Source organism: Actinophytocola sp. (assembly GCF_036378875.1).
Taxonomy (GTDB): Bacteria; Actinomycetota; Actinomycetes; order Mycobacteriales; family Pseudonocardiaceae; genus Actinophytocola.
In genome coordinates this window covers 1-89,398 of record NZ_DASUVO010000028.1, presented here as the reverse complement: position 1 = coordinate 89,398, position 89,398 = coordinate 1, and the positions used below count along the sequence as shown (strand labels likewise).

General features: G+C 69.6%; 73 protein-coding genes and 1 pseudogene. 38 read left to right on the top strand and 36 right to left on the bottom strand.

Features of this window, described 5'->3' with window-relative positions:
* Positions 1–50 precede the first annotated feature (50 nt).
* Complete coding sequence (locus tag VF106_RS08280) at positions 51–1,034, bottom strand: LysR family transcriptional regulator (protein ID WP_330839005.1); 984 nt, start codon at positions 1,032–1,034, stop codon at positions 51–53.
* 83 nt (positions 1,035–1,117) lie between these two features.
* Here VF106_RS08280 and VF106_RS08275 point away from each other — a divergent pair, with 83 nt between their 5' ends.
* The 10 genes from VF106_RS08275 to VF106_RS08230 all read left to right on the top strand — a co-directional run bounded on the left by VF106_RS08275 (position 1,118) and on the right by VF106_RS08230 (position 17,113).
* Positions 1,118–1,429 carry a DUF6317 family protein gene (locus tag VF106_RS08275; RefSeq protein WP_330839004.1) on the top strand — a complete coding sequence of 104 codons (312 nt, stop codon included), beginning with the start codon at positions 1,118–1,120 and terminating at the stop codon, positions 1,427–1,429.
* Between the two features lie 46 nt (positions 1,430–1,475).
* Entirely contained in the window at positions 1,476–2,396 is a 921-nt protein-coding gene (locus tag VF106_RS08270) for a hypothetical protein (protein WP_330839003.1), read from the top strand.
* A 196-nt stretch (positions 2,397–2,592) separates the two neighbouring features.
* On the top strand, positions 2,593–3,057 hold the full coding sequence (locus tag VF106_RS08265; protein WP_330839002.1) for a hypothetical protein: 465 nt from the start codon (positions 2,593–2,595) through the stop codon (positions 3,055–3,057).
* A 20-nt stretch (positions 3,058–3,077) separates the two neighbouring features.
* Entirely contained in the window at positions 3,078–5,981 is a 2,904-nt protein-coding gene (locus VF106_RS08260) for a tetratricopeptide repeat protein (RefSeq protein ID WP_330839001.1), read from the top strand.
* 2 nt (positions 5,982–5,983) lie between these two features.
* Positions 5,984–11,395 (top strand): CHAT domain-containing protein, encoded by a 5,412-nt coding sequence (locus VF106_RS08255; protein WP_330839000.1) that lies wholly within the window; start codon positions 5,984–5,986, stop codon positions 11,393–11,395.
* Positions 11,392–11,847: a hypothetical protein gene (locus tag VF106_RS08250; RefSeq protein WP_330838999.1), complete on the top strand. Its 456-nt coding sequence runs from the start codon at positions 11,392–11,394 to the stop codon at positions 11,845–11,847. The genes VF106_RS08255 and VF106_RS08250 overlap by 4 nt, the downstream gene beginning before the upstream one ends.
* Positions 11,848–11,863: 16 nt before the next feature.
* Positions 11,864–12,394 carry a nucleotide exchange factor GrpE gene (locus VF106_RS08245; protein ID WP_330838998.1) on the top strand — a complete coding sequence of 177 codons (531 nt, stop codon included), beginning with the start codon at positions 11,864–11,866 and terminating at the stop codon, positions 12,392–12,394.
* Positions 12,391–14,520, top strand: a complete 2,130-nt coding sequence (locus VF106_RS08240) for an Hsp70 family protein (protein ID WP_330838997.1) — start codon at positions 12,391–12,393, stop codon at positions 14,518–14,520. The genes VF106_RS08245 and VF106_RS08240 overlap by 4 nt, the downstream gene beginning before the upstream one ends.
* 8 nt (positions 14,521–14,528) lie before the next feature.
* Positions 14,529–16,199: an Hsp70 family protein gene (locus VF106_RS08235; protein ID WP_330838996.1), complete on the top strand. Its 1,671-nt coding sequence runs from the start codon at positions 14,529–14,531 to the stop codon at positions 16,197–16,199.
* A 182-nt stretch (positions 16,200–16,381) separates the two neighbouring features.
* Positions 16,382–17,113: an alpha/beta hydrolase gene (locus VF106_RS08230; protein WP_330838995.1), complete on the top strand. Its 732-nt coding sequence runs from the start codon at positions 16,382–16,384 to the stop codon at positions 17,111–17,113.
* Between the two features lie 78 nt (positions 17,114–17,191).
* Here VF106_RS08230 and VF106_RS08225 read toward each other — a convergent pair whose 3' ends face one another.
* Both VF106_RS08225 and VF106_RS08220 read right to left on the bottom strand, forming a co-directional pair.
* A complete protein-coding gene (locus VF106_RS08225) occupies positions 17,192–18,358 on the bottom strand; it encodes an NAD(P)/FAD-dependent oxidoreductase (RefSeq protein WP_330838994.1) in 1,167 nt (388 codons plus the stop codon).
* On the bottom strand, positions 18,358–18,675 hold the full coding sequence (locus VF106_RS08220; protein WP_330838993.1) for a bifunctional 3-phenylpropionate/cinnamic acid dioxygenase ferredoxin subunit: 318 nt from the start codon (positions 18,673–18,675) through the stop codon (positions 18,358–18,360). The genes VF106_RS08225 and VF106_RS08220 overlap by 1 nt, the downstream gene beginning before the upstream one ends.
* Positions 18,676–18,794: 119 nt before the next feature.
* Between VF106_RS08220 and VF106_RS08215 the strand changes: the two genes are divergently transcribed.
* Positions 18,795–19,571: an IclR family transcriptional regulator gene (locus VF106_RS08215; protein ID WP_330838992.1), complete on the top strand. Its 777-nt coding sequence runs from the start codon at positions 18,795–18,797 to the stop codon at positions 19,569–19,571.
* A gap of 56 nt (positions 19,572–19,627) precedes the next feature.
* On the opposite strand, the gene VF106_RS08210 is transcribed toward VF106_RS08215, so the two are convergent.
* From VF106_RS08210 to VF106_RS08200, 3 genes are all read right to left on the bottom strand, one after another.
* Entirely contained in the window at positions 19,628–19,840 is a 213-nt protein-coding gene (locus VF106_RS08210; protein ID WP_330838991.1) for a hypothetical protein, read from the bottom strand.
* A 63-nt stretch (positions 19,841–19,903) separates the two neighbouring features.
* Positions 19,904–20,752 (bottom strand): formyltetrahydrofolate deformylase, encoded by an 849-nt coding sequence (gene purU / locus VF106_RS08205; RefSeq protein WP_330838990.1) that lies wholly within the window; start codon positions 20,750–20,752, stop codon positions 19,904–19,906.
* Positions 20,753–20,764: 12 nt separating this feature from the next.
* A complete protein-coding gene (locus VF106_RS08200; protein WP_330838989.1) occupies positions 20,765–22,129 on the bottom strand; it encodes an L-serine ammonia-lyase in 1,365 nt (454 codons plus the stop codon).
* A gap of 115 nt (positions 22,130–22,244) precedes the next feature.
* On the opposite strand from VF106_RS08200, the gene VF106_RS08195 reads away from it, so the two are divergent.
* The gene (locus tag VF106_RS08195) at positions 22,245–22,913 is read left to right on the top strand and encodes a GntR family transcriptional regulator (RefSeq protein WP_330838988.1); all 669 of its coding nucleotides are present in this window, start codon (positions 22,245–22,247) and stop codon (positions 22,911–22,913) included.
* Positions 22,914–22,918: 5 nt separating this feature from the next.
* Here the strand turns inward: VF106_RS08195 and VF106_RS08190 are convergent, their stop codons facing one another.
* The 8 genes from VF106_RS08190 to glyA are packed head-to-tail and all read right to left on the bottom strand — an operon-like array spanning position 22,919 to position 32,904.
* Complete coding sequence (locus tag VF106_RS08190) at positions 22,919–23,755, bottom strand: bifunctional 5,10-methylenetetrahydrofolate dehydrogenase/5,10-methenyltetrahydrofolate cyclohydrolase (RefSeq protein WP_330838987.1); 837 nt, start codon at positions 23,753–23,755, stop codon at positions 22,919–22,921.
* Positions 23,752–24,372: a cyclodeaminase/cyclohydrolase family protein gene (locus VF106_RS08185; RefSeq protein WP_330838986.1), complete on the bottom strand. Its 621-nt coding sequence runs from the start codon at positions 24,370–24,372 to the stop codon at positions 23,752–23,754. Before VF106_RS08185 ends, VF106_RS08190 begins: the two co-directional genes overlap by 4 nt.
* Positions 24,373–24,382: 10 nt before the next feature.
* Positions 24,383–26,842 carry a GcvT family protein gene (locus VF106_RS08180; protein ID WP_330838985.1) on the bottom strand — a complete coding sequence of 820 codons (2,460 nt, stop codon included), beginning with the start codon at positions 26,840–26,842 and terminating at the stop codon, positions 24,383–24,385.
* Between the two features lie 9 nt (positions 26,843–26,851).
* A complete protein-coding gene (locus VF106_RS08175) occupies positions 26,852–27,454 on the bottom strand; it encodes a sarcosine oxidase subunit gamma (protein ID WP_330838984.1) in 603 nt (200 codons plus the stop codon).
* The gene (locus VF106_RS08170; RefSeq protein ID WP_330838983.1) at positions 27,447–30,122 is read right to left on the bottom strand and encodes a 2Fe-2S iron-sulfur cluster-binding protein; all 2,676 of its coding nucleotides are present in this window, start codon (positions 30,120–30,122) and stop codon (positions 27,447–27,449) included. The genes VF106_RS08175 and VF106_RS08170 overlap by 8 nt, the downstream gene beginning before the upstream one ends.
* Positions 30,119–30,388: a sarcosine oxidase subunit delta gene (locus VF106_RS08165; RefSeq protein ID WP_330838982.1), complete on the bottom strand. Its 270-nt coding sequence runs from the start codon at positions 30,386–30,388 to the stop codon at positions 30,119–30,121. The genes VF106_RS08170 and VF106_RS08165 overlap by 4 nt, the downstream gene beginning before the upstream one ends.
* Positions 30,389–30,397: 9 nt before the next feature.
* On the bottom strand, positions 30,398–31,615 hold the full coding sequence (locus tag VF106_RS08160) for a sarcosine oxidase subunit beta family protein (protein ID WP_330838981.1): 1,218 nt from the start codon (positions 31,613–31,615) through the stop codon (positions 30,398–30,400).
* On the bottom strand, positions 31,612–32,904 hold the full coding sequence (gene glyA, locus VF106_RS08155; protein WP_330838980.1) for a serine hydroxymethyltransferase: 1,293 nt from the start codon (positions 32,902–32,904) through the stop codon (positions 31,612–31,614). Before glyA ends, VF106_RS08160 begins: the two co-directional genes overlap by 4 nt.
* 208 nt (positions 32,905–33,112) lie before the next feature.
* On the opposite strand from glyA, the gene VF106_RS08150 reads away from it, so the two are divergent.
* From VF106_RS08150 to VF106_RS08085, 14 genes are all read left to right on the top strand, one after another.
* On the top strand, positions 33,113–34,198 hold the full coding sequence (locus VF106_RS08150; RefSeq protein WP_330838979.1) for an S-(hydroxymethyl)mycothiol dehydrogenase: 1,086 nt from the start codon (positions 33,113–33,115) through the stop codon (positions 34,196–34,198).
* Complete coding sequence (locus VF106_RS08145) at positions 34,195–35,310, top strand: aromatic ring-hydroxylating oxygenase subunit alpha (RefSeq protein WP_330838978.1); 1,116 nt, start codon at positions 34,195–34,197, stop codon at positions 35,308–35,310. Before VF106_RS08150 ends, VF106_RS08145 begins: the two co-directional genes overlap by 4 nt.
* A gap of 118 nt (positions 35,311–35,428) precedes the next feature.
* Positions 35,429–37,051, top strand: coding sequence for a BCCT family transporter (locus VF106_RS08140; protein ID WP_414638898.1), 1,623 nt, complete (start codon positions 35,429–35,431; stop codon positions 37,049–37,051).
* Positions 37,052–37,115: 64 nt separating this feature from the next.
* A complete protein-coding gene (locus VF106_RS08135; RefSeq protein ID WP_330838976.1) occupies positions 37,116–37,979 on the top strand; it encodes a serine hydrolase in 864 nt (287 codons plus the stop codon).
* A 124-nt stretch (positions 37,980–38,103) separates the two neighbouring features.
* Positions 38,104–38,916, top strand: coding sequence for an FHA domain-containing protein (locus VF106_RS08130; RefSeq protein WP_330838975.1), 813 nt, complete (start codon positions 38,104–38,106; stop codon positions 38,914–38,916).
* Between the two features lie 77 nt (positions 38,917–38,993).
* Positions 38,994–42,053: an NHL domain-containing protein gene (locus VF106_RS08125; protein ID WP_330838974.1), complete on the top strand. Its 3,060-nt coding sequence runs from the start codon at positions 38,994–38,996 to the stop codon at positions 42,051–42,053.
* Positions 42,054–42,372: 319 nt separating this feature from the next.
* Positions 42,373–42,537, top strand: a complete 165-nt coding sequence (locus VF106_RS08120; RefSeq protein WP_330838973.1) for a hypothetical protein — start codon at positions 42,373–42,375, stop codon at positions 42,535–42,537.
* 33 nt (positions 42,538–42,570) lie between these two features.
* Positions 42,571–43,188, top strand: a complete 618-nt coding sequence (locus VF106_RS08115; protein ID WP_330838972.1) for an RNA polymerase sigma factor — start codon at positions 42,571–42,573, stop codon at positions 43,186–43,188.
* Entirely contained in the window at positions 43,185–44,096 is a 912-nt protein-coding gene (locus tag VF106_RS08110) for a zf-HC2 domain-containing protein (protein ID WP_330838971.1), read from the top strand. The genes VF106_RS08115 and VF106_RS08110 overlap by 4 nt, the downstream gene beginning before the upstream one ends.
* 6 nt (positions 44,097–44,102) lie before the next feature.
* Positions 44,103–44,804 (top strand): hypothetical protein, encoded by a 702-nt coding sequence (locus tag VF106_RS08105; protein ID WP_330838970.1) that lies wholly within the window; start codon positions 44,103–44,105, stop codon positions 44,802–44,804.
* On the top strand, positions 44,801–45,589 hold the full coding sequence (locus VF106_RS08100; protein ID WP_330838969.1) for an ABC transporter permease: 789 nt from the start codon (positions 44,801–44,803) through the stop codon (positions 45,587–45,589). The genes VF106_RS08105 and VF106_RS08100 overlap by 4 nt, the downstream gene beginning before the upstream one ends.
* A 12-nt stretch (positions 45,590–45,601) precedes the next feature.
* The gene (locus VF106_RS08095; RefSeq protein WP_330838968.1) at positions 45,602–46,477 is read left to right on the top strand and encodes an ABC transporter ATP-binding protein; all 876 of its coding nucleotides are present in this window, start codon (positions 45,602–45,604) and stop codon (positions 46,475–46,477) included.
* A 42-nt stretch (positions 46,478–46,519) separates the two neighbouring features.
* Positions 46,520–46,885, top strand: coding sequence for a VOC family protein (locus tag VF106_RS08090; protein ID WP_330838967.1), 366 nt, complete (start codon positions 46,520–46,522; stop codon positions 46,883–46,885).
* Positions 46,882–47,502, top strand: coding sequence for a hypothetical protein (locus tag VF106_RS08085; protein WP_330838966.1), 621 nt, complete (start codon positions 46,882–46,884; stop codon positions 47,500–47,502). Before VF106_RS08090 ends, VF106_RS08085 begins: the two co-directional genes overlap by 4 nt.
* A gap of 26 nt (positions 47,503–47,528) precedes the next feature.
* Here VF106_RS08085 and VF106_RS08080 read toward each other — a convergent pair whose 3' ends face one another.
* Positions 47,529–51,383, bottom strand: a complete 3,855-nt coding sequence (locus VF106_RS08080) for an nSTAND1 domain-containing NTPase (RefSeq protein WP_330838965.1) — start codon at positions 51,381–51,383, stop codon at positions 47,529–47,531.
* 358 nt (positions 51,384–51,741) lie between these two features.
* Between VF106_RS08080 and VF106_RS08075 the strand changes: the two genes are divergently transcribed.
* Genes VF106_RS08075 through VF106_RS08065 form a run of 3 tightly spaced genes read left to right on the top strand, consistent with a single transcriptional unit; the run spans position 51,742 to position 55,670 of the window.
* Complete coding sequence (locus VF106_RS08075) at positions 51,742–52,755, top strand: winged helix-turn-helix domain-containing protein (RefSeq protein ID WP_330838964.1); 1,014 nt, start codon at positions 51,742–51,744, stop codon at positions 52,753–52,755.
* Between the two features lie 16 nt (positions 52,756–52,771).
* Positions 52,772–55,273, top strand: coding sequence for a glycoside hydrolase domain-containing protein (locus VF106_RS08070; protein ID WP_330838963.1), 2,502 nt, complete (start codon positions 52,772–52,774; stop codon positions 55,271–55,273).
* A gap of 13 nt (positions 55,274–55,286) precedes the next feature.
* The gene (locus tag VF106_RS08065; RefSeq protein WP_330838962.1) at positions 55,287–55,670 is read left to right on the top strand and encodes a hypothetical protein; all 384 of its coding nucleotides are present in this window, start codon (positions 55,287–55,289) and stop codon (positions 55,668–55,670) included.
* Between the two features lie 6 nt (positions 55,671–55,676).
* Here VF106_RS08065 and VF106_RS08060 read toward each other — a convergent pair whose 3' ends face one another.
* The 3 genes from VF106_RS08060 to VF106_RS08050 form a co-directional block, all read right to left on the bottom strand.
* On the bottom strand, positions 55,677–56,030 hold the full coding sequence (locus VF106_RS08060) for a peptidoglycan-binding domain-containing protein (protein WP_330838961.1): 354 nt from the start codon (positions 56,028–56,030) through the stop codon (positions 55,677–55,679).
* Between the two features lie 80 nt (positions 56,031–56,110).
* A complete protein-coding gene (locus tag VF106_RS08055; RefSeq protein WP_330838960.1) occupies positions 56,111–56,509 on the bottom strand; it encodes a peptidoglycan-binding domain-containing protein in 399 nt (132 codons plus the stop codon).
* 114 nt (positions 56,510–56,623) lie between these two features.
* On the bottom strand, positions 56,624–57,541 hold the full coding sequence (locus VF106_RS08050; protein WP_330838959.1) for an AraC-like ligand-binding domain-containing protein: 918 nt from the start codon (positions 57,539–57,541) through the stop codon (positions 56,624–56,626).
* A gap of 199 nt (positions 57,542–57,740) precedes the next feature.
* Between VF106_RS08050 and VF106_RS08045 the strand changes: the two genes are divergently transcribed.
* Both VF106_RS08045 and VF106_RS08040 read left to right on the top strand, forming a co-directional pair.
* A complete protein-coding gene (locus VF106_RS08045; protein ID WP_330838958.1) occupies positions 57,741–59,252 on the top strand; it encodes a GMC family oxidoreductase in 1,512 nt (503 codons plus the stop codon).
* Positions 59,249–60,730 (top strand): aldehyde dehydrogenase family protein, encoded by a 1,482-nt coding sequence (locus VF106_RS08040; protein WP_330838957.1) that lies wholly within the window; start codon positions 59,249–59,251, stop codon positions 60,728–60,730. The genes VF106_RS08045 and VF106_RS08040 overlap by 4 nt, the downstream gene beginning before the upstream one ends.
* 52 nt (positions 60,731–60,782) lie before the next feature.
* Here VF106_RS08040 and VF106_RS08035 read toward each other — a convergent pair whose 3' ends face one another.
* Genes VF106_RS08035 through VF106_RS08025 form a run of 3 tightly spaced genes read right to left on the bottom strand, consistent with a single transcriptional unit; the run spans position 60,783 to position 62,998 of the window.
* Positions 60,783–61,514 (bottom strand): SDR family NAD(P)-dependent oxidoreductase, encoded by a 732-nt coding sequence (locus tag VF106_RS08035; protein ID WP_330838956.1) that lies wholly within the window; start codon positions 61,512–61,514, stop codon positions 60,783–60,785.
* Positions 61,511–61,870 (bottom strand): hypothetical protein, encoded by a 360-nt coding sequence (locus VF106_RS08030; RefSeq protein ID WP_330838955.1) that lies wholly within the window; start codon positions 61,868–61,870, stop codon positions 61,511–61,513. Before VF106_RS08030 ends, VF106_RS08035 begins: the two co-directional genes overlap by 4 nt.
* 12 nt (positions 61,871–61,882) lie before the next feature.
* Positions 61,883–62,998: an acyl-CoA dehydrogenase family protein gene (locus VF106_RS08025; RefSeq protein WP_330838954.1), complete on the bottom strand. Its 1,116-nt coding sequence runs from the start codon at positions 62,996–62,998 to the stop codon at positions 61,883–61,885.
* Between the two features lie 134 nt (positions 62,999–63,132).
* Here VF106_RS08025 and VF106_RS08020 point away from each other — a divergent pair, with 134 nt between their 5' ends.
* Together VF106_RS08020 and VF106_RS08015 are read left to right on the top strand one after the other, a co-directional pair.
* Positions 63,133–64,596, top strand: a complete 1,464-nt coding sequence (locus tag VF106_RS08020) for an ATP-binding protein (protein ID WP_330838953.1) — start codon at positions 63,133–63,135, stop codon at positions 64,594–64,596.
* Positions 64,597–64,689: 93 nt separating this feature from the next.
* A complete protein-coding gene (locus VF106_RS08015; RefSeq protein WP_330838952.1) occupies positions 64,690–65,175 on the top strand; it encodes a flavin reductase in 486 nt (161 codons plus the stop codon).
* Between the two features lie 4 nt (positions 65,176–65,179).
* On the opposite strand, the gene VF106_RS08010 is transcribed toward VF106_RS08015, so the two are convergent.
* The 8 genes and pseudogenes from VF106_RS08010 to VF106_RS07975 all read right to left on the bottom strand — a co-directional run bounded on the left by VF106_RS08010 (position 65,180) and on the right by VF106_RS07975 (position 74,758).
* Positions 65,180–65,809 carry a response regulator transcription factor gene (locus VF106_RS08010; RefSeq protein ID WP_330838951.1) on the bottom strand — a complete coding sequence of 210 codons (630 nt, stop codon included), beginning with the start codon at positions 65,807–65,809 and terminating at the stop codon, positions 65,180–65,182.
* Positions 65,810–65,864: 55 nt separating this feature from the next.
* Positions 65,865–66,992, bottom strand: coding sequence for a mannonate dehydratase (locus VF106_RS08005; protein WP_330838950.1), 1,128 nt, complete (start codon positions 66,990–66,992; stop codon positions 65,865–65,867).
* A 419-nt stretch (positions 66,993–67,411) separates the two neighbouring features.
* Positions 67,412–68,020 carry a class I SAM-dependent methyltransferase gene (locus VF106_RS08000; protein ID WP_330838949.1) on the bottom strand — a complete coding sequence of 203 codons (609 nt, stop codon included), beginning with the start codon at positions 68,018–68,020 and terminating at the stop codon, positions 67,412–67,414.
* Positions 68,021–68,148: 128 nt separating this feature from the next.
* Complete coding sequence (locus VF106_RS07995; RefSeq protein WP_330838948.1) at positions 68,149–69,846, bottom strand: PQQ-dependent dehydrogenase, methanol/ethanol family; 1,698 nt, start codon at positions 69,844–69,846, stop codon at positions 68,149–68,151.
* 15 nt (positions 69,847–69,861) lie between these two features.
* Positions 69,862–70,323, bottom strand: a complete 462-nt coding sequence (locus tag VF106_RS07990) for an MSMEG_3727 family PQQ-associated protein (RefSeq protein WP_330838947.1) — start codon at positions 70,321–70,323, stop codon at positions 69,862–69,864.
* A 240-nt stretch (positions 70,324–70,563) separates the two neighbouring features.
* Entirely contained in the window at positions 70,564–71,235 is a 672-nt protein-coding gene (locus VF106_RS07985; protein ID WP_330838946.1) for an SDR family oxidoreductase, read from the bottom strand.
* Between the two features lie 62 nt (positions 71,236–71,297).
* Positions 71,298–73,448: pseudogene (gene katG, locus VF106_RS07980) on the bottom strand (catalase/peroxidase HPI); the annotation flags it as partial.
* The gene (locus VF106_RS07975) at positions 73,379–74,758 is read right to left on the bottom strand and encodes a DNA-binding protein (RefSeq protein WP_330838945.1); all 1,380 of its coding nucleotides are present in this window, start codon (positions 74,756–74,758) and stop codon (positions 73,379–73,381) included. The gene VF106_RS07975 and the pseudogene katG, both read right to left, overlap by 70 nt.
* A 262-nt stretch (positions 74,759–75,020) precedes the next feature.
* Between VF106_RS07975 and VF106_RS07970 the strand changes: the two genes are divergently transcribed.
* The 4 genes from VF106_RS07970 (at position 75,021) to VF106_RS07955 (ending at position 80,303) form a co-directional block, all read left to right on the top strand.
* Positions 75,021–75,992 carry a heme-binding protein gene (locus VF106_RS07970; RefSeq protein WP_330838944.1) on the top strand — a complete coding sequence of 324 codons (972 nt, stop codon included), beginning with the start codon at positions 75,021–75,023 and terminating at the stop codon, positions 75,990–75,992.
* Between the two features lie 4 nt (positions 75,993–75,996).
* Positions 75,997–77,013 carry a ferritin-like domain-containing protein gene (locus VF106_RS07965; protein ID WP_330838943.1) on the top strand — a complete coding sequence of 339 codons (1,017 nt, stop codon included), beginning with the start codon at positions 75,997–75,999 and terminating at the stop codon, positions 77,011–77,013.
* A gap of 139 nt (positions 77,014–77,152) precedes the next feature.
* The gene (locus tag VF106_RS07960; protein WP_330838942.1) at positions 77,153–79,204 is read left to right on the top strand and encodes a LodA/GoxA family CTQ-dependent oxidase; all 2,052 of its coding nucleotides are present in this window, start codon (positions 77,153–77,155) and stop codon (positions 79,202–79,204) included.
* A gap of 16 nt (positions 79,205–79,220) precedes the next feature.
* Complete coding sequence (locus VF106_RS07955) at positions 79,221–80,303, top strand: tryptophan 7-halogenase (protein ID WP_330838941.1); 1,083 nt, start codon at positions 79,221–79,223, stop codon at positions 80,301–80,303.
* Between the two features lie 51 nt (positions 80,304–80,354).
* Here VF106_RS07955 and VF106_RS07950 read toward each other — a convergent pair whose 3' ends face one another.
* Positions 80,355–80,777, bottom strand: coding sequence for an RbsD/FucU family protein (locus VF106_RS07950; protein WP_330838940.1), 423 nt, complete (start codon positions 80,775–80,777; stop codon positions 80,355–80,357).
* 159 nt (positions 80,778–80,936) lie between these two features.
* Entirely contained in the window at positions 80,937–81,317 is a 381-nt protein-coding gene (locus tag VF106_RS07945) for a nuclear transport factor 2 family protein (RefSeq protein ID WP_330838939.1), read from the bottom strand.
* Positions 81,318–81,398: 81 nt separating this feature from the next.
* On the opposite strand from VF106_RS07945, the gene VF106_RS07940 reads away from it, so the two are divergent.
* Complete coding sequence (locus tag VF106_RS07940) at positions 81,399–82,430, top strand: RNA polymerase subunit sigma-70 (protein ID WP_330838938.1); 1,032 nt, start codon at positions 81,399–81,401, stop codon at positions 82,428–82,430.
* Here VF106_RS07940 and VF106_RS07935 read toward each other — a convergent pair.
* The 5 genes from VF106_RS07935 to VF106_RS07915 are packed head-to-tail and all read right to left on the bottom strand — an operon-like array spanning position 82,369 to position 89,169.
* A complete protein-coding gene (locus VF106_RS07935; protein WP_330838937.1) occupies positions 82,369–84,141 on the bottom strand; it encodes an ABC transporter ATP-binding protein in 1,773 nt (590 codons plus the stop codon). The two genes, VF106_RS07940 and VF106_RS07935, sit on opposite strands and share 62 nt — an antisense overlap.
* A complete protein-coding gene (locus tag VF106_RS07930; RefSeq protein ID WP_330838936.1) occupies positions 84,138–85,979 on the bottom strand; it encodes an ABC transporter ATP-binding protein in 1,842 nt (613 codons plus the stop codon). Before VF106_RS07930 ends, VF106_RS07935 begins: the two co-directional genes overlap by 4 nt.
* Before the next feature lie 20 nt (positions 85,980–85,999).
* Positions 86,000–86,914 (bottom strand): glycosyltransferase, encoded by a 915-nt coding sequence (locus VF106_RS07925; RefSeq protein ID WP_330838935.1) that lies wholly within the window; start codon positions 86,912–86,914, stop codon positions 86,000–86,002.
* A 28-nt stretch (positions 86,915–86,942) separates the two neighbouring features.
* A complete protein-coding gene (locus VF106_RS07920) occupies positions 86,943–88,166 on the bottom strand; it encodes a glycosyltransferase (protein ID WP_330838934.1) in 1,224 nt (407 codons plus the stop codon).
* A 49-nt stretch (positions 88,167–88,215) separates the two neighbouring features.
* Complete coding sequence (locus tag VF106_RS07915; RefSeq protein WP_330838933.1) at positions 88,216–89,169, bottom strand: Rossmann-fold NAD(P)-binding domain-containing protein; 954 nt, start codon at positions 89,167–89,169, stop codon at positions 88,216–88,218.
* Between the last annotated feature and the right edge of the window lie 229 nt (positions 89,170–89,398).

Sequence of the window (89,398 nt, the reverse complement as noted above, 5' to 3'; positions counted from 1 at the left end):
GCGGGTCAACGAGGTGGCACACACAGAGCTAGACGGGTTCTCACCTGCACCTATAGACGAATTGAATAGCTTCCGGGCCGGGTGGGCTCCCACTGCGACGCCATGCCGACGAACGCCTCGGCGGCAGGGGACAGCGGCCCGGACCGCCACAGGAGCCGGACCCGACGGGCCACCGGTGGGTCGATGGGACAGGTCACCGCCCCGAGCGCGGCCGCCGCCTCAGCCAGCGGCCGGGGAAGCAGCGTCGCGCCGGCACCGGTCAGCACGAGCGGGACGATCGCCGCTCGATGGGTTGTCTCGACCGCGATCCGCAGTGGCCGTCCCGCCACCGACAGCGCCGTGTCGATGAGGGTGCGGGTGGACGTGCCCGGTGGGGTGGCGATCAGGTCGAGCATGCCGACCTCACGCACGGAGATCCGGTCGCTCGTCGACAGTTCCGTGCCTGGTGGCAGCACGGCGAGGATCTCCTGCTCCGGGAGTTCGAGCATGCTCAGCCCGGTGGTCGGCACCGAGAAGTCCGCAAGCCCGAGCTCACACTGCCCACCGCGAATCATCTCGGCGACGGCGGCGGCGTGCTCCGGATCGATCACGCTGAAGTCGATGCCCGGGTAGCACTGGCGGAACGCGCCCACCATGGGCGCGAGCGGATCCACCGACAGCGTGGTCAGCGCCACGATGTCCAGCCGCCCGGCCACGAGCCCGCTCACCTTCTGCACCGAGCTGCGGACCTGGGCGAACTCGCGGAGGACCTGCTGTGCGGGGCGAACCAGCGCCTCACCGGCCGGCGTCAGGCTCACACCTCGCCCGAGTCGGTGGAACAGGGTCGCCCCCAGTTCCCGCTCGAGGGCCCGGACGGCGTACGACAACGACGGTTGCGCGATGTGCAGCGCGGAGGCGGCGCTGGTGAAGCTCCCGTGGGCGGCGACCGCGAGAAAGTACTCCAGGTGCTTGCGTTCCATGATGGCGTCGCTGTTCCTCTCGCGCGCGGTGCCCTCGGCCCGCCTAGCGTCGCCGAGTTGCTCCTCTGTGGACAAGAGGCGGTTGTGGCGGCATTTCTACCGTGCCCAGGCCGGCGGGACCGGACGTAACGTCGCGACTCGACGTCCAAGGAGGGACCATGAGCGCCAGCTTCCATGTGTCCGTGTCGGAAGTGACCCGGTTGGCCCGCACCTTCGCGGAGCGGCAACAGATCCCCGCCGACCTCGGTGGTCCACTGCGGCAGAGTGCCGGTGGGATGCGTACGGGCGATCCCGCGCTCGACGCGGAGGCCAGGCAGTTGTTCGACCAGTACCAGGCCCTGCTCGACGGTGTCCGCGACGCGTTCGACTACACGGCGGGAGCGCTCACCGACGTCGCCGACGCCAGCCAGCGGTTCGACGAGGAGCGCGCCGCGGAGCAACGGGAGCAGACGGGGATCGCGCATGGCTGAGCAGACGAGGCTGCCGGGCTTCGGCGATCCGGCGAGCATGCGGCAGATGGCGGACAGCGCCGAGCGGACGACCAGGAGCCTCGAGGAACTGAAAAAGCTGGTGCAGACGGACGTGACGGCCACCCTGCGCACGGCTTTCGAGGGCGAGGCCGCCACCAGTTTCGAGCGTTTCGCGGACCGCCTCTCCAACATCCTCATTCCGGGCGGCGGAATCGGCAGCCCGACCAGGGTCTACCACGAGAAGGTCAAACCCGCCGCCGAAGCCATGGCAAAGGCGAGGGAGCTGCTGGCGGAGGCGGAACAGTTCAACAGCGCGAACGGCCTCTACATCCGGCCCGATCTCACGGTCGACGTGGCGGACCCCAACCGAACGGACGCGCAGGCGCTGATCGCCGTTGGGCAAGGCAAACTGGACGTGGCGAAAAAGGCGGCCGACAACGCCCGCCAACAGGTCAAGGCCGCCAATGACGAGTTCGGGAAAACCCTTGCCATGGCACAGAAACAACTGGACGGGCTTGGCATGGTCTCCGGCGGCGGCCGAGGCAGGGCACGCGTGGCGAAGCCGTCGAAAGCCCTCGACTCGGTCGAGGAGGCCTTCAAGGACCGCGAGCTGAGCGACGCCAAACGAGACAAGAAACTCGACGACCTGTACACGCTGCACAACGACCGCGGCGCCGGCTACCGCGGTGAGCTGCTGAAGACCTACCCGATGCCCCAGGACGGTAAAACCTATGTGGGGCACCACAACTTCCCGGTCAAGAACGCCGCCGACTTCCGCCGCGTCCAGATAGACACCACCAACCCGATCTGGGGAAGCTGGGTGGAGGAAAGCCACCACCATAGTTTCAGCGGCGCATACGAGCGGGCCTGGGACGACTTCTGGCTCAACAAGAACCGCACCCGCCAGGAGGTCATGGACTTCGCCCGCGGCCTCGCGAAGACGTACAATTACAAGATCGGATTCTGACGCGGGGGCAACTCCGTTCAGGGTCACCTCACTCGTCGGAATATCACCGACGCTTTCGTGATCGCAGTGCTCGCACGTCATCGCATAAGCCGATCAGGGTCAGTTCAACCAATCCGGGTCACGCGCGGCAGGCGACCGGATAGCATGGGTCCACTTCCAGGTTTGGGGGATCAGTTCTGTCGAGGGGTGGACTCCTGTGGGTGCCGCGCACCATGCCGAATTGTTGTTCGACAGCGATGTCACGGAGGACGAGGAAGAGCACGTCGCCGCCGTGTTCACCGGGTTCGGCTACCAGATTCACAGCCGGCGCCGTCGGACCCACCGCGGCCCCGACGATCTCGGCTGGCTGGTGCTCGCGGCCCTGCCGTTACAGGCCTTTCTCAGCGCTCTCGGCGCGGAAGCCGTCAAGGACGTGTACGCCGGCGTGAAGAAACTGGCCAGGCGCGTGCCCAAGGCCGGCACAAAGGCGACGGACGGGCGAATTCCGCTCGTACTACAGGATCTCCAGAGCAACCTGCGGATCGTGCTCGAGGACGACCTGCCGGCCGAGGCGTACCGGAAACTGATCACACTCGATCTCACCGCCTACAAGATCGGACCGTTGCATTACGATCGGCACCGTCGCGCATGGCGGTCGGAACTCGACGAAGCCGCGGGATAAACGGACAAATGTGGCCGCCGTTGGGTTTGCGCAGAGCGCGCAGGGAAAGTTCTCATGGCGAGCGCGCGTTCGACCGTGGGGACTTCGCGGTTGCCGAGACCCTGTTCACCAAGGCGCTCGACCGGGTGGTCGGCAAACTCACCAAGGACACGGACGCGGTGGGGATCGCGGCGACCGCCAACCTGGGGCTCGGGCGGATCTGCCTGGCGCGCAACGACCTGCCCACCGCCGACATGCGGTTCGCCCAGGTGCGGCAGCTGCGGCCGGACAACTGGCAGGGCTTCTACTGGGCCGGCTGCGTCGCCTGCCACGCCGGCGACCTGCCACGCGCCGAATGGTTCTTCAACGCCGTGATCGCTCAGGATCCGTCACTGGGCAAGGCATACGTGCAACGGGCCCAGCTCCGGTTGTGTCAGGGCCGCGACGGTCTCGCGTTGCGGGACCTGTCCATCGCGGGCCGGCTGCGGGCGCTCGACGAGAGAGGGCGGCTGCTGACCGCGGTCGTGTTGTCGCGGCACGGGCACTGGCAGGACGCGGAGTCCTACCTGGTGGGACTGGACTCGCCGGACGCGATGGCCGTCAAGGGCACCGCGGCGTGGCGGCGTGGCGACGCCACGGCCGCGTTCGCCGCCTTCGACCAAGCCCTCGCCGGTGGGAACCGGGACGACAGCGTGCTTTTCCACCATGGCATCGCCGGCTACCGGCTCGGCCGGTTCTCCGCGAGTATCGAGTCCTGGACGGAACTGCTCGAGCGTCACCCCCACCACCGGCCCTGCGCGGAGCTGGTCACGGCCGCGTACCGGGCCAGAGCCGCCCAGCGATTGACCGGCGATGACATCGGCGGCGCCATCGCGGATCTGGACACGGTCGGGCGCCGTCAGCCGTCCGAGGCGCTGGACGAAACGATTTCCCTGCTGCACGCGCACGCCGCGGTGAAGGCCATCGCCGAGGACGACGACGCGCGGGCACGGACCCACCTCCGCGCCACCCGCCATCCGAAGGCCGAGCATCTCATCGCGCACCTGAGCTACGTCGGCGCCGACCTGGCCGCTGCCCGGCAGGCCTGGCGCCGGATCCTCGACACCAGACCGTCCGACCCGTTGGCGAGGTTGGGGTTGGCGATCTGCGCGGCACGGGACAACGAGCTGGCCGAGGACGACTTGCGCGACCTGACCACGAGTGGGCCCCACCCGATCCGCCGGGCCGCTGGTCACGCCATCGCCACGGCACGGATTCGCCGAGGCGAGTGGGCGGCGGCCTGCGACGTGCTCGAACCACTGACCGAGGATCCCTGGCGTACCAGCGTGTTCGCCGAATGTCTCTATCGCGTCGGGCGCCACGCCGAACTGCTCGCGATGCCCGACAACCCTTGGCAGCAGGTCGTTCGGGCAGCCGCCGGCGAGGCTGACGGCAGCATGCTGCGCGGACGGCCGGAACAGGAGCTGGCACTGGTCCGACGTGCCGCCGCGCTGACCGCCGCGTCGGACGGTGACTGGACCCGGGCGGCGGATTTGTTCGAAACGTGTGCCGCTGAGCGGGACTCGGGGCTGATCGAGGCGGTCGCCTACGGGTTGAGCGGCCGGCACCACCGAGGCGTCACACTGCTCCGTCTCGCCTGCGAGCGTGATCCCGCCGACTCCCGGTTGGGTCACGCGCTCGCGGTGATGCTGCTGCACCTGCTCAGTGCCGAACCGGAGCAGGGACCGGCCTCATGGCAAAGCTGCATCGGTGTGTGGATGTCCGTGGTGCACGACCAGGAGTTCTGGTCGGCATGGCGGGTGGACGCCGAGCGCCGGTACGGCTGCCCGGTACTGCCCGGAACGATCGATTCCCTCCGCACTCGGGTGCGAGAGCTCGTCGAACGTCGGGTGGCCGAGCACGGCGCCGACGGGGAACCGCTGCTGCTGCGCCGGGAACACGAGGCCGCGCGTGTGCTCGCCGAGCTGGGCGGCCTCCCGCTGCCGTCACTGGGGGCCGAGCGACTGGTCTGCGGTCCGCTGCGTATCGCCGAGCTCGGACTGCACCACGAGCTCGGCGAGTTCGCCGTGGACCTCGCGAGTGACGACGCCGAGGTCCTGTTTCGCACGTTCTCCCAGCTCGGGCTCGCCGAAGCGCACCTGTCGGCGGGGCGTGCGGCCGAAGCGGCGGAGCTGGCGCTGGACCTGCGCTGCCCGACATGTCGGCGTGCGGACTGGCAGGACGAGGACGAGCCACGGTTGTGTGCTCCGGCCTGTCCCGACTTCGACCGTTACAACCCGGCTTTCGCCGCTCTGGACCACAAGTACGACGAGCTCTTCGAATGTGGCGCCGCGCTCGCCACGGAAGCGTTGCTCGAGAGCGCGCGGGCGGAGATCGCGAAGGCGGAGCCGGACGTCTCGAGTACCACGCGGTGGTGGACGAAAGCCGTCTCGCAGGCGAGCCGGTTCAGCGAGGAGGACGTGGTGCTGCGGGAGATCGTGGACACCGCCCTCGGCCGGTCGGAAGGCTTGGCGCGTAAGGAGAACTGGACAGAGGCGATCACCGTGCTCGATGCCGCGTCGACCGTCGTCGGTACCAGGAGCGAGAAGGAGCGGGAGCGGCTGTGCGTGTCGCTTGCCAAGCAGCTCACGACCCGCGGCATCCTCACGTTCAACGAGGACCGCGACGATGCGGAGCTGGCCCGGCAGGACCTGAGCCGCGCCGTCGCGCTCGCCCCGCACAGCAAGCGGGCCTCGTTGAATCATGGGCTTGTGTTGCGGGACATGGCCTACGTCCAGGCACGCACCGATGTCGTGGAGGCTCTGCGTCTGCTGTCCGAGGCGCTGCGGGAGTTCGAGCGCGGCCTGACCCACAAGCCGGGTGACCCGGACCTCGTCAAGTTCCGGGACGGTATCCGGCACGACTTCAACCGGGTCACGGCCGACCTGCTGGGCCGGGGGTGGTAGCGGTGTTCGACGAACTGCGCGTCCGGTTCCGCCCCATCGGTGAAGGCCGTTACCTCGCCTTCGCCAACGGGCCGGTCAGAGCGGCCACCGTACTCCGGATCACGGACGAGCCGGCCGTGTTGCGTGCAGAGTTCAACCACCTGATCGACGTCGAGCTCGGTAACGCACCCGGCGCGCTGGACGCGATCCCTCGCCTGCGCGAGCTCGGCCGCAAGGTCTTTCGCCTGCTGTTCGACGACACGTTGAGCGCCTGCCTGCGCGACGCCCAGGCTCAGGTGCAACGCAACGGGCACCGCCTGCGTGTGCGTTTCGACCTGCCGCCGGAGCTGCGTGACCTGCCGATCGAGACGCTGCGTTCGCCGTCGGAACGCTCCGAACAGACACTGGCCCTCAACGCCACCGTCTCGCTGGTCCGGTCGCTGCCGGGAGACCCGCCCGGTCACCGGCTGCCGGCACCGACGGATCCGCCCGACTTCATCCATCTGCTCGTCGCCGTGGCATCCCCGAAGGCGCTACCGCCGATCGGGTCCGCCGCGGAGCTGGACCGGCTCCGCGACGAGCTGCCCAAGATGGAGATCAAGACCACCGTGTGCGAGCACGCGACGATCCAGGACATCAACTCCTGGCTCGCCGATCACGCGAGCGTGCCGGCGGCCGTGCTGATAATCGCGCACGGGGACTACGACGAGGCGACGAGCGAGGGCGTCGTCCTGCTGGAGACCCGGGACGGGTCCGTCGACCGCATGCCTGGCCACGTGCTCAGCGGCATCCTCGTCGGCGCACAACAGCTCCGTCTCGTCGTGCTGAACCTGTGCTCCGGCGCCAGCACGACGAGCGTCGAACCGTTCTCCGGCGTGGCGCAGTCGCTGGTCGGCCGGGGCGTTCCGGCAGTGGCCGCCATGAGTGGCATGGTGACCGACCGAGCGGCGACCGTCTTCGGTCCCAGCCTGCTCGGCGCCATCAGCCGAAACCAGACGGTGGACGAGGCGCTCATCGCCGCCAGGCAGGCGGTGGCCACCCTGCCCGGCCAGGTGGTGGAGTGGGCGACGCCCGCGCTGTTCCTGCACGAGGCGTGCAGTCACGGCTGGCTGTTCAAGGCACTCGACGTGCACGCCGACAAGGCACAGGATCCCCTGCGGCTCGGTGAGGACGCGGTCGCGCGGTTGAAGACGCCCAGGTTCGTCAAGATCGCCAACGTGCTCGCCGCGGCGCAGTACCAGCGCATCAGGTACGACTGGGAGGGCGTGCTCAGCACGGTGACCACCGGGCGGCAGAACGACGACCAGCTGCTCATGATCGCCGAGGCCCGGGTCGAGCTGGCGTGGCCCGCCATCGAACGCGCGTGTGCGGCGCTGGCGGCCGAGCAGGATCCCGCCGCGGCCGAAAGCGAGCTCGAGGAGGCCCGCGAGGTACGCGGGCAGATTCTCGACACGCTGGTCGAGGAGATCCAGGCCGTGCGACGGTTGTCCGAGTTGTACGGCCAGGCCCGGCAGGCGGAGACCGACCAGCGGTGGGCCGAGGCCCTGCGGTACTACGAAGAACTGGCCGTGTGGCGGCCGGAGGGGTTTCGCGACGGGCAGGACCGGCTCGCGACCGTTCGGCAGGAGGCCGAGTTCGACGACCGCTATGCCGCCGTACAGGCACATCTCGAGGCGGGTCGTTGGCGGGATGCCCTGGCCGCGCTTGTCGTGCTGCCCGAGACGTACCGGGATGTCCAGGCCTGTCAACGGTATGCGACCGGACGGCTGGCGGACTCCGAGGACCGGTGGGCGGACGCGGTCAACTCCTATGCGCGGTGCGCCGGATATGCCGACGCGTCGGCCAGACTGGCGTACGCCAACGGCCGCCTCGCGGCGGACAACGATGCCTGGGCGGCGGCGCACGACCACTTCGCGACCGCACAGCAACTGGGCATGACGCCGGACGACTGGTCCACATACGTGACGGGCCGCCTGACCGAGGCCGGCTGCCGGTGGGCCGAGGCCGGCGAGATCTTCGCCCGCCTCGGCGAGTTCCGCGACAGCGCGTCGAGGGCACGGTTGGCCGCTGGTTGGCTCGCCGTCGAGTCCGGCGACCTGACCGCCGCGGCGACGGCGTTCAGCGAGTTGGCCGAGGTCGGCTGGGATGTCGCCGCCGCGCTCGCCGACGTCCGCGACCGGCAGTACCAGGACGCCGTGGCCGCCGAGGACACGCAGAACTGGCCGGCCGCGTCCGCCGGGTTCTGCGCGCTGCCGGCTGACCACGAGGACGCCGCGGCACGTGGGGCCTACGCAGAGGCCCGGGTTGCCGAGGAAGCCGGCGACTGGACGCTCGCGGTCGACCGCTACCGGGCTGGCGACCACGCCGATGCCACGGCTCGGCTCGCTTACGCGCTCGGGCGCCTCGCCGAGCGAGCCGGTGCGTGGGACGAGGCGTTCCAGCACTTCGCCGCGCTGCCACCGGACCTGCGCGACGCGGGAGCGCGGACCCACTACGTGACCGGTTGTGCCGCCGACGACCGCGGCGAGTGGGCCGAGGTGATCGCGGGTTTCGGGGAGCTGCCCGACGACTTCGCCGGCGGAGAGGTCGGCAGCCGGCGGCGGTTCGCTCGAGCCAGGATCGCGCAGGGCAGGCAGGAGTGGCGGTCGGTGCTCGCCTCCCTCGGGCAGGCTCCCGACGACGCGCGGGACGGCATGGTGGGGCTCCTGCGGTGCCAGGCCCGCGGCGGCCTCGCCGAGGCGGACGGCGACTGGGCCGCCGCCGCGGCCATCTACGCATCGGCGGCCGACCGTGATCCGGACATCGAGCTGGCGCACCGGTACGCGTCGGCCCGACTGTCCGAACAGGACGCCCACTGGGTCGCCACGCTCGCCGGGTACGCCGACCTGCCGCCGGGTTACCGGGACGTGGGGCCGCGTCGCGCCTACGCCCTGGCCCGGCTGGCCGAGCAGGAGGGCCGGTGGGCGGACGTCCCCGGCGCGTACGCCGATCTGCCCGACGACTTCGCGGACGTGGCGGTCCGCTCTACCTACGCCCGGCTGCGACTGGCCATGGTCGACGAGCACTGGACCAACGCCGGGGACATCGCCGAGTCGCTAGGCGACTACCGCGACAGCGCGACCCTGCGGCACTACGCCCACGGTCGGGCCGCGGAACAGCGGGCGGACTGGCCGGACGCCGTCGCGGCGTACCGCGCCTGCGGGGACCACGCGGACGCGCCGGCACGGCGGACCTACGCGACGGGCCGAGAGCTCGAGGGCGCCGGCCAGTGGTCGGCCGCGATCGCGGCGTACCGACAGGTCACCACGCCGCTCCTGGACTGCGCGGAGCGGTTGGACCGGCTGGACCGGCTGCGTGCCGCGCTGCCCTGGGCGGACGGCCTGACCAGCGCGACGCTCGTCGCCGACCCGATGTCGCTGTCCGACGAGACATTCCCTTATCGCGCGTTGAGCTCGGTCGGCGTCACCCCGGCCTCGCCCACCGACCTGATGCAGGACGCCGCGTACAAGTTGATGGAGCGCGGCGGGATGAGCTGGCAGGAGCGGGTCGCCTGGGACCAGCTGCGCACGCCGGCGAAGCGCATGGTCGTCGACGCCGGGCTGTACCGGTTCCACGACCCCGTCGCGCTCTGCCGGGAACTCGACGCACTCGAACCGGCGAGCCGGTCCACGCTGCTCGACCGGCTGCGTGCCCAGCTGTCCGACGACGCCGGGCTGATCACCCTGCTCGCCGGCAACCGGGCCGAGGCCATCGCCGGGTGGCGACGACGGCTCGCCGCGGCGCCCGGCGACATGCGTGTGGTGCACAGCCTGGCGATCGCGTCCTTCTGGCACGCAGAGGAACTCGAGGACACCGGCGCGTGGGAGCAGGCCGAGCAGGTCTGGCGCACCGCACTGGCCTGCTGGGCGGTGCTGCTCACCGACGACGAGCACTGGGCGGGCTGGCGCCAGACCAGGGCCGCGAGCTACGGCCACGCGGTCACCCCGGCCGACACGGCGCGACTGCGTGCCGAGCTGGGGAGACGCCTCGTCGACCTGCTGGTGGGTCACGCCGAACGGCACGCGGGTGCCGGCCGGACCCGGCAGGGGGACGCCTACCGGGAGCTGGTCTCCTTGCTGGAAACCGAACTCGAGGCCGCGCAGAGTGTGAAGGAGGCCGGTGGTCTGCCGCTGCGCGGTGAGCCGGCCAGCACGGTGGCACTGGGGCCCGCGTACCTGCGCGTGGTCGGACACCAGCAGGAGTTCGGCAGGTTCGTCGCGAACTCCGACCCGACGGACGTGTGCGAGGACGAGTCGATGCGTGCGGTGCTGCGCCGCGTGCGGTGGTCGTTCTCCGAGCTGGCCACGGCGTTCTCCGCCTTCGAGCACCACCGCTTCGACGGTGCGCTGCGGGCGTTGCCGGAGGTCCACCTCCGCAGACGGGTGGACCTGCCGGCCGACTGCGTCGGACCTGACACCGCCGGTCACGGCGAACCGGACTCCTGCGAGCACTGCCGGACGTTCTTCGAGCACAACCCGGCCTACACGTACCTGCCGCAGCGCCGTGCCAGGCTCGCGCAGGACGCGGTGGAACTGGCCGTCCGCGCCCACCTCTCGATCGCGCGCGGTCTGCTGGCCGCCAGCACACAGATGGACCGGGCGACGGCTGAGCTCGCCGCCGCGATCGCGGTCTCGGCCAACGCGACCATGACGGTCCGCACCCGCAAGGCGGTGATGCGGATGGTCCTGGGCCGGGTGGACGCGCTCGCCGAGACCGGCCGGCAGCAGATCCACCGGCTCGACGAGGCGATCGTCCTGGTGGAGAAGGCGTTGCCCGTGGTGGGACCGGCCGGGCGGGAGACGCTCAACCTGAAGCTGATGGACCTGTTGACAGACCGGGCGGTGTGGTTCGGCTCCGGCTGCCGGAGCTTTGGCGTCGCGCCGGACTTCGCACGCGCGATCAGCGATCTGCACCGTGCGCTCGAGCTGTACCCGGAGTCGGCCAGGGCCAGGGGCAACCTGGCACGAGCGCTGCACGGCGTCCACGACGAGCGCCCCGAGGACGACATGGCCGGCCGCCTTGACCTTCTGCGGCAGGCGCTCGCGAATGTACACATCGGACTGGAGCACGCGCCGACCAACAGTCGGTTGCGGGACACTCTCCGCGATGTGCTGAGCGATGTGGGAACGCTCCTGCTGGCCGACCTCACCATGCCTGAGTTGGGCAAGCTGGCCGAGAGCTACCGCGATCTCCCCCCGGACGCCCCGGAGGGGTCCGGCGCGCTGGTCGAGCAGGCGCTTCGGCGCCGCGCGGAGGGCGACCTGACCGGCTGTGCCCGCGACCTGGTCCGGGCCGTTCGCGCGGACCCGGCCGACTCACCGACGCGGAAGCTGCTGCTCGACACGCTCGAGGTGTTGACCGCCGAACTAGGCCCCGAAGGGAACTCCGCAACGTGATCAAAGATCCACTGACCGCCTGGCAGGGACAGTTCCCCTACGACGCGCTCGCACCGGTCGGCATCACGCCGCAGTCGTCACAGGCCGAGGTCAAGGATGCCTCGTACGCGCTCATGACCGGCAAGCTGATGCGTGAGCCCGCGGTGCAGAAGGCGTGGGACGAGCTGCGCGACCCACTGCGCAGGCTGATGGTGGACATCCAGCTGTACAACCTGGACCCGGTCGAGGAAGCCGGCAAGGCCATGGCGCGGGTCGAGGCCGAGAGGGCCGCGATCGGTGAGCCACCCGAACTCGCCGATGCCTTCACCATGCCGACCGACCTGCTCGACGAGCTGACCGGCGAGCTCACCCCGGTCCACCCGGAACCCCCGCCACCCGTGGTCGCACCGCCGGACCTGGCGGCGTTCCCGCCCTTGCCCATGGTCAACCGCCTGATCCGGTTCGATCGATAAACGCTGGGAGTACTCGATGGGTCGAAGCAACCGACAGCGGCGGGTCAGAAAGCAGACCGCCGCACAAAGCCCAGCTGTGCCACCGGACGGCGACCTACTGGGCACGCTGGCGAAGACGAGAACCGAGACCGTCTCGCTCCTGCGCGGCATGGACGCACACCGGGCGCACATGGAGGCCACGCTCAGGGAGATCAACCGGCACGAGCTGGACATCGGTCGTCTGCTGAACGGGATCGCGGACGTCCTCGACACGTTCGACCGGCTGCTCGCCTACGACGGCGACGACGTCGAGGCCTACCGCGCCAGCGTGCGCAAGACCTCCGACCTGCTGGTGGATGTGCTGTGCAACAACAGCGGGATGGAGCTGATCGGCCGCTCGGGTGAGATCGCCGACCCGGCGACGCACCAGGTGGTCGTCCTCCAGGACGGGAGCGACCTCCCACAGGACACGGTGATCAGAGTGATCGAACGCGGTATCCGCTACCGGGGGGACCTGATCCGCCCGGCGTCGGTGATCGTCTCATCCGGGAAGGAACAGAACGCATGACCGACATCGGCATCGATCTCGGCACCACCAACTCCGTCGTCGCCAAGTACGACCCGGAGCAGTCGAGCGCGACCGTGGTGCCCGTCGGCGGCGCGCGGTCGACACCGTCGGTGGTCAGCCTGCGGCAGCGCGACGGGCGGGAGGAACTGCTCGTCGGCACGCCGGCGTTGAACTGGGCCAAGCGCGACCCGGTGAACACCATCCTGTCGGTGAAACGCCTCATGGGCCGGGACTTCGCGGACAAGGACGTCGAGCAGGCGAGGGCGCGGCGCAGTTACAAGATCGTTCCCGGCGAGGGTGACGACCCGCGCGCGCATGTGGTCATCGGCGACCGGAGCTACGCGCCGGCGGAGGTCTCCACCATGATCCTGGAACGCCTGCGCCAGGGCGCCGCCGAGAAGCTCAAGGAGGACATCACCCACGCCGTGCTCACCGTGCCGGCCTACTTCAAGGAGTCGCAGCGAGCGGCGACCCGTGAGGCGGGGGAGCACGCTGGGCTGATCGTGAAGCGGGTCATCGACGAGCCGACCGCCGCCGCGATCGCGTTCGGTCTCGAGCTACGGGAGGGAGACCGGCGTCGGGTGCTCGTCTACGACCTCGGCGGCGGCACCTTCGACATCTCGATCCTGAACACCACCCGGGACGCCGATGGCAAGAACCACTTCCAGATCCTGTCCTTCGTCGGGGACAACTGGCTCGGTGGCGACGACTTCGACCTGCTGATCATCAACAAGATCATCGACTGGGTCCGCCGGGAGGCCGCGGTCGACCCGTCCACGGACCCCGAGTTCCTGTTCTATGCCAAGAAAGCCGCCGAGGAGGCCAAGCGCGAGCTCGGCGAGGTCGACTCGACCGACATCATCATCCCGGCCGCGTTCCGGTCGGCGGGCGGCGCGGTCGACGTCGAGATGACCCTCACGAGGGCGGAGTTCGAGGACCTCATCGAGCCATTGGTGGACAAGACGATCGCGCTCGTGCGCACCGCGCTGGAGGAGCAGAACCTTTCCACCGACGACATCTCCGACGTGCTGCTGGTCGGTGGGTCCACACTGGTGCCGAAGGTGTACGAGTCCGTGGAGTACTTCTTCGGCAAGGGCAAGGTACGCAAGGACATCGACCCGATGGAGTGTGTCGCGCTCGGTGCCGGCATCCTCGCCAGCACGTTGCACGGTGTGGAGTGCCTCGCCTGCGAGAAGATCAACGACGAGTCGGCGACCGAGTGCGCGTCCTGCCAACAGAGCCTGGTGAACGCGCGGTCGGCCGGTGACACCCACATCTACGACGTGACCGGCCAGGCGCTGGGTGTCGCCGCCGTCAAGAAGTCACAGGCGGACACGTTCGTGCCGATCATCCCCAAGGGCACACCGTTCCCGTTGACCGAGCCGATGAGCCACACGTTCGAGGCCATCGACGGCAGGTTGATCCGCGTCCCCGTGTACGAGGGGGACAGTCCGATCGCGAGCAAGAACACCGAGCTGGGAGTGATCGAGTACGAACTTCCCGAGGAGATCGACATACACACCAGGGTCGAGGTGGCCTTCCTGTACGACCGCAACCGCGAACTGCATGTCGCGATCGCCGTACCGGGCACGTCGCTGGAGTACCGCAAGAAACTTCGGCACGACGCCGCCCGCACCGAGGCACCGACGCAGGTGCCCACCGACGGGGAGGAGGACGACGCGAGCTACCGGGAGAGCCTCGTCTACGTCGAGGAGGTCACCCGGCGGTTCCTGCGCACCTACGAGCAGTACCTCGATCCGTCGCAGGCGATGAAGATCCGCGGCGACCTCGACCGGGCCCAGCAGACGCTGGTGTTCTCCGACCCCGCGGAGTGCCGGCGGATGATCAGCGTGCTGCAGTCGGACATCTTCGGCTCCGGCATCGCCTCGCAGCTCTACATCGCCGAGCGGGCGGCGGAACGCGCCCCCGCGACCGACGCCAAACAGATCAACCAGGCGATCGTCACGCTCCAGCAGTCGCACGCGCAGGGCAGGCGGGAAGCGGTCGTCGAGCAGGCCCAGGTGCTGAAGCTGATGGTCGCCAAGGTCGGTCAGCAGTACGACGTCGCCGAGATCGCCGACGCGGAGGACTTCGCCGGCCTGCTCAAGGTTCTGGACGAGGCCTAGGACCCGACGTGGCGGAGATCGACATTGGGGTGGACTTCGGCAGCACCGAGCTGCGCGTCGCCTACTCACCGACCGGTGAACCGCCGCGGTTCCTGACACTGAGCGGTGCCGACTGGCCGTGGCTGCTGTGCGAGCCGGCCGGCAGAGGGTTGCTCCCGTTCTCCTTCCCCAGCCTGAAGAGCAAACTCGGGGTGGCCGAGACCGTGGGTGCCGTCGCGCCGGCCGAAGTGATGCTCCGCGCACTCGAAACGGTTCGCACGCGAGTCACGCGGGAGACGTCGGGGAAGATTCGACAGACCGTGATCAGCGTGCCGGCCAGGTACGTCGCGACGCAACGCACGGCTCTGACGGAGGCGGCCAGCGCGGCCGGACTCGGCGAGATCAGCCTCATGTCCGACTCGGTGGCCGCGGTGATCGGTCATGTCGGGAACGAGCGAACCGGCACGTTCCTGGTGTACGGCATGGGGTACAGCGGGTTCGAGGTCGGCCTGGTCCGTGCCGTGCGTGGCCGCTACCGGGTGCTCGGCTACGAGGGAGCGAACGCGCCGGGCGGAGACACTCTCGACGAGCAGGTGCTGGGCACCTGGCTGTTCACGCTACGCCAGCACAGTGCACTGCCAGACGCGGTGCGGCAGGGCGAGCCGGGCTGGCTACGACTGCGGGAAACCGCTGACCGGGTCAAGAGACAGTTGGCCGCGGGTGGCCCGGTGCTGTTCCCGATGTACGTTTCCGGCCCGGACCGCGCACTGCAGTTCGCCGTCCACTTCGAACAGGAGCCGTTCGACGCCGCGGTCCGGGGTCTGACCGCACGGACCCTCGACCGCGTGGACGTGATGTTCGAGCAGGCCGGCATCAGCCGGGACACCACGGAGGAGGTGCTGCTGGTCGGCGGCAGCACCAGGATGCCACGGCTGCGCACCCTCGCGGCCGGGCTCGGTTCGCTCGTGTCGACGCGACCGGAGGTGGTGGCTCTCGGTGCGGTCCGGTGGGCTCGTCAGCTCACCGGCCGGTCCAGTGCGGCCTACGAGGAGCAGCCGAGTCCGGCCGCTCCCGAGCAGGCCGAGCCGATGCGTGACGCCACGCCACTGGCGACCACAGTGCTGACCGTGCCGGCCACCGGCGTGCCCGCTGAACCGTCTGATGTGGACAAAGCGCGGCAGCTGTTCGAGAACGGGCGCCTCGACGAGGCCACGCAGGAGCTGCACAAGCTGATCGCCGAGGCGCAGGACCTGCTGTCCGAGATCGCCGCGACCCGGTCGCGGCTCCGCGCGGAGAACGGCACCGCGGTGGACGAGCTGCTGACGTTGGCCGGATCCAAGATCGACAAAGGCCAGTTGCAGGAGGCCATCAGCCTGGCCCACATGGCATGGGCTCGCGAGGCCAGCCGTGCGGACGTGTTCGACCGGATGATCGAGATCCACTGTGAGGCGGCCATGGCCTCCCCGGGCCTCATGACCTTCCCTCGGGACGAGAACTGGCTTCGGTGCGCCCTGCAACACGATCCGAGCAACCAACGCGTCCGCGCCCTGCTCGCCGAGCGGACGTACGTGCACGGCACCGCGCTGAACCGGGCCGGCAGGAAAGACGAGGCCCGCCGGGCTCTCGAGGCCGCCCTCACGTGGAACCCGGACCACGACCTCGCGGAGAGCCTCCTCCATCGCCTCTCCGCCCGCGGCTGAGCGGGCCGCGAAAACCTGTTGGTGGAACACGGTGACGACTGCTACGTTGCCGGCGGCCGTGCGAGAGACCGAGGAGGTGGTACCCGTGAACGTTTCGACATGGGTGCTCCCCTCTGGGGTCACGGTCGGGCGATAGGTCGTCCGGGAGCGCCGTTTCACGAGCACTCCCGAAAGGCACGACCGTGCGATTCACTTCCGAACAGCGCCTCGACGACGGCGTCCTCGAACGCGAGTTCACCCTCGGTGAGATCCCCGGCATCCTGTGGACGCCCGCATCCGCACCCTCACCGGCCCCGCTGATCCTGATGGGCCACCCCGGCGGACTGCACATGATGTACCCCCGACTGGTGGCCAGGGCTCGGCACGCCGCGGCGGAGGGCTTCGCCGCGGCCACCATCGAGCTCCCCGGGAGCGGTGACCGGCCCCGCGTCCCGGCCACCGAGCAGGCCCGCGCCGACCTGCGCCGGGCGCTGGAGGCCGGCGAACCGGTCGACGACGAGATCGTCGACCGGCTCGTCCTCCCGCTGGTCGACAAGGCGGTCCCGGAATGGCGGGTCACCCTGGACGCCCTCCTTGCGCTGCCCGAGATCGGCGGGCCGGTCGGGTACTCGGGAGGGGTGATCGCCATCGGCGTCCGGCTGGCCGTGGTCGAGCCGCGTATCCTGGCCGCCGGTCTGTTCGCCGGGAGTTTCGTGCCCCGCGCCATGTTCGAGGAGGCCCGGCAGGTCACCATTCCGCTGCACGTCCTGCTGCAGTGGGACGACGAGGGAAACGACCGGCAGATGGCCCTGGACCTGTTCGACGCCTTCGGCTCCAAGGAGAAGACGCTGGAGGCCAATATGGGCGGGCACACCGGCGTCCCGCGGTTCGCGGGGGAAGCCGCGAACAAGTTCTTCACCCGGCACCTGAAGTGACGCCGACCCGTCAGGCCGGCAGCGGACGGTAGGAGCCCTCGGCCGGTGGTGCCGTCCGCGTTGCCGGTTTCGCCAACGTCATCCGGAAAGGACAACGGCGGCGGTCAGCTCGCGGCGCCACCGGCCGAAGATCTTGGGTTGGTTCATCGCGAACACGGCGACCGCGCGGTCGGCGCGCCGGTACACGGCGGTGAACCGTCGCGCCGCGGGGTCACCCTCGACGATCTCGATGTGGTCGCCGTCGCGGTGGTGACCCGCGAACTGTAGGCGGGCGCCGTACTGGTCGGACCAGAAGTAGGGGGCGCGGGGGTTCGCCGTGTGCTCGTGGCCGAGCAGGGTCGCCGCGGCGGTGGCTGGTTGTTCGAGCGCGTTCGTCCAATGTTCCAGGCGCACCGCCCTGCCGGCGTACGGGTTGTCGGCCACGGCGCAGTCGCCGGCGGCCACCACGGACGGGATGTTGGTCGCGCACCGGGCATCCGTGCGAACGCCTCGGGTCAGTTCGATTCCGGAGCCCGCCAGCCATTCGGTGTTCGGCACGGCGCCGACGCCGACGACGACGACATCGGCCGGCAGTTCGCGGCCGTCGGTGAGCAGCACCGACCGCACACGATCGGTGCCCGCCAGGTCGGCCACGCCGGTGCCGGTGATCAGCTGGACGCCGTGGTCGCCGTGGAGCTGCGCGCACACCTGGCCGAGTTCGGCACCAAGTGGGCCGGCCATCGGCACGGGCAGCTGTTCGACGACGGTGACCGTCAGCCCGAGCGTGCGTGCCGTGGAGGCGACCTCGGCGCCGATGAACCCGCCGCCGATGACGACGAGGTGTGCGCCGGGCACCAGCTCGGCCCGCAGTGCGACGGCGTCGTCCAGGGTGCGCAACGTGTGGACACCCGGGACGGTTCGACCTGGCAGGAGGCGGGCGCGTGCGCCGGTCGCGAGGACGACGCCGTCGGTCACGATCCGTTCGCCGGAGTCGAGCACGACCGAGCGCAGTGCGGGGTCCAGGGCTTCGGCTCGGTGGCCGAGGCGCCAGTCCAGGTCGAGGTCGGCGTCGTCGCTCGTGACCAGCGCGAGGTCGGCCTCGGAGATCGCGCCGGCGAGGAAGTCCTTCGACAGTGGCGGCCGGTCGTAGGGCCGATGCGGCTCGTCGCCGATGACGACGATGTTCCCGTCGAAGCCGCGTTCCCGCAGTGCCCTGGCCGAGGAGACACCCGCCAGCGAGGCACCGACGATGGCGATCGTGTTCATCAGACCCCGACCCGTTCGACCGCCGCGTCGACGTAGATGTGGCCGTCGACCACGACGACGTGGTGGGTGCGCACGGGGTTCTTCGCGGGGAGGCCGCTCGGTGCGCCGGTGCGCAGGTCGAAACAGGAGGCGTGGAGCGGGCATTCGACGAAGCAGCCCTCCAGCCAGCCGTCGGCCAGTGAGGCGTCCTGGTGGGTGCAGGTGTCGTCGATGGCGTAGAGCGTGCCGTCGACGTTGAAGACCGCGATCGGCACGTCACCGGCGATTCTGACGGCTTCGCCGGCAGGGAGGTCCTGGAGAGCGCAGACGGGAATCATAGGTAAGCTCCGTTGCGTATTGCACAACTACACGTGTTATACGCAACAGCATGCGACGAGTGGTCGGCGACGGTCAAGGGGTGAGGGCAGGAAATTGCATATTATGAGAGAGTTGCGGTATGCGGAACAGTGAGCCCTCGCGCGGCGGGGTGCAGTCGGTCGATCGTGCGATGGCGATCCTGGACATGCTCGCAAGACAGGGCGAGGTCGGCGTCACCGAGATCGCCCACGGGCTCGACGTGCACAAGTCGACCGCGTTCCGCCTGGTCGAGGCGCTCGAGGCGTGGCAGTTGGTGGAGCAGGTCAGCGAGCGGGGGAAGTACCGGCTGGGGTTCGGGATCGTCCGGCTGGCCGGCGCCACGACCGCGAGGCTCGATCTCTCGCGGGAGAGCCGGGTGGTGTGCGAGCGGCTCGCGGCGGAGCTCGACGAGACGGTGAACGTGGCCATCGTGGACCAGGGGCAGGCGACCAACGTCATGCAGGTCTACGGTTCGGCGGCGGTGACGGCGCGAAACTGGATCGGACAACGCACCCCGATGCACGCGACGTCCAGCGGCAAGGTGTTGCTCGCCTGGTCGGCGGACGAGGAGGGCGAGCTCGCGCTGGGCGAGCTGATCCCGTTCACCCCGAACACGCGTACGGACCGGGCCAAGCTCGCCGACGAGCTGGCCGAGGTACGCGAGCGCGGCTGGGCGTGCACCGTCGAGGAGCTGGAGGTCGGTCTCAACGCGGTCGCCGCACCGATCCGCGCCGCCGACGGCGGGGTGGTCGCGGCGCTCAGCGTCTCCGGCCCGGCCTACCGGGTCGAGCCGGCGTCCTACTCCGCCATCGCCGAGAAGGTCGTCACCGGCGCGGACGAGATCAGCTTCCGGATCGGCTACCTCGGCCCTCGCTAACGCTCGACCTGCCTAGGCTTTGCCTGCCGGTGTCCCGAAAGACGCGACCGGGACGTTCAACCCAGATCACCGATGATCATGCTGCCCGCGCGTGGTTCTGTGGATCCGGCGGGCGAAGCCCGCTTCGCGGGCGGTTTCCGTGCGCTGAAGCCCGCCTTCCTCGCCGCCGGCGTGAGCAAGGCGTCCATCACCACACCGCCCGGGAAGCCGGGTGCTGTTTGCGTCACCGGCGCTGTCTCGAAAGACGCTTTCAGGCCGTTGAACGTCATCGGCGCGTCTTTTGAGACATCGGCGATGCCGCGAACGCGTCTTTCGGGACGCGCGCTCAGGCCTCAGGGGAAGACGACCGTGCTGTTGCCGTTGAGGAGGACGCGGCGTTCGCAGTGCCAGCGGACCGCTCGGGACAGGGCCAGTGCCTCGGCGTCACGGCCGACCGTCTGGAGGGCGCGCGGGTCGTAGGTGTGGTCGATCCGGATCACCTCCTGCTCGATGATCGGGCCTTCGTCCAGGTGCGGGGTCACGTAGTGCGCGGTCGCCCCGACGAGCTTCACGCCGCGGTCGTAGGCCTGGTGGTAGGGCTTGGCGCCCTTGAACCCGGGCAGGAAGGAGTGGTGGATGTTGATCGCCCGGCCGTGCAGGGCCTTGCACATCTGGTCGGACAGCACCTGCATGTACCTGGCGAGCACGACCAGCTCCGCGCCGTACTCCTCGACGACCTCCAGCAGGCGTGCCTCGGCCTGGGGTTTGGTCTCCGGTGTCACCGGGATGTGGACGAACGGCAACCCGGCCGCGTCGGCCATTTGGCGTAGGTCCTCATGGTTGGACACCACCGCGACGATGTCGCCGCCGAGACTGCCCGCCCGCCAGCGGAAGATGAGGTCGTTGAGGCAGTGGCCCTGCTTGGACACCATGACCAGGATGCGGGCGTCGCGGTCCGGGGCGAAGGTGTAGGTCATCGCGAAGTCGGCCGCGATGGGTTCGAAGCCGCTGGTCAGCTCGTCGACGTCGACGTCGGCGTCCGTGGTGAGCTTGGTGCGCAGGAACAGGCGCTTGCGTACCGGGTCGTCGAACTGCTGGTACTGCTCGATGTTCGCGCCGTGCTCGAAGAGGTAGGCGCTGACCGCGTGGACGATCCCGCTGCGGTTGGGACAGTCCAGAGTGAGCGTGAACGATCGCGTCATAGTGGTACTCCGTCAGCATTCCACGATGTTGAGAGCCAGCCCGCCCCGGGCGGTCTCCTTGTACTTGTCCTTCATGTCCGCCCCGGTCTCGCGCATGGTCTTGATCGCCTTGTCCAGCGAGACGTGATGGCGGCCGTCGCCGCGAACCGCCATCCGCGCGGCGGCGATCGCCTTGACCGAGGCGATGGCGTTGCGTTCGATGCAGGGGATCTGCACGAGCCCGCCGACGGGGTCGCAGGTCAGGCCGAGGTTGTGCTCGATGCCGATCTCGGCCGCGTTCTCGACCTGCTCCGGCGTGCCGCCGATGATCTCGGCGAGGCCGCCGGCCGCCATCGAACACGCGGAGCCGACCTCGCCCTGGCAGCCGACCTCGGCGCCGGAGATCGAGGCGTTCTTCTTGAACAGAGAGCCGATCGCCGCAGCCGTCAGGAGGAACCTGATGACCGCGTCGTCGGAGAAGGCGGGCAGGAACTTCTGGCCGTAGTGCAGGACCGCGGGCACGATCCCGGCGGCACCGTTGGTCGGGGCCGTGACCACCCGCCCGCCCGCGGCGTTCTCCTCGTTCACGGCGAGGGCGAAGAGCGTGACCCACTCCATCGCGTCGGGTTCACCGGAGTCGCGTTCGAGCTGCCGGCGGAGGTCGTCCGCGCGCCGGCGCACCTTCAGCCCGCCGGGGAGGACACCGCCGGTGTGCATGCCGCGGTCCACGCATTCCCGCATGACGGACCAGATCCGGAGCAGCCCGGCGCGGATTTCCGTTTCGCTACGCCAGGACGTCTCGTTGGCCAGCATGATGTCGCTGATCCGGAGCCCGGTTTCGCGCGTGTGGGCGAGCAGTTCGTCGCCGGTGTCGAAGGGGTAGCGCACCGGGGTGGGATCCGCCACCAGCACGCGCTGACCGGTTTCGTCCTGGTCGAGGACGAAACCACCGCCGACCGAGTAGTACTCGCGGCGTTCGAGGATGTCTCCGTCCTCGCCAAAGGCGTGGAAGACCATGCCGTTGCTGTGGAAGTCGAGCCTCTTGTTGCGGTGCAGCACGATGTCGTCATCGACCGAGAAGGCGATCGTGTGTTTGCCGAGCAGGGCGATCGTGCCGTCCGCCCGGGTCGCGACGACCGTCGGATCGGCGGCGACCGGGTCGACGAGGTGTGGCTGCTCTCCGGACAGTCCCAGGACGACGGCCTTGACGCTGCCGTGCCCGTGACCGGTGGCGCCGAGTGAGCCGAACAGCTCGCAGCGCAGTTTCGCGGTTCTGGAAAGGACACCGGAGTCCGCCAGACGGGAGGCGAACAGGTAGGCGGCCCGCATCGGACCGACCGTGTGCGAGCTGGACGGCCCGATGCCGACCTTGAACAGGTCGAAGACGGACACCGTCATGACTGGCTCCGGGCCAGTGGAGTCTGACGCATCGGACCTCCTGATGTTAGATTAGTATATCAGTTGTCGTGCTCAGATATGCAACGGTGACCGCTCGTGGTTTTCAGGGGTTAGGATGGGGATCGTGACCGCTCAAGCACAGCAACTCGAGGGAGCGCCGCTCTCGCTGGCCGATCGCGCCTACGCCGCGATCCAGGACCGGCTGATCATGCTGGACATCCCGCCCATGGCGCCGATCGACGACGGCGCGCTCAGCGAGTCGCTCGGGCTCGGGCGCACCCCCGTTCGGGAGGCGCTCAAACGGCTGGAGGTGGACCGGCTGGTCGTCTCGTATCCGCGGCGTGGCACGTTCGCCACCGGTGTCGACATCACCGATCTCGCCTACATCTCCGACATCCGGGTCCAGCTCGAGCCGCTGGCCGCCCGGCGTGCCGCGGAGAGCGCGGGCGTACGGTCCGGGCTCGCCGAACTCGCGGACGACATCGCCGATCTCGACGTGCTGGCCCTCGAACGCAACGAGCTGATGCGGTGGGACCTGCGTGTCCACCGCGCGATCTATCGCGCCGCGGGCAACCCGCACCTCGAGGACACCCTGATCCGCTACAACAACCTGGCGACGCGGATCTTCTGCCTGTTCCTCGAGCGCATGCCACACTTCGACCGGCACGTCGGCGAGCACGTGACCCTGCTGCGGTCGATCGCGGACGGCGACGCGGACACCGCCTCGGATCTGGCCCGCGACCACGTCACCGGTTTCGAGAAGGCGATCAGGGCCATCATCTGAGCGGATCATGGTGGGGTCGCGGCGTTGATCGTGTGCCGGAGCAGCAGTGCGGTGGTGACTGGACCGACACCGCCCGGGACTGGGGTCAGGGCCGCGGCTCTTCCGGACACTGCCTCCTGGTCGACATCGCCCACGAGCCCGCCGTCCGCGGTTGGGTTGGTGCCGACGTCGATGACGACGGCGTGCGGGTTCACGTGTTCAGCGGTGATCAGGCCGGGCCTGCCCACGGCCGCCACGAGGACGTCCGCGCTCCGGGTGCACTGCGCGAGGTCGGCGGTGCGGCTGTGGCAGATCGTCACGGTGGCGTCCCGTGCCAGGAGGAGGTGGGCCACGGGTTTGCCGACGACGTTGGAGCGGCCGACCACCACGACTCGGCGCCCCGCGAGGGGTATCTCGTAGTGGTCGAGTAGTGCCATCACCGCCGCGGCCGTCGCAGGCGGGTGGGCGGGAAGTCCGGCGGTGAGGCGACCGAGCGAGAGCGGGTTCGCGCCGTCGACGTCCTTCTCCGGACTGATGGCCGCCGCCAGCTCCTCGAACCGGGCGCCTGCGGGCAGCGGGGTCTGCAGGATGATCCCGTGCACCGTCGGGTCGGCGCTCAGACTCTCCAGCTCGCCGAGGATCCCGGCCGCTCCTGGCTCGACGATGTCGCACAGCAGACCGCTTCGGGCGGCGGTCTTGGCGATCGAGCGGACGTACCAGGCGCTGGACTCGTCGTCGGTGGCGACCACGACCGCGAGGCGGGGATGGATGTCCGACATGGAGCCGAGTGCGGCGGCATCGGTACTGACACTGGCGCGGATCTGCCGGGCCAGCTCAGCTCCACTGAGGATGGTTGTGGTCACCGCGAGATCTGCTTCCGGACCTTGGTGGTGACGTCGTCGGCCCGTGTCATGGCCTGGTCGACGGTGGCGGTCGCCGCCGTCAGCTCGTCCCGGACCCCGGCGTCGGTGATGCCGGCGAGGTTGATCTCCACGTTGACCCGCGCCGTGGACAACGCGGCCCTGGCCGCGTCGGCGGCCGCGGCGACGTCGCTGATCACGTTGGGGTTGCCGATCGGCTGGAGGCGTTCGGCGAGGCTGATGATCTGTTTCGCCACCGCGATGACGCGGGCGGGGACCCGCCCGGCCTCGACCAGCGCGGTGCGGATCGCCTGGGACCTGGCCACCTTCTCGCCGTCCGTCGACTTCGGCAGCGCGTAGGCCCGGGTGACGGCCCCGAACGCGGCGGCGTCCCGCTCGGCCAGCGTGAGCGCGAGGGCACGCAGTTCGTCCGCGTTGTCCCGCACCTGCGTGATCGTGGTGGCGTTCTCCCGGTACTTCTCGCCTTCGCTGTACCGGGCGACCATCGCCACCAGCGCGGCGCCCTGCGCGGCGTGCAGCGCGGCCGTGGCGCCGCCACCCGGGACCGGTGCCCGGGCGGCGAGCGCGTCGAGGAAGTCTTCGATCCTGTCGTTGCGCATGAGGGTCCTTTCAGCGACGGATGCGCAGCATTTCCGGGTCGACCAGCGGCTCGGCCGCCACGGTGGCACGCACTCGGCGGCCGAAGTAGTTGATCTCGACCTGCGTGCCGACGGTCGCGGTGGCGGGCAGCCACGCGTAGGCGATCGGCATGCCCAGCGTGTGCGCGAACGCGGCGGACGTGACGTACCCGGCAGCCACGCCGTCGAGGTACACCGGTTCGTTGCCGAGGACCACGCTGCGGCCGTCGTCGATCGTCAGGCACGACAGTCGTCGGGTGACGGTGTCCGCGGTGACGTCGGCGATGGCGTCCCGGCCGACGAAGTCACCCTTCTGCTTGCGCACCGCGAACCCGAGTCCCGCCTCGTACGGGTTGTGCTCGGTGGTCATGTCCGTGCCCCAGGCCCGGTAGCCCTTCTCCAGCCGCAGGCTGGTGAAGGCCGCGCGCCCGGCGGCGACCACCCCGAGCGGGCGGCCGGCTTCGAAGAGCACGTCCCACAGCCGCTGCCCGTACTCGGCGCTGGTGTAGATCTCCCAGCCCAGCTCGCCCACATAGGACAGACGCATGGCGGTGACCGGGATCCCCGCGATGTGGGCGGGCACGCACCGGAAGTACTTCAGCGCTTCGTTGGAGAAGTCGTCGCGGCTCAGCGGTTGTACGAGGTCCCGGGCGAGCGGGCCCCAGACACCGATGCAGCACGTGCCGCCGGTGATGTCGCGGATCCGCACGTCCGGGTCGGCCATGGCGCGGAAGTAGGCGAGATCCAGGTTGCCGTTGGCGCCGACCTGGAACCGGTCGGAGGCCAGGCGTGCCACGGTGAGATCGCTGCGGACGCCACCGGCGTCGTCGAGGGCGAGCGTGTAGGTGACCGAGCCGACGGACTTGTCCATCTTGGACGTCGTGAGCCGCTCCAGGAACGCGACGGCCCCGGAACCGGTGACCTCCAGGCGTTTGAGCGAGGTCATGTCGTAGAGGGCGACGGCCGTGCGGGTCTTCCAAGCCTCGACCGCGGCGATCGGGGAGTGGAACATCGCCGACCACGGATCCCGCGCGGGTGGCTGCCATTCGGCGGGCAGGTCCTTGACCAGGTGCGCGTTGGCCTCGTACCAGTGCGGCCGCTCCCAGGCGTGGGACTCCAGGAAGAACGCGCCGAGCTCCTTCTGCCGTCCGTGGAACGGGCTCACGCGCAGGTCCCGCGGTGACAGCTTGGGCTGCAGCGGGTGCAGTACGTCGTAGATCTCGACGAAGTTGCGCTGTGAGGTCTCGTCGACGTAGGCGTCCGTCGTCTCGATCTCGTCGAAGCGGTGCACGTCGCAGCCGTGCAGCGCGATCTCGCTGTGACCGTCCACAAGTAACTGCGCGACCGCGCGTGCGACGCCGGACGAATGCGTGACCCAGACGGCCTCGGCGAGCCAGAAGCCGGCGACGTCGGGGGACTCGCCGATCAGCGGGCCGCCGTCCGGGGTGAAGGAGAAGATCCCGTTGAACCCGGTCTCGATCTTGGCCGACCTCAGCGCGGGCAGCAGCGACTGGCTGTCCTCCCACGATGGCGCGAAGTCCTCCTCGGTGAAGGGCAGCATCGACGGCATCGCCGACTCGGTGAGATCGTCGACCTCCGGCAGATCCGACAGGCTCACCGGCATCGGGCGGTGCGCGTACGAGCCGATGCCCACGCAGTCCACGTGTTCCCGGTAGTACAGGTCCTTGTCCTGGTGGCGCAGGATGGGGAGCCCGGCCTCGGTCTGCTCGTCGTTGCGGCCCACCAACTCCAGGACCTGCCCGGTGCGGACGTACTGGTGTGCCAACGGCAGGAGGGGGACCCGCATGCCGACCATCTCGCCGATGGCCTGACCCCAGAAACCCGCGCACGACACGACGATGTCGGCGGGGAACTGGCCCGCGGTCGTCCGTACACCGGTGACCCGACCCCCGGTCTGGTCGATGCCGGTGACCCGGACACCGCCGTGGAACCGCGCACCTCGCGCCTCGGCGCGCCGCCGGAGCGCCACGACCGCGCGGGCCGCTTTCGCCAGCCCGTCGGTGGGTGTGTGGAAGCCGCCGAGGATCTGGTCGGGGTCGAGCAGCGGGTGCAGCCGCACGCACTCCTCGGCGTCCACGACCTCACCGGGCACGCCCCAGGACGTGGCCCAGCCCTGCTTGCGGTGCAGGTCGGTGAGGCGTTCCGGGGTGGTGGCCACCTCGAGGCCGCCGACCTGGTTGAAGCACCAGGCGCCGTCGACGTCGAGGCCCTTGAGCTTGTCGACGGTGTAGGTCGCGAACTCCGTCATCGCCTTGGCCGCGTTGGTCTGGAACACGAGGCCCGGGGCGTGGGAGGTCGACCCGCCGGTCAGGGGGAGTGGTCCCTGGTCGAGGACGGTGACCCGGGTCCAGCCGCGCATCGTCAGCTCGTCGGCCAGGTTCGCGCCGACGATGCCGGCGCCGATGATGACGACCTGAGGCGTGGTGCTCATGTGGTCTCCTTACGAGGTGGTGCCGGCGGGCTGGAACTCACACGCCGCGTCCAGGAGCCAGTCGGCGAGGTACCCGGCGAACGACGGCCGCACGAACACGCGGAAGTCGTTGCCCTCACCCAAACCCAGCAGCAGCACCGGGGCCTGGCCGAGGGTGGACTGCGCGGCGGTGCCGGCGGGGAAGGCCGCCGGGTGCAGGTCCAGCGAACAGCCCGTGGCGAGGACGTCCCGCGCGTGGCGGCCGCTGACCCGGATTCTGGTGCGCTGGGCGGAGACGTCGATAGCCGCCCCACCATGGGGCCGAACGGCCGCGCCGAGCCGTGCCTCGAGTTCGTGTGGTGCGGCGGAGACGCTGGTGACGAGCCATTCGTCCGGGCCGAGCCAGATGATCTGGCCGTCGTCGCCGTACACCCAGGTACCTGGTTCCGTGGGAAGTGGCGCGCCGAGCACCGCCGCCGCGGCCCGGGCACCTGGCCCGGTCGGGTCCACCCGCAGATCCGTTGCGGTCACCGGGGACTCCGCTTCCAGGTGCAGCCCGTCCGCGTCGCGGGAGGTGTCGGTCAGCGCGGGGAACCACCGCAGCAGAGGATGGGTGAGGTAGAGGTCAGCCATCGCGGCGTGCTCCTTCCGGGTCGACCAGCACGATTCCGCCGATCTCGGCCGGGACCAGCGCACCGTCGACCGGAATGTGGACGGTGTCGCCGATCCGTGACCGGCCACTTCGGACCAGTGCGAGCGCGAACGGACGCCCAAGTGCGGCGCTGTGATAGCTCGATGTCACGTGACCCAGCATCGGCACGGAGCCGGCGGGCAGGCTCCCGTCCGCCTGGAACTCGATGACCTGCGAACCCTCGGGGAGCTTGGTCAGCGCATCGGTGGGGACGAGCGACACGAGCTGCTTGCGGAGCGGGTTGTTGTTCTCCGCTCGCGCGAACGACCGCTTGCCGATGAAGTCCAGCTTCTTCTTCGACACCGCCCAGCCCAGACCCAGATCGTGCGGGGTGACGGTGCCGTCGGTGTCCTGGCCGACGATCGGATAGCCCTTTTCCGCCCGCAGCACGTGCATGGTCTCCGTGCCGTAGGGGGTGATGCCGAAGCGGGAGCCGGCGGCGAGGAGCCGGAGCCACATCGAGGGGGCGTACCAGGCGCTCACGTTGACCTCGAAGGCCAGCTCGCCGGAGAAGGAGATCCGGGCGACGCGCACCGGCACGCCATCCAGTTCGGTGTCCTGCCAGGACATGAACGGAAAGGCCTCATTGGACACGTCGAGATTTCCGAACACCTCGGCGATGACGTCTCGCGACCGAGGGCCGACGACCGGGAACACCGACCACTGCTCGGTCACCGACGTGAGGTGCACCCGCAGGTCCGGCCATTCGGTCTGGAGCCACTCCTCCATCCAGTCGAGAACACGCGCCGCGCCTCCCGTCGTGGTGATGACCATGAACCGGTCCTCGGCGAGCCGTAGCACCGTGCCGTCGTCGAGCACCATGCCGTCGTTGCCGCACATGACGCCGTAGCGCACGCGACCGACCTTCAACGTGCTCATCATGTTGGTGTAGACGCGGTCGAGCAGCTCGCCGGCGTCCGGTCCCTGCACGTCGATCTTGCCGAGCGTCGAACCGTCCAGGATGCCGACACCGCCGCGGACCGCGGCACACTCGCGCAGCACGGCCGAGTCCATGTTCTCGCCGGCCGCCGGGTAGTACCTGGCCCGCTTCCACTGCCCGACGTCCTCGAACACCGCGCCCGCTTCGACGTGCCAGTCGTGCAGGGCGGTGATCCGCTCCGGGTCGAACAGCTTCCCGCGTTCCCGGCCGGCCAGCGCGGCGAACGCCACGGGCGTGTACGGCGGGCGGAACGTCGTGGTCCCGGTGTGCTCGACCGGCTTGCCGATCAGCTCCGCGATGATCCCCGAGGCGATCACCCCGGAGGTCTTGCCCTGGTCGTGTGCGGTGCCGATCGTGGTGTAGCGCTTGATGTGCTCGACCGACCGCAGCCCGGCGCCGACGGCCCGCTCGATGTCGCCGACGGTCGCGTCTCGCTGAAGGTCCACGAACTGGTGTGCCGGGTCGCCCTCGGTGCGCCAGAGGACGAGCGGCGGAGTGTCCACATCGAACGTGCCGTTCGCGGCACCGACGACCGACACGCCCGGCAGCGACTCACCCGGCCGGAACGCGCCAAGGTCGGCGTCGTAGGTGAGCGCACCCCGCACGTGGCTGAACAGGTGCGCGGTCGGGTTCCAGCCACCGGACACCAGCAACAGGTCACACGGCAGGGAATCGCCGCTCGCGGTCCGCACGCCCGTGATCCGGTCGGTGCCACTGGTACCCACGACCGTGCTGGCCGCGTGCACGGTGACCGAGTCGTACTCGGGTGTCGTCGCCCTGGCGTCGAGCACGGTGACCCGCGCCCCGGCCGCCGCGAGGTCGACGGCGGCGGCGTACGCGGAGTCGTTCGTGGTGAACACGACGATCTCGCGGCCGGTGAGCACTCCGTAGCGGTGCAGGAAGTCGCCTGCCGCGGAGGCGAGCATGATGCCCGGCCGGTCGTTGTCCTCGAACACGACCGGCCGCTCGATGGCTCCGGTGGCGACGACGACGTGGCCGGCGCGGATCCGGTGCACACGCTGGCGCGAGACGTGCCGTGGCGCCGCGTTCCCCAGGTGGTCGGTGCGCCGTTCCAGTGCCAGCACGAACCCGTCGTCGTAGTGGCCGAACGCGGTGGTGCGTTGCAGGTGCAGCACCTCGGGTGCGGCGGCCAGCTCCGCCACCACCTCGGCGACGAACTCGCGTGCCGGTCCGTCACCGACCAGGCTGCCGCCGGGCGTAGCCCGGTCGTCGACGAGCACGACCCGTTCCCCGCGCCGCGCGGCGGATCGCGCGGCTGACAGCCCAGCGGGACCGGCACCGATGACCAGGGTGTCGCAGTGGGTGTGCTTGCGGTCGTACCGCGCGGTGTCGGCCACCTCGGCGAGCCGGCCCTGCCCGCTGACGCCACGCGCCACGAGCCCGTCGGTCAGCTCCACAGTGGACGCGAGCAGCATCGGCTCCGGGAACGGCTCCTCGATCTGCACGACCCCGGTCGGATCCTCGGTCCAGGCGGCCCCGATCCCGCGCGGGCGACCGAACTTCACGCTCGTGCCGACCGCGTGCACGCCGTTGGCCAGCAACGCGGAGGCGAGCGTGTCGCCGGGATGACCCGTGTACCGCACCCCGTCGAAGGTGAAGCTCAAGGTCCGAGTGCGGTCGATGAGGCCGTATCCGTCGACGCGACTCATGACGACCTCTCGCCCATGGGGTAGACGTTCAGGAACTGGTAGGTCGTGGTGTCCCGGACCGCGTTGAACCAGCGCCGGCAGCCGGCGGTGTGGCTCCAGCGTTCCGCGAACGGACCCTTGGGGTTGTCGCGGAAGAACACGAACCGGGCCCATTCCTCATCGGACAGTGCGGCCGGGTCGGCGGGGTAGGCGATGTGTGCCTGGCCGCCGTAGTGGAACTCGACTTCCTCACGGGGCCCACACCATGGGCACTTGATCAGTTGCATGGTCGGCTCCTAGTGGGCGACGGCGGCGGCGCCGTGCTCGTCGACGAGCGCGCCGGTGACGAAACGGTCCAGGCTGAACGGCGCCACGTACGGGTGCGGTTCGCCGGTGGCGATGGTGTCGGCCAGGCACCAGCCCAGACCGGGCGTCGCCTTGAAGCCGCCGGTGCCCCAACCGCAGTTGAGGTAGACGTTGGAGTACGGGGTGGCACCGACGATCGGCGATGCGTCCGGGGTGACGTCGACGATCCCCGCCCAGCTACGCAACAGGTGCGCCCGAGCGAACACGGGGAACAGCTCCACCGCGGCGGCCATCTGCCGTTCGATGATGTGGAACGCGCCGCGCTGGCCGTAGCCGTTGTAGGCGTCGACCCCGGCGCCCATCACCAGTTCTCCCTTGTGTGCCTGGGAGACGTAGACGTGGATCGCGTTGGACATGACGACGGTGGGGTGGACCGGCTCGAGCAGCTCAGAAACCAGGGCCTGCAGCGGGTGTGACTGCAGCGGCGCCGGCACACCGAGCGCGTCCAGCAGCACCGACGTGTGCCCCGCCGCGCAGAGAGCGACCGTGCCGCAGGCGATGTCGCCACGGCTGGTGCGCACGCCCGTGACCCGGTCACCGTCCACAGTGAACCCGGTGACCTCGCAGTCCTGGATCAGGTCGATCCCGGCCTCGTCGGCCCGCCGGGCGAAACCCCATGCGACGTAGTCGTGTTTGGCGATGCCGGCGCGTGGCTGGTAGGTCGCCCCGAGCACCGGGTACCGGATGTCGCCGGAGACGTTGACGATCGGGCAGACCTTGGCGACCTCGTCCGGGTTGAGCCACTCGGCGTCGATGCCGTTGAGCTTGTTCGCCTCCACCCGCCGGACGCTGTCCCGGACGTCCTGCTCGGTGTGCGCGAGGTTGAGCACCCCGCGCTGGGAGAACAGGATCGGGTACCCGAGGTCCTCCTCGAGGCCCTCCCACAGGCCGAGCGCGTGCTCGTAGATCGCGGCTGAGGCGTCCCACAGGTAGTTGGAGCGGATGATCGTGGTGTTGCGGGCCATGTTCCCGCCGGCCAACCAGCCACGCTCCAGCACGGCCACGTTGGTGATGCCGTGGTTCTTCGCGAGGTAGTGCGCGGTGGCCAGGCCGTGCCCGCCCCCGCCGACGATCACCACGTCGTAGGACTTCTTCGGTTCCGGCGTGTGCCAGAGGAAGTCGGGGTGGTCCGGCAGCGGCGCGGTCATGCCGTGATCCCGGGGTAGAGGGGGTGGCGGGCGGCCAGGTCGGCGACCCGGCCGGCGAGGTCGGCGACGGACGAGTCCTGCCGCAGGGCCAGCGCCACGATGTCGGCGACCTCCGCGAAGTCGTCGAGGCCGAAGCCGCGGGCGGCCAGTGCTGGCGTGCCGAGCCGCAGGCCGGAACTGACCATCGGCGGACGCGGGTCGAACGGCACCGCGTTGCGGTTGACGGTGATGCCGACCTCGTGCAGCCGGTCCTCGGCCTGCTTGCCGTCGAGGTCGGAGTCACGCAGGTCCACCAGCACGAGGTGGACGTCCGTGCCGCCGGAGATCACGCCGATGCTCTTCTCCGCCAGCAACCGGTCGGCCAGGATCCGGGCACCGGCCAGCGTGCGTTCCTGCCGTTCCCGGAACTCCGGCTCACCGGCGAGCTTGAACGCGACGGCCTTGCCGGCGATGACGTGCTCGAGCGGGCCGCCCTGCTGGCCGGGGAAGACGCTGGAGTTGAGCTTCTTGGCCAGGCTCCGCTCGGCCAGGATGACCCCGCCCCTCGGCCCGCCGAGCGTCTTGTGCGTGGTCGAGGTGACGACGTGCGCGTGCGGCACGGGGGAGGGGTGCAGGCCGGCGGCCACCAGGCCGGCGAAGTGGGCCATGTCGACCATCAGGTAGGCGCCGACCTCGTCCGCGACCCGGCGGAACTCGGCGAAGTCGAGGTGCCGTGGGTACGCCGACCATCCCGCCAGGATCAGCTTGGGCCTGCGTTCGTGGGCGAGTCGCGCGACCTCCGCCATGTCGACCAGGTGGTCGTCGCGGCGGACGTGGTAGGCGGCGACGTCGTAGAGGCGGCCGGAGAAGTTGAGCTTCATCCCGTGCGTCAGGTGTCCGCCGTGTGCGAGGTCGAGGCCCAGGATCGTGTCGCCCGGCTCGAGCAGCGCCGCCATGGTCGCGGCGTTGGCCTGCGCGCCGGAATGCGGCTGCACGTTGGCGTACTCGGCGCCGAACAGCGCCTTGAGACGGTCGATGGCAAGAGTCTCGATCTCGTCGATGTGCTCGCAGCCGCCGTAGTACCGGCGGCCCGCGTAGCCCTCCGCGTACTTGTTCGTCAGCACCGAGCCCTGGGCCTGCATGACGGCCACCGGCGCGAAGTTCTCGCTCGCGATCATCTCGAGGGTGTCACGCTGGCGGGCGAGCTCCCGTCCGATGGCCGCGTGGACCTCGGCGTCGGTCTCCTGCAGGGAACGCCCGAGGACACGCTCGGGGGTCAACGCCCCCGTGCGGTCGATGGCCACCGACATGCCGCCTCCTGTCTCATACCTTTTACCGAGGATTGATATATCAATTGGCTGTCAGGCTACGTGTGGCGCTGAGCTGGGTCAAGGCTTGCCTCCAGGTGGGTCTCAGGGGCTTGACAGGCCGGGGGGCGCGGCGCAATGTGGTGCGGATCGCTGTTGCATATCACGCAGGAGTTGTGCAATACGCAACTCGACTGGAAAGGGGAGACGAGTGGTACATGAGGTCAACGGGGTCGTGGCCGTCGGCCGCGGCGCGAAGGTCTCCGTCGAGACCGTCCTGGTGCCCGACCCCGGGCCGGGAGAGGCCTTGGTGAAGGTGCGGGCCTGCGGCGTCTGCCATACCGACCTGCACTACCGGGAGGGTGGGATCACCGACGAGTTCCCGTTCCTGCTCGGCCACGAGGCGGCGGGCGTCGTGGAGGCGGTCGGCGACGGCGTGACGGACCTGGCGCCCGGTGACTTCGTCGTGCTCAACTGGCGGGCCGTCTGCGGCGTCTGCCGCTCCTGCCGGCGCGGCAGGCCGTGGTACTGCTTCGACACCCACAACGCGGCCCAGCCGATGACGCTGGCCGACGGCACGCCGCTGACTCCCGCGCTGGGCATCGGCGCCTTCGCCGAGAAGACACTCGTGCACAGCGGCCAGTGCACCAAGGTCGACGCCAGGGTGACCCCGGCGGTCGCCGGCCTGCTGGGTTGCGGCGTGATGGCGGGTATCGGCGCCGCGATCAACACCGGCGGGGTGGGCCGAGGGGACAGCGTCGCCGTGCTCGGCTGTGGCGGCGTCGGTGACGCGGCGATCCTGGGCGCACGGCTGGCCGGGGCCACCACGATCATCGCCGTCGACCTGGATGCCAGGAAACTCGACTGGGCGCGGGGTTTCGGCGCCACACACACGATCGACGCCGGCACCGAGGACGTCGTCGAGGCGATCCGCGCACTGACCGGTGGCCACGGCGCCGATGTGGTGATCGACGCGGTGGGCCGTCCCGAGACGTTCCGTCAGGCCTTCTACGCCCGGGACCACGCCGGCACCGCGGTGCTCGTCGGCGTGCCGACCCCCGAGATGACCCTCGAGCTTCCACTCATCGACGTGTTCTCCCGAGGCGGCGCCGTGAAGTCGTCCTGGTACGGCGACTGCCTCCCGACCCGTGACTTCCCCATGCTCGTCGACCTTCACCTGCGGGGCCGGATCGATCTCGGCGCGTTCGTGACCGAGACGATCGGGCTGGACGACGTCGAGCACGCGTTCGCCGACATGCACGAGGGACGTGTGCTGCGTTCGGTGGTGGTGTTGTGAGCGTCCTGCCCTCCAGTCTGATCCGGACACTGCCCGGCGTCAGCTACACCGACGCGACGATCTTCGAGCTGGAACAGGAGAAGATCTTCGAGCGCATGTGGTTCTGCGCCGTCCGGAGCGCGGACCTACCGGATCCTGGCAACTTCCGCACGGTCCAGGTCGGACGCGAGAGCGTGCTGGTGGCCCGGTCGCGCGACGGCGCCCTGCGGGCCTTTCTCAACATCTGCCGGCACCGCGGCGCGCGACTGTGTGTCGAGGAGACCGGCACGGTGAAGCGGAACTTCCAGTGCCCGTACCACGCGTGGACCTACGGCCTGGACGGCAAGCTCGTCGCGGCCCCGAACCTGACGTCGATGCCGGACATCGACCGCACCGAGTACGGCCTGCGGCCGGTGCACCTGCGGGAGTGGCTCGGCTACGCGTGGCTGTGCCTTGCCGAGGTCCCGCAGTCCTTCGAGGACACGGTGCAGGCGGATGTGACGATGCGGCTCGGCCAGCTCGACGCGATCGACAACTACGAGATCGACGAGCTGGCCCTTGGCAGGCGGATCTCGTACGACGTGCGGGCCAACTGGAAGCTCATCATCGAGAACTTCATGGAGTGCTACCACTGCGCGACGATCCATCCGGAACTCACCGACGTCCTGCCGGAGTTCGCGGACGGGTACGCGGCCCAGTACTTCGTCGGCCACGGCGCCGCGTTCGGGGACGAGGTGCGTGGGTTCACGGTCGACGGCAGTGCCGGCTTCGACCGGCTGGAGCGGGTGGACGAACAGCAGGACCGCCGGTACTACGCCATCACCGTGCGGCCGCAGGTGTTCATCAACCTGGTGCCCGACCACGTGATCGTCCACCGGATGTTCCCGATGGCGGCCGACCGCACTGTCGTCGAGTGCGACTGGCTGTATGCCAAGGACGTCGTGGCGACCGGACGGGACGTGTCGCACTCGGTCGAGCTGTTCCACCGCGTGAACCAGCAGGACTTCGACGCCTGTGAGCGGTGCCAGCCCGCGATGTCCTCGCGTGCCTACGCCCGCGGCGGTGTCCTGGTGCCCTCCGAGCACCACATCGGCGAGTTTCACCAATGGGTCGAGCAGGAACTGGCCCGCTGAGATCAACCAACTCAACGAAGAGGCGGTGGGTGTCGTGCCCGGCAAACTGGAGAGAAGTACGGATCGCGTGGTCTTCGTCGTCGCGGCGGCGGTCGCCGCGGCATTCCTGGGCTGGGGGATGCTCGCAACCGACAGTCTCGGCAGCGTCACCTCGGCGGTGCTCGACTGGTTGATCAGCAACACCGGCTGGGCGTTCCTCCTCGCCGCGACGGGCTTCGTGCTCTTCGCGGTCTGGCTGGCGTTCAGCCGGTACGGCAAGATCCCGTTGGGGCCCGACAACGGGCGGCCGGAGTTCCGGACCGTGTCCTGGATCGCGATGATGTTCAGCGCGGGCATGGGCATCGGTCTGATGTTCTACGGGGTGGCCGAGCCCCTGTCACACTTCGTGGCGCCACCACCGGGCACGGTCGAGGGCGGCACGGACGCCGCCGTCGAGACCGCCATGGCCACGTCGCTGTTCCACTGGGCGATCCACCCGTGGTCGATGTACGCCGTCGTCGGTCTCGCCATCGCGTACGGCACCTTCCGGCGTGGCCGCAAACAGCTGATCAGCTCGGCGTTCGCGCCGCTGTTCGGCAGCAGGGTGAGCGAGGGCCCGGTGGGCAAGCTGATCGACATCCTGGCGATCTTCGCCACGCTGTTCGGGTCCGCCGCCTCGCTCGGACTCGGCGCGCTGCAGATCGGTAGCGGCCTGTTCCAGCGAGGGTGGCTCGCCGACTCTCCGGGCAGCGGGCTGCTCATCGGAGTGATCGCGGTGCTGACGGTCGCGTTCGTCGCCTCCGCCGTGTCCGGCGTCGCCAAGGGCATCCAGTGGCTGTCCAACATCAACATGGTGCTGGCGGCCGTGCTCGCCGTGTTCGTGTTCGTCGTGGGGCCCACGGTGTTCATCCTCAACCTCGTCCCGTCCGCGATCGGTGACTACTTCCGGGAGATGGGCGACATGATCTCGCGGTCGGGCGCCTCCGGCGGCGAGAACATGGAGAGCTGGCTGTCGTCGTGGACGATCTTCTACTGGGCCTGGTGGATCTCGTGGACGCCCTTCGTCGGCATGTTCATCGCACGGATCAGCCGTGGCCGCACGATCAAGCAGTTCGTCAGCGGCGTGATCCTCGTGCCGTCGGTGGTGAGCCTGGTCTGGTTCAGCATCATGGGTGGCACCGCCATCACGCTGCAGCGCGACGGAACCGACCTGACGGCCGCGGGAAGCGCCCAGTCGCAGCTGTTCGGGGTGCTGGACCAGTTCCCGCTGGCGGCGGTCGTGAGCGTGGTGGTCATGGTGCTGGTGGCGATCTTCTTCGTGTCCGGCGCCGACGCCGCGTCGCTGGTGATGGGCACGATGTCGCAACGCGGCACGATCGAACCACGGCGCTGGCTGGTGGTGTTCTGGGGCGTGGCGACCGGTGGGGTGGCCGCCGTGATGCTGCTCGTCGGCGGCGGCGGGGACACCGCCCTCACCGGCCTGCAGAACCTGACCATCATCGCCGCGGCGCCCTTCGCACTCGTCATGGTGCTCCTGTGCGTGGCACTCGCCAAGGACCTGCGCAGCGATCCGCTGATCCGCCGCGAGGAGAAGAGCGTGGAGATCGTCGAGCAGGCCGTGGTGACCGGCAACCGACACTTCGACGGGGACTTCTGCCTGCAGGTGGCCCCGGGCACCGGGGACAGCATCCCGCTCGCCAACGGTCATCCAACGAACAACGACGAGCGAGCAGGTCAGGAGCGAGAGACAGTGGCGGACTGACGGCCTTACCACCGGCCGGCATCTTCCGGAGCGACGCCGCCGGAAATGCCGGCCCGGTGGTAGGTTGCGGCGCATGAGCATGATCAACAAGCGAGTGATCGCCGCCGCCCTCGTGGTGGTTGCGTGCTCCGTCCCGACGGCCGTCGCCAGCGCCGCTCCCGCCACTCCCGTGGTCTCCGTGAGCGACACCAAGGCTCAGTTCGACGAGAAGCTGCTGGTCCGCATCGCCGCGGCGAACGAATACGCCAACCGCCGTCCCGGGTTCGCCGGCATCGTGGTGCGGGACCGGCAGACCGGCGCGGTCTGGCGCAACACGCATTCGAGCACCCTCATCTGGGCCTGTTCCACCCCCAAGCTCGCCATGGTCGTGGACCTGTTGCTGCGCAACGACTCCGGTGCCGTCACGCTGACGGCCGACGACCGCCGCCTGATGCACCTGATGCTGAACTCGAGCGACGACGCCGCCGCGACGACGCTGTGGAACCGTTATGGCGGCGAGCGGGAGTACGCGTCCCGCTTCCCCTCCTACGGCATGACCGACATGCGGTTCACCGCTGAGCACCCGCACCACTGGGGCTGGATCCTCACCACGGCCGACGACCTCGACCGGCTGATGAACTACGTGCTGACCCAGCTTCCTGCCGCCCACCGCGACTACATCGTCAACGAGATGCGTTCGGTCGACGTCAACCAGCAGTGGGGCGTGTGGGGCGCCGGCACCGCCGCCCAGCCCGGCAACAAGAACGGCTGGTCCGACGACAACGACGACGGCTCGTGGCTGATCAACTCGGTGGGCTTCGTCGGCCCGAACGAGCGCTACACCATCGCCATCATGAACAACACCCAGGTGGTCCAGAACGGTTACGACGTCGGCGTGGAAACCACGACCGGCATCAGCCGAATCCTGTTCGGAGGTTACTTCCGCTGACGGCTTCCTGTCTCCGGGGGCGCGGTCGGCCCTCGGAGACAGGAGTGGGAGGGGTCCCGACATCGCGTCCCTACCGTGGTGAACTGTGCTCAGCACCAACCTTCCCGCGGCGAGGGGTACGCGAATGAACGCGAAGTTCGGGATGTACCCGCTGGACAAGGCAACGCCGAGCCTGCAACGCCGGGAGCCGCTGCTCGGTGGCAAACCGGCGCCGGTCGGCTCCCTGTTCGTGCTGGGCGAGAACGGCGGCTACGGGGCGACCCCGCGTCCCACCCATCGTCTCGTGCTCGGTCGCAACGACGACGACGTGCACGTCATCGTCGGTGACGGAGACTGGTACGTCAGCAGGAAACAGGCCGTCATGCAGTGTGTGCCATACGGTTCCGGCCTGACGTGGACCTTGCGCAACCTGGGCCGCCGCCCGATCCGGCTGCCGGCGGCGCCGCTTCTGTTGAAGGAACACGAGATCGTGCTCGAGCCGGGGTACACGACGCTGTTCATCCAGGGCGACCGGCTGCACGTGGTCGAGGTGCTGGTGAGCGGCCGCTCCGGCGCGAAACTCGCGCCACCCGACGGCGAGACCGGCGACCTCGGGTATCCGCTGACCCCTCAGCAGCGCCTCGTGCTGGTGGCGATGTTCCAGGCGTACCTACGACAGGACGAGCGGGCCCATCCCTTGTCCGCGAAGGATGCCGGCGAGGTGCTGAACACCATTCCCGGCCAGTCCGGCTGGACCCAGCGCAGGGTTCACCACGAGGTCGACAGGGTGCGCTACCAGTTGGCCGCCGCCGGCCACACCGGGTTGACCGCACAGTCCGCACATCCCGAGGCGTTGCGGCTCAACCTTGTCGAGGTACTTCTCAACACCGCTACCCTGGTGCCGCCGGATCTACGGTTGTTGGATGGGGGGCAAGCACACGAGCCGCCCCTGGGGTGAGGCGTAGCGGTTCGCCGGTCGTCCGTGCCACACCCGTGACGGACGTGCCGGGGGCCTGCCCCGGGGAAGGACGCCGTGTGGTGCCCCAGGTTGGCGACATCGTCGCCGGATACCGGTTGGAAGAACTGCTTGGCGTTGGCGGCAGTGCGTGTTCGGTGTTCCGGGCCACGCATCTGAGGCTTCGGCGGGAGGTCGCGCTCAAGCTCGCCCCCCGCGACGGTGCCTCCGAGGACTTCGTGCGCCGGTTCGAGCGCGAGGCACAGCTCGCCGCTTCTCTCCAGGACCATCCCAACGTCGTCGCCATCTACGACTTCGGTGACACCGACGACGTGCTGTACCTGGCGATGCGGCTCGTGCGTGGTCCCGACCTCGAACAGCTCATCGCCAGGGACGTGTTGGGACTGACCCGTACCTGCGTGATCCTCGGACAGGTCGCGAACGCGCTGGACATGGCCCACGCCGCCGGGCTGGTGCACCGGGATGTCAAGCCGGGCAACATCTTCGTCGACCCGGCCGGTGGGCCGGACGGTGTCGATCGTGCGTACATCGGTGACTTCGGCCTCACCCTGCGGCGAGACGTGACGTCGGAAACCAGGGCGCTGTGGTTCGGTTCCCCGCGGTACCTCGCCCCGGAGCGGTGGACGGGCTCCCGACCGGAGCCGACCGTGGACGTCTACGCACTCGGGTGCGTGGCCTACGCCTGCCTCAGCGGGCACCCGCCGTTCACCGGGGACACCGTGGAGAGGCTGCACTTCGAGCACGCCGAGGCCCCGCCGCCGATCCTGTCCGCCGGGCTCGCCGATGTCCCTCCCGCCGTGGACGAGGTGCTGTCGAGGGCGATCGCCAAACAACCGGCCGACCGGTACCCAAGCTGCGGTGAGTTCGTCGCCGCGCTGCGCGCCGCCGCGGTGACACCTGGCTCGGAAACCCTGCCGGGCCCGCTGATCGCCGACGCCACACCGGGAACGCCGTCCACCGGCGTGTCCAGCGAGACCCCTCCGCGCGGAACGCCGATCAGGGTTCGCCGTTGGCAGGTCGCCGTGGTGGCCGGTGCTCTCGCCGTCCTGTCGGCGACGCCGTTGGTTCCGGTCCTGACCGGCCCCGAGGTGGCCGTGGGTGTCCCGACGGCCATGCTGGGGCCGATGCCTGGCGTCAGCACGGCGTCGCTCGGTCCCGACGTGAGTGCGATGGTCATCGACGGCGGGGGCAACCTGTACCTGGCGTCGCGCGAGACCGGCGCCATCATGAGGCTCACACCGGACGGCGAGCTGACCACGATCGCCGGCGGTAACGGCACGGGATTCTCCGGTGACCGAGGACCGGCCACGAAGGCCATGCTCGACCACCCGAACGGGCTGGCCGTCGGGGCCGACGGTGACCTCCTGATCGCGGACACCGGCAACCAGCGGATCCGGCGAGTGGACCGAAAGGGGATCATCACCACGATCGCCGGCACCGGCGAGGCGGGTTCGTCCGGGGACAACGGGCCGGCGACCCGGGCGGAGCTCGACGGTCCGACCGATGTCGCGATCGGGCCGGGCGGTGAGGTCTACGTCGTCGAGGCGGTCGGCAACCGGGTCCGCCGAATCGACGGCCACGGAAAGATCACCATGTTCGCCGGCACCGGAACCGTGGGGTTCTCCGGTGACGGCGGGCCTGCCCTGCGCGCCGAGTTCAACCGGCCGCTCGCGCTGGCCGTCCACGGCGAGGACGTCTACGTGGCCGACGCGAACAACGGGCGCGTTCGGCGCATCGACGCCGTCCGCACCATCTCCACGGTCGCGGGCAACGGACAGGAGACGGGCGGGCAGGACGGGGAACTGGCCACCGTCACGCCCCTCGACGGACCGGACAACATAGCGGTCGATCGGGACGGCACGCTCTACGTCGCCGAGCGCTGGGGTGATCGAGTGCGCCGGGTGACCCCCGACGGCCTGGCCACGACGATCGCGGGCACGGGCGTGGCCGGGTTCTCCGGTGACGGCGGTCCTGGCGCCCGGGCCCAGCTCGCGGAGCCGGGTGCGGTCACGGTCGGAGCCGACGGCGTGGTCTACGTGGGGGACGCGCTGAACCGTCGGGTTCGCCGGATCAGCGGGACCGGCGTGATCACCACGGTGGTCGGGAAGGGACCTGCCTATCCCGGCGACGGTCTCAGTGCGATCGAGGCTTCGCTGCTCGACCCGCGGATGGTCCGGCGCGGCCCGGACGGTGCCCTGTACGTCGCCGACGCCGGCAACAACCGCATCCGTCGCATCGCCCAGGACGGGGTGATCACCACGGTGGCCGGCAACGGCTTCCAGGGTTACTCGGGCGACGGCGGCAAGGCCGTCGACGCCCGACTGGACTATCCGACCGGCATCGCCTTCGGCGCCGACGGAACCCTGTACATCGCCGACTCCGACAACAACCGGATCCGCGCGGTGGACGGGGACGGTCGGATCAGAACCGTGGCTGGGGTGGGGCGGAGCGGCTCGGCCGGGGACGGTGGGCCGGCCGAACAGGCGGAACTGGCCGATCCGGTCAGCATCGACATCGCCGCCGACGGCACGATCTACCTCGCCGAGGAGGACGGCAACCGGATCCGTCGCGTGGGGGTCGACGGGATCATCACCACCGTCGCGGGCAACGGCGAGACGGGCTACTCCGGCGACGACGGCCCGGCCACCGCGGCGCGGCTCAACGAGCCGTCCGGCGTGCACGTCGGGCCGGACGGTGCCCTGTACATCAGTGACCGCCTCAACTCCCGCCTCCGCCGGGTCGACCCCGCCGGCACGATCACCACCGTGGCCGGCAACGGCACCGAGGGCGACGCGGGCGACGGCGGTCCCGCGGTCGACGCCGAGCTGACCGGCCCGTACGCCGCGGTGGTCGGAGCCGACGGGAACCTGTACATCGCCGACGACAACTCACACCGGGTTCGGCGCGTCGACGCGGCCGGCATCATCACGTCGGTCGTGGGCATCGACGACCGGGGAGTCCCGGCCGACGGCGAACGGGCGAGTTCCGCCGTGATCGCCACACCGGCCGGGATCAGCGCCACCCCGGACGGAACGCTGCTCATCACGGACGTCGGCAACCACCAGGTGTACTCCATCGGCCAGGACGGGATCCTGCACATCCTCGCCGGAATCGGCTGACGGGTCTGACAACCATTGGTCCGCGTCAACCGGTAGAGGAAGGCATGAGCGCGCTGAACACGTCGGCCGCGGTCGTGACGACCACGGCCGATCGGGCCGGCTTCGACAAGTTCGTCGTGGCCAGGTCGAGTGCCCTGCTGCGCACCGCCTACCCGCTCACCCAGGATCCCCACCTGGCCGAGGACCTGGTGCAGACGACGTTGGCCAAGGCGTGGTTCGCCCGCAGGCGCATCAACGGGGATCTGGAGCCTGGCCAGAGCACTCGGCATCAGCGTCGGCACCGTGAAGAGCCAGACCGCCAGGGCGCTGGCCAAGCTCCGTGTCGACCCTCTCCTGGAGGTGCCAGTCCAGTCACGCCTTCGCGCGGTTCCGTGCCGGTGGCTGCCTGCTGTCCCCGGGCGTGCCGCACACCATCACGGTGACCATCGAGGATGACCCGCCGAGCGGCGCGTTGTTGGGCGTCGTGCTCTACGGACGGACGTGAACCTTCGCGGCCCGCGGTGCTACTCACCCTGCGATGACCGCGAGAATCGAGACGGTGACCTGGGTGACCGGTGGACGGAGGGTGCGCCTGCCGGCGAGTGACGCCGTGCCCGACGACGATCTGCTGCGTGCCACGGCGGGCGGCGATCCGCGTGCGCTCGCCGAGCTGTACCGCAGGCACGCGTCGGGGCTGTTCAGGTTCCTCTACCGCCTTGCCGGGGACCGGGCACTCGCCGAGGAGATCCTGCAGGACACCATGCTCGCCGTGTGGCGCTCGGCCGCGGGCTTCGGCGGCCACTCGGCCGTCCGTACCTGGCTGTACGGGGTGGCCCGGCGGCAGGCACACAACCGCCTGCGGTCGCTGCCGACACCACCCGCCGGCCTCGACGACCTGCCGGAGCCGGCGGCGACCGAGCCGGGCCCCGAGGAGATCGCGCTGGTCCGGGCCGACATGGCGGCGGTCGGCGTGGCGATGGCCGCTCTGCCCGCCGGACATCGCGAAGTACTGGCGCTGGCCTTCCACGCCCAACTGAGCCACGCGGACATCGCCCGCGTGCTCGACGTGCCGGTCGGCACCGTGAAGAGCCGACTGCACAACGCACGCGCAAGGCTCGCGGCGCTCGTCGCCACGGATGAGGAGGCCAGCCGATGACCCATCCTGTGGACCTGCTCGCCGAGTACGCCGCCGGCGCGCTCGACAGCGCCGACAACACCGCCGTCCGTGCCCATCTCGGCGGTTGTGCCGAGTGTGCTGGCACGGTGGCCGCGTGGCGGGCGGCCGCGCGTGCGGTGAGCGCGGACGTGCCGGAGCCGCCCGGACCCGAGCTGGTCGCCACCGTGCTGCGTCGTTCCGCGCTCACCCCACAGCCCCGGGCCGTCACGCGACCGTCGTGGCGGCTGGCTCCGCTGCTGCTGCGTGCGCAGACCCGGTTGGTCGGCCGGAGCGTGTGGATCGCGTCGGCGTTGGTGATGACGCTCGGCGCGCTGCTCACCGTCGTCGGCACGAACGTCGGTCCGGACGCGCCGTTGGCCCCGACGGTGCTCGCGCTCGTGGCGCCGATCGTCGCGGCCGGCGGCGTGGCCGGGCTCTACAGTCCCGCACGGGATCCGGGGTACGAGCTGGTCGCGAGCACCCCGGCGCCGCCGAGGCTGATCCTGCTCGCCCGGCTCACCCTCGTCGTCGGGTACGACGTGGTGCTCGCGCTGCTCGCGTCGGCGGCGCTCGTGCTGTTCGGTGGGGAAACCGGTGGGCTGCTGCACATGATCGGTGCCTGGCTCGGTCCGCTGGCGCTGCTCGCCGGGCTCAGCCTGGTGCTGGGAGTCCGGTTCGGGCCGGACATCGCGACGGCGGGCGCACTCGTGCTGTGGACGCTCCGGTTGCTCGACGGCTCCGAGCTGACCACCGGGCTGCGGGTCGTGACCGGTCCGGTGGCCGCCCTCTGGTCGACCCGTCCGCTCACCATGGTGGCGGCCGCCGCGCTGGTGCTGGCGGGGTTCCTGCTCGCCGGCCGCGAGGAGCGTTTCCCCGCGGTGAACCTTTTCCCGCGCCGCCGCTACTGAACCGGTATGAGACCACCTGCTCTCTGGCGGCACGAAGCACGCCGTGCCGGCTGGACCGCCCTGCTCGCACCACCTTCGGTGCTCGTGCTCGGGACGATCGCGGCCACGATCCAGTTCGGTGCCGCCGAGAACGACATCAGCATCGCCAGAACCCTGCTGGGCACACTGGAGATGCTCCTGCCGCTGGCGGCCGGGGTCGGCGCCGCCTCCCTGATCGGACACGACCCGGTGGCCGAGCTCGCGGCCAGCTGCCGGACCGGTTATCCCGCGACACTGTTGCGGCGGCTGACCGTGAGCCTGGCCTGGATCACCGTGCTGGCCGTGCTGGCGAGCGCGGCACTCGCGGCGACCGGGTGGTGGGAGCGCTGGCCCGCCGCGCACGCACCGCTGCCGGGTCAGCTGACCTGGCTCAGCCCCGTGCTCTTCCTTGCCGCGCTTGGGTTTCTCGCTGGTGCACTGCTGCGCAACCCGGGCGCCGCCGCCGGCATCGTCGCCGTGGTGTGGCTTACCCAGCAGGTGCTCAACAGCCTGATGCTGTCGTCGCCGGCCACCAGGATGCTGAACCTGTTCGCCACCACCAGAGGCGGCGCGCCGGAGGACTGGACGGCCAACCGGCTCGTGCTGCTCGGCGCCGCGGTCGGGCTCTTCCTGCTCGCCTGGGTCGTGCTCACCACGTCCGAAGCCATCTTCTCGGGGGAGGGATCGTGACGTCCTTCGTCACCACCATGCGCTACGAGTTCACGATGCAGTGGCGCAAGAAGTCCGTCTGGATCGTCACGGGCGTGCTCGCGCTCCTGCTGGTCGCGATCGGCGCAGGACAGGTGTCGTCCACCGTGTTCGGCGCGAACGACACCAAGCTCGCCATGGCACGCGCAGCGCTGCTGCTCCAGCTCCTGCTGCCCGTCGGCTACGGCTGCCTGCTGGCCGACCGGCTGGTCCGCGACCGGCAGATCAGGGTCGCCGAGGTGCTCGACGCGACCCCGGCCGGGGCGACAGCACGGCTGGCCGGCAAGTTCGTCGGCAGCTGCGTCGCAACCGCGGTCCCCATCCTCGTGCTGTACCTCGTCGTCGGCGCCGCGTACGGGATCACCGAAGGCGACTGGGCGGCGCTCGGCTGGACGATCGGGATCTTCGCCGTCGTCACCGTGCCAGGGCTGGCGTTCGTCGGCGCGGCCGCGCTGGTGTTCCCGCTGGTGATGCCGACGGCGCTGTTCCGCGTGCTGTTCGTCGGCTACTGGTTCTGGGGCAACGCCGTCGGGCCCGCGGCGATGCCCACCACCGCGCAGACCGTGCTGGCGCCGGACGGTGCCTACGGGCTACGGCAGTTCTTCGGCTACGACGGTGAACTCGTCCGCCCGCCCGGCGACCCGTTCAACGCGCTGCGTCCCGAGGTCGGCACCGCCACCTCGCTGTTGTCCATCGCGCTGATCGCCGCGCTGAGCGCGCTGATGCTCGCCGGCGCGCACGCGCTCCAGTCCCGTTCGACCCGCTAGGAGACTCCCGTCGTGGACATCGACATCCAGAACGTCACGAGGACCTTTCGCGGCGGCGTGACCGCGTTGGACGACCTCACCCTGCACATCCCGACCGGGATGTTCGGACTGCTGGGCAGCAACGGAGCCGGCAAGACCACGTTGATGCGGATACTCGCTGGCCTGCTGCGCACCACGGCGGGCCGGGTGGTCGCGGGTGGGCACGAGGTGGCCACGAAGCATGGTCGCCAGGCGGTGAAGGCCGAACTCGGTTACCTGCCACAGGATCTCGGGTTGTACCCGGACCTGACCGCACGCCAGTTCCTCGACTACGTGGCCCTGCTGAAGGGAATCGACCACACCGCCGACCGGCGCCGCCGCGTGGGGGAGATGCTGGAGCTGGTCGCACTGGCCGACGTGGCCGACCGCAGGCTGAAGGGCTTCTCCGGTGGCATGCGCCGCAGGATCGGCATCGCGCAGGCGCTGCTGAACGACCCGAGGCTGCTGATCGTGGACGAACCGACCGCCGGCCTCGACCCCGAGGAACGGATCCGGTTCCGCACCCTGCTCAGCCAGCTGCCCGGCTCACGGACCGTCCTGCTGTCCACCCACATCGTCGAGGACGTCGCGCAGACCTGCCGCCAGGTGGCGATCCTGAGCAGGGGCCAGGTCCGGTTCCGTGGCACCGTCGACGAGGTGGTGGCCCACGCGAACGGCCGCGTGTGGTCGGTGACGACCCGCGCCGCCGCACCACCACCCGGCACGGTCGTGTCCGCCCTCGCACACGAGAACGGCACCCGGTACCGCGTGGTCTCGGACGTCCGGCCAACCGGGGACGCGGAACCCGTGGAACCCACCCTCGAGGACGGCTACCTCGCCCTCACCGGCGCGGCCACCGTCGCCGGCTGAAACGTATTTGCGGTGCGGCGCGCCGAACCGGAACCTGGGGTCATGCAGCTGACCCACCTGGGCCTGCCGGTGCGCGACGAGCAGCGCAGCCAGCGCTTCTACAGCGAGTACTTCGGGTTCGACCCGGCCACCGCCCAGCGATACCCGGACGGCACGGTGATCATCCGAAACGCGGACGGCTTCGACCTCGCCCTGCACCCGGTGCTCGGCGAGGTCGGCCCGCTGCCCGAGTTCCTGCACTTCGGCTTCCGGTTCCCCGAGCCGGCGGGCGTGCGCGCACTACGCGACCGACTCACCGCGGACGGCATCGAGATCATCGAGCAGGCCGACGAGTCCGGCTACGTGTCCTTCAAGTGCCTGGATCCCGACGGCCACCGGATAGAGACGTACTGGGAGCCGGTCCCGTGAACCTTCCGTCCGGTGTGGGCGGTCCGACGACGCAAGAAGTCGGCTACTTCGCGTGCCACCATCGAAAATTCGCCGAATGGCTCGTTGCGGGGCTCGGCACGGGTTGGGTCGCGTCAACGCCCGAATGGCAGTCGCTCGACGACGTCCTACCGGCACTCGCGCCCGCGTCGATCATGAGCCGGTACGCCTGCGTCGCGATCGACGGCTGGACCCTCGTCATGAACAACACTCCCCTCGGAACGGATGTCGGTGTGTTACCGAGCCTCGCGGCGCGCGAGCTCAACTGCCGGGGAATCCGCGCGGCGCGTGTCGATGCCGGCGAGGCGGGCTATCCCGCGCGCATTCTGGAGGTGTATGGCCCTGACGGTCAGCCACCGCTCGCCCTGGAGCGAACCGTCGCTGCCGCCGACGACGGCGGCCGTTGGGTCTTCGAGACCAGCGGCACGATGTTCGCGTTCGAGGACGAGGCGGCGTATCGAAGACGAACCAAGGCAAGCCGGTTCACCGGCGACATGCTTCACGCCTACCTACTGGCGCTGGGCGTGCCCGCCGACTCCGAACCGGACTGGGCCACGGCGTTCTTGGTTGAATCGAGCCGCGCGCTGCCGTGTCCGTGAACGGATCCACCAAGGTTCACTGTCCATCATGGACAGATCCTCTGGAGTGGCGCGCCCGGGACATTCCTGTCCCATTCGGACTCGTTGATCCCGTCGCCGGTGTGCTCGCAGATGCGTCGGATCGCGCGCTGGGTGTCCGTCTCCCACAGGTAGACGTCGCCGGCGGCGGCCGCGAGGACGTGCCCGTCCGGGGAGAACTGGAGGTTCCAGGTCGTCGTGGAACCCCGCAGGATGGCCAGCGGGTCCAGGCTTCGCCCGTCGGCGACCCGCCACATCCAGGTCTGACCGGTGCCGCCCGCGCCGCCGGCGAGAATGGCTCCGTCGGGGTTGAACGCGAGCGAATGGATGATGCCGTCCGGGCCGGTGGTGGCGGGGCCGGCGGGCTTGGGGTCGCGGGGGTTCTCGATGTCCCACAACTGCACCGTGCCGTTCGCGATGCCCACGGCGAGGGTGCGGTTGTCCGGGCTGATCGCGAGTGACCGGGCGTCGTCGGTGGCCACCTTGACGGGGGGACGGAGGGGCGTGGGGCGCCGGGGATCGCGGACGTCCCACAGGGCGAGGTAACCGTCCTGCGTCACGGCCGCGAGTGTCTCGTCGTCCTGGCTGAACGCCGCGGCGTAGACGAACCCGACAGCCGGGTCGAGGGTGGCGAGCGCCGTCGGCGCGTGTACGTCGGCGGTGTCCCACAGGCGGACCGTGCCGTCGTCGCTGGTGCTGGCGAGAAGCCGGCCGTGGTGGCTGAAGGCGACGTGTTCGATCAGCGCGGTGTGGCCGGTGAGACGAACCGGGAGCTGCCTGGGACGGTCCGGTTCCGTGACGTCCCAGAACAGGATGGTGTTGCCGGCGCGGGTCGCGCCGGCAAGCGTGTCACCATCGGGGCTCAGGGTGACGTTGCCGGTCATCCGGTCGGAGTCGGGTGGCGCGGTCAGCGCCGGACCGAGTGGGGTCGGGCGGTCCCGGTTCGTCACGTCCCAGAGCCGCTGGTCGGTTCCCCCGTCGATGAGCAGTGGCCGGTCGGGGTGGAAGGCGAGGCCGGTGATCTGGCGGCCTTCCGTTGGCAGGACGGGGCCGGGCACCAGCCATCGGCGCGCGATGCCGTCGGTGCTGTTGGTGTAGAGCACGCGGTCGTCATCGCGGAAGGCGACCGCCGTCGTGGGTTCGGGATGGGGGAGGTCGAGCACCATCCGCTGGGTGGCCAGGTCCCAGACCTGGACCCGGGCCGCCGAATTGGCGGAGGCCAACCGTGTCCCGTCAGCGCTGAAGGCGATCGCGTTGACCCAGCCGGTCACGCCCGTGAGCGTGCCGGCGGGTGCGGGTCGGGCGGGATCGGTCATGGTCCACAGCCGCACGTTCGCGTCGTTGCTGCCCGCGGCGAGCGTCGTGCCGTCGGGGCTGAACGCGACCGCGTTGACCCGGCTCGGCACCGTCAGCGGAGCACCGAGGGGCTGCCGGTCGCGGACGTTCCAGACGCGGACGGCGCCGCCGGCGTCCGCGACCGCCATCACGTCGCCGGCCGGGGTGAAGGCGATCGACTGGACGGCGCCGGTCGCCCCGGTCAGCGGGGACCCTGTCGGGACGGGACGTTCTCGGTCGCGCAGGTCCCAGAGCTGGATGGCCCGGTCGCGGCTGCCCACCGCCAGGAGGTTGCCGTCCGGGCTGAACTCGACCGCGACGATCGCGTCGAGCGGTCCGGTGAGCGGCTGGCCGAGCTGCCGGGGACGCGTGCGGTCGGAGACGTCCCACAACCGCACGGTGTTGTCGGTCGAACCGGTGACCAGGATGGCGCCGTCCGGCGAGAACGTGACCGCGTAGATCTCGCCACCGTGACCGGTCAGCCGTGCGTCCAGGAGTTTCGGCTTCAGTGGATCACGGAGGTCCCACAGCAGGACCTCGGTGTCGGACTCGACGGCGCCGGCGGCCGCGAGCAGGGTTCCCTCGGGGTCGACGGCCACAGCCTGCATCGCGCCGCCGGGGCGCACCATGCGGCTCACCGCTGGTCGGCTTGCCGCGGCCAGGAGGCTGGACCTTGCCTCGACGGTCGGCGCGATGCGGTAGGCCGCCACCGCCAACTGGGCGGCCAGGGCCGGGTCGCTGTCCGCCAGGCGGCTGGCGGTGCCGGCGACCTGCCGCGAGATCGCGAGGTTGCGTTCCCGGTCGGCCGCGGCCCGCTGCTGGATCGAGTAGACCGTGGTGCCGGCGGACAGCAGAAGCAGTACGCCGAGCGCGGCGGCGAGCCAGCGCAGCCGCCGGGTCCCTCGCCGCTCACGGACGCGTTCCGCTCGGGCCGCCGAGACGCTGGCGTCCACGAACTCCTGCTCCAGCTGGTTGAGCTCATCGCGGTGGTCCCGCCTGGTGACCCAGTCGACCGCCGCGTCGAGTCGCATACCCCGGTACAGCGCCCCAGGGTCGCGGTCAGCGTCCTGCCAGCTCCGCGCCGCTTCGGTCAGGTTCCGGTGCAGGCGGAGGCCGGACCGGTCGGTGTCGATCCAGTCCCGCAGCCGTGGCCAGGAGTCCAGCAGCGCTTCGTGGCTGATCTCCACCCCGTCGACGTCAGCGGTGATCAGCCTGCGATCCACGTAGCGACCCAACAGGTCCGTCGTGCTTTCTTCGCGTCCGCCGGTCAGCTCCTCCAGCCGCACGCGGCGGCGGGTGTCCGGGGTGCCGTCCCCGACGTGCACGAGCCGCAGGAACAGCTGACGCGCCAGGGACTGGTCGGACTCGGTGAGGCCGGTGAAGACGGACTCCGCCGTGGTGGCGACGGCACCGTGGATGCCGCCCGTCGCGACGTACTGTGCGACCGACATCGTCCGCCGCCTGCCCTGCTCCCACGTCGCCAGCAGCGCGTGGGACAGCAGCGGCAAAGCACCGGTGTCCATGCGGCCGTGGCGGGCGCCCGCCGGCGTGAGGTCGCGCAGCAGCACGTCGACCAGCCCGCTCTCGATGTCGACCCCGGCCAGCCTCGCCGGTTCGACGATCGCCTGCCGCAGCTCGTCGTCCGTCATCGACCCCACGGTGACCTGGTTGTCCTGCAGGGCGGACGCCAGCACGGGCCACCGCAGGGCATCCGGGTAGAAGTCCGCCCGCATCGCCGCGACCACACGCAGCGCGTCGTTCGCGGCCAGCGCCAGCAGGGCGTCGAGAAACGTCCCCTGCTCGTCGACATCGCCGTCCGTGGCCGTGAAGAGCTCCTCGAGCTGGTCCACGACGAGTAGGAGTCGAGTCGCGGCCAGTTCCTGGACTCGGCGCGCGGCCAGTGCAGGCTGGTCGCGGAGCTCTGCCTCGATCGCGTCCGGCGCCAGATCAACGACCATGGCGAGCCGGGCCGCCAACACCGAGGTGGGACGCGGACCTGGTGTGAGCGGCAGACCCTGCCACCGGCCGTTCCCGCACAGCGCCGGCAGCAGACCCGCACGCAGCAGCGACGACTTCCCCGAACCGGACGAGCCGACAGCGACCACCATGCCCGGCCCACCTGAGGTGACGCGGTGCACCAGTGTCTCCGTCAACCGCGACCGCCCGAAGAACCAGTCGGCGTGCTCCGGCTGGAAAGGCTCCAGCCCGCGGTACGGGGTCGGCACGTCGGTCCGTTGTTGCCCCAACGGCCGCCGAAGTCGTAGCCAGCAGTCCAACCATTCCTCGACGGGTTTTTCCTCGGTGACGCCGCACGTCGCCAGCAACCGCAGGAACATGTCTTTCTGCGACAAAGTCGGTAAATGGCGGCCGGTGCACCACCCGCTGATCGTGCCGAGCGGTACGTCGACCCTTCTGGCGAGATCACGCACGGTAAGCCCGGCGCTTTCTCGTACCGCGGTCAGCGCGAGCCCGAAGTCCTTCTTCGTCCCCACCGTCGCCGGCCGCGGGGCGCCATCGCCGTCGCGCACCACGCCTCCCCACCAGGTGTCGTGCCGCGAACCCCAAACTGGCATTGTCGTGCGCTAACGCCGCACCAAAACGACTGTACGGACTTGTGCGGACCTGTCAATCGGCCTTCCGTCGCAACGCCGTGGATGCTGGACTTGGGCACGAGGGGGAGGACGGCTGGTCTGCCGGTCAGCACACGCCGAACGTGTCGCGGTGGGTGATCGGCGGACCAGCGTCGGGGGGCTTCGGAATCGCGCGATACCGCCACGTATTTCCGCTGTTTTTTGGTCGATCGGGGATCGGAAGCGGTCGGGAACATATAATCGAGAAGCGCGAAAAGACAGTGATGCGACAGCTGGGGGAAGCATGTCGTTGCGCATGGTGTTCGATCGTCAGGATTTACAGCGGGTGCGACTGGCGAACGCCCCCGAGCCGATGTGGGAGTTGGTGCTCGGCCTGCACAAGACTCAGGTTCGACAGCTGTCCGCGCCACTGGTCGGATGGCGGCAGGAGGTCGAACGCCGGGTCGCCGGCGCGCATCGTGGGCAGCACGCGATGGCGCTGCTGCGCCACCTGATCGCGCCGCGGGGCGCCTTTCCCGACTTTCTCACCCCGCCAGGGCCCGTCGATCTCGACGCCGGCTGCGAGGCGATGCTCTGCACACCCCGGACACGTCTCGTCGCGGATCTGGCCGCGGTGTTCGCGCACCGCGCCGCACCGCCATGGGTCGCGTCGCTGGCCCGCGGTGACGGCAAGACCATGGGCGAGGTCGTGCGCGCCGTACGGGACGTGCACGCGCTGCTGGTCGCGCCGCACTGGGCACAGGTGTGCGAGGTCGTCGCCGAGGACCGCGTCGCACGGGCCAGACAGCTCGCCGAGCACGGCGTCGGCGCGCTCCTGCGAAACCTGCCCGGCGTGCTCGGCTGGGACGGACAGGTGTTGCTGACCCGCTATCCGGTCGATCGCACCGTGCATCTCGGCGGCCGGGGGCTGGTGCTGATGCCGTCGTACTTCTGTTTCCACAGCCCGATCACGTGGCTCGACCCCGAGCTGCCGCCCGTGCTGGTCTACCAGGCCCACGGTGACCACCCGCGGATCCACGACACCGTGCTCGTCCCGGACCGGCTGACGTCCCTGCTCGGTCGTACCCGCGCGGAATGTCTGCGTGCGCTGCTCGTGTCCCGCAGCACCTCCGAGCTGGCCACGCTGCTCGGCATCTCCGTCGGGTCGGCGAGCAAACAGGCCGCCATCCTCCGCGACACCGGCCTCGTCACCAGCAACCGGCAAGGACCAGCCGTGCTGCACACCACCACGCCCCTTGGCACCGCGCTACTGATCGGCGAGCGGACCGACAGCCGCTCGACAGTCCACACAGGACCTACCGGGAGCTGACCCGAGGAGGACGGCAATGGAGATCCGGCCCGGCGCGAGAATGCGTCGAAGAAGCGCGCTCAAGTTGATGGGTACGGCCGCCGGCGCGACGGTGGGCATGACCACCGCCACCGGCCAGGTGGCCTCGGCCGAACAGGGGGTGCTCCGGCCACCGCCTGGCGAGGCGCCGCCGGACTCCGCCGCCAAGCCGCCACCGACCCGGCCCGAACTCGAACAGGTCCGCGGCGACGCGGACCTGTTCTCCGCGAACTCCGTCGGGCTCGGGTTTCTCGGACCGCTGGTGGACGAGTGGGTGCTGCGCGCACAACAGTGGGTCAACACGGTCTACCGGGACGTCGCCGGCTTCCGTCCCGCGCCCGAGACCGGCCGCACGGGCTGGCCCACGATGTTCGCGTTGACCCGCGCGCTGCAGATCGAGCTCGGGTTGAGCGGCGACCAGCTGTCCGACACCTTCGGGCCGACCACGATGTCGTTGCTGACCAGCAAGTTCGGCGACATCCGTCCGGGCCTGCCGGTGAACGTCGTCCGGATCGTGCAGTGCGCCCAGTACTGCAAGGGCTACTGGGGTGACCAGCTCAGCGGCGTCTACTCCGACACCACCCGCGGCGCGGTGTCGGAGACGCGCCACAACATGGGCTTCACCGACGACCGCTCCACCCTGTCTCCCAAGGAGTTCAAGGCACTGCTCACCATGGACGCCTACGTGGTGGTCGAGAACGGTTCGACCATGGTTCGTGCCGTACAGCAGTGGATGAACCGGAGCTTCTACAACCAGTCGTGGTTCTTCATCATCCCGACCGACGGGCACCCGTCGCGCGACGTGTCGAAGGCGATGATCTGGGCGTTGCAGATGGAGCTGGCCGTGGCCGGCGCCAACGGGAACTTCGGTCCGGCCACCCGCGCCGCGCTGCGGGCCCGTCCGGCGCTGACCGTTGGCGCGTCGGACAGCGGCGCGGCCAGGTTCGTGCGCCTGTTCCAGGCCGGCATGATCTTCAACCGGTACGAGGTCGCGTTCGACGGGAGGTACTCCGAGACCGTCCGGGACCAGGTCACGAGCTTCCAGAGCTTCGTGGCGCTGCCGGTCAACGGGACCGGCGACTACCAGACCTGGTGCTCGCTGCTGGTCAGCAACGGGGACACGGACCGGCGCGGAGCCGCCTGTGACTGCGTCACCGAGATCACCCCGGCCAGGGCGGCCGCGCTGTTCCAGGCCGGTTACCGGGTCGCCGGACGCTACCTGACCAACGTGCCCGGCACCAGCCTGGACAAGAACATCAAGCCGGGTGAGCTCAACACCATCTTCGGTGCGGGGATGCGGGTCTTCCCGATCTACCAGACCTCGGGTCTGTCCGCCGACTACTTCAACGAACAGCAGGGAGCTCGGGACGCGAGCCTGGCACTCGCTGCCGCGAGCGGCTACGGGTTCGAGCGGGGGACCATCATCTACTTCGCCGTCGACTTCGACGCGCTCGGCACCGACATCACGAACAACATCATCCCGCACTTCCGGGCCGTCAGACGAGCCATGGACTACTACGGCGCCCCGTACCGGATCGGGGTGTACGGGCCGAGGAACGTCTGCACCCAGCTGTTCGACAAAGGACTCACGGTGACGAGCTTCGTGTCGGACATGTCCACGGGGTTCAGTGGGAACCTGGGCTTCCCGATGCCGAGGAACTGGGCGTACGACCAGATCATCACCATCACCGTCGGGTCGGGCGCCGGGGCCATCGAGATCGACAACAACCTCTACTCCGGCCGCGACCCGGGCCAGTCGCGGGTCACCGTGCGCCCGACGCCCGACACCCGGCTCGACACCTACTTCAACAACAGCCTCCGGCCTGCCCTCTCCCGCGACCTCGTCGCCTACAGCACGACCGTCCCCTCGAACACCACCGGACTCAAGCACTCGGTCGACGAGGCCATCGACGTGGTGGTCGCCTACGACGAGCTGATCACCAACCTGAGCCGCTCCTTCGGCGTCCGCAAGGCGCTGATCCAGTCGGAGGTCTTCTGGGAGTACTGGAAGCAGACGCCCGCCGACAACGTCGCCGACGGGCTGGTCGTCTCCTGGTACGCGTACAGGCTCGCGTACGAGGCGTGGGAGCAGGTGCCGATCGGCCCACCGCCGACGCCGCCGATCGTCGTGCACGAGGACGCGAGCACCGGCATCGCGCAGATATTCGCCGGGACCGCGATCCGAGCCAGGAACTGGGCGCTCGACGGCGGGTTGATCTCGGGCAGCCGTCTGAACGGGGCCGACTGGCACGTGGTCTACGACGTGTGGAACTCGCTGCACGACGACGGCAACTACAACATCGGCACGGTCCCGCTCGTCCTGTTCGAGGGCGCCGCCGCCGTCGGCGTGCAGGGGCTGCGGCTGGACTACACCGCGGACGAACTACGCAGGATCTTCGCCCGCTACAACGGTACCGGCAGCGGCGCCGACCAGTACGGCGGCGAACTGTACGGTGTGTACCAGATCTTCGAGGCACACAACGCCACCCTTCGACAGTAGGTGGAGGTAGCCGGTGCCGGATGACGGCGAGACCGCACCTGGCCGGGCCCGGTTCGGTGCCTGGGTCGCCGCCAACCTGGCGCTGGGCTACGTCCTGGCCTTCCCTCTGACCAGTGCCGTGGTGTTCGGCTACTACGTGCGCGCGAAGGTGTGGGGTGACGTGTCCGCCCCGTACGGCAGCGCGGAGGCGCAGGTCGGCGCGGCCTTCGCCGTGGTCGGCGTTGGTGTGCTGGTGGCCGTGGCACTGCTCGTCGACCGGCGGCTACGAAAAACCATACGGTGGCCGGCCATCGTGTTCTGGCCGGCCACCGTCGCTGTCCTGACCACCCCGTGCACGCTGTTCTTACTGAACAACTCGACGGTGCCCCAGATGCTCGGCAAGGGGCTGCTCTGGTGACCGGTGTCAGCAGACGTACGAGCCGGAGTTCGCCCAGTACTCCAACTCCGCCAACGTCCTGGGGCCGACCCGGCCGTCCACGGGCAGACCGGCGCAGCCCTGGAACAGTTTGAGCTTGGCCACGGTGGCCGGACCGGACTGACCGTCCTCGGGAATCAGAGGGAAGGTGGCCGGGTTGACCGCCAGGTTGAGCAGACACTGGATCCGACGTACGGAGGGCTGGGGCCGGACGGGAACGTCCGCGCACACCTGAACCGTGCCGGTGTTCGCTTCGCGCGTGACCGCGGTGGCGTTTCCCGCGGCGACGACGAGCGTGGACAGCACGAAGGATCCGATGACCGCCGCCATTGTGGTTTTCATGTGACACTCCTGGACTCGATTGTGGTCGCGAATCGCGTGCGGGAGCTGAAGAGCCCGCACGCGATTCCCGGCGGCTTCGCTCAGCAGACGTAGGCGCTGGATGCGGCCCAGGACTCCAGGTGTGGTGCGGTGCGTGGGCCGACCCGGCCGTCCACGCGTAAGCCGGCGCCGTGGGTGTTGGCGCACTCCTGGAACTTTCTGACCTTGCCCTCGGTGTCCGGGCCGAACTCGCCGTCCACGGAGATGTTGTGGTACGTGCTCGGGTGGACAGCCCAGTTGAGCAGGCACTGCACTTCCCGCACGTAGTTACCGGTGTCCCCGCGACCGATGTCTCTGTTGGTGACGTCGATGCAGTTCCGGATGGCGGCTGCCGCGGCTTCCGCGGGCGGCTTGGACGGTGCGGCCGCCGCGTTCCCTGCCGTGAACACGAGCGTGGAGAGCAGGATGGTTCCGACTGCCGCCGCTACTTTTGTTCGCACTGTGGTACTCCCTCGTGAGGTTCTTGACCGAACCGACGGGGGAATCATCTGGCAGCGGACATGGGCCAGCCATGCCTTTGCGGTTGGAGGCAAAGGGTCCTCTGTGGACCGAACCTATGGGTCTGTGCGGCGGATTTCTGTCGGGGTCTGGCCGAACTCCTGCTTCAGTGCGCGGCCAAGGTGTGTGGGGTCCGTGATGCCCCAGCGGATTGCGATCTCGGTGGTTGTCTTGTTGGACAGTGCGGGGTTTGACAGGTCCCGGTGGATTCTGCGTAGTCGTTCGCGTCTGATCCAGGCCGCCAGGGAGATGTTGCGTCGGCCAATCACCTTGTGGAGGTACCGCACAGAGATGCCGTGCTGGCGCGCCACCGACTCCACCGACAGTGTCGGATTGGTCAGGTTGGTCAGGCAGTAGGCGATGATGCGGTCGGCCAGGTGTGCGGTGGGTTCCGGTCGGCGTGGTGACGCTTCGGTGAATGCGGAGATGATCAGAGAGACCAGTGCGTCCGCCAGGTGCGTGCCGGCGGCGTTGGAGACCTCGCCCAGGTGGGTGCTCAGTCCGTTCAGGCAGGTTGTCACGACCGAGCTGACGCCTGCTCCGGCCGGTAGGTGAACCGCGGAGCGCTGGCCCACCAGTTCGGCGTTGGGGCCCAGCCTCGAGCGCGGTACCACTATGACCGTTGTGTCGAAGTCGTTCCAGTAGCGCAGTTCGTATGGTCGGGTCGTGGTGTAGGCGACGAGATCACCGGGGTTCAGCAGCCACTGTCGTCCGTCCTGTTCCACGCCGGCGCGTCCGCGTCTGTGTAGTACGACCTTGATCAGTTCGGGGTCGGTGGAACCGATCGTGCGTGTGTCCCGGCGGACCGAGCACGCGGTGCCCGTTATCGTCGTGATCGGCACATCGTTGATCTTCTTCGCGGCGAAGGCGGCGTGGAAGCCGACTCCCTTCGGCACGTCGATGCGCAATGGTACGAAGGCCTGCGACGCGGCGGCCTGGAACTTCTCGAGCTGCTCGAAGTCGTGTGCTCTCATGCTGCACTCACCGGGCCTCAGGCGAAGGATCGTCGATCCTCGCCGCGGGACCCGTCCGCTGTCAACGGTTCCGTTCCGGTCACCGGTCCACTCGGGATGCACGAACTGGCGAATACGCGTGCACGCGGTGGCCTCCCGGTCGTGTGTCCACTGTCTACCGTTCGGGCTCTGGACACCCGACATCGGGGGAGGAGGCGACATGGCACACGACTATGTGGTGGTGGGCGCTGGCTCCGCGGGCAGCGTCATCGTGCGGCGGTTGCTCGACCAGGGCCACAGCGTGCACGTGCTCGAAGCTGGCCCTCGGGACGACGACCCGCTGATCGGCACCCCGCAGGCCTGGCCGGGGCTGCTGAACGGCGACATGGACTGGGCCGTGCCGACCGTTCCGCAGACGCACGCGAACGGTCGTTCGATCGTCTGGCCACGCGGCAAGGTCCTGGGTGGCAGCAGCTCGATCAACGGGATGATCTACGTCCGCGGCCATCGCGGCGACTACGACTCCTGGGCGTACGGCGGGTGTCCCGGTTGGGACTGGGACAGCGTGCTGCCGCTGTTCAAGCGCTCCGAGGACCACGTCGACGGGGCGTCCGAATGGCACGGTGCCGGGGGCCCGCTGCCGGTCTCCCGCATCACCGATCCACATCCGACCGCCCTCGCCTTCGTCGAGGCCGCCACCGCACTGGGTATCCCGCGGACCGACGACTTCAACGGCGAGCAGATGTCCGGTGTCGGCTTCAACCACCTCACCGTCCGGGACGGTCGGCGGATGAGCGCCTGGCAGAGCTTCGTCGCCCCGGTGGCCGACCACCCAGCGCTGACCGTGACCACCGGCGCACGCGCGCACCGCGTGCTGTTCGAGGGTGGGCGGGCGGTCGGCGTCGAGTACTCGGCAGGCGGGACGCTGCACCGCGCTCGTGCGGCGGCCGAGGTCATCCTCTGCGGCGGTGTCATCGGATCGGCCCACCTGCTCCTGCTCAGCGGCATCGGCCCGGCCGCGCAGCTGCGGGACTTCGGCATCGACGTGCTGGTCGACCTGTCGGGCGTCGGGGAGAACCTGCACGACCACGCCATCGTCTTCAACGTCTACGAGTCGACCAAGCCACTGCCGCCCGGCAAGTCGAACCTGCTGGAGGCGCAGCTGTTCGCCAGCACGGACCCGAAGCGGCCGGGACCGGACCTGCAGCCGCTGTTCTTCCACGTCGTGTACCCGGCCGAGAGCTACCCGATGCCCGAGCACGGCTACACCATCGCGCCCGGCATCGTCCGGCCGCTCTCCCGCGGCACGCTGCGGCTCGCGTCGGCGGACCCGGAGATCACCCCGCTGGTCGATCCCGCCATGTTGTCCGAGAGCTACGACCTGGAAGCACTCGTGGACGCCGTGGAGATGTGCCGGGAGATCGGCGCGTCGTCCGCGTTCGCGGAGTGGCGCAAGGCCGAGATGGCCCCGGGTCCGGACGCGCGGACGCGGGACGACCTGCGTGGCTACGTCCGGCGCGCGGTGAGCACGTACCAGCACCAGGTCGGCACCTGCCGCATGGGACTGGACGCCATGTCCGTCGTCGACCCGAGCCTGCGTGTGCACGGCGTGGCCGGACTGCGGGTCGCGGACGCCTCGATCATGCCCTCGGTCCCGTCGGGCAACACCAACGCGCCTTCGATCATGATCGGCGAGAAGGCGTCCGACCTCATCCTGGAGAGCGCGAAATGACCGTCGCTGCGACGCGGAACGGCACGGATGTCAGCGTACCGGCGAGCCTGCTGATCGGCGGGGACTGGACGGCGGCCGGTGACGGCGCGGAGTTCGAGACCCACGACCCGGCGACGGGCTCGCCGCTCGGCGTGGTCGCCGAGGCCGGACAGTCCGATGTGGACGCGGCGGTCGGCGCGGCCCGTGCCGCCTTCGAGGACCCGGCCTGGCGCACGATGCCCCCGGCGGCGCGGGCCCGGCTGCTGTGGCGGGTCGCCGACCTGATCGAACAGCACGCCGACGAGATCGCCGAGCTGGAGACCCGGGACCAGGGTCAGCCGATCGGCATCGCCAAGGGCCTCAACGTGCCGCTGGCCGCCGAGATGTTCCGGTACTACGCGGGCTGGTGCACGAAGATCGAGGGCTCCGTGTCCGCGGTGTCCATTCCGAACACGATGCACTACACGCGCCGCGAACCGATCGGTGTCTGCGCGTTGATCACGCCGTGGAACCTGCCGTTCGCGATCGCGGCCTGGAAACTCGCCCCGGCACTCGCCTGCGGCAACACCGTGGTGCTCAAGCCGGCCGAGCAGACACCGCTGACCACGGTGTTCCTGGCCCGGCTGTGTCTCGAGGCGGGGATGCCCCCCGGGGTGGTCAACTGCCTGACCGGCGGCCCGGCGACCGGAAAGGCGCTGACCGAGCACAGCGGCGTGGACAAGGTGTCCTTCACCGGCTCGACGCAGGTCGGCAAGCTGATCGTGGCCGCCGCCGCGGGCAACCTCAAGCGGCTCAGCCTCGAACTGGGTGGCAAGGCGCCCAGCATCGTGGCCAGGGACGCCGACATCGACGCCGCCGTCGCCGGGAACCTGCAGGGGGCGTTGCTCAACAGCGGCCAGGTCTGCGCCGCCTACACCCGCTTCTACGTCGACGAGCGGCGGGTCGACGAGTTCACCGAGAAGATCGCCGCCGCGGCGGCGGGCATCCCGGTGGGGCCGGGCCTGAATCCCGAGACGGTCATGGGGCCGCTCGTGTCGCAGGAACAGGTCGACCGGGTCGCCCACTACGTGCGGCTCGGCGTGGAGCAGGGTGCCGAGCTGGTGACCGGCGGGCAACGGCCGGGCGGGGACCTCGCCGGCGGCTACTTCTTCCAGCCGACGGTCTTCGCCCGTGTCAGCGACGACATGGTGATCGCCAGGGAGGAGATCTTCGGGCCGGTGCTGTCGATTCTGTCCTATTCGGATCCGGAGGAGCTCACGGCCAGGGCGAACGACACCGAGTACGGGCTCGCCGCCTGCGTGTGGACCAGGGACCTGACCACCGCGCACAACCTCGCCGCCACGATTCGCGCCGGCAGCGTCTACGTCAACATGCTGCCGTTCCTCGATCCGGCCGCGCCGTGGGGCGGCTTCGGCGCCAGCGGTTGGGGTCGCGAGATGAGCTCGACCGCGATCGACGAGTTCACCGAGACCAAGGGCGTCTGGATCAACCTGGCCTGACACCAGGAACTCTGGCCGGCGACGAATGACGGCTCGTCGCCGGCCAGACTGGTCAGCGCAGGTGGAGACCGCCGTTGGCGTCCCAGCAGGCGCCGGTCACCGAGGCGGCGGCTGGCGAGGCGAGCAGGGCGACCATCTCGGCGATGAAGGCCGGGTCGCCGAGTCGTCCGACCGGGATGTTCCGGACGAAGGCCGTGAGGTTCTCCTCGCCGACGATCTCCCGCACGGTCGGGCTGTCCAGCGGACCGGGCGAGACGGCGTTGACGGTGACGCCGCTGCCCGCGAGATCCCGCGCGAAGACCTTCGTCGCGGACAGGATCGCGCCCTTGGACGACGCGTAGTGCGCGCCGGTCGCCGTGCCGCCGTTCTGCCCGGCCAGCGAGGCCACGTTGACGATCCGGCCGTAGCCCTGCGCGGCGAGATAGGCGCCGAACACCTGGCAGGCGGTGAACGTGCCGGTGAAGTTGACGGCCATGACGGCGTCGAGCTCAGCGGGCGTGATCTCCATGACGGGCTTGGCCTGTGTGCGTGCGGCGTTGTTGACCAGGACGTGCAGGCCGTCGAGGTCGGTGACGACGTCGGCCAGCAGTTGCTCCAGGGCGGCGCGCTCGCTCACGTCCACGGCATAGGCCCGTGCCGTGCCACCGAGTTCGTCCGCCAGCGCCGTGGCCGCGGCGCCGTCGATGTCGGCCACGGCGACCCGGTAGCCGCCGGTGTGCAGGCGGCGGACGATGAACTCGCCAAGGCCGTGCGCACCGCCGGTGACGACGGCCACCTGCGTCACAGCACGTCCTCGCGGACGGTGAGTGCCCGGCCGATCCGTGCCTCGATCTTGGCGAACCGCCAGAGCCTGGCGCCGCCCTCACCCACCGGTGTGGTGCGGAAGAGGTTGCAGGCGGCCTTGACGGTGTCCTGGGTGTCGACGTCGGCGAGCAGGTAACAGGTCCACGGCCAGCCGTCGGACGGGCCGACCATGTGCGAGTCGTCGTCGATGTCGCCGATGTAGTCCACGCCAGGTAAGGCCTTCAGCTGGTCCATCATGGACACGAAGGCCTGCCAGACGTCGGCGGTCGTGATGCCGTCCTTCGGTAGGTCGAAGAAGTTCTGGTTGATACCGACGCAGAAGAGCACACGCAGCATGCCGGTCCCTTCTCAGCGGAAACCGGGCGTGGTGGGCGGCATTCCCATGAGGACGGCGCCGGCCGCGTCGTACATCGCGGGCCCGAAGAACGCGTGTTGCTTGGGCACGAGGGCGTCGCCGAGCAGGCGCTGCAGCGGGTGGCCGTTGTTGATCGCCGCGGTGCCGGAGATCCCGACGAGCTTCTCGACGATCTCCGAGGACGTCCTGGCCAGGTGCGTCGAGGACAGCCGGAGACACGCGTTCTGCTCGTCGCTGGCGGGGTCGCCCGCGACCACGGTCTCCCAGACCTCGTGGCTCGTCTCGTAGAACCAGGCCCTGGCCGACCGCAGCGCGGCCTCCGCGGACGCGACCTCGGCACGGTAGTACGGCCGGTCGGCCAGCTTCGGCGCACCGGTCACGCCCGCGTAACCCGCGCCGACCTCCTTGGCGTGGTTGAGCGCGGCCCGCGCGACGCCGGCGCCGACGATGGCGAGGACCTGGGCGGCGTAGGCGATGGTCGGGTAGCGGTAGAGCGGCTCGTCGATCGTGGGCGCACCGCCGCGGATGAACGTCCACTCCCGGGGCACCTCCACGTCGTGGATGGCGAGGTCGAACGAGCCGGTGCCCCGCATGCCGACCACATCCCACTCCTGGATGATCTCGACCTGCTCGGGTGGCATCAGCGCGGCCCTCGGCTTGCCACCGGAGGACTCGTCGCCGGGAATGCCGACGCCGAGGATGTCGGCGGCCATGCAGCCACTGGCGAACTTCCAGCGGCCGTTGATCAGGAACCCGCGCTCGGTCGGCGTGGCCGGCTGGACGGGCCAGAGACCGGCGGCGAACACCACGTCCGGGCCGTTCCGGTACAGCTCGGCCTGCGTTTCCGCTGGCAGCGCGGCCAGGTAGACCTGGGAGGAGCCGAAGCTCGCCACCCAGCCGGTCGAGCCGTCGACCACCGAGATCCGCTCGATCCGGTCGAGGAACTCGGCAGGCGGCAACGGCTCGCCACCGAACTTCGCCGGGGTGGCTGCGCGGTAGAGCCCGATCTCCTTGAGCCGGGCCACGAAGTCCTTCGGCACGTAACGCTGCTCGCGGAACTCCTCCCTGCGCTGCGCGACCTCGGCGAGCACCTCGTCGAAGGTGACCATCTCTGCTCCTCGTCGTTTCGGGGTGGTTCCCGAGGCTACGAACGAACCCGTGGGAACGGAATGAGTATTGACCCTGCGGACGTAGGGGATTTCTTCAGTGCTGCCGCCGCTGCCGGAGGATCTACCCTGGCGGGATGCAGGTCGACCCGCGTGCTCCCGAACTGGTCACAGGCGACTTCGTGGCGATGATGAACGCCACCAGCCTGTGCGTCCTCATCCATGACGCGGCGACCAAGAGCATCCTGTGGGCCAACCCGGCGGCGTGCGAGATGCTCGGCTGGAGTGTCACCGAACTGCGGCCGCTCAAGGCGAACGACATGAGCAGCTCGGCGCAGCAGTACGACCGGGTCATCGGCCGGGCCTGGCTGCAGGACGCCGTCGAGAAAGGTGCCAGCCGGATCGAGTGGCACTACCGCACCAGGGCGGGGCGGGTGATCCCGACCGACGCGCTCGCGATGCGTGTCGAGCTGGCGCAGGGCCCGGCGGTGATGGTGCAGTTCCGCGACATCGAGCGGGAGCAGGAGATCGAGCGCGAGCTGCGACTGACCACGTCCTATGTGGACGCACTGGCGCACCACACCTCGATCGTCGCGCTCATGCTCGACGCGTCCGGCGCCCTCCGGTTCGCGACCGACACCGCCGTCGAGCTGATCGGCGCGGTCGCGAACGAGCCGCTCGGCCCGCTGGCGAACTACGGCAGGCTACGGCTCGACGGCCGTCCGTCCACCTGGGAGGAGACGCTGGCGCGCGTCGACCCGGTGGCCGCGATCCAGCTGGAGGTCTCCCGCGACGACGGCGATCCGGTGTGGCTGGAGGGCAGCCTGGAGCGGTTGAAGGAAGCCGACGGGGACGCACTGTTGATGATCCTGCACAACGTCACCGACCGGAAGCACGAGGAGGTGCGCCGGGAACGTGAGCTGCACCGGGAGAACTACCTCGCGCGCTACAACGCGATGGGCGACATGGCGATGGCGATCGCCCACGAGCTCGGCCAACCGCTGGCGGCCGCCGGCAACTTCCTCGCCGGCGCACGGACTCGTGTCCCGCCCGAGGCGGCCGACCTGACCTACGGCATCGACAGCGCGGTGCGGCAGATCGAGCGGGCCAGCGCCATCGTCACCGCGATGCGTGCGTTCGTCGGACATCTGGAACACATCCGGCAGGAGGTGGATCTCAACGAGGTCGTCGAGGAATGCCTCTACTTCGTGCGTCTGCGGGCGGCCCCGCTCGGCGTGCGGGTGGACCTGCGCCTGTCGCCACACCCGACGACCGTCCGGTGTGAACGGGTGCTGACCGGGCAGGTGGTGCTCAACCTGTGCTTCAACGCCATCGACGAACTGGCCGACTGCGACCCCGAGCAGCGGCGGGTCACCATCACCACGCGAGCCGGTGACGGCGTCGGCGTCCTCACCGTCGACGACCAGGGCCGGGGGATTCCCCGCGACCCGTTCGAGGAGTCGTTCACCGCCAAGGACGGTGGCAGCGGCATCGGCCTGGCCCTGAGCTACCGGATCATCACCCGCCAGCACGGCACCATCTGGGCGGAACGGCGCGACGAGGGCGGCTCACGGTTCGGCATCACACTGCCGCTCGTGTAGGGGAAATCCTCAGCGAGACCGGTGAAAGTCTCGATATCCACGCGGTGACCTCGACCGTACCTTCTGGACATGCCCTCGCCACAGGGAGGAACCGTGTCCGAGCTGACGACACCCCAGCGCGAGTTCCGCGCCGCGATGGCGAACCTGTCCGCCGCCGTGAGCGTGATCACCACCGACGGCCCGCACGGCAGGGCCGGGCTGACCGTGAGCGCGGCCTGCGCGGTGACCGACGCCCCGCCGACCATGCTGGTGTGCGTCAACCGGTCGAGCCGCTCGCACGACATCCTCGTCGCCAACGGCCGTGCCTGCGTGAACGTGCTCGGCGCCGACCACGAGGCCCTGGCAACGCGCTTCGCCGGCGCGGTGCCGCCAGCGGAGCGGTTCAGCGAAGGGGCGTGGGACGTCGACACCGACGGGGTCCCGGTGCTTCGCGGCGCGCTCGCCTCGGTGGTCGGCCGGATCGTGGACGAGCGGGCCCAGGGCTCGCACTCGGTCCTGTTCGTCGAGGTCGACAAGGTGACGACCGAAGAGGACAGTGGTGCGCTGGTCTACTTCCAGCGCCGGTTCCACAACCTGTGACTGGTCAGACGTCGATCCTGTGCACCAGGATGTCCCGCACGAGCGTGCCGAGGCTGTCGGCGTCGGTCTTGGCCTTGATCCGCGCCCGGTGCACGTCGATGGTCTTGACACTCGCCCCCAGCTTCCTGGCGATGACCTGACTGGGTAGTCCGTCGATGACGAGGCGGAGCACCTCACGCTCCCGCTGTGTCAACGTGTCCAGGCGCCGGAGCACCTCCCGGCGGTCCGCGTGCTCGGCGAACCGCCGACCCGCCTCGAGCAGCTGCGCCTGGACGACCTCCAACATCCGCTGCGGCTCGTAGGGCTTCTCCAGGAAGTCGACCGCGCCCTGTGTCAACGCGCGGACCGACATCGGGATGTCGCCGTGGGCCGAACAGAACACGACCGGCGCCGGGGAGCCGAGCCGCAGCAGCTGCTCCTGCAGCTGGAACCCGCTCATCCCCGGCATGCGCACATCCACGACAACGACCGCCGTCTCCTCAGGATCGAACTCCGCGAGGAACGACACCGCGTCCGGATAGGTCAACGCCTGGATCCCCACACTCGCGAGCAGAAACGCGAGCGACTGCCGAAGATCCTCGTCGTCGTCGACGATGTGCACGACCGCGGCCGGTCGAGTCGGGTCCGGACTCACGGTCAACTCTCCTGGGGTCGGGCACTCTGTGGAGCCATCATGCCCGACGCAGGACTCAGAGCGTGCTCTCGACCGCCTGCATCAGCGCCCTGAGGTAGCCGTAGCCGTGGGCGAACGCCTGCTGGCCGTCCGGGTCGTCGGGGTGGTTGGGTACGTGGTCCGGGTCGACGTTGTACTCGTAGCCTTCCTCGGCGAGGATGCGGATGATCCTGGCGTGGTCGTTGTCCCCGTTGTCCGGGTAGACCTCCATGAAGTCGTCACGGCGGCCGATGATGTTGCGCAGGTGGATGTTGAAGACCCGGCGCGTGCGCAGGAGTCTGCGGAGGATGCCGTAGACCTCGCGCTGGGGGTCCCACAGCATCTCCGAGAGCGTGCCGACGCAGAGGTTGAGGCCGTGATAGGGACTGTCGTGCAGGGACAGGAACGTGAAGAGGCCCTTCCCGCCGGGAACACTCAGGACGTTGTCGATGCCGCGGTGTCCGCCCTTCGGCGTGCCGGGGTCCTGCGGGTGACACGCCGCGCGCACCTTGTACTGGTGGGCAACGGGAATGACGCGTTCGACGAAGTAGTTGATCCGCTCCCAGAAAGCGTCCGCGTCCACCCGGCCGGCGATCGTCAACGGCGCGTTGGGATCCAGCTCGGCGGCGCGGAAGGTCTCGTAGGTCGAGCCGCCGCGGCCCGGCGTCTCGCTCGTGCGCATGACGCCCAGCAGGCTCATGTTGTACTTGAACGCCGGCACGCCGGCGATCGCGCACGCCTCGATCATCTTCTGGATGTCCTCGATGTCCCGATCCCGCTCGGGACTCTTCGCCAGCATGATCGCCGGCCGGGGGTCGTTGTCGATGAGCGACGAGGTGAGCATCGGCAGGGCCACCATGTCCAGGGTGACGCCGTTCTGCTCCGCGAACTCGCGGGTCTGCTCGACCTCGTGCGGCAACCAGTGGCCGCGGCCCTCGTGCAGCGGCGGGTTCGGCGGGTAGCCGACCCAGTGCGTCACCCCGTGCCTGACGAACTCCTGCAGCACGGCCCCCGTCGCGGCGCGCCGCTGCGTGCCGACGTGCATCTTCAGCTTGTGGGGCGGCCGCTTCGGGTCGGCGGCCGCCGGGACATGGCCGCCCAGCAGGGCTCCCGTCCCGACGGCTGCAGCCGCGCCGCCTCGCATCAACGTTCTGCGATCGAACATGAGGGCTTCCCTCCGCATCGTCGCGGTCACTCACGGTGTCCCGTGGGTGATCATGAGGTTAGGTAGCCAACTCATGCGCGTCTAACACGAATTCGGCATCACCGAATACCTTCCCGGCATAAAACGCTGGCCCGTGGAGTGAAAGGCCCGGTGGCCCGTGCGATGAAGCATCCTTCCTCACGCCGGGCGAGACGATGGCGTCCTGAGCGCCAGCGGAGCCCGCGAAGGTTCGCCGGCCCCTCGCCGTTCGCGCTGTGAAAGACGCTTTCACCACCCGACCGGTTGAACCCGCCGTGTGGTGAGGCGCTTTCGTAGCGCTGAACGAGCCCAGCGCGCCTTCCACGGCAGCGCCGGTGTGGTGAGGGTCTTTCACAGCGGGCTGTCTCCAGGTGTCTGAGCGAGGCGGCGAACGTCGTCGGTCACAGCAACGAGCGGCTTCGGGTGGCCCGGACGACGACGTCGTGGAGGGGGACCTCTCTGCCGGTGACGGTCCGCTGGCACTCCTCTGCGGTGACGACCTCCCATGCCGTCTCGTCCAGGCGTGCCGTGATGGCCTCGGCGGTGGCCGACGCCTCGGCGGGCGGGTGATCGTGGTGGTCCGTGGCGCGGTGGGTGTGGAGGTGACCGACGATCAGCAACGTGCCGCCGGGTGCCACCCAGCCGGCGATGCGGTCGTAGAACTCCAACTGCGGCATCGCCGGGTGGGCGTAATGGGTCATGACCAGGTCGAACCGTGTGTCCGGGTGCCAGACGCTCAGGTCCGCCTCGATCCACCGCACGCGCTCGCTGTCTTTCGCGCGCGAGGCGGCCCGGGCGAGTGCCTCGGGTGAGATGTCGGCCGCGGTCACCTGCCACCCGCGAGAGGCGAGCCAGATCGCCTCGGCGCCACCACCGCATCCCGCGTCCAGCGCCGTGCCCGGCGGCAGCTCACCGATCTCACGAGCGAGGTACGGGTTCGGCGGGCTCTCACCCATGGATCCCTGCCGCCAGCGCTGTTCCCAGTACTTTTTGTCGAACCCGTGCGTCACCGCTCGTCCTTCCTGTTCGTCTCACCAACTCCGGCGATGGTGACCGATCGGAAGACGAATCGGCAAAGTCTGTTGCCGAAATGGCAACGCGACGGGCACCGGACCCTGCCCGGTGCCCGCCGCGTCCGCTACTCCTCCGGGAGGGCGAAGACGATCAGGGCGCTGCCGTGCCCCGCGCCGAGCATGCCCGGGAGGAACCCTTCGGCCCAGCCGCCCCAACCGACGGGCACGGCGACGTACTGCCGGCCGTCGACCATGTAGGTGGTCGGGCTGCTGTGGTGGCCGCTTCCGCACTGGAACTGCCACAGCAGGTCCCCGGTGCGGGCGTCGAGTGCGTTGAACTCCCCGGACGGTTCGCCGGCGAACACCAGGTCACCGCCGGTGGCCAGTACCGATGCGCACATCGGGAGTTCGTTGCGCCAGCGCCACTTCTCCTCGCCGTTGGCGTCGAACGCGCTGATGGACCCCGCCATGTCCTCGATGTCCACCTGAACGCCCGCGCCCCAGTACGGGATGCTCTCCTTGAACTCCCTGCGCCGCCGGGTGGCCGTGGCGCCGGTGTCCTGCACCGGGACGTAGAACAGCTCGGTCTTCGGGCTGTAGGCCGCGTGCGTCCATTCCTTGGCGCCGGCCGGGCCGGGGTAGAAGTGGACCGGTTCTCCTTCCTTGTCGGGGTAGATCTTGGCCGTCACCTTGCCGTCACGGGTGATCGCGCCCCACGTGATGCGGTCCACGAACGGGGTGATCTGCACCAGCGAGCCGTCCGTGCGGTCGAGGACGAAGAAGTAGCCGTTCTTGTCGAAGTGCCCCAGCAGTTTGCGTCCGTCCTGTTCGAACAGGATGCACTCGGCGATGCTGTCGTAGTCCCACACGTCGTGCGGGGTGCACTGGTAGTGCCAACGGATCTCGCCGCTGTCCACGTCGACGGCGATGATGCTGTCGGTGAAGAGGTTGTCGCCCTCGCGGACGCCGCCGTCGAAGTCGGGTGCCGGGTTGCCGGTGCCGACGTACAGCAGGTTGGTCTCCGGGTCGAACGTGCCGGTGAGCCAGCAGTTCGCGCCACCCCGTGCCCAGGCCTCACCGTCGGCGGGCCAGGTCTCGGAGCCGGGCTCGCCGGGCTTCGGCACCGTGTAGCAGCGCCACTGGTGCTCGCCGGTGTCCACGTCGAACGCGTCGAGGTGGCCGCGTACGCCGAACTCACCGCCGGAGCTGCCGACGATGACCATGTTCTTCACCACCAGCGGGGCGACCGTGCCGCTTTCCCCGGCCCGGACGTCGCCGTAGGTCTTGTCCCAGACCCGCTTGCCGGTGGTGGCGTCGAGCGCGAGCACCCGTGCGTTCGCCGTCACGAAGAAGACCTTCCCCTTCGCCACCGCGACACCGCGGTTCACGTTCCCGCAGCACAGGGACACGTCGAAGGGCACGGCGTGCTTGTACCGCCAGATCTCCACACCCGTCTTCGCGTCGAGTGCCCAGACCCAGCCGTCCCAGCCGGACAGGAACATGATCCCGTCGACGACGATCGGGGTCGCCTCGAACGAGTAGGTCGACGCGCCCGCGATCAGACCGGTCGTGCCGGCCTGGAAGATCCACGCTGGGCCGATGCGTTTGACGTTCTCGGTGTTGATCTGGTCCAGCGCGCTGTACCGCTGCCCGTTGTAGTCGCCGTAGTAGGTGAGCCAGTTCTGTGGCTCCTCGCGAGCGTTGAGGATGCGCTCGTAGTCGACGCCGGCCACCACCGGTGGCGCGACCTCACCGCCCGCGACCTTGCCACTCAGGCTTCCCTGGTCGACAGCCTCGCCCGCGTCCACGTATTCGACGGTCATCGTGCCTCCTCCTTCCTACGGCCGCGGCTGTTCTGGACGGTCGAGACGAGCTTCCGGCGGAGCGTCCCCGAGGACGACGATTGCTCCGGTCAGCCCGCGGCCCTCGTCATTGCCCGTTGGTGAGCTGAACCAGTAGTAGCCCGGCCCGTCGAGGTTGAGGGTCGCCCGTCCTTTCGAGTGGTTCACCAACCAGATGAACTTCCGGTCGCCGTTGCTCGGCAGGAGCGCGCAGTGCGTGTTCAGGTCGTCGTTGATGAGTTCCAACTCGATATCGCCGCCATGCGGCATGACGAGAATAGAAGGATCCCAGACGATCTCGTCCGGGTTGATGCGAATCGTGGCCCGCATGCGGCCATCCGCGTCCTCGGTGGCGTGCCCGATGGTTCCGGTCCCCAGCACCCGACCGAGCGCCGCTTTGTTCTGCGTGTTCAACCCCAGCTGGTTCAGTAGGTCGGAACGATCCTCCGTGGTCGTCATCGGGGCATCACTCTCCTCATTTCGAAAATGTTCTCCGAATTGACCTCAAAATGCCGAACTAATCACGTCGACAAGGATAATAAAACGCTACGCCGGATGAATGGCACCGACAAGGGCGCGGACCGGCCCGTGCCGTTCGTTCCCGACCGGCCGCCGTTCGTCCCCGATGCGGCACCGCAGGAACGGAGCCGAGGCCGCCGCACAGTGGTCTGCACGAGCCGCGTGGCGGCCAAACCGCGACTAGACGTCGATCGCCTTTTCGATGGGGGTCTCGCCGCCGACCACCACGTAGACACGGCCGGCGGTGTCGGGCCGGTCGATGAGCGCCACGAGCACGGCGGCGACGTCTTCCCTGGTGACTTGGTCGAATCTGGCGCGCGTTGGCCCGACCCTGTTCCCGGCGGTGAGTTCGACGGTGCCGTCGCCGTTGCCGTCGGTGAGCACGCCGGGCCGCAGTACCGTCCAGTCGAGCTTGTCCCGGGCGAAGATGTGCTGTTCGGCGGCGCGCTTGGCCCGCAAGTAGACGGCGTACCCGTCACCGATGTCGCGGTCGTCGGCACAGCCCACGTTGATGGAGCTGACGTGCAGGAACCGTCGCACACCGGCCTGTTCCGCCGCGTCCATGACCAGCACGACAGCGGCCCGGTCCATCGTGTCCCGGCGTGCGGAGGTGGCGTTGTTGCCCGAGCCGGCCGAGAAGACGGCAGCGTCCGCGTCGACAAGGGTCGCGGCGACCTCGTCCACCGTGGCATGCTCGAGATCGAGCACGACGGCCTCCCCACCCGCCCGTTCGATGTCGTCGACGTGGCGGGGGTCGCGCACGATGCCCACGACGGAGTCGCCACGTTCGGCGAGGAGCCGGGTCAACCGCAGAGCGATCTTGCCGTGGCCGCCGGCGATGACAATCTTCATTCGACACCCTTTCCCGCGGATGGTCAGCCAGACAACCGCCTCGGTCAATTCCGGGAGGCGGGTCAGTCGAGGTTCATGACCTTGGTCCACGCGGCGACGAAGTCCCGCACGAACTTCTCCCCGTCGCTGGCATAGACCTCCGCGACGGCACGGAGTTCCGAGTCCGAGCCGAAGACGAGGTCGACGCGGCTGCCGGTCCACCTGACCTCGCCGGTGGCGCGGTCGCGGCCCTCGAAGGTTTTCGCCGACGTCGGCTGCCATTCCGTGCCCACGTCGAGCAGGTTCACGAAGAAGTCGTTGGTCAGCGTCCCTGGCGTGGCCGTGAAGGCGCCCAGTGTGGACTGCTGGTAGTTCGCGCCGAGCACCCGCAGCCCACCCACGAGGACGGTCATCTCGGGCGCGGTCAGCGTCAGCAGGTTCGCCCGGTCGACCAGCAGGTGCTCCGACGGCAGCCGGTTGTCCTTGCCGAGGTAGTTGCGGAACCCGTCCTCGGCCGGTTCGAGCGCGGCGAACGACTCCACGTCGGTCCACTCCTGCGTGGCGTCCGTGCGTCCCGGCGTGAAAGGGACCGGTACGCCGGACGCCTGCTCGACCGCGGCGACACCACCGAGCACGATGAGATCGGCGAGCGAGATCCTCTTGCCGCCCGCCTGGAAGGACGCTTGGACGCCCGCCAGCGTGGTCAACACCGTCGCAAGCGTGTCGGGTTCGTTGACCTCCCAGCTCCGCTGCGGTTCGAGGCGGATGCGCGCGCCGTTCGCCCCGCCACGCCGGTCGCTGACGCGGAATGTCGAGGCGGACGCCCACGCGGTGGCGACGAGTTGGGCGATCGACAGCCCCGACGCCAGGATCTTGGCCTTGAGCGCCGCGATGTCCGTGTCGTCCACCAGTTCGTGGTCCACCGCGGGCACGGGGTCCTGCCAGATCAGCGGTTCCTTCGGGACGAGCGGGCCGAGGTAACCCTGGATCGGGCCCATGTCGAGGTGCGTCAGCTTGAACCAGACGCGCGCGAACGCGTCAGCGAGCTCGCCCGGGTTCTCCAGGAAGCGCCGGGAGATCGGCTCGTAGACCGGGTCCAACCGCAGCGCGAGGTCCGTCGTCAGGATCGTCGGGGCGTGTGTCCTCGCCGGGTCGTGGGCGTCCGGGACGGTGCCGGCCCCGCCGCCGTCTCGCGGGATCCACTGCCACAGACCGGCCGGGCTCAACTCCAGGTCCCACTCGTAGCCGAACAGGGTCTCGAAGAAGCTGTTGTCCCATCGCGTCGGCGTGGGTGTCCACGTTCCCTCGAGCCCGCTGGAGATGGCGTCCGGGCCCTTTCCGGTGCCGTGCCGGCTTTTCCAGCCCAGGCCCTGCTCCTCGAGAGGCGCGCCCTCGGGTTCTGGGCCGAGGACGCGTTCCGGGTCGGCGACGCCGTGGGTCTTGCCGAACGTGTGGCCGCCCGCGATCAGCGCGACGGTCTCCTCGTCGTTCATCCCCATGCGCCGGAACGTCTCCCGGATGTCCCTGGCCGAGGTGAGCGGGTCCGGGACGGTGTTCGGGCCCTCCGGGTTGACGTAGATGAGGCCCATCTGGTCGGCGGCCAGCGGAGGTGCCAGCTCACGGACGCCACCGTGGCGTTCGTCGCCGAGCCAGGCGCGTTCAGGACCCCAGTAGGTCTCCTCGTCGGGCTCCCACACGTCTGCACGGCCGCCGGCGAAGCCAAAAGTCGTGAACCCCATCGACTCCAGGGCACGGTTGGCCGCGAAGATCATCAGGTCGGCCCACGAGATCGTGCGGCCGTACTTCTTCTTCACCGGCCACAGCAGCCGCCGCGCCTTGTCGAGGTTTCGGTTGTCCGGCCAGCTGTTCAGCGGCGCGAAGCGCTGCATCCCAGCGCTGGCGCCACCTCGGCCGTCGGCGATGCGGTACGTCCCGGCGCAGTGCCACGCCATCCGGATCACGAGCGGCCCGTAGTGGCCGAAGTCCGCAGGCCACCATGCCTGCGAGGTCGTCAGCACCTCGTCGACGTCCCGCGCCAGGGCGTCGAGGTCGAGCGTCCGGAACGCCGCGGCGTAGTCGAAGTCCCCGCCGAGGGGGTTGGCGGCCGGGTTGTGCTTGCGCAGGATCGTCAGGTTCAGCCGGTTCGGCCACCAGTCGGTGTTCATCAGATGTCCAGTGCGCGGCGCACGGCCGGGGCGTTCCGACGGGAAACCGGCACCATCTCGTCCGTCTGGTCGTCCATCACCAGCGACAGCTCGCCCTTGCCCCCGCGTTCGATCTCCCGGATACGGCTGAGGTTGACCACATACCGGCGGTGCACCCGCAGGAAGCCGGCGTCCGCCAGTTCGCCGTCGAGCCGGTCCAGGCTCGACGAGGCGGCGCGTAGCCGCCCCTGATCGGTGGCGAGCCACACGTCGTTTCCCTGTGACTCGGCGAAGGAGACCTCCCGCGGCCGCAGCAACACCGTCCGGTTGTCGCGCGTCGCGACGAGCCGGTGTGGTCGCGGCCGAGGGTGCGCGGACCGTTCCGCGTCCGGCAACGGGGCCCCGTCGGAGGCGCCGAAGGAGACCAGGTTCCCGATCAGGTGGCCGAACGAGTAGACGGGCCGGATGCTGATCGGTGTCGGCTCGTCGGCGAGGTGGGTGGTGATCCGCGTCGAGCCGACCCAGTCAGGATCGCGGGCCGCCTGCCTACTGGCATGCCGGGCGGCCGCGATCAGTTCCGGCAGCCCGGGGTTCCACCGCAGCGTGGGATCGATTGCCGGCGTGGACGCCGGGACGCCCAGGAGCGTGCCGGCCACGTCGTCGGCGATCACCACCTTGCCCGCGGTGTCCACCGCGGCGAGCGCGGCGGTGGAGCGTGACCGGGCCTGGGTGTAGGCCGCGACCAGCTCGGCGCCGCTGTCCCTGGCGTGCCGCTTCAGGCGGTACTGGGTCATGGTGGCCGCGTTCGCCAACCAGCCTCCCGCGGACGCGGGTAGCTGGCTGCGCCAGCAGGAGATGTTCAGTACCGCGATCGGCTCCCTGGTCACGACGTCACGCACCGCGATGCCCGCGCAGACCCAGCTGTGGAACGCCTGGCACCAGTGCTCCGCGCCCCTGATCAGCACCGGGCCGTGCGCCTCGAGCGCGGTGCCCATGCCGTTCGTGCCGACCGCGTACTCGGACCAGCAGAACCAGGGCGCCAGGTTGGCGCTGCTGGCGTGGGCGAGCGTGGCCTGGTCGCCCCACTCGGCCAGGATCCGGCCGGTGGCGTCGGTGATGGTGACGACGCCACCGAGGTTGCCCACCTCGTGTGCGATGGAGGCGGCACGAAAACCCAGCTCCGCGAACACGACGTCGTGCTCGGGCGGATGGCCGGGCTCCGCGACGGCCGCCGGCGCGTTCGTGAGGTGCGGGTCGACCCGGTACTGCTCGCGGCAGCGGTGCCACGAGATCGCCACCAGGGGCCGGATACCCGGGATCTGATCCTCGCCCTGCACGAACCGTTCCCACGCCGCGAGCACGGAGCCGCTGGCCGACTCGAGCCGATGTACGTCCCTCATGGTGGAGAACCGCCCTTGGTCCGTCACCAACGCTCAACACTTCCACCCTAGGCGCTGCGCACGTTCCTCTCGAAAGGGTGATCAGAGACCACCCGATCGGACGACCCTTGCGGGGGTGGCGTTTTCGTTGCGTGGCAGCGTGTCGGTCCTGAGCGGCGGTGACCCTCCCGAACGGGTCAACGTGAGGGATTCCATTGTGGACACCGCTAACGGGCTGGACACTGCCGGAGGCCCTCTGCCGGGACAACGACGGGAGTATCCCATGCCACGTAAGGCGGAAACCGCGGAGCTGTCGACCTTCCAACAGAAGCTGATCGGCACGTGGACGAACCAGAGCCTTCCCGGCACGAACAAGGGCGACAAGGACGATCCGTACTCCTACACCGTGATGCCGCTACCGCAGCAGTCGCCGCAACAAGGGGCGAACCTGGGGTACGTCCTCAAGAACTTCACGTACTTCGAGACGATCGTGTTCAACGGTCCGGACGCGGTGACCGCCCCCGCCGCGGCGCCGAACCGGGGCGGCGGCTACCAGCAGATCCCGTTCGTGCTGTTCTACGACCAGCAGATCCGGCTCGCCGAGGGACCGGACATCGGCGCGATCGTCCACGAGGAGAACGGGGCGTGGCTGCACCTGACGACCGGGAAGCAACAGGTTGGGCCCTATCTCTATCCGCCGACCAACCCGGTGTTCGAGCCGGGGCACCCGATCCCGCAGTCCCCGGAACGCACGATGTGCAAGCAGATCTCGGTGCCGCACGGCGTCTCGGTCCTCGCGCTGGGCAGCTTCGAGGAATGCACCGGTGAGCCGAAGATCCCCGTCGCGCCGTCGGTCCTGCCGACCCCGGACGACATCGACACCAGTCCGTACGGCGCGGTGCTCAACACACCGGACAACTACCAGAACCCGCGGCCGGAGCTGACCCAACAGATCAACCTGCCGCTCCAGAACGCGATCGAGGACCTGGCCGCGGCCGGCCATGCCGTCAGCAACTACATCTACTGCCGCGTCGAGTCCACCAACGGCGGGACGGTGGTGAACATCCCCTTCGAGCAGCGGAAGGCGGCACTCGCCGGCTACAACGCGGAATACTGGCTGCTTTCCTTCGACGGCGGGCAGAACTACGACATTCTCGCCTATACGCAGCGGATACTGCTCGACATCGTGGTGGGCGAGAACCGCTACACCTTCCCGCACCCGACGTCCAACGTCCTCACCAGGTCGACGGTGTAGCGCGATGGTGGACTTGTCGAACACGGTTCTGCCCCCGGTGGGACTCGCGCGCCCCAAGCCGGTCGACCGGTGGACGTTGGCCGACGTGCGCGCCCATCTGGCGTTCGCCGTCAACCTGGAGATCTGGACGATTCCCTACTACCTGACGGTGATGTTCTCGATCAAGGACATCGGGCACCCTGCCTTCCGGCTCGTTCAGTCGGTCGCCCACCAGGAGATGTTGCACGCCCAGCTGGCGGCCAACCTCTACAACTCGTTCCAGCCGTCAGAACAGCTGCGGATCGGTCCGTTCCGCTACACCCGGGAAGGCGGGGTCCCCCACCTCGACTTCGCACTGGACCCCGAGGCGGTGAAGAAGTACGGCCCGCCGGACGCCTGTCTCGGCGGCCTGGACCTCGTCCGGCTCGGCACGATGTGCTTGATCGAGCTGCCCGAGTCCCACCCGCCGCCCCTCGATCCGGACCGGGACGAGTACGCCACCCTTGGGGACTTCTACACCGCGCTGCGGTTCGGGATGCGGCAGCACGCGCACGACGTGCGCGGGAACCACAACCAGGTCGACCACTTCGCGAACTTCTACCGCAACCTGGGCAACACCACGGTCACCGAGGACGGCCCGGCCGGGCTGAACCAGGCACTGCGGCTCGTCGACGTGATCACCGAGCAGGGAGAGGGCCGCACCAACACGAACGAGACCATCCCGTTGGCGTTCCAGAACACCGCGGACGACTTCGACGCGTCGTCCAGTCATTTCGAGAAGTTCAACTCGGTTCGCGACGCCGTGCTCTCCGGTCGGGCTCCCGCGACCTACTCCGCCGACCCGCACGCGGAAGGCACCGCACCGCAGCAGGTCCTGGGTCGCAACTTCGCGAAACTGGTCTCGTCGATCCGCGAGATGTTCAACGGCCGGCCCGTCTGTGATCCCTTCGGCGCGCTCATGTCGACGGTCGGTGCGAACGTCCTCGCCTGCTGGCGCCAGGGCGTCGTGCCCCGGTTCTCGGACAACGGGAGCAAGGCATGACACCACCTGTGTCAACCTCGCGGCTCGCAACCGCACCTCAGGGGAACGTGACGCAAGCCAGCCACAAGTACGTGACCAAACAGCACCATCCGTCCCCAGACGAGACCAACACATCGAATTCCGGGGAGGCGGGTCAGCCATGACCACGTTCAGGGTTCACCCTTCCATCGGCTTCGCCCGCGTCGGCAACAGCGACGAGTACAACCTGGCGCCCGAGACCATGGCCGCGCTGCCACTGCCCGACGACGGCCGACGGCCCACCCCGAACCCCGAGACGGTCGGCGGCCTTCCGCTGCGTCCCGACGGGGTCACCACGATCACGAGCCGCGACGTGCGGGACAGCAGGGGCAGGCTGAAGAGGCAGGCCGCCCGGTTCAAGATCTTCGCCTACGACGACGACGTCCTGGGCCGCTACCCGACGAGCACCGGCACCGAGATCACGATCGGCTCGCACGTCGACGGCAAGCGTGTGGTGGACATCGTCTGGACCGTGCACGTCGCCAACAAGAAGGCCAACTGCTACCTGCTCGAGGCGCCGGGGACCACGGCGGTCTACCTGCTCTCGCAGTACGAGAACGGTCTCACCCCGCCACTGCGCAACGTGGGCGAGGGCGAGTGGGCGGCCGACCCCGAGCGGGTCAGGAAGCTGACCATCGATCCCGGTCCCCGCGCCATCAGGGGCACCGCGAAGGACCGTGTGGACATGGGAAAGGGGGGCGTCGCCACCTACGGACGAGGTGCCGCCGTCCTGCCCGTGCCGGACTACCCGAAGTCCTTCCCCGATGACAGCTTCTCGCCGCTGTACCAACCTTCCGGGCCGATCGACACGCTGGGCGACCTGGTCACCGACGAGGTCGGGCGCCTGCACGTGGTCGCCGCGTCCGGCCGGGCCGCGGCCTGGTATCCGCAGGACTCCGGCGCGTACTACCCGCTGACGTCCGATGTGGACAACGACGGCTGGTTCGACGACACGGCCGACGGACCGGTCAACGCCACCCTCGTCTTCGAGGACGACACCATCGGCGAGGTGGCGGGGGCGTGGGTGGTCTCGACCGATCCCGGCTTCGCCCCGCAGACGCTCAACGTCGTCTCGCTGTGGGACGACATCTACGACACGTTCGTGCGCGAGCTCGACCTCGAACCCGAGCTGTTCAGGGGCGGGGTGTTCCAGCGTGGCTACCGCCCGGACTTCGCGCAGCAGCTCAACCCGATCTTCCAGGCGGCCCGCGTCCAGCGATGGAACACCAACCTGTCGGACGGCGCGGTTCAGGCGCACGACGCGGTGGGCCAGATCACCGCGGACGCCGACCCCAGCACGACGATCCTGGCCGGGTTGGCGTTCATCCGGAATCCGAACAACCCCGAGCAGCACGCGATCGGTGCGCCGCTCATGCCGGCGGGCCTCGGCGACTCCGGACAGTCGATGCTGTCGGTCAGCAAGACGCAGTACTTCTTCCTCGAACAGTGGGACGCCAGGCGCATCGCCACCGACCGGCCCGCGCTGGGACCGGGTGAGTACCTGGACAAGGCGTCGCTGATCAACTGCCTTGGCGGACGGTTCAGCCCGGGGATCGACATGACCTTCCCCGTGCGCGTGCCCGAGACCTGGCAGGTCGCGTGGAGGACCCACGGTCCGTTCCGGATCCGCCAGAAGACCCTCGACTACGCCCAACTGCCGCCGGACGGTCTGCCGCTGCTGAGTGAGGGCTACGTGCCCTACCACTCGGACAGCGGTTTGGAGCCTGGCGACAGCTCCAAGTTCATGTCGGTCCCGTGGCACACCGACTACAACTCCTGCGCCACCCACCAGCCGGACCCGAACCCGACGGACAGCAGCACGCTGTACTGGTCGTGGCCGGCGCAGCGTCCGGTCGCCGTCAACGTCGCCGCCGACACGCGTCCGCCAGAAACCGACGAGCAGCTCCCCGGTCAGCGGTGGTCACTCCGTGGGCCCGGGACGACCTCGCAGAACTACGCGGACACCGGCCGGTACCAGAACCGCGAGGACATCATCCCCAACTGGTGGCGGATCGGCACCATCATGCAGCGCACCCAGATCGAGGGCCTGGACAACCAGGACGCGATTGACAAGCTGCCCGCGGACACGTTCCTCGAGGTGGCGAGCCTGTTCGAGGACGACGGAGCCCCCTTTGTCGAGGACTGGCCGACCAACGCGCTGCGGGACGACTAGAGCCCCGACCTTCGTCGTGCTCGGTGGTGGGCCGGCGGGTTGCGCGGCTGCCATCGCGCTCCGCCGGTCCGGCGGCGGGACCGTGGTCGTGGCGGAGAGCGGCACCTACGCCGCCGAGCGGATCGGTGAGAGCGTCCCGCCGGACACCCGCCGACTGTTCGCGCGCCTGGGGCTCCTCGAGGCGTTCGAGCTGGAGGGGCACGAGCCGTGCTACGGCAGCTGCTCGTCCTGGGGCGACGACGTCCTGGGCTACAACGACTTCACCGTCAGTCCCGACGGGAGCGGCTTCCACCTGGACCGGCGACGCTTCGACGCCTTCCTCGCGCACCGCGCAACGGAAGCCGGCGTACACCTGGTCACGGGCGCCCGGTTCCGGTCGGTGCGGCCGTACGGGCAGCGGGCGTTCGTCGTCGAACTGGAGACCGGTGCCGGTGTCCGGCGGCTGAAGGCATCGTTCGTGATCGACGCCATGGGCGGCAGGGCACGGCTCGCCCGCGCCTGTGGCGCCCAGTGGCTGGTCCACGACCGGTTCTTCTGCGCGACCGGCTACTTCCACCTGCGTGACGGGGCCGAGTTCACCCAGCTCACGATGCTCGAGGCCGTCCCGGACGGATGGTGGTACGCGGCGCGCCTTCCCGACCGGCGCATCGCGGTCGCCTTCGCCTGTGACGGCGACGACCTGAGGGCGGCCACGTTGCACGAGAACGGGTCGTGGCTCAGGCGGCTCAGCCAGACCTCGTTCCTGGCGCCGGCGTTGTCCGAGTCCTTCTTCCTGCCCGGCACCCTCAGAGTGTGCCCGGTGCCGTGTTTCGTCCTCGACCGCCCCGCGGGTCCACACTGGATCGCCGTCGGCGACGCGGCGTCGTCGTACGACCCGTTGTCCGGACAGGGCATCCACAAGGCGCTGTCGAACGGCGTGGCGGCGGCCGACACGATCCGGGCTTTCCTTGACGGGGACGAGACGGCGACCGAGCGGTACGCCCAGCGGGTTCGACGAGCTTTCGACACGTTCCTCGCCCAACGGGATGCGTTCTACAGGCGCGAGCAGCGGTGGCCCGAGGCGCCCTTCTGGTCTCGCCGTCGGCCGCGCCGTGCATGAGTGACGCGGCGCTGCCGAGGACTTCGAGCAGCGGGCTGGGCGCGAGGCTCGTCAGCCGGGCGGCAGGAATCCGACGGTCAGCAGCAGGTTCGCGTAGTGGCGGGTGTCGCCCGATGCGATGCACAGCGCGAGGTCGGGTTCGCGGCAGGTGCGGTAGAACTCGAGTCGCTCGAGGGGTTCGAGTGGGAGGTCGGGGCCGAGGAGGCGTTCGTAGTCCTGCCAGAACTCGGGTGTGGTGCCGTCGTCCGGCCGCATCGTGTGCACCGCCTCGAGCGGCACCGCGGTGAGCAGAGTGCTGAGGATGTCGTCGATGCCCACCAGCCCTGGACGCAGGTTCAGGTAGATCACCTCGGCGGTCGGCGCGACGTTCGTCGCGTGCGCGTAGTTGGCGTCAGCGATCAGGATGCGCGAGCCGTGGCCGGTCGCCGCGAGGCTTGCGAGCAGCGGTGGGTGCAGTAGCGGGTAGCGCAGCATGGCGGTTCCCTTCTCGTGGTCGAGTCCGCCGAACCTGCCAAGATCGCGGACCCGCAGATCGTGACACGTTCGAGCAGCGTCGAGTCGTGAGGCCAGCCTGTACACGACCGCCGAACAGGGCAACGGCCACACCGCCACCCTGTTCGCGGCGCGTAGTCGCTACGGATTCACATGCTGTCCCGCCGCGGCGCGGGCGGCGTCGAACGGCGTGCGGTCGAAGATGAAGCGGCTGTAGGTGATCAAGCCGTTCCTGACGGTCACGCACTCGGCCGCTGGCGCGCTCGCCACCGGCACGGACTCGGTGTCGTACACGATCACGGCCGTGTCGTCGTCACCGAAGGCGGCGATGAGGGTCGCGTTCTTCAGGATGTCCACGAACGGCCCCATGAAGCCCCGGTACGCCTCGCTGCCCTCGATGCGGCCGGCCGGCGCGTCGCAGACGATGTCGTCGGCGATGTGGGTCATGGCGGTGTCCAGATCGTGGTTGGTCCATGCCTGGTGGTAGGCGAGCGCGGTGCGCAGTGCCGGACTGGTCGTCATGGTCGTCTCCTTGTCGTGTCGGTCGTGCTGACTGTCCAGACACCGACTCGGTCGCGAACGGAACGGTGGCAGGATCCGCGCATGGAGCAGGACGTGGTGGACCGGGCCGTGACCGGAGACGAGCACGCGTTCGCCGAGCTCGTCGAGCCGTACCGGCGGGAGCTGCGGGTGCACTGCTACCGCATGCTCGGGTCGCTGACCGACGCCGAGGACGTGCTGCAGGAGACGCTGCTCGCGGCCTGGCGTGGTCTGGCCGGGTTCGAGCGCCGGGCGTCGGTGCGGGCCTGGCTGTACCGGATCGCCACCAACCGCTGCCTCAACGCGATGCGTGACGCCAAGCGACGGACGCCGCCAGAGCCGGTGCCGCCGTTCCAGCCACCCGAACCGTCCCGGCGTTCCGAGATCACCTGGCTGCAGCCCTACCCGGACGCGCTGCTGGCGGGCATCGCCGACGCCGCGCCGGAACCGGCGGCGCGTTACCAGACCATGGAGGCGGTCGAGCTGGCCTTCGTCTCGGCGCTCCAGCGCATGCCACCGCGGCAGGCGGCCACCCTGGTGTTACGCGACGTCCTCGGCTTCACCGCCGACGAGGTCGCCGAGATGCTCGCCACCACGCCGACAGCGGTCAAAGGCGCCCTCCAACGCGCCCGCGCGGCACTCCAGGCCGACACCCGCACGCCCCGGCCGGAACCGGAGAAGGAGCGTGACCTCGGCCGCCGGTTCGCTGAGGCGTTCACCTCGGCCGACATCGACGGCGTGATCGCGTTGCTCACCGACGACGCGTGGCTGTCCATGCCACCGGCACCGCACGAGTACCACGGCACCGCCGCGATCGCGGCCTTCCTGCGTGTCTCGTTCACCCACCGGTCCGACCTCCGCGTCCGTCTCGTGCCGACGAAGGCCAACGGCCAGCCCGCCTACGGCGTGTACCTCGGCGAACCGGGCTCGCCAGCCGGGCTCTTCGTGCTCACCATGGCAGGCGACCGGATCCACCACATCGCCCGCTTCCACACGGACGCCCTCTTCCCCCGGTTCGGACTACCGGTGACGCTCAGCGGTACGCCTCGGCCTGGAGTGCGAACAGCTCGGCGTAGAGGCCGGTTCCTCCGGTGAGCGTGGTGTGGTCACCCGTCTCCACCACGCGGCCGTCCTTGACCACGACGATCAGGTCGGCCATGCGCACGGTGGAGAACCGGTGGGACACGAAGACGGTGACCCCGCCCGTCCGCCGCGCCACCCGTCGGGCGTGCTCGGTGTACCGCTGGAACAGCAGGTGCTCCGCCTCGGGGTCCAGCGCCGACGCCGGTTCGTCGAGGACGAGCAGCAGGGGCGTCTCGCGCATCATCGCCCGGCCGAGCGCGAGTTTCTGCCACTGCCCGCCGGAGAGTTCTGCGCCGTCGGTGTAGCTCCTGCCCAGCTGGGTGTGCAGGTCGGACACCACACCGGTGGCGTTGGCGCGGTCCAGTGCCGCGCGGACAGCGGGCTCCGACGACACCCGGGGCAGGTCGCCGATGCCGACCGCCTGCTGTGCCGTCAGCTCGTACCGGACGAAGTCCTGGAACCCGGCCGCGACCCGTGCGCGCCACATCTCGGGCGGCATGGTCCGCAGGTCCGTTCCGTCGACCAGGATCCGGCCTTCGGTCGGCTGGTAGAACCCGCAGAGCAGCTTGACCACAGTGGACTTCCCGGCGCCGTTCTCGCCGACGATCGCGACGGTGGCGCCGGCCGGGACGTGGAGGTCCACTGTGTGCAGCACCGGCGTGTCGGTGCCCGGATAGGTGAAGGCCACCCCGTCGAGCGTGATCCCGTCCCGCAGCCGGCGGGGCGGGCAGTGGCCCGACCGGGTCGGGGCGGTGGCGCGCACCACCGCGTCGACCTCGGCGAGGCGACGGTACGCGGCCGCCATCCGGTGCAGGTCGCGCAGCAGGGTGACCGCGGTGGCGACCTGCTGGTTGACCTGGGTGGCGAGCACGATCACCAGCACCACGTCGCCCACCCCGCGCCGCCCCGCTATCGCGTCGCGGACCACGAGCAGCACACCCGCGATGTAGGCGAGCGCGAAGACGAGCTGCCCCGCCGCGCGCACCCACGTCGCCGTCAGGTGTGCGCGCCACAGGCCTTCCGTCGCCGTGTCCCACAGCCGGCGGTGCCGGGTGCGCAGCTCGTCCTGGACGCCGGACACCCGCAGCTCTCCCGCCAGGCGTGCGGAAGTGGTCAGGTGGAACAGGTTGAGCGCGGCCCTGGTCGGTTCGGCGGTCGCGGTCTGGGCACGGTCGAGGATCCGCTCGGCCGCCCGCCCGGCGATCAGGGGTGGCACCGCTGCCAGAGGGAGGAGCAGCAGCCAGGGGTTTCGCGACGACAGCAGGACCGAGGTGAGCCCCATGGCGAGGACCAGACCGACGCCGTTGAGCAACGCCTCCAGGCCGGCTCGGAACCGCCTGCCGTCCTGCCGCAGCACGGTCCACGTGTCGGCGTGCTCGGCCCGCTCGTGGTGTTCGATGCCGGCCGAGCCGTTCGACGCCTCGATCACGCGCTCGTCGAAGTCCAGCTCGGCCAGTTCGGCCAGTTCGTAGTAGGCCACGTGCGCGAAGTGCGCGAGGGTGAGCACCATGACCGCCAGCACGGCGACGGTCACACCCGCGCGCACGGCGTCCGCCCCGTCGGCGGAGGCGACCTCGTGGGCCATCCAGCCCAGTGCGGCCGCCAACAGCGGCGCGGCGAGGGCACCGGCCACCATCAGGACCACCGACAGTGCCGTCCGGAACGGGCTCATCCGCCACGCTGTGGCGAGCATCGTCCTGGCGCCGCTCATCAGCGTCCTCATTGGACGGATTCCTCGGTGAACCTGTTGGCTTGCAACCGGAACAGCTCCGCGTAGCGTCCGTCGCGGGCCAGCAGGCCGGCGTGGTCGCCCTGTTCGACGACCCTGCCGTGCTCGAGGACCACGATGTGGTCGGCGTGCCGCACGGTCGAGAACCGGTGGGAGATCAGCAGAGTGGTCGCCCCCGCGGCGAGGCCGGCGAACTCCGCGAAGAAGCCCGCTTCCGCGCGCACGTCCAGGCTCGCGGTCGGCTCGTCCAGCACGACGATCGAGGCACCGTGGCGCAGTGCGAACAGCGCCCGGGCCAGCGCGACGCGCTGCCACTGGCCGCTGGACAGCTCCGCTCCGCCGGTGAGGTGCCGCGCCAGCGGGGTGTCCAGGCCGTGGGGGAGGCGGGCCACGGTGTCGGTGAGCCCGACCGACTCGACGACCTCGCGGACCGTCTCCCGATCGTCGATCCAGTCGACGGCGCCGAGCCCGATGTTGTCCGCGACGGACGACTCGTACCGCACGAAGTCCTGGAAGATCACGCTGAGCGTGGCGCGCCACCTGTCGAGCGGGAGGTCGCGGATGTCGACGCCGTCCAGCGTGATCGCGCCGGCCGTCGGTTCGTAGAGCCTGGCCAGCAGCTTGACCAGCGTGGTCTTGCCCGCGCCGTTCACGCCGACGATCGCCGTGCAGCGGCCGACGGGGATCGTCAGGTCCAACCCGTCGAGGATCAGCTTTCGCTGGCCGGGATAGTGGAAGCCGACCCCCTCGAACCGGATGGCGCCGACCGGCTCTGGCACGGCCGCACGAGGCGGTGGGGGTTCCCGGGAGTCGTCGACGTGCTCCGCGAACCGCCGTACCGCCTGGTAGGCGCTCATGCCGATCACGGTCGGCATGTCCGCCTCGGGGTAGTGCTCGGCCAGCCGCAGCAGGCCGAGGGTCGACGTCGCGACGAGGACGAAGTCCGTGAACGTCAGCGAGTCCGCCGTCGCGCCGACGACCCCGAGGACCACGCCCGTGACCGCGAGCCCCACGATCGAGAACAAGACGAACGGCCACAGGTAGATGCGCCGGCGTTCCGCCCAGAGCACGTCGAGGAAACGCAGGTGGGTGGCGCGCAGGCGTGCCCGTAGCCAGCCGACGAGTCCGAAGACCCGGATCTCCTTGCCGGCGGCGGCCCCGCCGGCGAGCTGGCGTAGGTAGTCGATCTCGCGCTCGTCGGCGGCGAGCCGGACCCGCGTCCTCGCGTACCGCCGCAGCCCGCCCCGCTGGCCGTGGCGGAACAACAGCACGGTGCCGACCAACGCCGCGGCTCCGAGCCACGAGAACACCACTCCTACGGCGACGGCGTAGCCGGTGAGCTCCGTGTACCGGGCGACCAGCGCGAGCAGACCGGCGGCCGCCCGGCCGGGACTCCGCACGCCGAACTCCACCTCCCGCGCTGCGGTGCGGAGCGCGTCGAGTGCCCGCTGGTCCTCCAGCGGACCGAGGCCGGGGCTGCGCAGCGACGCGGCCATCAGCTCGTCGACCACCTGGCCGTCGATCCGGCGCGTCATCAGCTCGCCCATGGCCCGTTCGACCGGCACGAGCAGCTGTCTGGTGACGAACGCGGCGGCCGCCACACCGAACACCGTGACCAGCGAGCGCCACGCGGCCGAGTCCAGTCCGGCGTCGACGGCGGCCGGCACCCGCCCGAGCACGTTCGCCGTCGCCACGGCGAACACGATCGGGAGGAGCCCCAGCAGCAGGTCGACCACGACCAGCGCGGCGACCAGACCACCACCTGCACGGGGAAGCAGGCGGACAATGTCCCACCTGGCGGCGAACAACTGTCGCGAGGAATGTGTTCTCATGCCTTTACCGCGCTTGGCCGCTATCGTGTGACCTCGCTCTTGGCGACATAATCGGCGCAACTGGGCAGTCCGCGTTCCTGGATGACCTCGTTGAGCGTGCCGAAGTTGACTTCGGGCACCTCGGTCAGCAACCAGGTTATCGGTGTCCGATATTTCCGCGCCATATACCGGTAGTTGTACTGCGCGGATTTCGCGTTGTCGGTGTGGTCCTTGTCGTGCGGGTAGTGAATGGAGCTCGCCGCCCGGTTCACGGCGAACCGCGCGCCGTCACGGTGCAGCCGATAGGCGAGGTCGAGGTCCTCCCCACCCCACTGCTGGAACCACTCGTCACACATGCCGACCGAGCGCAGCTGTTCGGTCCGCGCCGAGGCGTGGCAGCCCCAGTGCATCAGCCACGGTGCGGGGACGTGGTCGAAGTCGTCGGTGTACCGCGTATAGAAGTCCTCGCGGAGGTCCGGCCACGCACCCGTCTGCGCCATCGACGCGATGGTCGTGTCGACGTCGTCGACATCGATGAACTTCCTGATGAGCGCGGCGTCGTCGTTGTCGAGGTTGAAACAGAACACGTACCCGTTCAGCGCCAGCGGTTCCGCCGTGGTTTCGTGGGTGGTCACGTGCGCGCCCACGGCATCTGAGTGCAGCAGTACCCCGGCGTCCACGAACACGCAGATCTCGCCACGGGCATGGGTGATGCCGACGTTGCGTGCCTTCGCCAGCCGGTAACCCTCGTCCGGCTGGAAGAAGTACCGCAGGTCGAGCCGGTCTTCGAAGCCCCGCACCATGGTCGCCGTGTCGTCACTGGAGCCGTCGTCGACGACCAGCACCTCGAACCGGTCCCTGGGCAGGTTCTGCTTGTCGAGCGAGTCGAGCGTGAGCTCGAGTAATCGTTTCCGGTTGTAGGTGGGAACGACGACGGTGCACAGCGGTCCACTCACGAACCGACCCCTTCCTGCCACACTCCGGTCAGGAGGCGGCTTGCTCGACGATCTCGGCCGCTCTCCGCGCGCCGTCGCCTGCCCGGTAGGACTTCTGGATCCGGGCGACGGTGTGTCTGATCGGGTCGTCGGGGTCGAGCAGCCGGGTGAGCGCGGCGACCGCCGAGTCCGTGGTCAGGTCCTCGCGTTCCACCGCGATCCCGGCGCCCGCGCGTTCCACCAGGCCCGCCTGCATCGGCTGGTCGCTGGCCAGCGGGATCACGAGCAGCGGCACGCCGAAGTACATGGCCTCCATCACCGAGTTGGCGCCGCCGTGGCTGACGAACGCGTCGGCCCGGCCGAGCATCTCGAGCTGTGGGACGTAGGGCGTCGCGATCGTGTGGGCCGGGAGCTCGTCGGCGCGCTGTGCCACGGCCTCCGAGCTGATCACCAGCGTGGCGCCCAGCTTCGCGGTCGCCTCGACCAGCGCGTCGATCACGCCGTCACCCGACAGTCGCGTGTGGACACTGCCGAAGGAGGCGTACACGAGCGGCTGGTCGGTGGGTATCCGGTCGAACGGGAACGCGGTCTCGTCACCACGGCGACGTGGCGCGATGGTCGGCCCGACGAGCCAGGTCCGCCGCGGCGGGAACACGTCGCCGACGAGTTCTTCCGTGCCGAACACCACGTTGGCCGTCGGCGACGGGCACTCGAAGAGACGGAAGTCGGGCGCCATCCCGAACTGTGCGAACAGCTCGGTCCTCGGCCGCACGATGGGCGTCATGTCGCCCCGGTAGGCCGCGCTGAAACCCGGTGGGTGCACCAGTTTCAGGCCGGCGCACGCGCCGACCCACGGCAGCCCGGCCAGCTCGCAGGCGATGATCCCGGTGTAGGACATGGTGTCGATCAACGCGATGTCCGGCTCCAGTCGCGACAGCGCCGCGCCGACGTCGTCGAGGAGGTGCGGCACGGGGTCCAGGAGGAAGGAGCGGTAGGCCTCCCAGATCCGGGCCGGGTCCCGCGCGATCGCGGCCAGTTCCGTGGGACCGGCGATGACACCGGGCGGCAGCGGAGGCGGGTCGACCAGCTCGACGCCCACGTCGGTCAGCTGAGCCCGGTCAGCGGGCCCGACGGCGGCCGGCAGCGGAAGCCAGCTCACCCGGTGGCCCCGCCCCATGAGGTGCTGCGCGACACCGACGAGCGGGTTGAGGTGCCCTTTGGACGCCCCGCTGCCCACCTGCAAGGAGATGACCAGCACGTGCTTCCTGGTCACGCCGCCTCCTCGCCCGCTCCGTGGCGACGGAACGCTCCGCAAGCTCCGCTCACGCCGCCTCCACCGCTTCGGTGAGCGCGCGCATTCGGGTGACCTGTCCCGCGACCAGTTCGGACTCGACGGGGGAGAGGTCCGGGACGCGGAACGTCCCGTTCGGAAGCTCTGTCGTGCCACCGAGATAGACCAGCTCGTCGCCCGTACGACAGGGACCGGCGACGGCGACCGAACCACCGTCCAGCCAGGCGTCCACCAGGGCGGCGACGTGGCCGATCGCCCTGGCGACCGGGGGCCGGTCGCGGTCGAACTCGGCGGCCGTCAGTGCGGCGACCGCCACGCCGACGCGGCGATGCGGATCGTCGGCCGGCGCCTCGCCACGCCGTTCGAACATGGCCGCCATCCGCTCCGGATGCCGGATCCACTTGAGCTGAAAGGAGTTCGCGGCCGCCTGCAGCCTTGCCGTCACCACCGGCCACGGCTCGGCGCCGATCCTTTCCGCGAGTCCCGGCACCGCCGAGAGCACGGGAATCGGCTCGAGGCCGTGCATCCCGGTGACCGGCAGCTCGTGGGGGTCGAGTTCGATCCGCCAGCCGGTGGCGAGCACGTCCCGGCACCGCTGGGCGTCGAGCTGCATGCCGACGCCGAACACCGACTCGTGCCCGGTGGCCTCGGCAAGCTTGGCGCAGAACAACTCCACGGGGTTGGTCACCACCAGCACAGGCCGGTCGCGCCACATCCGGGACCCGAGATGCGCGGTGATCAGCCGGTGGTTGCGCAGGGCCACGGTGATCCGGCCGGTCTCGATCTCGGTGCACGAGCGCAGTGCGAGCGCCTCGTTGTCCGCGACGCAGACCAGCACGGGCGCGCGGTTGCCGGCCAGCTCGTCGAACTCGACCGGGATGACGTTGGGCCCGAGGCTCATTGCCAGCTGGGGCTGGGTGGTCACCGCCGCGAAGGTCCGTTGCCGGTGCCGGTCGGCGACCGTCCTGAGCACTTCGCTGCCCACTCTTCCAAGACCCCAAACAACGAGGTCAGGAGGCGGGGTGAAGCGATGACGAAAGTCTAATCTCTCGGGTAATTCCCCAACGGTCATTGCGCAAGTCTGCCGAGACACGACAGCAACGGTCAATACCGCAGGTGAGGGCGCCGATACGGAGCATGACGAAACTTCCGCTCCGATGGCTCGCGTTGCTCCGTTCGCATCGAACTGTTCCTGCGAACGCCTCAACCCACTC

Coding starts and splice junctions, on each gene's coding strand:
- VF106_RS08275 (WP_330839004.1), top strand. CDS start 1,118: ATGAGCGCCAGCTTCCATGTGTCCGTGTCGGAAGTGACCCGGTTGGCC.
- VF106_RS08270 (WP_330839003.1), top strand. CDS start 1,476: ATGGCGGACAGCGCCGAGCGGACGACCAGGAGCCTCGAGGAACTGAAA.
- VF106_RS08245 (WP_330838998.1), top strand. CDS start 11,864: ATGGGTCGAAGCAACCGACAGCGGCGGGTCAGAAAGCAGACCGCCGCA.
- VF106_RS08240 (WP_330838997.1), top strand. CDS start 12,391: ATGACCGACATCGGCATCGATCTCGGCACCACCAACTCCGTCGTCGCC.
- VF106_RS08225 (WP_330838994.1), bottom strand. CDS start 18,358: ATGAACACGATCGCCATCGTCGGTGCCTCGCTGGCGGGTGTCTCCTCG.
- VF106_RS08220 (WP_330838993.1), bottom strand. CDS start 18,675: ATGATTCCCGTCTGCGCTCTCCAGGACCTCCCTGCCGGCGAAGCCGTC.
- VF106_RS08215 (WP_330838992.1), top strand. CDS start 18,795: ATGCGGAACAGTGAGCCCTCGCGCGGCGGGGTGCAGTCGGTCGATCGT.
- VF106_RS08210 (WP_330838991.1), bottom strand. CDS start 19,840: ATGACGTTCAACGGCCTGAAAGCGTCTTTCGAGACAGCGCCGGTGACG.
- purU (WP_330838990.1), bottom strand. CDS start 20,752: ATGACGCGATCGTTCACGCTCACTCTGGACTGTCCCAACCGCAGCGGG.
- VF106_RS08200 (WP_330838989.1), bottom strand. CDS start 22,129: ATGACGGTGTCCGTCTTCGACCTGTTCAAGGTCGGCATCGGGCCGTCC.
- VF106_RS08195 (WP_330838988.1), top strand. CDS start 22,245: ATGGGGATCGTGACCGCTCAAGCACAGCAACTCGAGGGAGCGCCGCTC.
- VF106_RS08185 (WP_330838986.1), bottom strand. CDS start 24,372: ATGCGCAACGACAGGATCGAAGACTTCCTCGACGCGCTCGCCGCCCGG.
- VF106_RS08180 (WP_330838985.1), bottom strand. CDS start 26,842: ATGAGCACCACGCCTCAGGTCGTCATCATCGGCGCCGGCATCGTCGGC.
- VF106_RS08175 (WP_330838984.1), bottom strand. CDS start 27,454: ATGGCTGACCTCTACCTCACCCATCCTCTGCTGCGGTGGTTCCCCGCG.
- VF106_RS08170 (WP_330838983.1), bottom strand. CDS start 30,122: ATGAGTCGCGTCGACGGATACGGCCTCATCGACCGCACTCGGACCTTG.
- VF106_RS08165 (WP_330838982.1), bottom strand. CDS start 30,388: ATGCAACTGATCAAGTGCCCATGGTGTGGGCCCCGTGAGGAAGTCGAG.
- VF106_RS08160 (WP_330838981.1), bottom strand. CDS start 31,615: ATGACCGCGCCGCTGCCGGACCACCCCGACTTCCTCTGGCACACGCCG.
- glyA (WP_330838980.1), bottom strand. CDS start 32,904: ATGTCGGTGGCCATCGACCGCACGGGGGCGTTGACCCCCGAGCGTGTC.
- VF106_RS08140 (WP_414638898.1), top strand. CDS start 35,429: ATGCTCGCAACCGACAGTCTCGGCAGCGTCACCTCGGCGGTGCTCGAC.
- VF106_RS08130 (WP_330838975.1), top strand. CDS start 38,104: ATGAACGCGAAGTTCGGGATGTACCCGCTGGACAAGGCAACGCCGAGC.
- VF106_RS08115 (WP_330838972.1), top strand. CDS start 42,571: ATGACCGCGAGAATCGAGACGGTGACCTGGGTGACCGGTGGACGGAGG.
- VF106_RS08110 (WP_330838971.1), top strand. CDS start 43,185: ATGACCCATCCTGTGGACCTGCTCGCCGAGTACGCCGCCGGCGCGCTC.
- VF106_RS08105 (WP_330838970.1), top strand. CDS start 44,103: ATGAGACCACCTGCTCTCTGGCGGCACGAAGCACGCCGTGCCGGCTGG.
- VF106_RS08090 (WP_330838967.1), top strand. CDS start 46,520: ATGCAGCTGACCCACCTGGGCCTGCCGGTGCGCGACGAGCAGCGCAGC.
- VF106_RS08075 (WP_330838964.1), top strand. CDS start 51,742: ATGGTGTTCGATCGTCAGGATTTACAGCGGGTGCGACTGGCGAACGCC.
- VF106_RS08070 (WP_330838963.1), top strand. CDS start 52,772: ATGGAGATCCGGCCCGGCGCGAGAATGCGTCGAAGAAGCGCGCTCAAG.
- VF106_RS08060 (WP_330838961.1), bottom strand. CDS start 56,030: ATGAAAACCACAATGGCGGCGGTCATCGGATCCTTCGTGCTGTCCACG.
- VF106_RS08050 (WP_330838959.1), bottom strand. CDS start 57,541: ATGAGAGCACACGACTTCGAGCAGCTCGAGAAGTTCCAGGCCGCCGCG.
- VF106_RS08045 (WP_330838958.1), top strand. CDS start 57,741: ATGGCACACGACTATGTGGTGGTGGGCGCTGGCTCCGCGGGCAGCGTC.
- VF106_RS08040 (WP_330838957.1), top strand. CDS start 59,249: ATGACCGTCGCTGCGACGCGGAACGGCACGGATGTCAGCGTACCGGCG.
- VF106_RS08030 (WP_330838955.1), bottom strand. CDS start 61,870: ATGCTGCGTGTGCTCTTCTGCGTCGGTATCAACCAGAACTTCTTCGAC.
- VF106_RS08025 (WP_330838954.1), bottom strand. CDS start 62,998: ATGGTCACCTTCGACGAGGTGCTCGCCGAGGTCGCGCAGCGCAGGGAG.
- VF106_RS08020 (WP_330838953.1), top strand. CDS start 63,133: ATGCAGGTCGACCCGCGTGCTCCCGAACTGGTCACAGGCGACTTCGTG.
- VF106_RS08005 (WP_330838950.1), bottom strand. CDS start 66,992: ATGTTCGATCGCAGAACGTTGATGCGAGGCGGCGCGGCTGCAGCCGTC.
- VF106_RS07995 (WP_330838948.1), bottom strand. CDS start 69,846: ATGACCGTCGAATACGTGGACGCGGGCGAGGCTGTCGACCAGGGAAGC.
- VF106_RS07990 (WP_330838947.1), bottom strand. CDS start 70,323: ATGACGACCACGGAGGATCGTTCCGACCTACTGAACCAGCTGGGGTTG.
- VF106_RS07985 (WP_330838946.1), bottom strand. CDS start 71,235: ATGAAGATTGTCATCGCCGGCGGCCACGGCAAGATCGCTCTGCGGTTG.
- VF106_RS07975 (WP_330838945.1), bottom strand. CDS start 74,758: ATGAGGGACGTACATCGGCTCGAGTCGGCCAGCGGCTCCGTGCTCGCG.
- VF106_RS07970 (WP_330838944.1), top strand. CDS start 75,021: ATGCCACGTAAGGCGGAAACCGCGGAGCTGTCGACCTTCCAACAGAAG.
- VF106_RS07965 (WP_330838943.1), top strand. CDS start 75,997: ATGGTGGACTTGTCGAACACGGTTCTGCCCCCGGTGGGACTCGCGCGC.
- VF106_RS07960 (WP_330838942.1), top strand. CDS start 77,153: ATGACCACGTTCAGGGTTCACCCTTCCATCGGCTTCGCCCGCGTCGGC.
- VF106_RS07950 (WP_330838940.1), bottom strand. CDS start 80,777: ATGCTGCGCTACCCGCTACTGCACCCACCGCTGCTCGCAAGCCTCGCG.
- VF106_RS07945 (WP_330838939.1), bottom strand. CDS start 81,317: ATGACGACCAGTCCGGCACTGCGCACCGCGCTCGCCTACCACCAGGCA.
- VF106_RS07940 (WP_330838938.1), top strand. CDS start 81,399: ATGGAGCAGGACGTGGTGGACCGGGCCGTGACCGGAGACGAGCACGCG.
- VF106_RS07935 (WP_330838937.1), bottom strand. CDS start 84,141: ATGAGGACGCTGATGAGCGGCGCCAGGACGATGCTCGCCACAGCGTGG.
- VF106_RS07930 (WP_330838936.1), bottom strand. CDS start 85,979: ATGAGAACACATTCCTCGCGACAGTTGTTCGCCGCCAGGTGGGACATT.